The organism is Curtobacterium sp. PhB136, assembly GCF_004346855.1.
In the GTDB taxonomy this organism is placed as follows: domain Bacteria; phylum Actinomycetota; class Actinomycetes; order Actinomycetales; family Microbacteriaceae; genus Curtobacterium.
The window spans coordinates 346,748-459,283 of record NZ_SMGH01000004.1 but is presented as its reverse complement, the minus strand read 5'-3'; the positions used below and the strand labels follow the sequence as shown (position 1 = coordinate 459,283).

107 protein-coding genes (2 of these 107 only partly in view) are annotated in these 112,536 nt (G+C 71.9%); 60 read left to right on the top strand and 47 right to left on the bottom strand.

The genetic code is table 11. The features are described 5' to 3' along the window. A protein-coding gene (locus EDF27_RS02215) for a glyceraldehyde-3-phosphate dehydrogenase (RefSeq protein ID WP_279433167.1) crosses the window boundary here: on the top strand, window positions 1-1,222 show its 3' portion. It extends 245 nt beyond the left edge of the window; the window shows 1,222 of its 1,467 coding nt (coding positions 246-1,467); its start codon lies off the left edge, out of view; its stop codon occupies window positions 1,220-1,222. Window positions 1,223-1,365: 143 nt separating this feature from the next. Here EDF27_RS02215 and EDF27_RS02210 read toward each other — a convergent pair whose 3' ends face one another. Beyond that, window positions 1,366-2,616, bottom strand: a complete 1,251-nt coding sequence (locus tag EDF27_RS02210) for an MFS transporter (RefSeq protein ID WP_132047027.1) — start codon at window positions 2,614-2,616, stop codon at window positions 1,366-1,368. A 44-nt stretch (window positions 2,617-2,660) separates the two neighbouring features. Next, a complete protein-coding gene (locus EDF27_RS02205) occupies window positions 2,661-3,938 on the bottom strand; it encodes an aminotransferase class I/II-fold pyridoxal phosphate-dependent enzyme (RefSeq protein ID WP_165931319.1) in 1,278 nt (425 codons plus the stop codon). Window positions 3,939-4,009: 71 nt separating this feature from the next. Here EDF27_RS02205 and EDF27_RS02200 point away from each other — a divergent pair, with 71 nt between their 5' ends. From EDF27_RS02200 to EDF27_RS02160, 9 genes are read left to right on the top strand one after another with little or no spacing between them, the layout of a single operon-like run. Then, a complete protein-coding gene (locus tag EDF27_RS02200) occupies window positions 4,010-4,681 on the top strand; it encodes an FMN-binding negative transcriptional regulator (RefSeq protein WP_165931318.1) in 672 nt (223 codons plus the stop codon). Then, complete coding sequence (locus EDF27_RS02195; RefSeq protein WP_132047021.1) at window positions 4,681-6,252, top strand: amidohydrolase family protein; 1,572 nt, start codon at window positions 4,681-4,683, stop codon at window positions 6,250-6,252. Before EDF27_RS02200 ends, EDF27_RS02195 begins: the two co-directional genes overlap by 1 nt. Further along, window positions 6,249-7,223, top strand: a complete 975-nt coding sequence (locus EDF27_RS02190) for an NAD(P)-dependent oxidoreductase (RefSeq protein ID WP_123655266.1) — start codon at window positions 6,249-6,251, stop codon at window positions 7,221-7,223. Before EDF27_RS02195 ends, EDF27_RS02190 begins: the two co-directional genes overlap by 4 nt. Continuing rightward, a complete protein-coding gene (locus tag EDF27_RS02185; protein ID WP_132047019.1) occupies window positions 7,220-8,173 on the top strand; it encodes an ABC transporter permease in 954 nt (317 codons plus the stop codon). Before EDF27_RS02190 ends, EDF27_RS02185 begins: the two co-directional genes overlap by 4 nt. Next, window positions 8,170-9,177, top strand: coding sequence for an ABC transporter permease (locus EDF27_RS02180; RefSeq protein WP_123655268.1), 1,008 nt, complete (start codon window positions 8,170-8,172; stop codon window positions 9,175-9,177). The genes EDF27_RS02185 and EDF27_RS02180 overlap by 4 nt, the downstream gene beginning before the upstream one ends. Further along, a complete protein-coding gene (locus tag EDF27_RS02175) occupies window positions 9,174-10,757 on the top strand; it encodes an ABC transporter substrate-binding protein (protein ID WP_132047017.1) in 1,584 nt (527 codons plus the stop codon). Before EDF27_RS02180 ends, EDF27_RS02175 begins: the two co-directional genes overlap by 4 nt. Before the next feature lie 46 nt (window positions 10,758-10,803). Continuing rightward, window positions 10,804-11,667 (top strand): ABC transporter ATP-binding protein, encoded by an 864-nt coding sequence (locus EDF27_RS02170; RefSeq protein ID WP_123655270.1) that lies wholly within the window; start codon window positions 10,804-10,806, stop codon window positions 11,665-11,667. After that, window positions 11,664-12,467: an ATP-binding cassette domain-containing protein gene (locus EDF27_RS02165; RefSeq protein ID WP_132047015.1), complete on the top strand. Its 804-nt coding sequence runs from the start codon at window positions 11,664-11,666 to the stop codon at window positions 12,465-12,467. Before EDF27_RS02170 ends, EDF27_RS02165 begins: the two co-directional genes overlap by 4 nt. Before the next feature lie 8 nt (window positions 12,468-12,475). Then, window positions 12,476-13,510, top strand: a complete 1,035-nt coding sequence (locus EDF27_RS02160; protein WP_132047013.1) for an alcohol dehydrogenase catalytic domain-containing protein — start codon at window positions 12,476-12,478, stop codon at window positions 13,508-13,510. Here the strand turns inward: EDF27_RS02160 and EDF27_RS19895 are convergent. Next, a complete protein-coding gene (locus EDF27_RS19895) occupies window positions 13,494-14,147 on the bottom strand; it encodes a TetR/AcrR family transcriptional regulator (protein ID WP_132047011.1) in 654 nt (217 codons plus the stop codon). The genes EDF27_RS02160 and EDF27_RS19895 overlap by 17 nt on opposite strands. 89 nt (window positions 14,148-14,236) lie before the next feature. On the opposite strand from EDF27_RS19895, the gene EDF27_RS02150 reads away from it, so the two are divergent. Beyond that, on the top strand, window positions 14,237-14,584 hold the full coding sequence (locus EDF27_RS02150; protein WP_132047009.1) for a DoxX family protein: 348 nt from the start codon (window positions 14,237-14,239) through the stop codon (window positions 14,582-14,584). A gap of 23 nt (window positions 14,585-14,607) precedes the next feature. Here EDF27_RS02150 and EDF27_RS02145 read toward each other — a convergent pair whose 3' ends face one another. Further along, entirely contained in the window at window positions 14,608-15,174 is a 567-nt protein-coding gene (locus EDF27_RS02145) for a dihydrofolate reductase family protein (protein ID WP_123701133.1), read from the bottom strand. Between the two features lie 117 nt (window positions 15,175-15,291). Between EDF27_RS02145 and EDF27_RS02140 the strand changes: the two genes are divergently transcribed. Continuing rightward, window positions 15,292-15,648, top strand: a complete 357-nt coding sequence (locus tag EDF27_RS02140) for a VOC family protein (protein WP_123701134.1) — start codon at window positions 15,292-15,294, stop codon at window positions 15,646-15,648. Between the two features lie 42 nt (window positions 15,649-15,690). On the opposite strand, the gene EDF27_RS02135 is transcribed toward EDF27_RS02140, so the two are convergent. After that, complete coding sequence (locus tag EDF27_RS02135) at window positions 15,691-16,731, bottom strand: carboxypeptidase-like regulatory domain-containing protein (protein ID WP_165931317.1); 1,041 nt, start codon at window positions 16,729-16,731, stop codon at window positions 15,691-15,693. A 103-nt stretch (window positions 16,732-16,834) separates the two neighbouring features. Here EDF27_RS02135 and EDF27_RS02130 point away from each other — a divergent pair, with 103 nt between their 5' ends. The 4 genes from EDF27_RS02130 to EDF27_RS02115 all read left to right on the top strand — a co-directional run bounded on the left by EDF27_RS02130 (window position 16,835) and on the right by EDF27_RS02115 (window position 20,865). Then, on the top strand, window positions 16,835-18,136 hold the full coding sequence (locus EDF27_RS02130; RefSeq protein WP_132047005.1) for a sensor histidine kinase: 1,302 nt from the start codon (window positions 16,835-16,837) through the stop codon (window positions 18,134-18,136). Further along, window positions 18,118-18,792 (top strand): response regulator transcription factor, encoded by a 675-nt coding sequence (locus EDF27_RS02125; protein WP_123655279.1) that lies wholly within the window; start codon window positions 18,118-18,120, stop codon window positions 18,790-18,792. The genes EDF27_RS02130 and EDF27_RS02125 overlap by 19 nt, the downstream gene beginning before the upstream one ends. A 121-nt stretch (window positions 18,793-18,913) precedes the next feature. After that, window positions 18,914-19,795: an ATP-binding cassette domain-containing protein gene (locus EDF27_RS02120; protein WP_123655280.1), complete on the top strand. Its 882-nt coding sequence runs from the start codon at window positions 18,914-18,916 to the stop codon at window positions 19,793-19,795. Then, window positions 19,792-20,865: an ABC transporter permease gene (locus tag EDF27_RS02115; RefSeq protein WP_132047003.1), complete on the top strand. Its 1,074-nt coding sequence runs from the start codon at window positions 19,792-19,794 to the stop codon at window positions 20,863-20,865. The genes EDF27_RS02120 and EDF27_RS02115 overlap by 4 nt, the downstream gene beginning before the upstream one ends. On the opposite strand, the gene EDF27_RS02110 is transcribed toward EDF27_RS02115, so the two are convergent. From EDF27_RS02110 to EDF27_RS02095, 4 genes are read right to left on the bottom strand one after another with little or no spacing between them, the layout of a single operon-like run. Further along, window positions 20,837-21,931, bottom strand: a complete 1,095-nt coding sequence (locus EDF27_RS02110) for a Gfo/Idh/MocA family oxidoreductase (protein WP_132047001.1) — start codon at window positions 21,929-21,931, stop codon at window positions 20,837-20,839. The genes EDF27_RS02115 and EDF27_RS02110 overlap by 29 nt on opposite strands. Further along, window positions 21,928-22,953 (bottom strand): Gfo/Idh/MocA family oxidoreductase, encoded by a 1,026-nt coding sequence (locus EDF27_RS02105; protein ID WP_123701140.1) that lies wholly within the window; start codon window positions 22,951-22,953, stop codon window positions 21,928-21,930. Before EDF27_RS02105 ends, EDF27_RS02110 begins: the two co-directional genes overlap by 4 nt. Further along, on the bottom strand, window positions 22,953-23,936 hold the full coding sequence (locus EDF27_RS02100) for an ROK family protein (RefSeq protein WP_132046999.1): 984 nt from the start codon (window positions 23,934-23,936) through the stop codon (window positions 22,953-22,955). Before EDF27_RS02100 ends, EDF27_RS02105 begins: the two co-directional genes overlap by 1 nt. Continuing rightward, window positions 23,936-25,162, bottom strand: coding sequence for an ROK family protein (locus EDF27_RS02095; RefSeq protein ID WP_132046997.1), 1,227 nt, complete (start codon window positions 25,160-25,162; stop codon window positions 23,936-23,938). Before EDF27_RS02095 ends, EDF27_RS02100 begins: the two co-directional genes overlap by 1 nt. A 137-nt stretch (window positions 25,163-25,299) precedes the next feature. Between EDF27_RS02095 and EDF27_RS02090 the strand changes: the two genes are divergently transcribed. The 3 genes from EDF27_RS02090 (at window position 25,300) to EDF27_RS02080 (ending at window position 28,528) form a co-directional block, all read left to right on the top strand. Then, window positions 25,300-26,217, top strand: coding sequence for a sugar ABC transporter permease (locus tag EDF27_RS02090; protein ID WP_123655286.1), 918 nt, complete (start codon window positions 25,300-25,302; stop codon window positions 26,215-26,217). A 9-nt stretch (window positions 26,218-26,226) separates the two neighbouring features. Continuing rightward, on the top strand, window positions 26,227-27,156 hold the full coding sequence (locus EDF27_RS02085) for a carbohydrate ABC transporter permease (RefSeq protein ID WP_123701144.1): 930 nt from the start codon (window positions 26,227-26,229) through the stop codon (window positions 27,154-27,156). Window positions 27,157-27,217: 61 nt separating this feature from the next. Further along, window positions 27,218-28,528, top strand: coding sequence for an ABC transporter substrate-binding protein (locus tag EDF27_RS02080; RefSeq protein ID WP_123701145.1), 1,311 nt, complete (start codon window positions 27,218-27,220; stop codon window positions 28,526-28,528). A 120-nt stretch (window positions 28,529-28,648) separates the two neighbouring features. Here the strand turns inward: EDF27_RS02080 and EDF27_RS02075 are convergent, their stop codons facing one another. Then, window positions 28,649-28,975 carry a DUF952 domain-containing protein gene (locus EDF27_RS02075; protein ID WP_132046995.1) on the bottom strand — a complete coding sequence of 109 codons (327 nt, stop codon included), beginning with the start codon at window positions 28,973-28,975 and terminating at the stop codon, window positions 28,649-28,651. Window positions 28,976-29,032: 57 nt separating this feature from the next. Between EDF27_RS02075 and EDF27_RS02070 the strand changes: the two genes are divergently transcribed. Further along, window positions 29,033-29,572, top strand: coding sequence for a TetR/AcrR family transcriptional regulator (locus EDF27_RS02070; RefSeq protein ID WP_132046993.1), 540 nt, complete (start codon window positions 29,033-29,035; stop codon window positions 29,570-29,572). A 4-nt stretch (window positions 29,573-29,576) separates the two neighbouring features. Here EDF27_RS02070 and EDF27_RS02065 read toward each other — a convergent pair whose 3' ends face one another. From EDF27_RS02065 to EDF27_RS02030, 7 genes are all read right to left on the bottom strand, one after another. After that, the gene (locus tag EDF27_RS02065; protein WP_132046991.1) at window positions 29,577-30,791 is read right to left on the bottom strand and encodes a glycosyl transferase; all 1,215 of its coding nucleotides are present in this window, start codon (window positions 30,789-30,791) and stop codon (window positions 29,577-29,579) included. A gap of 10 nt (window positions 30,792-30,801) precedes the next feature. Next, entirely contained in the window at window positions 30,802-31,602 is an 801-nt protein-coding gene (locus tag EDF27_RS02060; RefSeq protein ID WP_132046989.1) for an HAD-IIB family hydrolase, read from the bottom strand. A 143-nt stretch (window positions 31,603-31,745) separates the two neighbouring features. Then, a complete protein-coding gene (locus EDF27_RS02055) occupies window positions 31,746-33,173 on the bottom strand; it encodes an MATE family efflux transporter (protein WP_132046987.1) in 1,428 nt (475 codons plus the stop codon). A gap of 107 nt (window positions 33,174-33,280) precedes the next feature. Beyond that, entirely contained in the window at window positions 33,281-33,724 is a 444-nt protein-coding gene (locus tag EDF27_RS02050; protein ID WP_207909549.1) for a MarR family transcriptional regulator, read from the bottom strand. Window positions 33,725-33,855: 131 nt separating this feature from the next. Next, on the bottom strand, window positions 33,856-34,602 hold the full coding sequence (locus EDF27_RS02040; RefSeq protein WP_123655294.1) for a copper homeostasis protein CutC: 747 nt from the start codon (window positions 34,600-34,602) through the stop codon (window positions 33,856-33,858). Then, entirely contained in the window at window positions 34,599-36,143 is a 1,545-nt protein-coding gene (locus tag EDF27_RS02035; protein WP_132046983.1) for a M81 family metallopeptidase, read from the bottom strand. The genes EDF27_RS02040 and EDF27_RS02035 overlap by 4 nt, the downstream gene beginning before the upstream one ends. Then, window positions 36,136-37,320 carry an ROK family protein gene (locus EDF27_RS02030; RefSeq protein WP_132046981.1) on the bottom strand — a complete coding sequence of 395 codons (1,185 nt, stop codon included), beginning with the start codon at window positions 37,318-37,320 and terminating at the stop codon, window positions 36,136-36,138. Before EDF27_RS02030 ends, EDF27_RS02035 begins: the two co-directional genes overlap by 8 nt. A 188-nt stretch (window positions 37,321-37,508) precedes the next feature. On the opposite strand from EDF27_RS02030, the gene EDF27_RS02025 reads away from it, so the two are divergent. The 5 genes from EDF27_RS02025 (at window position 37,509) to EDF27_RS02005 (ending at window position 43,917) form a co-directional block, all read left to right on the top strand. Then, the gene (locus EDF27_RS02025) at window positions 37,509-39,305 is read left to right on the top strand and encodes a peptide ABC transporter substrate-binding protein (protein WP_132046979.1); all 1,797 of its coding nucleotides are present in this window, start codon (window positions 37,509-37,511) and stop codon (window positions 39,303-39,305) included. 86 nt (window positions 39,306-39,391) lie between these two features. Next, a complete protein-coding gene (locus EDF27_RS02020) occupies window positions 39,392-40,351 on the top strand; it encodes an ABC transporter permease (RefSeq protein ID WP_123655298.1) in 960 nt (319 codons plus the stop codon). Window positions 40,352-40,406: 55 nt separating this feature from the next. After that, a complete protein-coding gene (locus EDF27_RS02015) occupies window positions 40,407-41,303 on the top strand; it encodes an ABC transporter permease (RefSeq protein ID WP_123655299.1) in 897 nt (298 codons plus the stop codon). After that, window positions 41,300-42,997 (top strand): ABC transporter ATP-binding protein, encoded by a 1,698-nt coding sequence (locus tag EDF27_RS02010; protein ID WP_132046977.1) that lies wholly within the window; start codon window positions 41,300-41,302, stop codon window positions 42,995-42,997. The genes EDF27_RS02015 and EDF27_RS02010 overlap by 4 nt, the downstream gene beginning before the upstream one ends. After that, entirely contained in the window at window positions 42,994-43,917 is a 924-nt protein-coding gene (locus EDF27_RS02005; protein WP_185017375.1) for an ROK family protein, read from the top strand. Before EDF27_RS02010 ends, EDF27_RS02005 begins: the two co-directional genes overlap by 4 nt. A gap of 187 nt (window positions 43,918-44,104) precedes the next feature. Here EDF27_RS02005 and EDF27_RS19535 read toward each other — a convergent pair whose 3' ends face one another. After that, entirely contained in the window at window positions 44,105-45,502 is a 1,398-nt protein-coding gene (locus EDF27_RS19535) for a GAF domain-containing serine/threonine-protein kinase (RefSeq protein WP_165931316.1), read from the bottom strand. A 121-nt stretch (window positions 45,503-45,623) separates the two neighbouring features. Between EDF27_RS19535 and EDF27_RS01995 the strand changes: the two genes are divergently transcribed. Continuing rightward, window positions 45,624-46,511 carry an SDR family oxidoreductase gene (locus tag EDF27_RS01995; RefSeq protein ID WP_132046975.1) on the top strand — a complete coding sequence of 296 codons (888 nt, stop codon included), beginning with the start codon at window positions 45,624-45,626 and terminating at the stop codon, window positions 46,509-46,511. A gap of 62 nt (window positions 46,512-46,573) precedes the next feature. Here EDF27_RS01995 and EDF27_RS01990 read toward each other — a convergent pair whose 3' ends face one another. Beyond that, window positions 46,574-47,428 (bottom strand): helix-turn-helix transcriptional regulator, encoded by an 855-nt coding sequence (locus EDF27_RS01990; RefSeq protein WP_132046973.1) that lies wholly within the window; start codon window positions 47,426-47,428, stop codon window positions 46,574-46,576. A 101-nt stretch (window positions 47,429-47,529) separates the two neighbouring features. Here EDF27_RS01990 and EDF27_RS01985 point away from each other — a divergent pair, with 101 nt between their 5' ends. Beyond that, entirely contained in the window at window positions 47,530-48,213 is a 684-nt protein-coding gene (locus tag EDF27_RS01985; protein WP_123655304.1) for an SDR family NAD(P)-dependent oxidoreductase, read from the top strand. A 99-nt stretch (window positions 48,214-48,312) separates the two neighbouring features. Here the strand turns inward: EDF27_RS01985 and poxB are convergent, their stop codons facing one another. Next, the gene (gene poxB, locus EDF27_RS01980; protein WP_123701157.1) at window positions 48,313-50,037 is read right to left on the bottom strand and encodes a ubiquinone-dependent pyruvate dehydrogenase; all 1,725 of its coding nucleotides are present in this window, start codon (window positions 50,035-50,037) and stop codon (window positions 48,313-48,315) included. Between the two features lie 100 nt (window positions 50,038-50,137). Between poxB and EDF27_RS01975 the strand changes: the two genes are divergently transcribed. Further along, window positions 50,138-50,854, top strand: coding sequence for a phosphatase PAP2 family protein (locus tag EDF27_RS01975; RefSeq protein ID WP_123701158.1), 717 nt, complete (start codon window positions 50,138-50,140; stop codon window positions 50,852-50,854). Window positions 50,855-51,021: 167 nt separating this feature from the next. On the opposite strand, the gene EDF27_RS01970 is transcribed toward EDF27_RS01975, so the two are convergent. Continuing rightward, the gene (locus EDF27_RS01970; RefSeq protein ID WP_123701159.1) at window positions 51,022-52,272 is read right to left on the bottom strand and encodes a multidrug effflux MFS transporter; all 1,251 of its coding nucleotides are present in this window, start codon (window positions 52,270-52,272) and stop codon (window positions 51,022-51,024) included. A gap of 47 nt (window positions 52,273-52,319) precedes the next feature. Between EDF27_RS01970 and EDF27_RS01965 the strand changes: the two genes are divergently transcribed. After that, window positions 52,320-52,757: a MarR family winged helix-turn-helix transcriptional regulator gene (locus EDF27_RS01965; protein WP_243698175.1), complete on the top strand. Its 438-nt coding sequence runs from the start codon at window positions 52,320-52,322 to the stop codon at window positions 52,755-52,757. Here EDF27_RS01965 and soxR read toward each other — a convergent pair. Together soxR and EDF27_RS01955 are read right to left on the bottom strand one after the other, a co-directional pair. After that, entirely contained in the window at window positions 52,754-53,239 is a 486-nt protein-coding gene (gene soxR, locus EDF27_RS01960; protein ID WP_123701160.1) for a redox-sensitive transcriptional activator SoxR, read from the bottom strand. The genes EDF27_RS01965 and soxR overlap by 4 nt on opposite strands. 10 nt (window positions 53,240-53,249) lie before the next feature. Further along, window positions 53,250-53,714: a DUF1801 domain-containing protein gene (locus EDF27_RS01955; RefSeq protein WP_123655309.1), complete on the bottom strand. Its 465-nt coding sequence runs from the start codon at window positions 53,712-53,714 to the stop codon at window positions 53,250-53,252. Between the two features lie 98 nt (window positions 53,715-53,812). Between EDF27_RS01955 and mgrA the strand changes: the two genes are divergently transcribed. Further along, window positions 53,813-54,856: an L-glyceraldehyde 3-phosphate reductase gene (gene mgrA, locus EDF27_RS01950; RefSeq protein ID WP_123655310.1), complete on the top strand. Its 1,044-nt coding sequence runs from the start codon at window positions 53,813-53,815 to the stop codon at window positions 54,854-54,856. Window positions 54,857-55,004: 148 nt separating this feature from the next. Here mgrA and EDF27_RS01945 read toward each other — a convergent pair whose 3' ends face one another. Beyond that, on the bottom strand, window positions 55,005-56,036 hold the full coding sequence (locus tag EDF27_RS01945) for an aldo/keto reductase (RefSeq protein WP_132046971.1): 1,032 nt from the start codon (window positions 56,034-56,036) through the stop codon (window positions 55,005-55,007). Window positions 56,037-56,228: 192 nt separating this feature from the next. Here EDF27_RS01945 and EDF27_RS01940 point away from each other — a divergent pair, with 192 nt between their 5' ends. From EDF27_RS01940 to EDF27_RS01905, 8 genes are all read left to right on the top strand, one after another. Further along, the gene (locus EDF27_RS01940) at window positions 56,229-57,926 is read left to right on the top strand and encodes an ABC transporter substrate-binding protein (protein ID WP_243698174.1); all 1,698 of its coding nucleotides are present in this window, start codon (window positions 56,229-56,231) and stop codon (window positions 57,924-57,926) included. Next, the gene (locus tag EDF27_RS01935) at window positions 57,926-58,864 is read left to right on the top strand and encodes an ABC transporter permease (protein ID WP_132046969.1); all 939 of its coding nucleotides are present in this window, start codon (window positions 57,926-57,928) and stop codon (window positions 58,862-58,864) included. Before EDF27_RS01940 ends, EDF27_RS01935 begins: the two co-directional genes overlap by 1 nt. Then, window positions 58,861-59,769, top strand: coding sequence for an ABC transporter permease (locus tag EDF27_RS19890; RefSeq protein WP_123701163.1), 909 nt, complete (start codon window positions 58,861-58,863; stop codon window positions 59,767-59,769). Before EDF27_RS01935 ends, EDF27_RS19890 begins: the two co-directional genes overlap by 4 nt. Then, the gene (locus EDF27_RS01925; protein WP_243698173.1) at window positions 59,766-61,538 is read left to right on the top strand and encodes an ABC transporter ATP-binding protein; all 1,773 of its coding nucleotides are present in this window, start codon (window positions 59,766-59,768) and stop codon (window positions 61,536-61,538) included. The genes EDF27_RS19890 and EDF27_RS01925 overlap by 4 nt, the downstream gene beginning before the upstream one ends. After that, window positions 61,535-62,740, top strand: coding sequence for an acyl-CoA dehydrogenase family protein (locus EDF27_RS01920; protein ID WP_132046965.1), 1,206 nt, complete (start codon window positions 61,535-61,537; stop codon window positions 62,738-62,740). The genes EDF27_RS01925 and EDF27_RS01920 overlap by 4 nt, the downstream gene beginning before the upstream one ends. 102 nt (window positions 62,741-62,842) lie before the next feature. Then, complete coding sequence (locus EDF27_RS01915; protein ID WP_123701166.1) at window positions 62,843-64,021, top strand: Fic family protein; 1,179 nt, start codon at window positions 62,843-62,845, stop codon at window positions 64,019-64,021. 33 nt (window positions 64,022-64,054) lie between these two features. Further along, a complete protein-coding gene (locus EDF27_RS01910) occupies window positions 64,055-64,477 on the top strand; it encodes a GNAT family N-acetyltransferase (protein ID WP_123655317.1) in 423 nt (140 codons plus the stop codon). 171 nt (window positions 64,478-64,648) lie between these two features. After that, a complete protein-coding gene (locus EDF27_RS01905) occupies window positions 64,649-65,863 on the top strand; it encodes an MFS transporter (protein WP_132046963.1) in 1,215 nt (404 codons plus the stop codon). 113 nt (window positions 65,864-65,976) lie between these two features. On the opposite strand, the gene EDF27_RS19530 is transcribed toward EDF27_RS01905, so the two are convergent. The 11 genes from EDF27_RS19530 to EDF27_RS01855 form a co-directional block, all read right to left on the bottom strand. Further along, window positions 65,977-66,333: a monovalent cation/H(+) antiporter subunit G gene (locus tag EDF27_RS19530; protein ID WP_165931315.1), complete on the bottom strand. Its 357-nt coding sequence runs from the start codon at window positions 66,331-66,333 to the stop codon at window positions 65,977-65,979. Beyond that, window positions 66,330-66,659, bottom strand: a complete 330-nt coding sequence (locus EDF27_RS19525; protein ID WP_165931314.1) for a sodium:proton antiporter — start codon at window positions 66,657-66,659, stop codon at window positions 66,330-66,332. The genes EDF27_RS19530 and EDF27_RS19525 overlap by 4 nt, the downstream gene beginning before the upstream one ends. Beyond that, window positions 66,656-67,240, bottom strand: a complete 585-nt coding sequence (locus EDF27_RS01895) for a Na+/H+ antiporter subunit E (RefSeq protein ID WP_165931313.1) — start codon at window positions 67,238-67,240, stop codon at window positions 66,656-66,658. The genes EDF27_RS19525 and EDF27_RS01895 overlap by 4 nt, the downstream gene beginning before the upstream one ends. Next, window positions 67,237-68,889, bottom strand: a complete 1,653-nt coding sequence (locus tag EDF27_RS01890; protein WP_132046959.1) for a Na+/H+ antiporter subunit D — start codon at window positions 68,887-68,889, stop codon at window positions 67,237-67,239. The genes EDF27_RS01895 and EDF27_RS01890 overlap by 4 nt, the downstream gene beginning before the upstream one ends. Beyond that, the gene (locus EDF27_RS01885) at window positions 68,886-69,266 is read right to left on the bottom strand and encodes a Na(+)/H(+) antiporter subunit C (protein WP_123655322.1); all 381 of its coding nucleotides are present in this window, start codon (window positions 69,264-69,266) and stop codon (window positions 68,886-68,888) included. The genes EDF27_RS01890 and EDF27_RS01885 overlap by 4 nt, the downstream gene beginning before the upstream one ends. Next, window positions 69,263-72,157, bottom strand: coding sequence for a Na+/H+ antiporter subunit A (locus EDF27_RS01880; RefSeq protein WP_132046957.1), 2,895 nt, complete (start codon window positions 72,155-72,157; stop codon window positions 69,263-69,265). The genes EDF27_RS01885 and EDF27_RS01880 overlap by 4 nt, the downstream gene beginning before the upstream one ends. A gap of 153 nt (window positions 72,158-72,310) precedes the next feature. Beyond that, window positions 72,311-72,823, bottom strand: a complete 513-nt coding sequence (locus tag EDF27_RS01875; protein WP_132046955.1) for a hypothetical protein — start codon at window positions 72,821-72,823, stop codon at window positions 72,311-72,313. Between the two features lie 60 nt (window positions 72,824-72,883). Beyond that, the gene (locus tag EDF27_RS01870; protein ID WP_132046953.1) at window positions 72,884-74,107 is read right to left on the bottom strand and encodes an ABC transporter permease; all 1,224 of its coding nucleotides are present in this window, start codon (window positions 74,105-74,107) and stop codon (window positions 72,884-72,886) included. Next, window positions 74,104-74,790, bottom strand: a complete 687-nt coding sequence (locus EDF27_RS01865; protein WP_123655326.1) for an ABC transporter ATP-binding protein — start codon at window positions 74,788-74,790, stop codon at window positions 74,104-74,106. Before EDF27_RS01865 ends, EDF27_RS01870 begins: the two co-directional genes overlap by 4 nt. Continuing rightward, on the bottom strand, window positions 74,787-75,875 hold the full coding sequence (locus tag EDF27_RS01860; RefSeq protein ID WP_132046951.1) for an efflux RND transporter periplasmic adaptor subunit: 1,089 nt from the start codon (window positions 75,873-75,875) through the stop codon (window positions 74,787-74,789). Before EDF27_RS01860 ends, EDF27_RS01865 begins: the two co-directional genes overlap by 4 nt. A gap of 153 nt (window positions 75,876-76,028) precedes the next feature. After that, window positions 76,029-76,964, bottom strand: coding sequence for a zinc-binding alcohol dehydrogenase family protein (locus EDF27_RS01855; RefSeq protein ID WP_123655328.1), 936 nt, complete (start codon window positions 76,962-76,964; stop codon window positions 76,029-76,031). Between the two features lie 72 nt (window positions 76,965-77,036). Here EDF27_RS01855 and EDF27_RS01850 point away from each other — a divergent pair, with 72 nt between their 5' ends. Beyond that, on the top strand, window positions 77,037-77,450 hold the full coding sequence (locus EDF27_RS01850; protein WP_123655329.1) for a MarR family transcriptional regulator: 414 nt from the start codon (window positions 77,037-77,039) through the stop codon (window positions 77,448-77,450). Window positions 77,451-77,564: 114 nt separating this feature from the next. Here the strand turns inward: EDF27_RS01850 and EDF27_RS01845 are convergent, their stop codons facing one another. Further along, window positions 77,565-78,314: an SDR family NAD(P)-dependent oxidoreductase gene (locus EDF27_RS01845; protein ID WP_123655330.1), complete on the bottom strand. Its 750-nt coding sequence runs from the start codon at window positions 78,312-78,314 to the stop codon at window positions 77,565-77,567. Window positions 78,315-78,369: 55 nt separating this feature from the next. On the opposite strand from EDF27_RS01845, the gene EDF27_RS01840 reads away from it, so the two are divergent. The 10 genes from EDF27_RS01840 to EDF27_RS01795 all read left to right on the top strand — a co-directional run bounded on the left by EDF27_RS01840 (window position 78,370) and on the right by EDF27_RS01795 (window position 87,843). Further along, window positions 78,370-79,116 (top strand): SDR family NAD(P)-dependent oxidoreductase, encoded by a 747-nt coding sequence (locus tag EDF27_RS01840; protein WP_123655331.1) that lies wholly within the window; start codon window positions 78,370-78,372, stop codon window positions 79,114-79,116. Continuing rightward, window positions 79,113-79,769, top strand: coding sequence for an FCD domain-containing protein (locus EDF27_RS01835; RefSeq protein WP_123655332.1), 657 nt, complete (start codon window positions 79,113-79,115; stop codon window positions 79,767-79,769). Before EDF27_RS01840 ends, EDF27_RS01835 begins: the two co-directional genes overlap by 4 nt. A 74-nt stretch (window positions 79,770-79,843) precedes the next feature. Beyond that, entirely contained in the window at window positions 79,844-80,509 is a 666-nt protein-coding gene (locus EDF27_RS01830) for a response regulator transcription factor (protein WP_123655333.1), read from the top strand. After that, complete coding sequence (locus EDF27_RS01825) at window positions 80,506-81,555, top strand: HAMP domain-containing sensor histidine kinase (protein ID WP_123701178.1); 1,050 nt, start codon at window positions 80,506-80,508, stop codon at window positions 81,553-81,555. Before EDF27_RS01830 ends, EDF27_RS01825 begins: the two co-directional genes overlap by 4 nt. Window positions 81,556-81,642: 87 nt before the next feature. Next, complete coding sequence (locus tag EDF27_RS01820) at window positions 81,643-82,761, top strand: PQQ-dependent sugar dehydrogenase (protein ID WP_123701179.1); 1,119 nt, start codon at window positions 81,643-81,645, stop codon at window positions 82,759-82,761. Between the two features lie 21 nt (window positions 82,762-82,782). Further along, the gene (locus tag EDF27_RS01815; protein ID WP_123655336.1) at window positions 82,783-83,604 is read left to right on the top strand and encodes an aldo/keto reductase; all 822 of its coding nucleotides are present in this window, start codon (window positions 82,783-82,785) and stop codon (window positions 83,602-83,604) included. A gap of 13 nt (window positions 83,605-83,617) precedes the next feature. Beyond that, a complete protein-coding gene (locus EDF27_RS01810; RefSeq protein ID WP_207909548.1) occupies window positions 83,618-84,535 on the top strand; it encodes an SMP-30/gluconolactonase/LRE family protein in 918 nt (305 codons plus the stop codon). A gap of 65 nt (window positions 84,536-84,600) precedes the next feature. Continuing rightward, complete coding sequence (locus EDF27_RS01805) at window positions 84,601-85,728, top strand: glycosyltransferase (protein ID WP_123701180.1); 1,128 nt, start codon at window positions 84,601-84,603, stop codon at window positions 85,726-85,728. A 7-nt stretch (window positions 85,729-85,735) separates the two neighbouring features. Beyond that, a complete protein-coding gene (rlmC, locus tag EDF27_RS01800) occupies window positions 85,736-86,887 on the top strand; it encodes a 23S rRNA (uracil(747)-C(5))-methyltransferase RlmC (protein WP_132046949.1) in 1,152 nt (383 codons plus the stop codon). Window positions 86,888-87,174: 287 nt separating this feature from the next. Next, a complete protein-coding gene (locus tag EDF27_RS01795; protein WP_123655339.1) occupies window positions 87,175-87,843 on the top strand; it encodes a transglycosylase family protein in 669 nt (222 codons plus the stop codon). A 74-nt stretch (window positions 87,844-87,917) separates the two neighbouring features. Here EDF27_RS01795 and EDF27_RS01790 read toward each other — a convergent pair whose 3' ends face one another. Beyond that, window positions 87,918-88,919, bottom strand: coding sequence for an LCP family protein (locus EDF27_RS01790; protein WP_132046947.1), 1,002 nt, complete (start codon window positions 88,917-88,919; stop codon window positions 87,918-87,920). Window positions 88,920-88,996: 77 nt separating this feature from the next. Then, window positions 88,997-89,395 (bottom strand): MarR family transcriptional regulator, encoded by a 399-nt coding sequence (locus tag EDF27_RS01785; protein ID WP_123655341.1) that lies wholly within the window; start codon window positions 89,393-89,395, stop codon window positions 88,997-88,999. Between the two features lie 74 nt (window positions 89,396-89,469). Between EDF27_RS01785 and EDF27_RS01780 the strand changes: the two genes are divergently transcribed. Next, window positions 89,470-91,596 (top strand): efflux RND transporter permease subunit, encoded by a 2,127-nt coding sequence (locus EDF27_RS01780; protein WP_132046945.1) that lies wholly within the window; start codon window positions 89,470-89,472, stop codon window positions 91,594-91,596. Between the two features lie 12 nt (window positions 91,597-91,608). Next, the gene (locus tag EDF27_RS01775; RefSeq protein WP_123655343.1) at window positions 91,609-92,259 is read left to right on the top strand and encodes a GntR family transcriptional regulator; all 651 of its coding nucleotides are present in this window, start codon (window positions 91,609-91,611) and stop codon (window positions 92,257-92,259) included. A 60-nt stretch (window positions 92,260-92,319) separates the two neighbouring features. On the opposite strand, the gene EDF27_RS01770 is transcribed toward EDF27_RS01775, so the two are convergent. From EDF27_RS01770 to EDF27_RS01760, 3 genes are all read right to left on the bottom strand, one after another. Next, the gene (locus tag EDF27_RS01770; RefSeq protein WP_123701185.1) at window positions 92,320-93,096 is read right to left on the bottom strand and encodes an IclR family transcriptional regulator; all 777 of its coding nucleotides are present in this window, start codon (window positions 93,094-93,096) and stop codon (window positions 92,320-92,322) included. Window positions 93,097-93,605: 509 nt separating this feature from the next. Next, window positions 93,606-95,048: a hypothetical protein gene (locus EDF27_RS01765; RefSeq protein ID WP_132046943.1), complete on the bottom strand. Its 1,443-nt coding sequence runs from the start codon at window positions 95,046-95,048 to the stop codon at window positions 93,606-93,608. A 38-nt stretch (window positions 95,049-95,086) separates the two neighbouring features. After that, entirely contained in the window at window positions 95,087-97,327 is a 2,241-nt protein-coding gene (locus EDF27_RS01760) for an FAD-dependent oxidoreductase (RefSeq protein ID WP_132046941.1), read from the bottom strand. Between the two features lie 108 nt (window positions 97,328-97,435). On the opposite strand from EDF27_RS01760, the gene EDF27_RS01755 reads away from it, so the two are divergent. The 3 genes from EDF27_RS01755 to EDF27_RS01745 all read left to right on the top strand — a co-directional run bounded on the left by EDF27_RS01755 (window position 97,436) and on the right by EDF27_RS01745 (window position 101,209). Then, complete coding sequence (locus EDF27_RS01755) at window positions 97,436-98,791, top strand: MFS transporter (RefSeq protein WP_123655347.1); 1,356 nt, start codon at window positions 97,436-97,438, stop codon at window positions 98,789-98,791. Window positions 98,792-98,919: 128 nt separating this feature from the next. Then, complete coding sequence (locus EDF27_RS01750) at window positions 98,920-100,416, top strand: LCP family protein (RefSeq protein WP_123655348.1); 1,497 nt, start codon at window positions 98,920-98,922, stop codon at window positions 100,414-100,416. Window positions 100,417-100,426: 10 nt separating this feature from the next. Further along, entirely contained in the window at window positions 100,427-101,209 is a 783-nt protein-coding gene (locus tag EDF27_RS01745; protein WP_132046938.1) for an endonuclease/exonuclease/phosphatase family protein, read from the top strand. Between the two features lie 36 nt (window positions 101,210-101,245). On the opposite strand, the gene EDF27_RS01740 is transcribed toward EDF27_RS01745, so the two are convergent. Beyond that, entirely contained in the window at window positions 101,246-101,959 is a 714-nt protein-coding gene (locus EDF27_RS01740; RefSeq protein WP_132046936.1) for a hypothetical protein, read from the bottom strand. A gap of 122 nt (window positions 101,960-102,081) precedes the next feature. Between EDF27_RS01740 and EDF27_RS01735 the strand changes: the two genes are divergently transcribed. The 5 genes from EDF27_RS01735 to EDF27_RS01715 all read left to right on the top strand — a co-directional run bounded on the left by EDF27_RS01735 (window position 102,082) and on the right by EDF27_RS01715 (window position 107,321). Beyond that, window positions 102,082-102,804 (top strand): GntR family transcriptional regulator, encoded by a 723-nt coding sequence (locus EDF27_RS01735; RefSeq protein ID WP_123655351.1) that lies wholly within the window; start codon window positions 102,082-102,084, stop codon window positions 102,802-102,804. Continuing rightward, on the top strand, window positions 102,801-103,799 hold the full coding sequence (locus EDF27_RS01730; protein ID WP_132046934.1) for an ADP-ribosylglycohydrolase family protein: 999 nt from the start codon (window positions 102,801-102,803) through the stop codon (window positions 103,797-103,799). Before EDF27_RS01735 ends, EDF27_RS01730 begins: the two co-directional genes overlap by 4 nt. Before the next feature lie 90 nt (window positions 103,800-103,889). Further along, window positions 103,890-105,377 carry a cytosine permease gene (locus EDF27_RS01725; RefSeq protein WP_132046932.1) on the top strand — a complete coding sequence of 496 codons (1,488 nt, stop codon included), beginning with the start codon at window positions 103,890-103,892 and terminating at the stop codon, window positions 105,375-105,377. Continuing rightward, on the top strand, window positions 105,377-106,309 hold the full coding sequence (locus EDF27_RS01720) for a PfkB family carbohydrate kinase (RefSeq protein ID WP_123701193.1): 933 nt from the start codon (window positions 105,377-105,379) through the stop codon (window positions 106,307-106,309). Before EDF27_RS01725 ends, EDF27_RS01720 begins: the two co-directional genes overlap by 1 nt. A gap of 100 nt (window positions 106,310-106,409) precedes the next feature. Beyond that, window positions 106,410-107,321: an SDR family oxidoreductase gene (locus EDF27_RS01715; RefSeq protein WP_123701194.1), complete on the top strand. Its 912-nt coding sequence runs from the start codon at window positions 106,410-106,412 to the stop codon at window positions 107,319-107,321. A gap of 33 nt (window positions 107,322-107,354) precedes the next feature. On the opposite strand, the gene EDF27_RS01710 is transcribed toward EDF27_RS01715, so the two are convergent. Genes EDF27_RS01710 through EDF27_RS01695 form a run of 4 tightly spaced genes read right to left on the bottom strand, consistent with a single transcriptional unit; the run spans window position 107,355 to window position 111,628 of the window. Continuing rightward, window positions 107,355-109,454 (bottom strand): iron ABC transporter permease, encoded by a 2,100-nt coding sequence (locus EDF27_RS01710; protein ID WP_279433163.1) that lies wholly within the window; start codon window positions 109,452-109,454, stop codon window positions 107,355-107,357. 3 nt (window positions 109,455-109,457) lie between these two features. Then, a complete protein-coding gene (locus EDF27_RS01705; RefSeq protein WP_132046930.1) occupies window positions 109,458-110,432 on the bottom strand; it encodes an iron-siderophore ABC transporter substrate-binding protein in 975 nt (324 codons plus the stop codon). Beyond that, window positions 110,429-111,256 (bottom strand): ABC transporter ATP-binding protein, encoded by an 828-nt coding sequence (locus tag EDF27_RS01700; RefSeq protein ID WP_132046928.1) that lies wholly within the window; start codon window positions 111,254-111,256, stop codon window positions 110,429-110,431. Before EDF27_RS01700 ends, EDF27_RS01705 begins: the two co-directional genes overlap by 4 nt. Before the next feature lie 51 nt (window positions 111,257-111,307). Then, window positions 111,308-111,628, bottom strand: a complete 321-nt coding sequence (locus EDF27_RS01695) for a hypothetical protein (protein ID WP_123655358.1) — start codon at window positions 111,626-111,628, stop codon at window positions 111,308-111,310. 156 nt (window positions 111,629-111,784) lie between these two features. Between EDF27_RS01695 and EDF27_RS01690 the strand changes: the two genes are divergently transcribed. Then, window positions 111,785-112,459: a hypothetical protein gene (locus EDF27_RS01690; protein WP_123655359.1), complete on the top strand. Its 675-nt coding sequence runs from the start codon at window positions 111,785-111,787 to the stop codon at window positions 112,457-112,459. An 8-nt stretch (window positions 112,460-112,467) separates the two neighbouring features. Here the strand turns inward: EDF27_RS01690 and EDF27_RS01685 are convergent, their stop codons facing one another. After that, a protein-coding gene (locus EDF27_RS01685) for a threonine/serine exporter family protein (protein ID WP_123655360.1) crosses the window boundary here: on the bottom strand, window positions 112,468-112,536 show its end. 1,449 nt of this gene lie beyond the right edge of the window; the window shows 69 of its 1,518 coding nt (coding positions 1,450-1,518); the start codon falls outside the window, past its right edge — the gene reads right to left on this strand; it ends in the stop codon at window positions 112,468-112,470.

Here is a 112,536-nt window from a genome sequence, read left to right as displayed (position 1 = left end):
CGTGACCGGCAGTGGTCCGGCGTCCCTCGACCTCGGCGCGCTCGCCGCACGGGTGCGTTCTGCGTCCGACGCGGACGCGGCCGCGACGATCGCCGCACAGCTCCGGTCCGCGGACGGCAGCGGGCCGCTGCCGACGACGGACGTGGTGCTCTACGGGTTCGGCCGCATCGGACGCCTGCTCGCCCGGATCCTGATCTCCCACCAGTCCCGCGCGACCGGGCTGCGGCTCCGGGCGATCGTGGTGCGTGAAGCGACCGGCGCCGACGACCTCGTCAAGCGTGCGAGCCTGCTGCGGCGCGACTCCGTGCACGGTCCCTTCGACGGCACGATCTCCGTCGACGAGGACGCCCAGACGATCATCGCGAACGGCACCAGCATCGCCGTGATCCGGGCGTCCGACCCGAGCGAGATCGACTACACGGCGTACGGGATCGACGACGCGATCATCGTCGACAACACCGGCCGGTGGCGCACCGACGACGAGCTCCGGCGGCACCTGGTGGCGCCCGGCGCAGCACGCGTGCTCCTCACCGCACCCGGCAAGGGCAGCGTCCCGAACGTCGTCCAGGGCATCAACGGCGCCGACGCCGAGGACGCAGACGTCGTCGCGGCGGCCTCGTGCACGACGAACGCCGTCGCCCCGGTGCTCGCCGCGCTCGACGCCGAGTACGGCGTGGTCCGCGGGCACATCGAGACGGTGCACTCGTTCACGAACGACCAGAACCTCACCGACAACTTCCACAAGGCGGATCGTCGCGGCCGTGCGGCGCCGCTCAACATGGTGATCACCGAGACCGGTGCCGCCCGTGCCGTCGCGAAGGCCGTCCCTGCGCTCGACGGCAAGCTCACCGCGAGCGCCATCCGCGTGCCGACGCCCGACGTGTCGCTCGCGATCCTCAACCTGCGGCTCGGGCGTCCGACCGACCGGGACGGCGTCAACGCGTTCCTCCGGAGCGTGTCGCTCGGCTCGGCGCTGCGGTCCCAGGTCGACTACGTCGAGTCGCCCGAGTTCGTCTCCTCCGACGTCCTCGGGTCGCGCTTCGCGGGTGTCGTCGACGGGCTCGCGACGCAGGCGAACGGCGACGACGTCGTGCTCTACGTCTGGTACGACAACGAGTTCGGCTACTCGTACCAGGTCGTGCGCGTGCTGGAGACGATGAGCCGGGCGCACCCGGCCCCCGTCCCCGAACGCGGACCACGAGAACTCGCGATCACGACCTGATCGCGACGAGCGCGCCCCTCTGCGGAGTCTCCTGTGGTGGGGGAAGGGCGTGCTCCGAGGGAGGGGACCGCGCCGCGCCCCCGCAGTCCGTCCCCTCCCTCGACACCCACTCCCCGGGCGGGCGCCTGCCCGGCGGGCCGAGCTCAGGCGCCGGTGCTGCCGACCGTCGCGACGGGACCGGTCGGCGCGGCGGCGACGTCGGCGGCCGTCGCGTCCGGCGCCACCGGGATCCCGTTCGCACGCCGCAGACCGAGCCCGACGATCACGGCCGCACCGATCACGGCGATCCCACCCGCGAACCAGAAGTCCGCGGCGAGACCGAACGACGTCACCGCGACGCCGCCGAGGACCGAACCCGCGGCGATGGCGAGCTGGATGGTCGTGACGAACAGGGCGAGGCCGGTCTCCGAACCGCCCGGGGACGCCGTGGACATCCACGTCTGCATCCCGAGCGGGAGCGCACCCCAGACCAGTCCCCACACGACGAGCAGCGCGAACACGCCGACGACCGAGTGCGCCAGGAGCGGCAGGGCGATGACCGCGGCGGCGAGGACCACCTTCGACACCCCGATGGTGCCGAGCACGCTCTTGCCGAGCGTGAACCCGGCGGCGAAGTTGCCGACGATGCCCGCGACACCGAACACCAGGAGCGCCAGGGTCACCGTCTCCGGACCGACCCGCACGAGGTCCTGCAGGTACGGCGCGACGTAGGTGTACGCCGCGAACTGCGCCGCGAAGACGAACGCGGCGGCGATGAGCCCGACCCGTGCCCGCGGGACCCGGAGCAGCGCGCCGAGGGTGCTGAAGCGCACCCGCTGCACCGCGGGGATGCTCGGCAGCATCACGAGCTGGAGGACCAGGGCCACGAGGCCGAGCGCACCGCCGATCACGAACCCGAGGCGCCAGCTGGCCAGCGCGGAGACGAACGCGCCGAGCGGGAGGCTGACGACGGTGGCGACCGAGACGCCCGCCGTGATGAAGGAGGTCGCACGGATCACCGACGGGGCCGCCACGAGCCTCCCGGCGATCCCCGCCCCGATGGCCCAGAAGCCGCCGATCCCGACACCCAGCAGCAGCCGCGCACCGAGCAGGACCGCGAAGGACGGTGCGATGGCCGCCAGGCCGTCGGCGACGACGAGCAGGACCGTCAGGGCGACGAGCACGACGCGACGGTCGAGGCGCGACGTGGCGACCGTGACGACCGGTGCTGCGACGGCTCCGACCAGGCCGGTCGCGACGACCATCAGCCCGGCGGTCCCGACGGGGACGTCGAGGTCGGTGGCGATCGCGGGGAGGAGCCCGATGGGCAGGAACTCCGAGAGCACCAGGACGAAGGACCCGAGTGCGACGGAGAGGACGCTGAGCCACCCGCGGCGCTCTGCTGACGTTGTCATGGAGGCGTCAAAGCCGCCGCGGCCCGTTCCATTCCCCGGTGACGTCACTCGTCGCGTCGGCGTGTCCCTCCGTCCACCGCCTCGCTGATGTCGGCCGCCAGGTGCACGGCGTCCACCGGGTCGAGCCGAGCCGTCGTGACACGGATGAACGGTGGTGTCCCGAGTCGGAACCCCTCGCCCGGACGGACCGCCCACCCCTTCGTCATGAGGTGTGCCGTGACGGCCGCTTCCTCGTGGACCGGGACGAGCACGTTCAGCCCGCTCGCGCCGTGCGCCGCGATGCCGTAGGCCGCGAGCGCGGAGACGAGCGCGCTCCGGCGCTGCCGGTAGACCTCGGTGGCGTGGCGCACTGCCTCGAGCGACCGTTCGTCGCTGAGTGCGGCGGCCACGATGCGTTGGGTGAAGTGGCTCACCCACCCGGGGCCGAGCAGCATCCGTCCCTGCACCCGGTCGGCGGTGTCCCGGTCGGACGCGGTCACGGCGAGCCGCAGGTCCGGGCCGAGGGCCTTGCTCATGGAACGGATCACGGCCCATCTCCGGCGGTCCGTCGTGACCGTCGCCGCCGGGGTGTCCGTGATCGGCGCGGCGTGGTCGTCCTCGATCACCATCAGGTCCGGGTGCTGGGCCACGACGGCTCGGAGCGCGGCGGCCCGCGCCTCGGACATCACCGACCCGCGGGGGTTCTGCGCCCGTGGGGTCAGCACGAGCGCGCTGCAGTGACGCGACGCGAGCACGGCGGCGAGGGCGTCCGGGTCGAGTCCCTCGTCGTCGACCGGCACGGGTGCCACCTCGAGCTGCAGCACCCGCAGCAGGGACAGCGACGACACCCACTGCGGGTCCTCGACGACCACGGTCTCACCGGGCCGGACGGTCGCGGCGAGGATGCGCTCCATCGCGTCGAGTGCCCCATTGGTCGCGGTGAGCGGTCCGACGATCCCGTCCGCGGCGAACTGGGCCCGCATCACCCGGGCGAGCGCGGGGTGCACGGACTCGGAGTCGTAGAGCGCCGGTTCGTAGAGGTCAGGGGAGAGCAGGGCGCCGATGTCCGGCAGCAGCAGCGGGTCCGGGGACGCGGTGGAGAGGTCGCGCACGCCGGAGGGCACGCCGGGGCCGCCGACGGGGCGGGGGAGCGCCGGCAGCTGAGCGACACGACTGCGACGACCGTGGGTCGACGCGATCACGCCCCGCTCACGGAGCATCCGGAACGCCAGTGCGGCGGTGCCCGGACTGAGCCCGGATGTTTCCGACACATGTCGTACTGAGGGGAGATCCGCCCCCGGCGTTAACTCCCCGTTACGGATCGCCGCTGAGATTGCTTCCACGAGATCACGTGAGGAAACTGACTTTCGTAAGTCATCCACTAACACAGTTATCAACTGTACTAGGACACATTGTGTGGGTCAATCCTCTCTTCGAATCCGACGCCCTCGACGGCGTCGGTGCGCTCATCGCGGCGAACTCGCTGGCGACGATCGTCGCCGCGTCGCCCCTCCGTGCGGCTCACCTGCCCCTCCTGCTGGAGACGGGTGGTGACACGGCGGGCCCCGGCGACGGCACGACCGCCGTGCTGACCGGACACGTGCCGCGCGCTGATCCGCTCGCCCAGGCCGTCCTGGCCGGCGAACGACTGCTCTGCGTGTTCCACGGCCCGCGCGCCTACGTCAGCGCCGGCTGGTACGGCGGTCCGGGTCTGCCGACCTACAACTTCACCGTCGCGCACCTGAGCGGCCGGTCCGAGCTCCTGGGCACGGACGACCTCCGGGAGCACCTCGTCGAGCTCATCCGTACCGAGGAGTCCCGGAAGGCCCCGGTGGACGCCGGCCCGTGGACGATCGACGCCACCGCCGACGCCCGCATCGACCAGCTCCTGCCAGCCGTGGTCGGGTTCCGCGTGGTGGTGGACGACGCCCGGGCGAAAGCGAAGCTCGGACAGAACCGCACCACCGAGGACCGCCGCAGCACGATCGAGCACCTCGCCGAGTCGCCCGTCGCCGAGCACCGCGCGATCGCCACCGCCATGCACGCCTCGGAAGGCGCCCCCGAACCCCGGAAGGCCGGACACTGATGCGACTCGACCTGCTCATCACGAACGCCTCGATCCGCACGCTCGACCCCGCACGTCCGACCGCGACGACGATCGGGATCTGGCAGGGCCGGATCGTCGGGCTCGACGAGGACGTCGCCGGCCTCGACGCCGCGGAGATCGTCGACCTGCACGGTGCCACGGTGCTGCCCGGCTTCATCGACGCGCACACGCACCTCCAGCTCGTCGGGCAGTCCCTGCAGGCCGTCGACATCGGCGGGATCACCGAGGTCGACCGCGCGCTCGAGGCCATCGCGGCCCGTGCCGCCGAGGTCCCCGAGGACGGCTGGGTCACGATCAGCGGGTACGACCAGCGCGTGCTCGGCCGGGACCTCACCGCACTCGAGCTCGACCGTGCCGTCGGTCCCCGCCGCGCATGGGCCAGGCACGTGTCCAGCCACTCCTCGGTCGTCTCGACCGCGGTCCTCGACCGGATCGACGACCTGGCGCTCCGCGCCCACCCGGACGTCGCGGTCGGTCTGCTCGAGGAGGGGCACCAGGACGTCGTCCGCGGACAGCGCCTCCCGTACGCGATCGACGACGTCGTGGAGGCCGTGGCGCTCGCCGCCGACCAGGCCCGCGCCGAGGGCGTCACGATGTGCATCGAAGCAGGCGCCGGTGGCTGGATCGGCAGCCTCAACCCGCTCGACCTCGAGGCGTTCCGCCGGCTGCAGGAACAGGGCCGGCTGCCGCTCCGCATGCAGATCATGCCGAGCAAGGACGCCCTGCACGCGGTCCGTGGCGGTGACGGCTTCACCCGAGGGCTCTCGCTCGGCCTGCGCACCGGGATGGGCGCCGACATGCTCGGCATCGGCCCGCTCAAGTTCGTCCTGGACGGCGGCATGATGGTCCGCACCGCGCACCTGTCCGAGCCGTACGAGGGCAGCGACGATCGCGGAGCGCTCACCGAGGACGCCGACGTGCTCATGGCGGACATGGCCGACGCGGTCGCCGGCGGCTGGCAGCTGGCCGTCCACGCGATCGGCGATGCGGCACTGGACGTCGCACTCGACGGGTTCGAGCGTGCGTTCGCCGCCACACCCCACCATCGTGGCCGCCACCGCATCGAGCACGGCGGCCTGATCCGCGACGACCAGGTCCCTCGCCTCGCCGCGCTCGGCATCGCCGTCGCCGGCCAGGCGTGCTTCCTCTGGGACTCCGGCGACGACTTCGCCGGCCAGGTCGGCGAGCACCGCGTGCCGTGGCTCTACCGCGGACGCTCACTCCTCGACGCGGGCGTCCCGCTGATCGGCAGCACCGACCGTCCGCTGCCGGGAACGCCGCTGCGCGCGATCCAGACCGCCGTCGAGCGCCGGTCGTCGACCGGTCGACCGCTCGCCCCGCACGAGGGACTCACGGTCGCCGAGGCGGTCGCGACGGTCACCACGACGGCCGCCTGGGCCGCCGGGATGGAGGACCGGCTCGGCATCCTGGCGCCCGGGTTCCTGGCCGACCTCGTCCTCCTCGAAGCCGACCCGTTCCTCGTGGACACGTCCGCGATCGCCGACATCCCGGTGCTGGGCACCGTCGTCGACGGACGGTTCACCTCGTGATCACCGTGTCCGTCCCGCCCGCCATCGACAGCATCGCCCTGGAGGCCCGGATCGCCTCCCGCGCCGACGTCCGGCTGGTCCCGTGGGCACTCCAGGGCCCCCCGAGCGTCCCGGCGCGGGAGCTCGACGCCGTCGTCCTGCCGTTCCACACCACGAGCGCGACGCCGAACCCCGGCTACGTCGGACCGACCGAACTCGCTGCGCTCGCCACGGCCGAGTCCGTGCGGCTCGTCCAGCTGCTCTCCATCGGGGCCGAGGGCGTCGCGGCGCACCTGCCGCCCGCCGCGGCGCTGTGCAACGCGGTCGGCGTCATGGAACGGCAGACCGCCGAACTCGCCGTGACACTCGTGCTCGCCTCGCAGCGCGACCTCGCCGGATTCGTCCGACGCGCCTCGACGGGCACGGATCGCTGGGACAACCGCCGGACGCCCGGCCTCGCCGGCGCCCGGGTGCTCCTCGTCGGCCACGGCGGCATCGGCTCCCTGGTGGAGCGGATGCTCGAGCCGTTCGGCGTCGCCGTCACGCGGGTGGCGGGCAGCGAGCGCACACTGCCCGACGGTCGGGCCGTGCACGGACCGGACGCGCTCCCGGCGCTCGCCGCGGATGCGGACGTCGTCGTGGTGACGCTGCCGCTGACCACCCGGACGCGTGGACTCATCGGCGCCGAGGTCCTGGCCGCCATGCCGGACCGGGCGCTGCTCGTGAACGTCGGCCGGGGTCCGGTCGTCGACACCGCGGCGCTCCTCGTCGAACTCCGGGCCGGTCGGCTCCGCGCGGCGCTCGACGTCACCGACCCCGAGCCGCTGCCGGACGACCACGAGCTGTGGGCGCTCGACGACGTGATCGTCACGCCGCACGTCGGCGGCAACACCGAACTCATGCCGCGCCTGCTGCTCGACCTCGTCGCAGACCAGCTCGTCCGGCTCGACCGCGGACTCCCGCTCGAGAACACCGTGGAGGAACCCCGATGACCAGATACGTCCTCGGACGGGTGCTGTCGGCGGCCATCGTGCTGGCGCTCCTGTCGATCATCGTCTTCGCGATGGTCCGCCTGATCCCGGGCGACCCCGCCGCGGCGCTCGTCGACCCGGCGAACCCGGACCCGGAGGCGATCGCGCAGATCCGCCAGCAGCTCGGCCTCGACCGGCCGTGGTGGGTGCAGTACTTCACCTGGATCGGCGGCCTGCTGACCGGTGACCTGGGGGAGTCGCTCACGAAGCCCTACAGCGTCGCCGAGATGGTCGGCACCCGCCTGCCGGTGAGCATCGAGCTCGCCGTCCTCGCGACCGTGTTCGGCGTCCTCATCGGCATCCCGGCCGGGGTGCTCTCGGCCCGACGCACGAACGGCGTCGCCGACCAGAGCGTCCGCGGGTTCTCCTTCGCCTTCCTCGCGACCCCGCCCTTCGCCCTCGGCACCGTGCTCATCCTGGTGAACTCGCTCACCCTGAAGCTCAAGCTCATCGGGTACGTGCCCTTCGCCCAGGACCCGGCCGGGAACCTCGGCGTGATGGTGCTCCCGTCGCTCCTGCTCGGTCTCGTGATGGCGGCGATCATCGCCAGGTACATGCGCGGCACGCTGCTCGGCACGTTCTCGCAGGACTTCATCCGCACTGCACGGGCGAAGGGCGCGACGCCTTCCCGGGTGATCAACCGCCACGCTCTCCGCAACGCCCTCGTGCCGGTGACGACGATCGTCGGCATCGAGCTCGCGGGGCTCGTCGGGGGGACGGTCGTCACCGAGACGGTCTTCTCGCTCCCCGGCATCGGCACCGTCCTGGTCGACGCGATCCGGTCCTCCGACTACCCGGTGATCCAGGCCTGCGTCCTGCTCCTCGGCCTGGTCTACGTCGTCATCAACTTCGTCGTCGACCTCCTGTACCCGCTGATCGATCCCCGAGTGAGGGTGGTGGCGACCGCATGACCGTCCAGACCGAGACCACCGTCGTGGGGACGGGCCGTGCGCCGGCCGTCGCCACCGTCCCCCGGGCAGCCCGGCCGCGACGGAACCCGTCGCCCGCACTCGTCACCGGCCTGGTGATCCTCGTCGGCGTCGTCGTCTGGGGCACCTGGATGTCGATCGCACCGCCGTTCGACCCGCTCGCCAGCGTCGCGGGTTCGCTCCTCGACCCGAGCGCTGCGCACCTCCTCGGCACCGACAACGTCGGGCGCGACAGCATGGTGCGCCTGGCGATCGCCGGCCGGTCCTCCCTGCTCATCTCCGGCGGTGCGGCACTCCTCGCCGCGGTCGTCGGGACGATCCTCGGAGTGGTCGCCGGCTACACCGGCGGCATCACCGACACGATCATCATGCGGGCCGTCGACGCGGTCCTCTCGATCCCGGCGATCCTCGTGGCCCTCGTGGTCGGCGTCGTCATCGGGAGCGGCCCGCTGCCACTTGTCATCGCGCTCGGGTTCGTGTTCGCGCCGACGTTCGCCCGGGTGATGCGTGCCCCGGTCCTCGCCCTGCGCGAGCGCGACTTCGTGCTCGCCGCCCAGATCAACGGCGTGGGACCCGTCCGGATCGCCGTGACGCACCTCCTGCCGAACGCGCTCACGCCGCTCGTCATCCAGTTCGCCTCCGTCGCCTCGAACGTCGTGCTCCTCGAAGCGGCGTTGAGCTACCTCGGCCAGGGCGTCCAGGCGCCCCAGCCCTCCGCCGGCCGCATGATCAGCGAGTTCACCCGCTTCATGCAGACGCAGCCGCTCCTCATCGTGCTGCCGGCCGTCCTCATCGTCCTGCTCTCCGCCGGCTGGAACCTCCTCGCCGACGGTGTGCAGGCCACCCTCGCTCCTCGTCGCGACGCCGGCCTGCCCGGCTCGCGCCGCGGACCGCGCTTCGCGGTCCGCTCCCAGGGCGACCACCGCACCGACGCACCCACTCCCGACCCCGCAACCCCGAGCCTCCAGAAGGAAACCGACGCATGAAACGCACCAGGACCACGGCCGCGGTCATCGCCGCGATCGGCCTCGTCACCGCACTGACCGCCTGCAGCAGCGGGTCGACCGCGGGTGACACCGCCTCCGGCGGAACGCCCGTCAGTGGGGGGACGCTGAACTACGCGATCGACGCCCAGCCGACCGCCGGCGGCGTCGATCCGATGGTCGCGACCGCGCTCGCGGCGCAGACGATCATGGACCAGTCGTACGAGACGCTCCTCACCAAGAACGACGACGGCGACATCGAGCCCGGCCTCGCGACGAAGTACGACGAGGTCGACGACACCACCTACGACCTGACGCTCCGCAAGGGCGTCAAGTTCTCCGACGGCTCCGACTTCACCGCCGAGGACGTCGTCTACACGTTCGAGACCTACCAGAAGTCCACGACGAGCAAGCGGGCCTACCTGTCCAAGCTCACGTCGGTGACGGCGAAGGGCGACCACGAGGTCGAGTTCACGCTCTCCGCCGCGGACAGCACCTTCCTCAACGGCCTGTCGAACCGCGAGACCTTCATGGTCGTCAGCTCCGACGGGTACGCCGACGCCTCGGCGGACGACCGCGAGAAGCAGACCTACGGCACCGGCCCGTTCGCGGTGACCGACTGGAAGGACGGCGTCTCGATCACGCTGACGAAGAACAAGTACTACTGGGGATCGAAGAAGCCCTACCTCGACGAGATCGTCTTCCAGATCATCCCCGACGACAGCACCCGCCTCGCCGCCGTCCAGCAGGGCAGTGTGCAGGCGGCGTGGTTCTCGGACGGCACCGTCGCAGACCAGGCTGTCAGCGCCGGCTGGACCCAGGGCAAGACCTACGACACCCAGGGGCTGCCGATCTTCATCAACCCGGAGTCCGGTCCGCTCTCCGACGTCCGAGTCCGCCGCGCGGTCTCGCTGGCACTCGACCGCGACGCCCTCGTCGACACCGCGATGTTCGGCAACGGCAAGGTCTCGTACGTGACGCCCGCAGGGGACCCGTCCTCGCCCGAGGTCACGAAGGACACCCCGTACTACACGCAGAACATCAAGAAGGCGAAGGCGCTCCTGAAGGAGGCCGGCCAGACCAGCCCGACCATCGAGCTGTCCTACTTCGGTGACGCAGCGGCCTCGCAGCACCCGATCTACGAGCTCATGCAGCAGCAGCTCGCCAAGGCGGGCATCACGCTGAAGCTCGAGTCGAAGTCCACCTCGGAGCTCGCACCGATCTTCACCGCTGGCCAGTCCTTCACCGACATGGTGTCGCTGCCGTGGTCGTTCCGTGCGGACCCGACGTTCTACTTCGACCCGTTCCTCTCCGAGGCTGGCGCGGAGAACCACTGGGACGGCAACGCCGACGCGGACAAGGCGAAGGAACTCCTCGCGGCGGCCAAGTCGGAGACCGACCCGGACGCGAAGGCGAAGCTCATCCAGCAGCTCGACGACGAGGTCGCGAGCCAGGTGCTCGTCCTCGTGCCGATGTCCGTCCCGCAGCACTTCGAGGTGTGGGACTCGGCGAAGCTCCAGGGCTACACGACCGACCCGTACGGCTCGCGCGTGGCGCTCAAGGACGCCTGGCTCGAGCAGTAGCGCCACCGCTCAACCGATCGACGACGACCCCTTCTGAGAGGCACCGATGAAAACGACGACCCGGGAACCGCGCGGCGACGCCCTGCGGATCGAACGGATGGACATCGCGTACGGCGACGCCGAACCCGTTGTCCGGGACGTCGACCTGCGGGTCGGCTCGGGGGAGATCGTCGGCGTGATCGGCGAGTCCGGGAGCGGGAAGTCGAGCGTGGCCCTCGCCTCGCTCGGCTTGCTCCCGGACTCGGCCTCGATCCTCGTCGACCGGATGGAGGTCGCCGGCCAGGACGTCACCGGCCTCGACGAACTCGCGTGGTGCGACCTCCGGGGCCGGTCCGCCGGCATGGTGTTCCAGGAGCCGATGACCGCGCTCAACCCCTGCGTCCGGGTCGGCGCCCAGATCGCCGAAGTGCTCCGCATCCACGGCCTGGCTGACGCGGCCGCGGCTCGGGAGCGCGCACTCGAACTCCTCCGGCTCGTGCGGATGCCGGACCCCGAGCGCCGGCTCCGCTCCTACCCGCACCAGCTGTCCGGCGGGCAGCGGCAGCGAGTCGTCATCGCGATCGCGATGGCCGCGTCGCCCGCGCTGCTCGTCGCAGACGAGGCGACGACCGCACTCGACGTCACCGTGCAGGCGCAGATCCTGGAGCTCCTCCGCGCGCTCCGGGACGACACCGGCGTCGGGGTGCTGTTCATCAGCCACGACCTCGGGGTGATCGGGCAGCTCTGCGACCGCATCGCCGTGATGTACCGCGGCCGGGTCGTCGAGACCGGACCGGCGGCCGAGGTCCTCGGTGCCCCGTCGCACCCGTACACGAAGGCGCTGCTCGGCAGCATCCCGACCCGGGCCACCCCTGCCCGTTCCCCGCTGGCGGTCATCGACCGAGCAGCGCTCGAGGAGGCGATCGCATGAGCGACCCGAACCCGTCCGTCACCACGACACCGACCGTGCAGGTCGCCGCCCGCGGCCTCGTGCAGGAGTTCGGCCACGGTGGCCACCGCTTCCGAGCCCTCGACGGCGTCGACCTCGAGATCCGGCGGGGCGAGACGCTCGGGCTCGTCGGCGAGTCCGGCTGTGGCAAGAGCACCCTCGCCCGGGCGCTCATGCTGATGCGCCGCCCGACCGGGGGGAGCGTCGAGTTCGACGGCGAGGACGTCACCCGTGCCTCCGGCGCGGACCTCCGTCGGCACCGTCGTCGGATCCGGATGGTGTTCCAGGACCCGAACGACTCGCTCGACCCCAGGTTCACCGTTGCGCAGAGCCTCGTCGAGCCCCTCCGTGCGGCGGGTGTGCTCCGGTCGACGTGGGCGGAACGTCTCCGCACCGCGATGACCGACGTCGGCCTGGACGAGTCCGCGCTCGACCGGCAACCGCACGAGTTCTCCGGAGGGCAGCGGCAGCGGATCGCGATCGCACGTGCCATCGTCGTCGAGCCCGAGTTCGTCGTCCTCGACGAGCCGACCTCGGCGCTCGACGTCTCGGTGCAGGCGCAGGTGCTCAACCTCCTGGTGGACCTGCAGGAGCGCACCGGCATGACGTACCTGTTCATCTCGCACAACCTCGCGGTGGTCCACCACGTGGCCCACCGGATTGCGGTCATGCAGCAGGGCCGGGTCGTCGAACTCGGGACCGGTTCCCAGGTGATGGACGACCCACAGCACCCCTACACGGCGACCCTGCTGGGCGCCGTGCCCGAGCTCTACCGCGCCTGAGGGGCATCGTGCTCGCCGCCGTCTTCACCGCCCCGCGCGACATCGTCGCCGAGGCCGTTCCCGATCCCACTCTGCTCGCCCCGACCGACGCGATCGTCCGGGTCGAGGTCACCTGCGTCTGCGGGTCCGACCTCTGGTACTACCGCGGCGAGAGTCCGCGCGCGCCCGGGCAGCGGAACGGCCATGAGTTCGTCGGCGAGGTCGTCGAGGTCGGGCCCGACGTCACCGGGCTCCGGGCGGGGGACTTCGTCATCGCCCCCTTCCGGTGGAACGACGGTACGTGCGGTCCCTGCATCGACGGGTTCCCGTCTGCCTGCCGGTCCGGCGGGATCTGGGGGCAACCCGGGGCCGACGGTGCGCAGGGCGAGTACGTCCGCGTCCCGTTCGCCGCGGCGACACTGGTCCGGGTGGACCGTCCCGCACCCGAGATGCTCCCGCACCTGCTGACCCTGTCCGACGTGCTCGCAACCGGGCACCACGCCGCCGTCTCCGCCGCGGTCCGTCCGGGCAGCACCGTCGCGGTGATCGGCGACGGCGCCGTCGGGCTCTGCGGGGTGGCCGCCGCCCGTCGCCTCGGCGCGGAACGCGTCATCGCCCTCAGTCGTGCGGAGCACCGGCAGGAGCTCGCCCGGCGGCTCGGGGCCACGGACGTCGTCGCCGAGCGGGGCGATGCTGCCGTCGAGGCGGTCGCGGAACTCACCGCCGGTCGCGGTGTCGACTCGGTGCTCGAGTGCGTCGGCACCGGGCAGGCGATGACCACCGCGTTCGGCATCGCACGCCCCGGTGGCCAGATCGGGTTCGTCGGTGTCCCGCACGGCAGCGCGGTCGACATCGGCCGCATGTACGCCACGAACGTCGGGCTCCGCGGTGGGCTCGCACCCGTCCGCGCGTACATCGACGAACTCCTGCCCGACGTGCTCGACGGCGCCCTCACGCCGGGCATCGTCTTCGACAGCACGTTCGCCCTGGCCGACATCGCCGAGGCCTACCGGGCGTCCGACGAGCGCGAGACCGTGAAGGCACTGATCACCGTCGGCGCATGACCGCCCGCCAGATCTGGTTCGGGCGGAGCGGCGGCCCGCCGAGCGGCTCCCGATCCGCGCCCGGCGCACGGAAGCCGTCGAGCATCAGGTCGACCCAGCGGCGGTGCAGCTCCGGCGCGACGTCGCCGAACGTCTCGATCGTGCGGGCCATCGAGAGCTGCACCACGGCGACGTCCTCGAGCGCGGCATCGGCCCGGACCGCGCCGGCCTCCTGCGCTCGGCGGAAGAGCGACTCCAGCCCCGCCTGGATCTCGGCGCGCAGGGCGAGCAGCGTCGGGGCGCCGGTGAACCGCGTCGTCATGAGTTCGCTGAAGCCCTCACGCCGGGCCTCGATGTCGGCGGTCCGCCGGATGAAGGTCGCGAAGCCCGCCCACGGGTCGTCCTCGGAGCGCGCGAGGCACTCCCGCATCAGGTCGAGGACCTCTTGCAGGGGTGCCTGCAGGACGGCTTCCCAGAGGGCGGCGCGCTCCGGGAAGTGCCGGTAGAGCGTGGCGTTGCCGACTCCTGCAGCCGCGGCGATCGGTTCCAGCGGGGCGTCGAGGCCGCGTTCGGCGAAGGCCGTGCACGCCGAGTCGACGATGGCGGCCCGGTTGCGGAGCACGTCCCGCCGCGGTGCCCGTGGTGTCGTCTCGCTCACGATCGGAGTGTACGACTGCGATCCGGGAATACGGGGAGTGCTGTCCGGATTGAAGCGGAGACAACTGTCCGTTTCATCTGGAGTCCCCCGTGCACATCGCAGCCGTCATCCTGTCCCTCGTCCTCGCCGTCGCCATGCTCGGATCCGGGGTGATGAAGCTCGTCGGGGCCGCCCAGATGCGCGCGAACATGGCCACGGTCAGCGTCACCCCTGGCCAGATGCGGATCCTCGGGGTGCTCGAGGTCCTCGCCACCATCGGGCTCGTCGTCGGCCTGTGGGTCCCGGCGCTCGGGATCGCCGCCGCGATCGGCGCGGTCATCTACTTCGCCGGTGCGATCGTCGCGCACGTGCGTGCGCACGACAAGGGCCTGCAGGGCGCAGCCGTCCTGCTCGCCGTGTCGGTCGCGACCCTGGTGGTGCTGCTGCTCGCGCTCTGATCCCACCCTGCGGTGGCCGTCCGTCAGCGCCGCACGCGGTAGCGGAGCGCCACCGCGCCGGTGGCGAAGGTCCGCGTGTCGAGCAGCTCGAGGTCGACCTGGCGTTGCGTCGGCGGGAAGTACGGGATCCCGCCGCCGACCAGCACCGGGGAGACGCGGACGCGGTACTCGTCGATCAGCCCGAGCTCGGCGGCCGCTGCCGCGAGGGTCGCGCCGCCGATCGCGATGTCGCCGTCGCCCGGCTCCGCACGCAGCCGTTCGATCTCCTCCGCGAGGCCGACCGTCGCCAGCCGGGTGTTGCTCGCGTCGACGCTCGACAGCGTCCTCGAGAACACCACCTTCGGCAACGCGTTCCAGAGGTCCGCCCACTCGCGCTCGGCGTCGTCCCACGACGTCGCCTGCTCCGGGTCCTCCCAGTAGACCATCGTCTCGTGCAGCCGCCGTCCGAGCAGGTGCACGTCGATCCCGCGGATCTCGTCGATCGAGGCGCGGAACTCCTCCGCGTCCGGCGCACCCCAGTCGAACCCACCGTCCGGCCCCACGATGTAGCCGTCGAGCGTCATCCCCATCGAGTACGTGACCAGCTTCATGGGGCGGAACCTACGCCCGCGATGCGTTCCGCGCACCTTCCTGGACCCGCACGCACCGCCGCGTGCCTACCGTCCCGCTCGTACCACGGACGAGCACCACCGACGAGAGGAAGCACCATGGCAACAGGAGTCGCAGCAGTCTGGGTCCCGGTCACCGACATGCCACGCGCCGTCGCGTTCTACCGGGACACGCTCGGGCTGGAGGTCACGAGCGAGTCCGACGACTGGAGCGAGATCGACGCGAACGGCCTGCGCATCGGGCTGAACGGCCGCGAGTCGGCCGGCCCCTCGCAGGACGGCGGCGCGGTCGTGTCGTTCCAGCCGGACGGCAGCATCGAGGACGAGGTCGCCGGGCTCAAGGAACGCGGTGCGGACATCCAGGGCGAGATCAGCGAGCACCCGTGGGGGAAGATCGTCCCCTTCAAGGACAGCGAGGGCAACGACCTGCAGCTGTACGCACCGCCGGCGAGCTGACGCACGGGCCGACCGGGCCGCGCGGGCAGCAGGGGCCGCGCGTCAGCGCGTGCTCCAGAAGTTGATCGTGCGGCTCTGGTCGGCGGCCATCACCACCGTGTGCGACGAGGCGCGATCGGCCACCGGCCGGTTGCCCTCGCCCCCGTACCAGTACGACACGTCCTTCCGCTGGCTCGGCGACCAGCCGACGACCTCGACCTTGTAGCGACCGGCACTCAGCACGACACCGAACAAGCCACCACGGCCCGGCGTCCAGTAGGTCATCGTGGTGTCGAAGGTGCTGCCGATGGACTCCCCGTAGACGTGCACCCGGGCGTTCGTGAAGTCGGTGTCGAGCTGCGGGTTGACGATCGCGCCGAGCGAGACACCCTGGGTCGCGCTGCCGTCGATCCCGTCCACGACGGTCTCGGTCCGCCCGACCGCCTGGTGCGCGACCCGGACGTAGGCCCGTTCGGCGGTGCTGCCCGGGTCGCGGTGGAACCCCCACGACAGGCTGCGGAGCGCCGGCCATGAGTCGAGCGTCTCGTCGTGCGCGTTCACCTGCACGCTGTAGTCGTCGCTCGGCAGCCCGTGCACCCAGTAGTGCCCGTCGGGTGCGGTCACGGTGCGCTTGACCGTGCCGGTGTTCCAGCCGCGGACGACGACGGCTGCGCCGGACAGGTCCGCGCCGTACGGGTTGTGTGCGGTGCCGCCGATGGACGCACCCCGTCGGACGACCAGGACCACCGCGTCGTGACTACCGGGCGCGACGACGACCCCGGTGCGCTCGGCCGGGATGACGTCGTCGAAGCCGTACGAGCCCTCGCGCTCACCGTGCAGCGTCCAGGTGCCCGCCGGCACGTCCTCGAACGTCAGCCGTCCGCGCTGGTCGCTCGTCGCCGAGGCCTCCGTTGAGCCGTCGGCAGCGCGGAGGTCGACGGCGACGCCCTCCATCGCGAGCGGTTGCTTGTCCGGGTCGGTGAGCATCACGGTGAGCGCTCCGTCCGCCGGTGCGGCCGTCGCGGCGGTGACCGGCGCGACGAGCACCCCGATCAGTGTCATCGCGGTCGTGATCCCGACCGTCGTCCATCGTCGTGCGGTCATGGCAGGGCCCCTGATCCCTCGCGGGGTCACCCCTGGCCCCGGTAGGTGGAGCGTAGTCGTGCGCCCCCGCGCGTGCTCGCCCGCACCCGCTACCGTTGGCGGCATGGTGACGGCGGGGGAGACGCAGGACGACTGGTCGCGGCTGCCGGTCGGGCGCCGCGAGTACCGGCAGGACGCCCTGCTCGCCGCGGCGCTGGCCCTCGGGATGGCGGTGTCGACGATCCTCTACGGCTCCACGGGCTTCTACGACGAGCTCGCCCCGTGGTGGGTCTCCGTGCTCCTCGTGCTGGCGAACACGGCCCCGCTCGCGTTCCGCCGCCGGTTCCCGATGACCGTCGCCGTGGTGGTCGCCCTGACGTTCGCGGCGATGCAGGTCCTGCACGTGCCAGAACTCTTCTTCAACAACTTCACGCTCTTCATCGCGCTGTACACGGTGGGGGCGTGGTGCTCGGACCGGCTGCGTGCCGAGATCGTCCGGTGGGTCGTCATCGCTGGCATGTTCGTGTGGCTGTTCCTCGCGATCTCGTTCAGCTGGTCGGTGCCGAGCGCGCTGCCGAACGACGGGGACGGCCTGGTGTCGCCCGTCATCGCGAACTCGCTGATGTCGATCATCATCAACCTGGTCTACTTCGGTGCGGCCTGGTACTCCGGCAACCGGGCATGGGCGTCCGCGGTGGCGAAGCACGCGCTGGCCGAGCGCACCGCCGAACTCGCGGTCGAACGGGAACGGAACGCGGTGCAGGCCGTCGCGCTCGAGCGGGTCCGCATCGCCCGCGAACTCCACGACGTCGTCGCCCACCACGTCTCGCTGATGGGCGTGCAGGCCGGGGCGGCGCGGCGGGTGCTCGAGCGCGACCCGGCCCTGGCGGCCACCTCCCTCGGCGTCGTCGAGGACAGCGCCAGGACCGCGGTCGAGGAACTCCGGAAGATGCTCGGCACGCTGCGCGAGGACGACCGCGACGTCGACGGCAGCACGGCCGACGCCCCGAGCACCGAGGGGCTCGCCCGGATCGCCGAGCTCGCCACCGCCGCGACCGCTGCGGGTCGCCGAGCCGAGTACACCGTCGTCGGGGACGAACGCCCGGTCCCGCCGACCGTCGCGACCGTCGCGTTCCGCATCGCGCAAGAGGCCGTGACCAACGTCCTGAAGCACGCCGGTCCGGACGCGCGCGCCGACCTGCGACTGCGGTACCTGCCGGACGGGGTGGAGGTCGAGGTGACCGACACCGGGATCGGGAGTCGCGCCTCCCGTCCGCCGTCCGGAGACGGGACCGACCGGAGCCGCGGCGGCGGACTCGGCCACGTCGGGATGCGCGAACGCGTGGCTGCCGTCGGTGGCCGCATCGAGATCGGGCCCCGCGCCCGGGGAGGGTACCTGGTGCGCGCATGGCTGCCGACCCCGTGACCATCCGCGTGGTCCTCGCCGACGACCAGGACCTGGTCCGCGCCGGCTTCCGGGTCATCCTGGAGTCGGAGCCGGGCATCCGCGTGGTGGCCGAGGCCGCCGACGGCCTCGCAGCAGTGCGCGCGGTCGAGGAACACCGTCCGGACGTGGTCTGCCTCGACGTGCAGATGCCGGGCGTCGACGGGCTCGAGGCTGCACGGCGCATCACCGCGCTCGACGACCCGCCGCCGGTCCTCGTCCTCACGACGTTCGACAACGACGACACGCTCTTCGCGGCGCTCGATGCGGGCGCGAGCGGGTTCCTCCTGAAGAACGCATCCCCGGAGAAGCTGGTCGACGCGGTGCTCACGGTCGCCGCCGGTGACGCGCTGCTCGCGCCGGACGTGACCCGTCGCGTGATCAGCCGTGCGACCGGGTCCCAGCCGGCGGTGGTCGTCGACGACGGGCCGATCGCGGGGCTCACCGAACGCGAGACCGAGGTGCTGCGGCTGCTCGGTCGCGGGCGCAGCAACGGGGAGATCGCGCGGCAGCTGTTCGTCGGCGAGGCCACGGTGAAGACCCACGTGTCGAACGTGCTGCAGAAGCTGGGGCTCCGGGACCGCGTGCAGGCGGTGGTCTGGGCGTACGAGCACGGAGTGGTCCGGTCCGGCGAGTAGCCCGCGTCTCCGCCTCGGGACGGAGGCCCGGTGCCCGTCCGGCGTGGGAGGTCCCCGCCGCGGTTCCTCCGTAGCGTCGGTGGTGCGGTGGGAGAGCCCACCGCCGAGAGGGGAAGACCTGATGCTCAGCATCGACGGGGTGACCAAGCACTTCGGCGACCGACGGGTGCTCGACGACGTCGCCTTCACGGTCGGCCGCGGCCGGCTCACCGGGTTCGTCGGCGGCAACGGCGCCGGCAAGACCACGACCATGCGGATCATGCTCGGCGTGCTCGACGCCGACAGCGGCACGGTCTCCATCGACGGCCAGGCCATCGGCCCCGCCGACCGCCGCCGCTTCGGGTACATGCCCGAGGAGCGCGGTCTCTACCCGAAGATGCCCGTCGCCGAGCAGGTCACGTACCTGGCGCGCCTGCACGGCGTCGACCGTCGGGCCGCGGCGGCGCGGACCGCCGAGCTCCTGGAACGCCTCGAGCTCGGTGCGCACGCCGACGACCCGGTGGAGAAGCTCTCGCTCGGCAACCAGCAGCGCGTGCAGGTCGCCGCGGCGCTCGCCCACCGCCCCGAGGTGCTCGTGCTCGACGAACCGTTCTCCGGCCTCGACCCGATGGCGGTCGACACCGTGCTCGGCGTCCTCCGCGAAGCCGCCGCCGACGGGGTCCCGGTGCTGTTCTCCAGCCACCAGCTCGACGTGGTCGAGCGGCTCTGTGACGACGTCGTGGTGATCGCCGACGGCCGCATCCGTGCCGCCGGACCGCAGGACGAACTGCGCCGTGCGGCGGGTCCCGCGGCGTGGGAGCTGCTGGTCGACGGGGACGTGGCGTGGCTCCGCGACGAGCCGGGCGTGCATGTCCGGGAGTTCGACGGCGGGTACGCCGTGTTCGAGGCGTCCGGGTCCGTGGCCCAGCGCGTGCTGCAGCGGGCGGTCACCACGGGGACGGTGGGGTCGTTCGGCCCGCGGGTCCCGCGACTCAGCGAGGTCTTCCGGGAGGTCGTCCGATGAGCTCCACCACCCAGGCGGTCCGCCTCGTCACCGTCCGCGAGATCCAGGCGCGGCTCCGCAGCAAGGCCTTCGTGGTCTCGGCGCTGATCCTGCTCCTGATGGTCGTCGCGTCGATCGTCATCGGCGGCATCGTCGGCAAGTCCGCCGCCGGGAGCACCACCCCGGTCGCCGTCGTGAGCGGCGTCACCCTGCCGTCGACCGGCGGTCTCGACGTGACCGAGGTCGACGACCGTGCGGCCGCCGAGCAGCTCGTCCGGAGCGGGGACGTCGACGCGGCGATCGTGCCGGAGTCCGGTCCGCTCGGGTTCGGCGTCGTCGGGCTCGACAGCGCACCGACGGACGTCATCCAGGCGCTCAGCGTCTCGCCGAGCGTCGAGCTCCTCGACCCGAACGCGATCGCCCCCGGGCTCGTGTCGCTGATCGGGGTCGCGTTCGGCATCGTCTACTTCGCCGCCGCGGTGACGTTCGGGCAGTCCATCGCGCAGAGCGTCGTCGAGGAGAAGTCCACCAGGGTCGTCGAGATCCTGATGGCGGCGATCCCCGCCCGCGCACTCCTGGCGGGCAAGGTGCTCGGCAGCAGCATCATGGCGCTCGGGCAGGTGGTGGCGATCGCGATCGCGGCCGCCGTGACGCTCGCCCTGACCGGGCAGGACAACCTGTTCACGTTGCTCGGCCCGAGCATGCTCTGGTTCGTGGTGTTCTTCGCGGTCGGGTTCGTGCTCGTCGCGTCGCTGTTCGCGGCCTCGGCGGCGCTGGTCTCCCGGCAGGAGGACGTCGGAAGCGTAACCACGCCGGTGATGATGCTGCTGATGATCCCGTACTTCCTGATCATCTTCGCCGCGGACAACCCCACGGTCCTCGGGATCATGTCCTACGTGCCGTTCAGTGCCCCGATCGGGATGCCGATGCGGATCTTCCTCGGGACGGCCGAGTGGTGGGAACCGATCGTCTCCCTGCTCGTCGTGATCGCCTCGGCCGCCCTCGTCGTGGTCGTCGGTGCCCGCGTCTACGAGAACGCGCTCCTCCGCACCGGCGGCCGGGTCAAGCTGGCTGACGCGATGCGGCGCTGACCGGCTCGGTCGGTGCCTGGGCCGTCCCGGCCGCGACCGCGTCGGCGGGGACGGTCACGGTCCGTCCGGTCCGCACCGACTCCTGCGCCGCCAGCACGATCGACAGCGTCCGCAGCCCCACCCGCACGTCGGGCTGGGGCTGCACGCCCGTCCGGACCGCGTCGATGAACGTGCCGAGCATCGCGTGGTCGAAGTCCGCGCCGTAGCGGGACTCGATCGGCAGCCCGGTGTCCGCCGCGATCCCGTGCGCGGCCGCCCCGAAGAAGTCGAGCGACACCGTGCCACCCGTCCCGGCGACGTCGAGCGTGAGCCCGCCCCACACCGGTGACGTGTCCGGCTTGCTCCACGAGCAGTCGATCGCGGCCACCACGCCGTTGTCGTACGTGATGGTGACGAGCCCGGCGGTCTCGGCCCGGGCACGTGTCGCGTGCAGGGTGCGGTTCGCGATCGCCGTGACGGTGACGGGAGCTGCCCCCATCAACCCCTCGAGCATGTCCGCGATGTGCACGACGTGGTCGACGATCGCGCCACCGCCGCTCAGCGCCGGGTCGGTGAACCAGTCGCGGGTCAGGGGCAGCATGCCGTTGTTCGCGCCGCGGACCGAGAACAGCTGCCCGAGCGCGCCGGAGTCGTGCGCGGCGCGGAGCTTGCCGAACGCCGAGGCGAAGCGGACCGGGAACGCCACCATGAGCATCACCCCGGCCGCCTCGACCGCGTCGCGCATGGCGATGCCGTCCTCCCACGTCGTGGCGAGCGGCTTCTCGCAGAGGACGTGCGCGCCGGCCGCTGCCGCCAGCTCGACGAGCTCACGGTGGCGGGCGTTCTCACTGGTGACCACGACGGCGTCGGGCTGCCAGACGAGGAGGTCCTGGTACGAGTCCGCGTAGTCGACGCCGAGCGCGACGGCGAGGTCGCGGCCGCGCAGCTCGACGACGGAGTCGCCGGTGCTGACGCCGTCCGGGTCCGAGCCGCGCACCTCCACGCCGGGCATCGCGGCGAGGGCGGCGAGGTAGCCGATCGCGTGGGTGTGGGCGAAGGACATCACGGCGACGCGGAGGGTGCTCATGCGGACACCTCCGCAGCGACCTCGAGCTGCACCGGTTGCCCGGTCTCCAGGGACGCCAGGGCCGCGTTCGCGATCCGCACCGCCTCGACCCCGTCCGCCGCGCTCACCCGGGGTGCGTCCGCGCCGGCGAACGCCCCGAGGAACTCCTGGAGCTCCAGCCCGTACGGGTCATCGGCCGGGTCGACCTGCGGCAGGAAGCCGTCGACCGCCTCCGGCGACGCGAGGTCCGCGACGTAGTCCTGCTCGTCACGTGAGCGGTGCGACAGGCTGCCGCCGGTCCCCGTCACCGAGTACTCGGTCGAGAACGCCAGGTGCTGCGGCCCCCAGATCCCGGCGACGTGGCTGATCGCCCCGGACGCGTGGGTGAGGAGGACGTGCGCCGCCTCGACGGGCTCCGCGTCCGTGCCGGTGCGCACACCCACGGCCGACACCGTCGTCACCTCGCCGGCGACCCAGCGAGCGATGTCCAGGTCGTGGATCATCTGGTCCATGACGATCCCGCCGGAGAGCGCGCGGTCGGCGAACCAGGGGGTGCGGGTCGGGAAGGCGCCGGACCGCACGAACCGCAGGACGGCCAGATCGCCCAGGAGGCCACTGGTCACCGCCTCCTTGAGGCGCACGTACGCGGGGAAGAAGCGGACGACGTGGGCCGGGTAGAGCTGCCGGCCGGCGTCCCGCGCGCAGTCCAGCAGGTCCGCCGCGTCGGCGTCGGTCCGGGCGAGCGGCTTCTCCGACACCACGTCCTTGCCCGCGGCGAGGGCGGCACGGACCACCTCGGCGTGCGCGAACGTCGGCGTGACCACGTCCACCACGTCGACGACGTCGAGCAGCGCGTCGAGCGAGTCCACGACCGTGATCGAGGACCCGGCCGCTTCCGCGGCTCCGGCGAACGCGGCGGCGAGCTCGGGCGCACCGTCCTGGGCGTACACGGTGACCGGGCCGAGGCGCAGCAGACCGGGCATGTGCGCGTACGCGATGCCTCCGGCGCCGACGAGGCCGATCCGGGCGGGGGTGTCGGACATCAGGACTCCTTCACGGGGTGCGGTTGAACGGGGGTGCCGACGAGCAGCGCGGCGCCGGCGAGTCCGGCACCCGCCCCGACGAGCGACTGCTCGATGCTGGGGACCGGGCGCCAGCCGAGACGTTCGGCGACGCCGGCACGGAGCGGGGCGAGCAGGCGCTCCCCGGCTTCACCGAGCCCGCCGCCGATGACGACGGCGCTCGGGTCGAGGACGGCGGTGAGCATCACGACCCCGGTGGCGAGGGCATCGATCGCCTCGGCCCAGACCCGCGTCGCGACGGGGTCGGTGCCGACGAGCGCGACGACCTCGCGGGTGCTCGCCGCGAGGGCGCCGCCGGCCGCTCGGTAGCGGCGGAACACGTTGCCGGCGGAGGCGTACACCTCGACGCAGCCGCGCTGGCCGCACGTGCACACCTCACCGCCGGGGACGACCGGGACGTGCCCGAACTCGCCGGCACCGCCGGTTGCGCCGTGCACGATCGTGCCGCCGGTGAAGATCGTCGCGGCGATGCCGGTGCCGATCGGGATGAACACGAACTCGTCGACGGACTTGTCCGCAGCACTCCTGGCGGCCTGTTCGGCACGCGCTGCTGCCCGGGCGTCGTGGTCGAGCGCGACGGGGACGCCGAACCGGTCGGCGAGGAGCTCGGCGACGGGCAGGTCGGCCCAGCCGAGGTTCACCGCGAGCACCACGCGACCGCGCTCGGCGTCGACGAGCCCGGGGGAGCAGAGCCCGATGCCGGCGAGGGCGCGGCCGGTGCGTGCGGCGCTCGCCGCGAGGTGGTCGACGAGCCCGACGACGGCGGCGAGCGCGGGCCCGCCGGGGCCGACGGAGTCGCCGGGCGCGCGGGTTGGTTCCGCGGCGTCCGACGGGGAGAGCACGGGGAACGTCGGCACGGTCGCCCGGTCGAGCACGGTGCCGTCGGCGTCGAACAGGGCGCCCTTCACGGTGGTCCCGCCGATGTCGACGGCGACGACCGCCATCAGCCGACCTCCGCCATGACGGCGTTGCGGGCGAGCTCGTCGATGCGCGCCGGTGCCAGGACCTCGTCGAGCGCGAGCACCACGCCGCCGCGGATGCCGGCGTCCCGCGGTGCGCGGCTGGCCCGCACCTCGAGGTCGTCGGCGACGAGCGGCAGGCACATCCGGTAGAGCTCGCTGCGGATCGCGGCGACGAGCGGCGGGGATGCCGACATCGCCCCGGCCAGCACGACCTCGCGCGGGTTGAAGAAGTTGGCGATCCCGGCGAGGACCCGGCCGATCAGTTCGCCGGCGGCGCGGAGTTCCTCGACGACCGCGGCGTCGCCCTGGGCACCGAGCCGCAGCAGGTCCCCGGTGGTCCCGACATCGTGTCCGGCAGCGCGCAGCCGGGCGGTGATCGCGCCACCGGACGCCACCGACTCCAGGCAGTTCGGCACACCGCACGTGCAGCCGATCGCGGAGACACCGTCGACCGACGTGTGCGAGACCTCGCCCGCAGCGCCACCGACCCCGCGGTGCAGGCGACCGCCGGCGATCACCCCACCGCCGATCCGGGTGCCGAGCTTCACGGCGACGAGTTGCGAGCACTCCGGGGGCAGCGCGTCGGAGCGCTCGGCGAGGGCGATGAGGTTCGCGTCGTTCTCGACCAGGACCGGGGCGTCGGTGTGCTCCTCGAACAGCGTGCCGAGTGCGGCGTCGTGCCAGGACGGTTCGAAGGCCGGCGTGACGATCCGGCCGCTCGGGTACGCGACCGGGGCGGGGACCCCGATCGCGGCGCCGCGGAAGTCGGCCATCGACAGGCCGGCGTCCTCGGCGAGCTGCACGAAGCGTCGCCAGAGTTCGGCGACGGCCGTGGCGGGGCCGTCGGCGCGGGGGAGCGGCTCGGAGACGCCGGTGTCGTCCGTGTCGGTGATCGTGCGTCCGGCGAGGTCGCTCAGCACGATGCGGGCGTGGTTCGCGCCGAGGTCGGCGGCCGCGACGAACCCGGCGGCACCGTCGAGTTCGAGTCGGCGTGCACGACGACCACCGCGGGACCCCTCGGCACCGACCTCGTGGACGAGGCCGAGCTCGACGAGCGTGTCGACGCGCAGCCCGACGGTGGACGGCGCGAGCCCGGTGGTGCGGGCGATGGTCGATCGTGACGCGGTGTCACCCGTCCTGATCAGACGGAGGACGTCGCCGACCGACCCGTGGACGTGCTCGACGTCCTGGTAGAGGCGGTGGTTCATGGCGTCATGCTAACCCGCAGTTGCGTCGACGTTCGAACGAAGTAACGCAGAAATCGAGTGTTTACTTTTCGTCATCGACGGGTAATGTCTCGGAAACACACAATTCCTAACGTTCAACGAAGAACGAAGGAGGCACGATGCCGAGTGCTGTCGCAGCACCACCCAGGTCGTCACTGGAGCGCAAGGAAGGTCGAGCGGGCTACGCCCTCATCGCCCCGACGAGCATCCTGCTGGCGCTCTTCTACCTCTACCCACTCGTCCAGACCGTCGGGTACTCGTTCACGAACTGGAACCCGGCGACCGGCGTCGCGGGCAGCTTCGTCGGCCTCGACAACTTCGCCGGGCTGCTGCAGGACGACGAGTTCCTGCAGGCCGCTGGGAACACCGCGCTCTACGTGGTGATCGTCGTCCCAGTGACGATGGTCCTCGGTCTGTTCTTCGCCGCGCTCCTCGCCCAGCCGTTCCGCGGACGTGGTGTCTACCGCGCGCTGCTCTTCGTGCCGTACATCGCCCCGATCGTCGGCAGCGCGCTCATCTTCAGCTTCATCCTGTCCCCGCTCGGTGGCCTGGTGAACGGCGTCATCACCGCGCTCGGCGGACCCCCGATCGGCTTCCTCAACTCCGAACCGTGGGCGCTCGTCAGCGTGATGGTGTTCTCGGTCTGGCAGGGCGTCGGCTACGCGATGATCATCTACTCCGCCGCGCTCACGAACATCCCGGCCAGCTACCACGAGGCCGCGACGCTCGACGGGGCCGGCCCGGTCCGCCGCTTCTTCACGATCTCGCTGCCCCTGGTGGCACCGACGACCGGCTTCCTCGCGGTGACCGGCGTGATCAGCGCGCTGCAGGTCTTCACCCAGGTCTACGTCCTCACGCAGGGCGGCCCGCTCGGGTCGACCGAGACGATCCTCTACTACATCTACCAACAGGGCTTCGTCTTCTTCCACGGCGGCTCCGCGAGCGCAGCGGCCGTGGTCCTGCTCCTCGTCGGCATCATCGTCGCCGTCATCCAGCTGCGGTTCATCAACCGCCGCGACCCCATCGAGCTGACCTAGGAGGCCGACGTGACCCAGATCGAAGCCGACGCCCCCACCGGCAACGTGCCCCGAGCCTCCCGTCCGGCCCCGACCGGGGCGACCCGGCCGCCGATCCGCCGCCGGCCGTTCCGTGCACGCTGGCGGAAGACCAGTCCGGCGGTCCTCCGCCACCTCATCCTGATCGTCGCGGTCGTGGTGTTCTTCGGCCCGTTCCTCTGGATGGTGCTGACGAGCTTCAAGTCCTCGGCCGAAGCGCTGTCGTTCCCGCCGACCTTCTTCCCCCGGGAATGGCGGTTCGACAACTACACGCAGGTGTTCGAGGTCGCGCCGTTCGGGATCTACTACCTCAACTCCACCATCGTCGCCGTGCTCACCACGGCGGGGCAGATCGTCACGAGCCTCGCGGCCGGGTTCGCGTTCTCCCGCCTGCACTTCCCGGGCAAGAACATCGTCTTCGTGATCCTGCTCGCCGCGCTCCTGGTGCCGTTCGAGGTGGTGTTCACACCGCTCATCAGCCTGCTCTCCTCGCTCGGCTGGCTGGACAGCTACCAGGGGCTGATCGTCCCGAACATCCCCTCGATCCTCGGGGTGTTCCTGTTCCGGCAGTTCTTCACGTCGTTCCCGGCCGAGATCGAGGACGCCAGCCGGGTGGACGGCGCCGGGGTCTGGCGGCGGATGTGGTCCGTCGTGGCACCGATGGCGACACCGATGATCGGCTCCTTCGCGGTCCTGTCGTTCGTCTACAACTGGAACAACTTCTTCTTCCAGTTCCTCGTCGCCTCGAAGACCGAGTTCTTCACCGTCTCCGTCGGGTTGACGCAGCTGCAGTCCGCGAACGCCGCCGAGAGCTTCAACCTCCTGATGGCCGGTTCCACCCTGGCGATCCTGCCGGTGTTCATCGTGTTCCTGATCTTCCAGAAGCAGATCGTGTCGGCGATGGCCGGCGGTCTGCGCTGAACCGCACCACACCACGCACCACTTCCCTGCACTTCTCCCCGAGGTCCGGAAAGGACATCCCATGCGTTCACGAATGCTCGGCGTGGCAGCACTCGCCGTCGCTGCGGCCGTCTCCCTGTCGGCCTGCGCCGGCGGCTCCGTCACCGGCAACAGCGGCGACTCGAACGGCAAGACCCAGATCACCGTGTGGCACAACTACACCGGCGACCAGGCGAAGGAAGCCAAGAAGCTCATCGAGGAGTACAACGCCTCGCAGGACAAGATCGAGGTCACCGCGCAGTACGCCGCGCAGAGCGACCAGTTCGACGCGAAGCTCATCAACGCGCTGAAGAACGACACCGGTCCGAACATGGTCCTCGGCGACAGCACGCCGCAGAAGATCGGCCAGGTCGTCGAGACGGGCAAGGTCGTGCCGCTCGAGAAGTACCTCTCCGCCAGCGACTCCACCATCACCACCGACAGCTTCACCGAGGGCATGCTCGCCACCGGCAAGTTCGAGGGGAAGACCTACACGCTCCCCACCGACATCGGCGACTACGCCGTCGTCTACAACAAGGACATGTTCAAGGCGGCCGGGATCACGGACACCCCGACCACGTGGGCAGAACTGCAGGCGGACGCGAAGAAGCTCACCAAGGGCACCACCCAGTACGGCATGTACCTGCCGATCGGCACCGGTGAATGGCCCGTCTTCACGTACCAGTCGATGCTCTGGAGCGCCGGCGGCGAGTTCATGAACGCGGACAACACCAAGGTCGAGTTCAACAGTGACGCCGGCGTGACCGCGCTGAAGGCCTGGACCGACATGCTCAAGGACGGCTCGGCGTACCCGCAGTCGCTGATGACCTCCACGTCGAACGGTGGCACGCCAGCCATGACGGCGAAGAAGGCCGCGATGGCGATCACCGGCGCGTACGACCTCGGCACGCTCGACGAGGCGCTCGGCAAGGACAGCGTCGGCGTCTTCCCGCTCCCCGGCATCAAGCAGAACGCCGCGAACCTCGGGACGAACAACTCGTACCTGCTCGAGGGCACGAAGGCCGAGAAGGACGCCTCGTGGGACTTCATGCAGTGGTGGCTGAGCCCGAAGACCGAGGCGAAGTGGGACATCGCGACCGGCCTGCTCCCCGCCAACACGGCGACGAACGACGACGCCACGTGGAAGAAGCACCTCGCCGACAACCCGCGCCTGCAGGCGTTCGCGGACGAGCTCGCCTACGCGAAGTCCCGTCCCTCGATCGTCGCCTACGGCGAGGTCAGTGAGGCGCTCTCGAAGGAGCTCGAGAAGGCGATGCTGCTGAAGGAGGACCCGGCGGACGCCCTCGAGACGGCGGAGAAGAAGGCGCAGGCGGTCCTCGACGCGGCCGACTGAGCCGGTCCGGTCACGCAGATGGTGACCGGACGGCGGACGGGAGGCTCGGTGCCAGCTGGCACCGGGCCTCCGTTCCGTCGCTGGTCACGTTCCGTCTCCTGCTCACGCCGCGTCTCCTGCTCAGGTCGCGGTGATCGCGGTCTCGCGCAGCACCACCTCGTCGGTCATCGGGATCGGTCCACCGATCCGCGGGACGCCGTCCACCCACGCCACCTCGACCCCGGCGCCGCGGAGCCCGGGAACGCTGAGGTCGATGCGCAGCAGGGGCAGGCGCAGGCCGCCGAAGACCCCAGCCAGCACGCTGTCGATGCGATCCGGCGTCGTGGCGTGGACGAAGCCGGTCTCGTCGAGGTGCACGCCCCGGGTTGCGACCTCGTACTCGCCGAAGCCGCGGCTCATCTCCCAGTCGTCCGCGATCGCGATGTGACAGATGACGGTGTCGTCCAACGGTGCTCCTCGTGTCGTGAATGAAACGGCACCGTATCATTCGCTACGCTGGGTTGCATGACCACGAAGCGCGGACGGCCGACCGCTCCCGAGCGGGCCGAGCGACTCGGACGCGTGCTGGCGGCGGCGACGACCTCCTTCGTCGAGGTCGGGTACCACGCGACGACGCTCGACGCCGTGGCCGAGGCGGCCGGGGTCACGAAGCGGACCGTCTACGCGTACGTCGGGGACAAGCCGGCGCTGCTGCACGAGGTCGTCCGACACCAGCACGCGTACCAGGACGTCCCGGCGCCGAACCCCCGTGCAGCCGGCGTGGCCGTGTGCCGCGCGCTCTTCGGCGACCGGGCGATCGGGTTGCAGCGTGCGGTCCTCGCCGTGGCGTTCGAGCAGCCGGAGATCGCCGCCGACTTCTACGCGACGGGGCCCGAGGCGGCGCAGCGGTGGCTCGCCGGACACCTCGACGGCGACGTCGTGCGGGCCGAGCGGCTCTTCACGCTCCTGCTCGGCGAGCCGCACCGCCGCCGGTTGCTCGGGCTCGAACCGGCGCCGACCGAGGAGTGGATCGACCGCCACGTCGCGGCCGTGCTCGCCGGATGACGCCTCAGTCGTGCTGGTCGGCCTCCACCGCCGCGCTCAGCCGTTCCAGCACGTCGGGGACGGCCGAGCGGACGCGGCTCCAGCTCGGGATGAACGGCTTGTCGTTCGGGCGGGCGGTGAAGGCCGTGCCGGCGTCGAGGACCGCCTGCGTGAAGAGCTCGACCGCGGCCTCCTCCGCGTGCTGGTCGAACCCGAGGCCGTTCATCTCCGCCTCGTGCCGGTAGATCTCCACGATGTCGAGCGCGTTCCGGTAGTACGTCGCCTTGAGCACCCGGAACGAGTCGGACGTCAGCGGGACGCTCATGGTCGCGAGCTTCCGGAGCAGCGACTGCACGATGTCGTTCCCCATCCGCGCGAGCCCACCGCTGCCGTCCGCCTCGGCGAGGGGCTGGTGCTTGTGGTCGTACGCGTCCGCGATCTCGACCTGGCACACCTGGCGGGTGGCGTAGTCGCGGTACACCTCGGACAGCATCCCGATCTCCAGGCCCCAGTCGCCGGGGATCTTCAGGCCGTTGAGGACGTGCGCGCGCATCGCGAACTCGCCGGAGAGCGGGTAGCGGAAGCTGCTGAGGTACTCCAGGTACTCGGACTCCCCGTAGACCTGGCGAAGCGAGCGGAGCAGCGGGCCGACCAGCAGCCGCCCGACGCGTCCGTTGATCCGGCCATCGGCGACCCGGGCGTAGTAGCCCTTCGAGAACTCGTAGTCGAACGCCGGGTTCGCCAGCGGGTACAGCATCCGGGCGAGCATCCCGCGCTCGTAGGTGGTGATGTCGCTGTCGTGCAGGGCGATGCACTCGGCGCGCTCGGACGCCAGCGCGTAGCCCGTGCAGTACCAGACGTTCCGGCCCTTGCCGGGTTCGCCGGGCGCCAGACCCTCCCGCTCGAGCTCGGCGTCGAGCTCCCGGAGTCGCGGCCCGTCGTTCCAGAGGATCCGGTGCCGCTGCGGCAGTCGCGCGAAGAACTCCCGCGCGTGCTCGAACTGCGCGCGGTCGGCCCGGTCCAGCCCGATCACGATCTCGCTGAGCCAGTCCGCCTCGGCGAGCTCGTCGACGATGCGGTGCAGCGCCGGGCGCTCGAGCTCCGAGTACAGGGCGGGCAGGATCAGGCTCATCGGTCGCTTCTCCGCGAAGCGCCGGAGGTCGTCCTCGATGCTCGCAGCGCTGCGACGGCTGAGGTCGTGGAACGTCGTGATGACGCCGTTCTGGTGGAAGTCGCTCATCGGTCGCTCCTCATCGGTCGTTCCCCAGGAAGTGGGTGAGCCCCTCGGTCCACCCCTGCGGGGCCGGGGACGTGGTGCGATGCACGCGCTCGGGTCGGTCGTCGGCGAGCGGTCCGGGTGCTGGACCGTGCCCGCGAACGACGACGGCGAGGTCGACGGCGTCGAGGAGCGCGGTGTCGTTCGGCCCGTCGCCGAGTCCGATGGTGCGCGGGGTGTTCCCGGTCCGACGCTCGTGGTCGGCGACGAGTGTCCGGACGGCGGCGCCCTTGTCGCACCCTGCGGGCAGGACGTGCCAGAACCGGCCGCCGCGGACCAGGTCGAGCCCGGCTGCCGTGAGGCCTGCGCGGAACTCGCCCGCCTGGTCGTCGTCCTCGGATCGCCAGAGCAGGACCTCGGACGCCTCGCGCCGCCGGGCGTCTGCTGCGGCCTGCACGTCGAGGCCCGTCCACGTCGCGACGACCTCGTCGGTGACGGTCGAGAACGTCTCGCAGTGCAGGTCGAGCGCGCCTCGGAGGTCGTCGAGCGCTGCCAGGAGCCGCTCGAGTCCGCCGTCCGCCGGCCCCGTGAGGGTGCGGCCGTCGTGGCCCACGACGACGGCGCCGTTCTCCGCGACGAAGGGCGAACCGACCAGCCCGGTCCGCTCCTGCAGCGCCGTGATCTCGGCAACGGTCTTGCTGCTGCAGAACACCACCGGCACGCCGTCCGCCCGGAGCCGGTCGAGCAGCGGCAGGGCCGCGTCGAACGAGTAGTCGTGGTGGTCGAGGAGCGTGCCGTCGAGGTCGGTGACGACCATCAGGTCGGGTGGTGGCATCGGTCTCCGCTCGCGGCTGGCTGGGCTGCGGGCGGCGACGCCCCGTCACCAGCCTCCCACGTGCTGGTGACGGGGAGGTGAACGGAGGGGAGGCTCGGTGCCAGCCGGCACCGAGCCTCCCGTCCGTCATCGGGTGCGTCCGGTCAGGCGGCCGCTTCTTCCAGGACGGCTTCCGCCCGCTCTGCGCTGCCCTCGGCCAGACCGCGGTCGATCCGACCGCGCGATGCCAGCCAGATGACGACACCGGCGAGGAAGACCAGGATCTCGGTGATCGTCAGGGCCCAGATGATGCCGGCGAGGCCGAACCACAGGTTCCCGAGCAGGACGATCGGGATGAAGAGGATGCCCTGCGCCATGGACATCGCGATCGCCGGGGTGGCGAGTCCCGCCGCCTGGAACAGCGACGTGAAGAGGCCGGTGAAGCCGTTCACGATGGTGGCGACGAGCTGGGCGACCAGGATCGTGAGACCGATCGCGAGCACCGAGTGGTCCGAGGAGAAGATCGTGAAGACCTGCTCGCGGAAGACGAACACGGTGCCCGAGAAGAGCAGCACGATCGCGCCGACGGTGAGTGCCGATGCCTTCAGCGCCGAGTTGAGGCGGGCTCGGTCGCCCTTGCCGTAGGCGTAGGCCAGGAGCGGCAGCACACCGATCGTGACGCCCATCACCAGGAACTCCGGCACCTGGGCGATGCGGACCGCGACACCCATCGCGGCGAGCGGGTCGTCGCCGTACTGCGCGGCGAGGTTGTTGAGCACGAGGGTGGTCACGATGAGGAACCCGGCCTGCAGCAGCTCGCTGACGCCGATGCCGAACACCGGCTTGAGGACGGCGGGACGGAGCGTGAACCAGCGGAGCGACAGGGAGACGTTCTCGCTGTGCTTGCCGAGCCACAGCACCCAGTAGACGATGCTGACCGCGTTGGCGAGGCCGACCGCGAGCGCGGCTCCGGCGACGCCCCAGTGCAGCACCAGGATGAAGAGCACGTCGAAGACCAGGTTCCCGATCGTCGACAGGATGAGGCCGATCATCGCCTGGCGGGCAGCGCCCTCGGCGCGGACCATCTGCTCCAGGCAGAACGCGGCGGCGAGGACGGGGACGAAGGCGAGCATCACGCTGACGTAGGCACTCGTGGCGGGGACGGCTGCGGCGTCAGCGCCGAGCACGCCGACGAGGGGCTGCAGGAGCAGGAGCCCGATGCCGCCGAGCACAATGCCGGTGATCACGGAGCCCCACACCGCGAACGACGCGACGTGCTTGATCTCGCCGGCCTTGGCGGGGTCCTTCTCGGACGCGCCGAGCAGGCGGGACATCAGCGCGCTGCCGCCGACGCCGAACACGCCGCCGATCGCCATGATGAGGCCGAGGAGCGGGGTCCCGAAGGTGATCGCGGCGAGGAGCGAGGTGTCGTGCTGCGAGCCGATGAAGCCCGCGTTGATGACGTTGTAGAGGGCGCTGACGACCATCGCAGCGGCCATCGGGACGCAGAGGTGGACGAGGGCCCTGGCGATCGGGGCGGCGGAGAGGTACCAGCGGTTCTTCTGTGCGGCGGTGAGGGCTTCGGTGGTCATGGTGTGCTCCTTCCCTCCCGGTTCCGGGCAGGGTCGAGCGCGCGCCGACGGACGCCGGCGCGGCGATGGTTTGTATGGGAGTGGGGGGCGCCCGGGTGGGCGGTGGTCTACCGGGTGGGCTCGTCGAGCTCCGCGGTGACCTTCAGCAGCAGGGTGCGGAGGGTGTCGCGTTCGTCCGTGGTGAGCGGCGCGAGGAGGGTGTCGTCGAGGGCGAGCATCGCGTCGGTGAACCCGGCGATCAGTTCGATGCCGGCCGGTGTGGCGTGGACGAGCTTCGTGCGGCCGTTGGCTGCGTCCGCTCGGCGTTCGATCAGGCCGCGCTTCTCGAGCCCCTGCAGGAGGCTCGAGACGCTCGCGGCGCTGGTCCGGGTCATCTCGGCGATGTCGCGCTGGATGGCGCCCGGGTTCTGCTGCAGGTAGCCGAGCACGAAGCTCTGCTCGTGCGTGAGGTCGCGGTCGCGCACCCACTCATCGGCGGCCTTGCGCTGCGCCCACCCGATCCAGCGCATGAGCTGGAGTGGGGAGTCGAAGTGCGGTGCCTGCTGCGTCATGATCAGAACTCTAAGTGTTCGATCTCTAACTGTCAACCTTCGAACTGACCGCGGCGAGCGCAGGGGGCGCGGGCGACGCGGGCGGCGCGGGCGTGTGCGACGCGGGCGACGCGGGCGTGTGCGGCGGCGGGCTACGCCTCGTCGAGGGCGGCGCGCGCAGCGCGGACGACGTCCGCGTCGGTGACGAAGTGCGCGGAGCCGTCGTCGGCACCGCCCATCGGGACGCCCGCGTGCGCGCTGTCCGGCGCCGGACGCTTCGCGGAGAGGTGGACGGCGGCTGCTCCCGTGGCGACGAGCGCCGGGACGTCAGCGGGGATGACCCCGGCGCCCGCCATCACCTGCACGGGCCCGGCGGCCGACACCATCCGGGCGATCGTCGCGGCTCCGGCGAGGGCGGTGGGCTGGCCGCCCGAGGTCAGCACGCGCGTGAACCCGAGGTCGGCGAGCGTCGCCGCAGCCGCGACCGGGTCGGCGGCGTGGTCGATCGCCCGGTGCAGGGTGACCTCGACGGAGTCGCGGACGGAGCGTGCGGCGTCCACGAAGCGACGGAGGACGTCGTCGTCGAGGGTGTGGTCCGGGCGCAGTGCCCCGACCACGACGCCGGCGGCCCCGGATCGGAGCACGGCGCGGAGTTCGCGCTCCATGAGCTCGATCTCGGCGGCGTCGTAGACGAACCCGCCCGGCCGGCTGCGGATGAGCGCGTGCGCGGGGATGCCCGTCTCGTGGGTGGCCTCGACGAGGGCCTGCGACGGGGTGAGCCCACCGAGTTCCAGGCCGACGCAGAGCTCGACCCGGTCGGCGCCCCCGTCCCGCGCGACGACCGCACCGCCCGGCGAGGTGACGGCGATCTCGAGCGAGACGGATGGGGCAGTGCTCACGCGATGGCTCCGAGTGGTTCGTTCGAGGACGGGATGATCCGGGCGCGCAGGTCGGGCGCGGTCGGGAAGACCCGATCGTACGGGAACATCGGTCGCACGATCCTGTGGTGCCCGAGCCGTTCGAGGTCCTGGTCGACGCCACCGGGGGTGAGCGCGAGCATCCAGTCGGCGGACATGTCGAACAGCTCCGGTTCGAGGTACCCGATCTTCACGATCACGATGTCGGCCTGACGCGGCGCGAGGTCGAGGTCGGTGAAGTCGTGCTCGTGGTGGTACGGCTTCCGGAGCTTCGTGAGGATCGCGAAGACGCTGCCGACCTGCAGCACGACCTCGGTCTCGGCGTCGCGGTCGCCGTGCTTGATCGCGTGCACCCGCCCGGTCATGGTGATCGGTCCCGCGTGCACGGCATCGACCGTCGCGCCGGCGGTCACCGTGACGACGGCACCCACGCCGGCGTCCACTGCGGTGGCCACGGCGGCGGCGCCGGGGACGCTCGCGTAGATCACGACGGGGCCGTCGGCGGACTGGAACGCCGGGTGTGCGAGCACCTGCGTGAGCCCCCACGTCATGTCGCCGGAGCCGCCGGCGGTCGGGTTGTCGCCCGAGTCGGAGATGAAGTACGGCCGTGCGGCACCGGGGGCGAGTGCGGCGGCGAGGCACTCGTCGAACGAGCCGGTCGGCGCCACGAAGACGAAGTCCTCGCGGACGTCCCAGAACGCCCGCGCCAGTCGTTCGGCACCGGCGGCGACGGCGTCCCGGTCCCATCCGGTGACGACCGTGACGGCGCGGTCGCGGGGCTGGTCGGCCCAGGCGTACCCGACCCAGATCGCGGCGTCGAGCACGCCGTCGGTCGCCTCGACCTCGGGGACCTGGGCGTACAGCGACGCGGCGGGCTCGATGCGCGTGGAGGTCTGCTCGCCGGGCAGCAGCACCGGGATCGGGATCCACGCCTTCACCGGGCGCTGGGCCCCGACGGGCCGGGTGGTGAGCACGTCGACCAGGTTCCGGACGGCGCGTTCCTTCGTCTCCATGGCGTCCTCGTGCGGGGCCATCCGGTAGCAGGTGACGAGGTCGACCTGGTGCGCGAGCTCCTGCGTGACGTTGCCGTGCAGGTCCATCGACGCGGACACGATGACGTCGGGGCCGATCACCGCGCGGATGCGTCCGAGCAGGTCCGCTTCGGCGTCGTCCAGCCCCTCGACGACCATCGCCCCGTGGATGTCGTACCAGAGGCCGTCCACGGACGTGGTCGACACGATCGAGGCCAGCCGCGCGACGATCTCGTCCGCGAGTGCCTCGTAGGAGTCCCGCGCGACGATCCCGCCGGGCAGCGCGTGCCCGATCAGTGCGCCGTGGAAGTCCGCGTCCAGCGACGCCAGGAACGGGTACCGCGCGACGACCTCGTCCCCGCGGTCCGGGTGGAAGGCCGGCGCGAGGGTCCTCGTCGGGGTGAACGTCGAGGTCTCGATGGCGAGCCCGGCGATCGCGATGACCGGGCGGCGGGCGGGTGCGGTGGGCGAGGTGGGGACGGTGTCAGACACGGACGCTCCTGTTCCTGGTGGTCGACTGGGGGATCGGCGTGGACAGCTCCTGCAACGAGGCCGCGAGGCCCCGCTGCAGGGCGAACTGCCCGGCGCCGACGAGACCCGCGTCCGCGCCGAGCGAGGCGCGCTCGATGGCGAGGTGCTCGGTCACGAGCGGGTGGCAGCTCTGGTAGAGCTGGCTCCGCACGGCCGCGACGAACGGGTCGAGGGTGGAGAGGATGCCGCCGAGGTAGACGGCATCGGGGTTGAAGAAGTTCACGTTGGCGGCGAGCACCTCGCCGAGGTACCGCCCGGCCAGCCGCACCGCGCGGGTCGCCTCCGGGTCGGCGTCCGAGGCGAGCCGGACGACGTCCGCGGTCGAGGACACCGGCACACCCGCGCTGGAGAGGATCCGCACGAGGGCGGCACCGGACGCCACGGTCTCCAGGCACCCGGTGTTGCCGCACGAGCAGGGGGTGTCCCCGGCCGCGTCGATGCGCACGTGCGTGATGTCCCCGGCGGCGCCGGTCGACCCGCGGTAGAGCCGGCCGTCGATGATGATCCCGGCGCCGATCGCCGATCCGGCCTTGACGGTGATCGCCTGCCGCCTGGCCGGGTCCTGCACCGTCTGCTCGCCCGCTGCCATGCAGTTCGCGTCGTTGTCCACCGCCGCCGGCACACCGAAGCGCTCGGTCAACCAGGCGACGACGGGGAACCCGTTCCACCCGGGCATCCGGCTCGGCAGGTCGACGACCCCCGCCTCGACGTCGACGGGGCCGGGCAGGCTCAGCCCGACGCCGCGGAGTCCGTCACGTCCACGGCCGTCGATCAGCGAGTCGAACAGCGCCGCCAGGCGCGTCAGGCCGGCGGCCGGACCGTCGGAGAGCGCGAACGGGACGTTCGCGACCGACTCGAGCGAGCCTCCCGGCAGGACGATGCCGACGCGCGCGTGTCCGCCGCCGACGTCCGCGGCGACCGCGTACTCGTCCACCCCACCGATCCGCAGCACCTTGCGGGGCCGGCCACCGGTCGAGGCGTCGGTGCCCTCCTCGGCGAGGATGCCGTGCTCGAGCAACTGCCCGACGACGTGCGAGACGGTCGACGGCGCGGCACCGAGCAGCTGGGCGATCTCGGTCCGGCTCGACGCCTGACCGGATGCGATGAGCTCCAGCACCCGGGAACTGAGGTCCGGCACGACTTTCTCCAATCGAGGCGGAAGCACGGGCGAATTGCCGTTCGACCGCGACTCTAACGGGCAGACAGAGCGGTGAACCCTTTCCACCGAACCGCAGAAACGAAGTATTTACACGAGAACGTTTGTTTTTCCAACGACTTTGGTCGTTGACTGTGCGCATCCCGACATCCCTCGTACAAGGAGTCCGCATGACCAAGCCCCGTCGCTGGGCCCTCCTCACCGGAGCGGCACTCGCGGTCAGCGCGCTGCTCGCCGGCTGTTCCGGGGGCGGTTCCGCCACCACGAACGCGAAGTCCGACGAGATCAACTACGCGCTGCCGGCCAACTTCACGCCGAACTGGATCCTCCCGATCGGCACCGCAGCGCACCTCAACACGAACAACGGCTCCATCGCGCAGTCGCTGTACGAACCCCTCGTCGCCTACGACGGCTCGACCGGCAAGATCGCGTGGAACAAGGCGGGTTCCGTCGCCACGGCCGCGGACTTCGCCAGCGACGGCAAGAGCGTCACGATGACGCTCGGCGACCGGCACTGGTCCGACGGCAAGGCCATCACGAGCCGCGACGTCGAGTTCTGGTTCAACCTGATCAAGGCGAACAAGGCCCAGTGGGGCTCGTACTCCGAGGGCAAGGCGCCGGACGACTGGACCTCGTTCAAGGCCGTCGACGACACGCACTTCACGATCACGTTCGACAAGGCGTACAACTCCGACTGGATGCTCGCGAACCAGCTGAGCCACATCATCCCGCTGCCGCAGCACGCCTGGGACAAGACCAGCGCGGACGCGAAGGTGACCGACGCGGACGAGACCACCGCCGGTGCGAAGGCCGTCTGGAAGTACCTCAACACCGCCGCGGGGAAGATCTCCGACTACGCCAGTGACGACCTCTGGAAGACCATCTCCGGGCCGTACGGCGTGACCTCGTTCACCACCGCCGGCAAGGTGCAGCTCACCGCGAACAAGCAGTACGACGGCGGCGAGAAGCCCTCCATCACGACGGTGAACCTGCTGCCGTACACGACGACCGACGCCGAGACGAACGCCGTCCGCTCCGGCGCGGTGGACTACGGCTACATCAACGCCACCGACCTCGACCAGAAGGACTCCTTCACGTCGAAGGGCTACGACGTGGAGCCGTGGACCGGCTGGGCGATCACGTACATGCCGTACAACTTCAACAACCCCACGATGGGCGCCGTCTTCAAGCAGCTGTACGCCCGCCAGGCGGTGCAGATGTCGGTCGACCAGAAGAGCCTGTCGAAGGTCGTCTTCAACGGCACGGCCACCTCGACCTACGGGCCGATCCCGCAGGCGCAGGCGTCCGACTACGTGTCCGACACGCAGAAGGACAACCCGTACCCGTTCAGCACCGCGAAGGCCAAGGCCCTGCTCACCAGCCACGGCTGGACCGAGAAGAGCGGCACGATGGTCTGCACCGACGCCGGGTCCGGCGCCAGCCAGTGCGGCGAGGGCGTCGCGGCCGGCACGAAGTTCACGATGTCCGTCCTGTCGCAGTCCGGCTCGACCGTGACCGACAACATGATGAGCGCCATCCAGTCCTCGCTCCAGAAGACCGGGATCGGCTTCACGATCAAGACGGCTCCGGTGTCGAGCGTCCTGTCACAGACCCCGACCTGCACGAGCGACGAAGCCAGCTGCGACTGGGACCTGTCCTTCTTCGGCACCGCGGGCAGCTGGTACTTCCCGGCCTACCCGACCGGTGAGTCGCTCTTCCAGACCGGCGGCTCGGCGAACTTCGGCAGCTACTCGAACAAGCAGGTCGACGCGCTCATCGACGCGACGACCACCTCGACCGACTCCGCCGCCGTGCAGCAGTACAGCGCCGCCGTCGCCAAGGACCTGCCGGTCATCTGGCTGCCGAGCCCGGACTACCAGGTCTCCGTCGTCAAGCAGGGTCTGACCGGGTTCGACCAGGACTCGCTCGCGAACTTCCACCCGGCCCAGTGGAAGTGGAGCAAGTGACCACCTGACGGGAGGCTCGGTGCGGGTCCGACCCGCACCGAGCCTCCCGTCCTGCTCGCGGCAACCAACCGACCAACGGAAGCAGCATGACCACTGCCCTCTACCTCACCCGGCGGGTGCTCCAGGCGCTCGCGGTGATCCTCATCGTCACGATCGTCGTGTTCTGCCTGCTGCACGCGCTGCCCGGCGGACCCGCTCGCGGCGTCCTCGGCGTCTCCGCGACACCGGCGCAGATCGCGGCCTTCAACCAGTCGCAGGGGCTCGACCAGCCGCTGCCCGTGCAGTACTTCCGGTTCCTCGGACGGCTGCTGACCGGCGACCTCGGCACCTCGTACACACTCAACGAGCCGGTCTCGCAGCTCATCCGCGAGCGCCTGCCGAAGACCCTCGTCCTCACCGGGCTCTCCGCCGTCCTCGGGCTGGTCATCGCGATCCCGATCGGCATGTGGCAGGCGGCCCGCCGGAACGGCGCCGTCGACTACACCGTCACCGCGCTCGCCTTCGTCTTCTACTCGACGCCGGCGTTCTTCCTCGGGCTCATCCTGATCGTGGTGTTCAGCCAGCAGCTGCCGTGGCTGCCCTCGCAGGCGCCGAGCGGCAACACCCTCGCCGAGGTCTTCCAGGACCCCGCCGGACTCGTCCTGCCCGTGCTCACCGGAGCGCTCGCGATGATCGCCGTGTTCAGCCGGTACATGCGGGCCTCGACGCTGGAGAACCTGCAGGAGGACTACGTCCGCACGGCCCGGGCCGGAGGGGCGTCGACGATGACGATCCTCCGCCGCCACGTGTTCCGGAACTCCCTGACGCCGGTCGTGGCGATGCTCGGCTACTACCTGCCCGTGCTGTTCGGCGGCGCGCTGGTGACCGAGCAGCTCTTCAACTACCCCGGAATGGGCCTGCTGTTCTGGAACGCGGCGCAGTCCTCGGACTACCCGACGCTCCTCGGCTGCGTGCTCGTCATCTCGATCGCGACCGTGATCGGCACGCTGCTCGCCGACGTCGCGCAGTCCTTGATCGACCCCCGAGTGAAGGCGGACCGCGCATGACCGGCGCAGCTCACATCGACACGTCCCGACACCGCACAGTGAAGGCAGGTCGCGCATGACCACCGTGCAGATCGCACCGGAAGCCCCCGGCGGGACCGTCTCCGTCGCGTCCACCGGGTGGCGGCTCGCCGCCCGCCGGTTCTCGCACAACACCCTCGCCGTCATCGGCCTCGCCGTCATCGTCGTGATCGTGCTGTTCTGCTTCGTCGGCCCGTTCCTGTACCCGACCGACCAGACCCACACGCAGCTGTCCCAGGCGAACCTCGGCCCGGGCGCCACGCACTGGCTCGGCACCGACGCCGTCGGCCACGACGTCCTCGGCCGCCTGATGTACGGCGGCAAGGTCTCGCTCATGGTCGGCATCGCCGCCGGTGTCCTGGCCACCGTCGTCGGGACGCTCTGGGGGTCCGTCGCCGGGTACGTCGGCGGCTGGGTCGACGCCGTGATGATGCGCATCGTGGACGCGGGCATCGCGATCCCCGCGCTGTTCATCCTGCTCGTGATCTCGGCGATCACCACGCCGGGTGTCGCCGGGCTCATCGTGATCCTCGGCCTGGTGTCCTGGCTCGTGCCGTCCCGCCTGATCCGCGCCGAGACCCTGACGCTGAAGAACCGCGACTACGTGCTGACGCTCCGCGCGATCGGCGGCTCGCACGCCCGCGCCATCGGCAAGCACCTGCTGCCGAACTCGGTCTCGACGATCGTCGTCGCGGCGACGTTCCAGGTCGCCGACGCGATCCTCCTCGTCGCGTACGTCTCCTACCTCGGCCTCGGCGTGCAGGCGCCGGCGACGGACTGGGGCGGCATGCTCTCGGCGGGACTCACCGCCGCGTACTCGGGGCGGTGGTGGCTGATCGTGCCGCCGGGTCTCGCCGTGATCCTGGTCGTCTGCGCGTTCAACGCGGTGGGCGACGGGCTCCGGGACGCTTTCGACGTGAGGGGCCGGGGATGACCGACACCATTCTGCAGACCACGGACCTCGGGGTCTCGTTCAGCACCGAGTCCGGCACGGTCGACGCGGTCCACGGCGTCTCCCTGTCGGTCGCGCCGGGCGAGACGCTCGCGCTGGTCGGGGAGTCCGGCTCGGGCAAGTCCACCGTCGCGCTCGCCGCGATGGGGCTGCTCTCCGGCAACGCGACGGCGACCGGCAGTGCGGTCGTCGCCGGCCACGAGGTGATCGGTGCAGCAGAGCCCGCCCTCCGCGGACTCCGGGGCAGCACCGTCTCGATGGTGTTCCAGGAGCCCGCCACCGCGCTCGACCCGCTCACCCGGGTGGGTGCGCAGATCGCCGAGGTGATCCGGAACCACCGCTCCGTCTCGGCAGCGGACGCTGCTGAGGAAGCCGTTGATCTGCTGCGGAAGGTCGGGATCCCCGACCCTGCCTCGCGCGCGAAGAACTTCCCGTTCCAGCTGTCCGGCGGACAGCGACAGCGCGTCGTGATCGCGATGGCGATCGCGAACTCGCCGAAGCTGCTCATCGCGGACGAGCCGACGACGGCGCTCGACGTCACGGTGCAGGCCGAGATCCTCGAGCTGCTCCGCGCACTCGCGGTGGACAGCGGGACCGGGGTCCTGCTCGTCACCCACAACATGGGTGTCGTCGCGGACTTCGCCGACCGCGTGGCCGTGATGCTCCAGGGGGCGATCGTGGAGACCGGCAGCGTCGAGGACGTCCTGCTGCGTCCGCAGCACGAGTACACGAAGCGGCTGCTCGCGGCGGTGCCCCGCCTGGACACGCCCGAGTCCGTCGCCGCTCGCGACCGGTCGGCGGCTCCGGACACATCGCTGACCGGTGTGACCGACGGGAGGCCCGGATCGGCTCCGGTGGTCGACCTGCGGGACGTCTCGGTGACGTTCGGGCGCGGGGCGCGCGCGGTGCACGCCCTGAGCGGCATCGACGTCGCGGTCCACGCGGGGGAGACCGTCGGCCTGGTCGGTGAGTCCGGCTCCGGCAAGTCCACGGCAGCGCGGGTGGCGCTCGGGCTGATCCGGCCGACCGCCGGCTCGGTGCACCTCTTCGGGCAGGACCTCCGCCGGGCCCGCGGACGGGACGCGCGGGCGCTGCGCTCCGGGATCGGCGTCGTCCTGCAGGACCCCGTCGCGTCGCTCGACGCCCGGATGTCCGTGGGGGAGTGCATCGCAGAACCGCTCGCCGTGCACCGCCGCGGGATGTCCACCAGCGATCGGCGCAGGCGTGTCGACGAGGTGCTCGACGCCGTGCGGCTGCCCCGGGCGCTCGCGAACCGGGCGCCCCGGGAACTCTCCGGCGGCCAGCGGCAGCGCGTGAGCCTGGCTCGGGCGCTCGTGCTCGACCCCCGGCTGCTCGTGGCCGACGAACCGACCTCGGCGCTCGACGTCAGCGTGCAGGAGGCCGTGCTCGAGGTCCTCACCGAGCTCCAGGGCGAGCTCGGCTTCGCCTGCCTGTTCGTGTCGCACGACCTCGCCGTCGTGCAGCACTTCGCCGAGCGGGTCGTCGTGATGCGCCGCGGCGTCATCGAGGAGCAGGGGACCACCGGGACGACGCTCCTGCACCCGACGACGGACTACACGCGGCGCCTGCTCGCCGCGGTGCCCGTCCCGGACCCGGTGCTGCAGCGGCAGCGCCGCACCGAACGGCTCGCGACCCTCGCGGCGGTGTCCTCGTGACGCGTGTGCTGGCCGGCATCGACGTCGGCGGCACGAACACGAAGGTGGTGCTCGCGACCCCGGCGCTCGAGGTGATCGACCGCCGCGACCTGCCGACGCCGGCGCACGCGGGCGGGGCGGCGATCGTGGCGGCGGCCCTCGGCGCGGTGAGCGACCTGCTCGACACGCACCGGGCCTCCTTGGCGGGTGTCGGGGTGGGCGCTGCCGGCGTCGTGGACGCGACCACGGGGACCGTCCTCGTCACGGGGAACTCGTTCACCGGCTGGGCTGGTTACGGCGTGACCGACGCGGTGTCGGCGGCACTCGGTGTGCCCGCGACGCTCGACAACGACGTGAACGCGTTCCTGCTCGGGGAGGTCGCTGCCGGTGCCGTCACCGGCGCGCGGGACGTGCTCGGGATGACACTCGGGACCGGTGTCGGCGGAGCGATCCTGCTCGACGGCACCCTCTTCGCCGGACCCCACGGCGCCGCGGGGGAGATCGGCCACGTGCCCGGGTTCGGCGACGCGCTCTGCACCTGCGGGCAGTACGGGCACCTCGAGACCATCGCCGCCGCACCGGGCATCGCGTCGCGGTACGCGGCACGGACCGGGCACCGCCTCGCCGCGCACGAGGTCGCGGACGCCGCCAGGAACGGCGACGTCGACGCGGCAGCGGTGTTCACGGACGCCGGGTGGGGCATCGCTCGGGGCATCCTGCTGACGGCGGGCATCCTCGACGTGACGACCGTCGTCATCGGCGGCGGGGTGGCGCGGTCGTGGGACCTGCTCGGGCCGGCGATCACCGCCGCGATCGCCGCCGAACCGCCGGTGAGCGGTGCGACGATCCGCGTGGAGCCCTCGACGCTCGGGTCGGACGCGGTCGCGCTCGGCGCTGCCGCGCAGGTGCGGGCGCTCGTCCGCGATCCCGAGCTCGCGTAGCGCGCGCTGCTGGCGCCGCCCCGCTCGCGGTGCTCGCGCTACCCGCGCTGCCCGCGCTGCCCGCGTGCGTCCGCGGTGCGGATCGGCGCAGCACAACCGAAACCGATCCGAACCGCGGATGTCCGTGGTTCGGATCGATTTCGGTAGTGCGACGGTCGCGCTGCCGGAGGCCGAGCGCTGAGCGGGCTCAGTGCTCCGGCGAGCCCAGGGGCAGCGCGTCGCTGGTGGAGCGGAGCGACTCCTGCCGCAACTCCAGCTGGGTCACGGCCAGTGCGGCGAGGTCCCGGAGGTTCGCGATGTCCGCGTCGTCGGTCTCCCGCGCACGGGTGTCGAGCACCGCGAGGGTGCCGATCGCGACCCCGTCGTGGCGGACCAGCGGCACGCTGACGTAGAACCGGATCCCGAGCGGGCCGGTGACCAGCGGGCTGTCGCGCATCTCCGGGTGCGCCGAGCCGTCGGGGATCACGACCGGCACCGGGACGGGCGCGAACCCGTTGCGGAAGCTGATGTTGCGCGCGGACTCGTCGATGCCCTCGGCGATGTACGACTGCGACCACTCGCGGTCCTCGTCGAGCACCTCGACCAGCGCGATCGGGGCGTCGAACAGCCGTGCCGCCATGGCGGTGGTCCGCTGGAGCGCCTCCTCCGGCAGGACGTCGAGGGTCGCGGGGCGCACCGCTGCCGGCTGCGCCGTGCTGGGCGGGACGGGGACCGGCTGTGCGCCCTGGTCGTCGCCGGCGGTGTCGGCGATGACGACGTCCCGGAGCAACGACACCAGCGCTCCGCCGGTCGGACGAGCCGCGGGGTCGCGTGCGGTCATCGCACGGAGGACCTCCTGCCAGTGCGGCGGGAGCGGCTCGGGGACGACCGGGTCCCGGGACAGCCGGGCGACCGCGGACTCGACGAGGGACCCGGGGAACTCGCGGCGCCGCGTGAAGCACTGCAGCAGCACCAGCCCGAGCGAGTACACGTCGCTCGCGGGACCCACCTCGCCGCCGGATGCCTGCTCCGGGCTGAGGTAGGCGGCCGTCCCGGTCGTCACGCCGTCCGCCGTCAGGCGCTCGACGCCCTGGGCGAGGGCGATGCCGAAGTCGGTCAGGCGTGCCCGGGCGCGATCGGCGGCGTTGCCGTAGTCGACGAGCAGGATGTTCGACGGCTTGACGTCACGGTGCACGACGCCGCGGTCGTGGATGTAGTGCATCGCCTCGGCCATGTCGTACCCGATCTCGGCGATGTGCCGTGATGCGAGCGGGCCGAGCGCGAGCCGCTCCTCGAGGTCCTGGCCGTGCACGAGCGCCATCACGATGAAGCGCTGCTGCGCGCCGTGCTGGTCCGTGACGACGCCGGCGTCGAGCAGGCTGACGAGGTTGTGGTGGTCGAGCGACGCCAGGACGCCCTGTTCCGCTTCCTGACGTGCGATGTCGACCAGCCCGGGGTGGAAGACCTTCACGGCCACCGGGCGATCAAGGGTGTCGTCGTGTGCGGCGTACACGATGGACATGCCGCCCCGCCCGATGATCGACGTCAACCGGTACCGTCCAGCGAGGAGCGCCTGCTGCGCTTCCTGACCCTCCATCGGTGCCATGCATCCTTTGTCTCGGTACCGCCGAACTGATGTTGCATCTTCGCACTCTCCGGCGCTCGGCAGCGACGGGCTGCGTGGAGCGGCTGAACGCGGTCTGCGGGAGCGTGAGGATGCTGGAGGCATGAGCCAGTACGACAAGCGCGACCCGAACACCCTCTACCCCGCACCGCCGTACCCGAAGCAGGAGCAGTCGCTGCCGGGTGCCGCGTGGAAGATGGACCCGAAGCCCGACCACGGCGAGGACAGCTACGTCGGCCTCGGCCGGCTCGAGGGCTACCGCGGGATCGTCACCGGCGCCGACTCCGGCATCGGACGTGCCGCCGCGATCGCGCTCTCGCGGGAAGGCGCCGACCTCGTCCTCTCCTACCTCCCCGACGAGCAGGAGGACGCCGAGCAGGTGCGCGACCTGCTCGAGGGCGAGGGACGCCGTGCGGTGCTGTTCCCGGGCGACATCTCGGACGAGCAGTACTGCGGCGACCTCGTGCAGAAGGCCGTCGACGAGTTCGGCGGGCTCGACACCCTCGTCATGGTCGCCGGTCGGATGGACAGCAATGACGACATCCTGACCCTCGACACGTCCATGTTCGACTCCACGTTCAAGACGAACATCTACTCGCTGTTCTGGCTGACCAAGGCCGCGGTCCCGCACCTCGAGCCGGGCTCGACGATCGTCACCACGGGGTCGATCCAGGCGTCGACGCCGTCCCCGGACAAGATCGACTACGCCGTGTCGAAGGGCGCGATCAAGCTCTTCACCGAGGCTGTCGCGCAGCAGCTCGCGCCGAAGGGCATCCGCGTCAACTCGGTCGCGCCGGGGCCGGTGTGGACGCCGTTGCAGCCGGGCTCGGACGACGCCGAGACGGTGTCGCACTTCGGCGAGCAGTCGCCGTTCGGGCGCCCGGGCCAGCCCGCGGAGCTCGGCGCGGCGTACGTGCACCTCGTCAGCCCCGAGTCGAGCTACCAGTCGGGTTCGACGATCACGATCGCCGGCGGCACCCCCGCGTTCTGACGACGGCGGCCGCTCGCCCGCCGGCCGCTCGCCCGCCGTCCGCTCGCCCGCCGTCCGCGCGGCTAGCGCTCCTCGGCGAGCGACTGCGTCCCGAGCACGATCGCCAGGGCGAGCCGCTCGGCGTCGACCGTCCCCGGCTCCGCCGTGTACGCCAGGATGCAGAGGTCCTCGGGTGCGACGACGAGCGAGTCGCAGTCGAGCGTGATCCGCCCGACCGCCGGGTGGTCGATCACCTTCCGCCGCGACGGCGCGGTCGGCGCCCCGGAGCCCGACGCCCAGAGCTCCACGAACCGCGGACTCGCCTGGCGCAGGTCCCGCACGAGCCGTTGCAGCTGCCGGTCCAGCGGGTACCGGGCCACCGTCATGCGGAGTGCCGCGACCAGCGACTCCTCGAACGCCGCCTGCTCCGCGTCGGTGTGCACCGCACGGCTCCCCGGCCCGACGAGGTGTCGCCAGGCCGTGTTCCGCTCGTGCCCCGTGTACGCCGAGATCGACCCCATCAGGGCGTCGTGCGGCGCGTTGGCCACGAGGAGGTTCCCGGCGGCGTCGAGGACCGCGACCGGGGTGTCCGCCAGCCGGTCGAGCAGCCGCTGCACGCTCGGCGGGATGCGCGTGGGGACGACGTCCGCGCCGGGGGCCGCGTGCCCGGCGAGCCGGTAGAGCAGCTCGCGCTCGGCATCGGCGACCCGCAGTGCGCGGACGAGTGCCTCGACGACCTGGGCGGACGGCGACGTCGCACGCCCCTGCTCGAGCCGGGTCAGGTAGTCGGCCGAGATGCCCGCCAGCCCGGCGAGTTCCTCGCGCCGCAGCCCGACCGCCCGCCGCCGCGGCCCGACGGCGACGCCCACGGCGTCGGGAGCGACGTGGTCGCGGAGCCGCCGCAGCGTGCTCCCGAAGTCCGAGACCGATTCCGTCATGTGGCCAGTCTGCGCGTCCGCGACGAGCGGGTCCTGGCCCCGGCAGTCCTACGACAACGGGACGACTCCCTGCGCCGGCCGGGGCGACGGACGCTGGACCCATGACAACGACACTCGTGACCGGAGCCACCCGTGGCCTCGGCAAGGAAACCGCCCGCCAGCTCGCCGCAGCGGGGCACACCGTCTGGATCGGCGCCCGGAACGCCGAGCAGGGAGCCGCGGTCGCCGCGGAGATCGGTGCCCGCTCCGTCCAGCTCGACGTCACCGACGACGACTCGGTCGCCGCGGCCTTCGCACGGATCGACGCCGACGGGGGCCTCGACGTCCTCGTGAACAACGCCGGGATCGCGATGTGGGGACTGAACGGGCCCGATGCGCTCGCCGTGTTCGACACGAACGCCGTGGGCATCGTCCGCACGACCGAGGCCGCGCTCCCGATCCTCCGCCGCTCCACCAACCCCCTCGTGGTGAACATCTCGAGCGCGCTCGGTTCCTTCACCGCGGTGCACGACCCGGAGAGCGCCGCGTCGACCGTGCAGGCCGCGGTGTACGGCGCGAGCAAGTCCGCCGTGACGATGCTCACCGTCCAGTACGCCCGGATGGCGCCCGAGGTGCACTTCGTCGCGCTCGAGCCCGGCTACACCGCGACGGAGCTCGGCGGCGTGCCGAACCCGCACGGGCGCCCCGTCGAGGTCAGCGCGGCGACCGTGGTGGCCGCCGCCAGCGCGGGCCCGGAGGGCCCGACCGGCGTCCTGCTCGAGGATGGTCAGCCCCTCGGCTGGTGACCCTGGTCCCGACCAAGGTCGCGACCAGAGTCGCGACCAGAGCCGGACGGGAGGCCCGGTGCCAGCTGGCACCGGGCCTCCCGTCCGGCCGTGGTTCCGTCAGATGAACTGACGGAAGTTGGTGGACGCCAGGTCCAACAGCTCGTCGCCGCGGCCGCTCAGCACGGTGCGGATCGCGTAGAGGGTGAAGCCCTTGGCCTGCTCGAGCGTCACCGCCGGCGGCATCGAGAGCTCCTGTCGGTCGGACTTCACCGACACCAGGGCGGGCCCGTCGTGGGCCAGTGCAGCGGCCATCGCGTCCTCGAACTCCACGGACTCGTCGACGCGGAAGCCCTTGATGCCGATCGCCTCGGCGACGGCGGCGAAGTCCGGGTTCTGCAGTTCGGTGCCGTAGTTCACGAAGCCGGCGGCCTTCATCTCCAGCTCGACGAAGTTCAGCGACGAGTTGTCGAACACGACGATCTTCACGGGCAACTTGTTCTGCACGATCGTGATGAGCTCGCCGAGGAGCATCGTCAGCCCACCGTCGCCCGCCATCGCGATCACCTGCCGGTCGGGGAACGCGGCCTGCGCGCCGATCGCCTGCGGGACCGCGTTCGCCATCGTGCCGTGCACGAACGAGCCGATCAGCCGGCGCTTGCCGTTCATCGTCAGGTACCGCGACGCCCACACGACGGGGGAGCCGACGTCCGGGATGAACACGGCATCGTCGGCGGCGAGGCGGTCGAGCACCCGCGCGACGTACTGCGGGTGCAGTGCCTTGTGCTTGCCGGCGGGCACCGCCAGGTCGTCGAGCTTCTCGCGGGTCTTCGCGTAGTGCTTCCGCGCGTCCTGCAGGTGCCGGGTCGGCTTCGAGCCGTGCAGCAGCGGGATGAGGGCGAGCGCGGTGTCCTTCACGGTGCCGACCAGGCCGATGTCGACCGGGTGTCGGCGGCCGAGCTGGGACCCCCGGATGTCCACCTGCACGTGCTTCGCCTTCGCGGGGAAGAACTGCTGGTAGGGGAAGTCGGTGCCGAGCATCAGCACGACGTCGGCGTCCTCCATCGCGCGGTAGCCGGACGCGAACCCGAGGAGGCCGGTCATGCCGACGTCGTACGGGTTGTCCCACTCGATGTGCTCCTTGCCGCGGAGGGCGTGCACGATCGGGGCCTGCAGGCGTTCGGCGAGGGCGACGACCTCGTCGTGGGCCCCAGCGACCCCCGCGCCCGCGAGGATGGTGACCCGGTCCGCGCCGTTCAGGAGCTCGGCGGTGCGCTGGAGCTCCGCCTCGCTCGGGATGATGCGGGGCGTGGTGCGCTCGATCGTCGTGACACGGTCGTTCTTCGCCTCGGCGAGCAGCACGTCGCCCGGGATCACGAGCACGGCGACACCGCGCTTCTCGATCGCCTCGCGCATCGCGATCTCGAGCAGGCGCGGCATCTGGGTCGGGTCGGCGACGTACTCGACGTACACGGAGCACTCGCGGAACAGCTCCTGCGGGTGGGTCTCCTGGAAGTAGCCGGAGCCGATCTCCGCGGTGGGGATGTGCGCGGCGATGGCGAGCACCGGCACACGGGACCGGTTCGCGTCGTAGAGGCCGTTGACCAGGTGCAGGTTCCCCGGGCCGCAGCTGCCGGCACAGACCGCGAGGTCCCCGGTGAGCTCGGCCTCGGCGGAGGCGGCGAAGGCGGCCGCTTCCTCGTGGCGGACGTGCTCCCACCGGATCGTGCCGTCCTTCCGGAGCGCGTCGGTGAACCCGTTGAGGGAGTCGCCCGGCAGGCCGTAGATGCGCTGGACGTCGTTCTTGCGGAGGGTGGCGACGATGTTCTCGGCAACGGTTGGCATGCTCCCTGTGTAGTCCTCCGGCCACGCCCCTTGCCGCCCGCTGTGTGCTTTCTGATCGTCTTGGCACGTGCTCGCGAGGGCAGGGTGCGACGATGGTCGGATGATCGACGACGCGCCGCCGCTCCGCCCACGACGGCGAGAGCCCGACGCGAACGGCATCCTCGTCCGCTCGCCCTACCCGCTGACCACCGTGGCGGTCGGCATCGGCGCCGTCGTGCTCATCACGGTCATCGGGTTCTTCCTGGGTACCGTGGACATCGGACTCTCCCGCGCGCTCAACGCCCTGCACACCGGGTTCATCGGCGCGGTCACGAACGGGGTCTACCACGCGATCAGCCCGGCGCCGGCGCTGGTCGTCACCGTCGTCGTGACCGGTGTGATCTGGGCCGTGCAGCGGAACATCCGGCCGGCGGCGGCGTTCGCGGGCGTGGTCGCGATCACGTGGGTGCCGTCCGCGATCGTCAAGGAGATCGTGCACCGTGCCCGGCCGGACGTCGCCGTTCTGCCGCACCCGTACCCGGTGCAGCCCGACCCGGGCTACCCGAGCGGGCACACCGTCTTCATGGTCGCCTTCACCATCGCGCTGTGCTGGGTCCTGCGGGACACCCGGTGGCACCGGCTCGCGGTGGTGCTCGGGACGATCGCGGTCGTCGTCGTGTGGTTCTCGGTGACGATCGACGCGGTGCACTACCCGACGGACGCGCTCGCCTCGGTGGCGTGGGCGCTGGCCGTGGCCCCGGCCGCCCGGGTGGTGTGGGCTGACTGGCTGATGCCGCGGTTGCCGCTGCTGCGTCCTGCGGAAGCCGTCAGTCGCTGACACCTCCGCGCGGACGGGCTTTCGGGCGAGGTCACCCACCGCGCGAAGTCACCCACAGCGGCCGCGATGGAAAGTGGAATCGCGCGTCAGCGGTCGGAACTTCCGACTGCCGACGCGCGATTCGACTTCCTCCGCGGGGAACGACCGCCTACGCGGGGCACGACCGCCTACGCGCGGGCCGGTGCGCGCCGCCCGCGGGCCGCCAGCAGCGCGACCACCGCGATGACCGCGGACGCGACCATCACGACGGCCAAGGGCGCCGCCGTGGCGGACCCGCCGATGCTCACCAGCGGGGACACGAGCGCGGCGAGCCCGAACTGCAGGGCGCCGAGCACGGCCGAGGCGCTGCCGGCAGCCGAGGGGACGGCCCCGAGCGCCAGGGCTGTCGCGTTCCCGAGCACCAGGCCGAGGCTGCCCACCGCGGTGAAGAGCGGCACGGCGAGGAAGAAGACCGGTGCGGACGTGACGACGAGCACGGCGAAGGCCACCGTCGACGCCAGCACGAGCACGATGCCGAGCGACAGCACCCCGACGACCGAGCGCTTCTCGGTGAGCTTGGCGGACAGGATGCTCACGCCCATCAGTGCGAGCGCGTTGATGCCGAACGCGATGCCGTAGGCCACGGTGCCGAAGCCGATCATCTCCTGGTACAGGAACGGCGAAGCCGAGATGTACGCCATCATCACGGCGAACGCGAAGCCGAACACCGCCGTGTAGCCGAGGAAGGTGCGGGAGCGGAGGGCGCGGAGCGGTGACCCGGTGGCCTGCCGCTCGACGCGGAGCTGGTCGCGGCGAGCACGGAGGTGGGTCTCGCGGATCACGGCGAGCACCGCCACGAGCATCACGATCGACAGTCCGAGCACGATCGTGAGCAGGCCGCGCCAGCCGATCGGGCCGGTGAGCAGACCGCCGAGCAGCGGGGCGACGACGGGTGCGACGCCGCCGACGATCATCATCAGCGAGAACGCGCGGGCCGCGGGCTTGCCGGTCGCCAGGTCGGAGATCACGGCGCGACCGATCACCATGCCGGCCGCACCACCGAGGCCCTGCAGCAGGCGCGCGACGATGAGCACGCCGACGTTCGGCGCGAGCACGGCCGCGGCGCTCGCGAGCACGCAGACCACCGCGCCGGCGATCAGCGGCGGCACGCGGCCGAACCGGTCGGACAGCGGGCCGAACACGAGCTGGCCCGCGGTGACGCCGACGAGGAACGCGGTGAGCGTCAGCTGGACGGTCGTGGCCGATGCCTGCAGCTCGGTCGTCATCTCCGGGAACGCCGGCAGGTACAGGTCGGTGGCGAACGGCGCCACCGCACTGAGGAGGCCGAGCACCAGGAGCAGTGCGGTGGTGATGCCCTGCGATCGGGTGGTCGGAGGTGTCGCGATGTGCGCGCGGATGGAACCGGTGTTCGTCGTCATGGTTATGAAATCATAACCCATGCCCGAGCGGCGGTACAGTGCTGCCCATGGACCCCGCGGTGACCGACGACGTGCTCGCCGAACTCGCCGACGCCGTGCTCCGGATCTCGCGGGAGGTCGACCCGCACGGCACGACCGCGCTCGACATCGTGCCGCTCACCGGCACCGAGGCGCTCGTGATGCGCTGGGTCGACATGCACCCGGGCACGTCGCCGAGCGCCACGGCGGAGGCGACCGCACTGCACCGGAGCAACCTCAGCGTGGCGCTCAGGTCGCTCGTGGCGAAGGGCATGGTCGACCGTCGGCCCGACCCGGCCGACGCCCGGCTCGTCCAGCTCTTCTCGACCGAGCGCGCCCAGGAGAGCATCGCGATCCTGCACGCACACTGGGCCCGGAAGCTGCGCGACGCCCTGGGGGCCGACACCGCCGGGGTGCAGGCGGCGCTCACGCTCCTCACCCGCATCGACGACGGCCTGCGGGGCTAGTCGGCCGCCGGGGCCTCGTCCTCGATCGGCAGGAGCCGCCGTGCGCCGTGCCCCTCGGCGCCGAGCGCGTCGCCCGGGTTCATCACGAGGCAGGCGTTCAGGGACACGCACCCGCACCCGATGCACTGCGTCATCTCCTGCTGCAGCCGCTCGAGCTCGAGCTGGCGTGCCCGGAGCCGCGCGCGCCACCGTTCGTTGAGCCGGTTCCAGTCCCGAAGCGACGGCATCCGGTCCTCCGGCAGCGCCGCGAACTGCTCCGCGACCTCGCTCAGCGGGATGCCGAGCCGCTTGGCGACCTGGATGATCGCGATGCGCCGTTCCATGTGCCGCGGGTAGAGCCGCGTCCCACCGTCGGTCCGCTCCGGGTGGATCAGGCCCTTGCGCTCGTAGAAGTGCAGCGCGCTGGCCGCCACCCCGGTGCGTGCGACGACCTCGCCGATCGTCAGGAGATCGGTCGGTCGCGGGTGCGGGATCTCGACCATGGTGGAGATCCTACGAGCGCGAACCGACCGCCCGCCGGACCAGCTCGGACACCGTCGCCTCGTCCGCCGCCGAGAACTCGGGCGTGACCGCCCACGACGTCGGCCAGAACGTCCCGTCGTCCAGCTGCGCCGGGTCCTGGAACCCGAGGGTGGCGTAGCGCGCCTTGAACTTGGCGGCGTCCTGGAAGAAGAACACCACCTTGCCGTCCGCCGCGTACGCCGGCATGCCGTACCAGAGCCGCGGCGCGAGCTCCGGTGCCGCCTGGAGCGCGATGCGGTGGATCCGCTCCGCCAACCCGCGGTCCGGCTCGGGCATCGCCGCGATCTTGTCCACGACCGCCTGCGCCTCCGCTGCGGCCTTCTCCGCCTTCGTCCCGCTGCGCGAGCGCGCTGTGCGCCGTTCCGCCGCGGCTTCCTGCATCGCAGCGCGTTCCTCGTCCGTGAACGTGCCCTCGGTCTTCGTCGTCCGTGCCATGGTCGTTCCCTCCTGGTCGGTCCCAGTGTGCAGCCGCGGCCACGCCGGCGCTTCTCGGTATCTGCTCGGATCCGGGGGCGAGGTGCCAGGCTCGGACCATGACCTACATCGCCAGCGACGACCGCTACGACTCGATGACGTACCGCCGCACCGGCCGCTCCGGCCTCGACCTGCCGCTGCTCTCCCTGGGGTACTGGCACAACTTCGGCGACGACGTGCCCTTCGAGTCGCAGCGGGCCGTCAGCCGCCGGGCGTTCGACCTCGGCATCACCCACCACGACCTCGCGAACAACTACGGCCCGCCCTACGGTGCCGCCGAGGTCAACTTCGGCCGTCTGATGCGGGAGGACTTCGCCCCGTACCGCGACGAGATGATCGTCTCCACGAAGGCCGGGTGGGACATGTGGCCGGGTCCGTACGGGCAGGGCGGCGGCTCGCGGAAGTACGTGCTCGCCTCGCTCGACCAGTCCCTGCGCCGGACCGGCCTGGACTACGTCGACGTCTTCTACTCGCACCGCCTCGACGCGTCCACCCCGCTCGAGGAGACGATGGGCGCGCTGCACACCGCGGTCCAGCAGGGCAAGGCGCTCTACGTCGGCATCTCCTCGTACGACGCCGAACGCAGCCGGCAGGCGGTGGAGATCCTCCGCGACCTCGGCACCCCGCTCCTCATCCACCAGCCCTCGTACTCGATGCTGAACCGCTGGATCGAGACCGAGGGGCTCCTCGACGCCGCCGGCGAGCTCGGGTTCGGCGTGATCGGCTTCACCGCGCTCGCGCAGGGGCTGCTCACCGGGAAGTACCTCGACGGTGTCCCGGCCGACTCCCGCGCCGCGGCGGGGAAGTCCCTCGACGCCTCGAGCATCACGCCCGAGGTGGTCGAGCACCTGCGCGCACTCAACGCCGTGGCCGAGGCGCGCGGACAGTCGATGGCGCAGCTCGCCCTCTCGTGGGCGCTCCGCGACGAGCGGGTGACGTCGCTCGTGATCGGTGCGTCACGGGTGTCGCAGCTCGAGGACAACGTGCAGGCCCTGGCGAACCTGTCCTTCACCGACGAGGAGCTCCGCGTCATCGACGAGCACTCCGTCGGCATCACCGACGTCGACCTCTGGGCAGGTGCGCGCGCCGGCGAGGTCTCCTGACCGGCGCACGTTCCTTCCCATCGCGAGTGCACTGGGAAGTCGAATCGCGCGTGGGGGGTCGGAAGATACGACCTCCTACGCGCGAAACGACCCCCTACGCGCGAAACGACCCCCTACGCGCGAAACAACCCCCGCCGCGCGGACCCGCCTACGCGCGCGCCGCGACCCGCCCGCGCAGGCGCTCCCGCGTCAGCGCGGGCAGCGTCGACCCGGTGTCCCGCTCGAGCACGTGGGTCCCCGGCGGCACGATCGCGTCCACCGCGTCGAGCAGCTCGTCGTCGAGGACGACCTCCGCCGCCTGCGCGTAGGCGTCCACGTGCGAGACCGTCCGGGGCCCGACCACCACCGACGCGACGTCCGGGTGCGTCAACGCGAACCCGACGGAGAGCTCGAGCAGCGTCAGCCCGGCGTCGTCCGCGAGCCGTCCCAGCCGGTCGGTGGTCTCGAGCTTCCGCCGGTTCCGCGGCGACCCGATGTCGTACACGTCCGGCTGCTGCACGGCGTGCGGCGACCGCGGCTGCACGGTCCCCGCGCGGTAGGCGCCCGCGAGCCACCCACCGGCCAGCGGCGACCCGGCGAGCACGCCGAGCCCGAACCGCCGGGCGACGGGGAACACGGTGCGCTCGGCCGTCCGGGTGAGGATCGAGTAGGGCACGTGCGTCGCGGTGGCGCTCTTCGCCCCTGATCGGAGCCACTGCGCCTCCACGAGTTCCTCCGCGGGGAAGCCCGGGATCCCGAACGAGCGGATCTTGCCCTGCGCGACCAGGTCCGCGAGCGCGTCGAGCGTCTCGTCGAGCGAGGTCGCCGGGTCCGGCCGCGCGGGCTGGTACAGGTCGATGACGTCGGTGCCGAGCCGCTGCAGGCTCCGCTCCACCGCGCGGAACATCCACCGCCGCCCCGCACCGCGGTGGGCGGGGTCGTCGTCGACCGGGTCGCCGAAGCGCACCGACACGAAGACCTCGTCCCGCCGGCCCGCGAGCGCCGCCCCCACGGCGGCCTCCGCGAGCCCGGAGCCGTGCGCGTCGGACACGTCCACCGCGGTCACGCCCCGGGCGAACGACTCGTGCACCAGGTACTCGGCCTCGTCCACGTCCCGCGCGGCGACGTCCGCGATCGCCCGCGTCCCGAGCGTCAGCGCGCTCACCGGCGCACCCGTCCGCCCCATCGTCCGCTGCTCCATGGGCGCCACGATATGGGCGCGCGTGCCGCCCGGGGACGCTGGTGACGAACCATGACGAACCACACGTCGGGACCCGTCGGACGTGACGCCGGATGACGGGTGTGCCCCGGCACGCGACGCCGTGTGACGGTCCGTTGCGACGGAAGACGGGAGGCTCGACCCACCCCGGTCGCGCTGCCTACGGTCCTCGACATGACCCGATCCGACACCGCCCGGCCGATGGTCCGACGGCGCCGTCTCCGCCGCCGCGTGACCGCGGCGCTCGCCGCAGCCGCCGCGACCGCGGTGCTCCTCGCCGGCTGCTCCGCCGGCTCGACCGCGGCGACCTCCGACACCGGCCCCGTCCGCGGCGGCACCCTCGTCTACGCCACGGATCGGGAACCGACCTGCCTCGACCCGCACAACTCCGGGGACATGCCGCAGACGTACATCGCGCGCCAGTACCTGGACTCGCTCGTGTCGTTGCAGGAGGACGGCAGCGTGGAGCCGTGGCTCGCCACGGGGTGGACGATCTCGGACGACGGCACGCAGTACGACTTCACGCTGAAGCAGGGCGTGGAGTTCACCGACGGCACCCCGTTCGACGCCCAGGCGGTGGTGGACAACTTCACGCAGATCCTCGACCCGGCGACGCAGTCGTCGACCGACCTGCTGTACCTGACCGGGTACTTCGACAAGGCCACCGCGATCAGCGACCACGTCGTCCGGATCACCCTGAAGCGCCCGTACTCGCCGCTCCTGGCCGCCCTGTCGCAGGCGTTCTTCGGCATGGAGTCCCCGAAGGCCATGGCCCGTGGGCTCGCGGCGAACTGCGAGTCCCCGGTCGGCACGGGGCCGTTCGAGGTGGCCGGGTGGAACCACGAGCGCGACGTCGAGCTCGTCCGGAACGACTCGTACGACAGCGCCCCGGCTGACGCGAAGCACCAGGGGCCCGCGTACCTGGACGGCATCACGTGGAAGTTCCTCAAGGACAACACGACGCGGTACGGCGCGCTGAGCTCCGGCGAGGCGGACGTCATCTTCAACGTGCCGCCGGAGAGCGAGGGGCTGGCGAAGGCGGACCCGTCGATCGAGCTGCAGTCGTTCGTGCACTCGGGCTCGCCGTTCAGCCTCGACCTCAACACGCAGAGCACCGTCTTCAGCGACATCCGGGTGCGGCAGGCGTTCGTGCACGCCTCCGATGCGAAAGAGGCCGTCGAGAGCGCCTACAACGGGGTGTTCCCCTACGAGGGCGACGCCGTCTCCTCGGGCACGCCGCACTACGACGCCGCGTACCACGAGCCGTTCCCGTACGACCCGGCAGCGGCGAAGCAGCTCCTCGACGAGGCCGGCTGGACCGGACGCGACGCGGACGGCTACCGGACGAAGGACGGCGAGACCCTGACGGTGGAGCTGCCCTACAACGCGGACTCCGCGGAGACCCCGCCGGCGGACGTCACGATCCTGCAGGACATCCAGGCGATGGAGAAGCGCGTCGGGATCAAGGTCGTGCTGCAGGCGCTCGACTCGTCCTCGATGAACGCGGTGTGGGGCAACCCGAAGGCGTACGACCTGCTCGGGAACTACTGGAACAGCCCGACCCCGCACGTGATGTACATCAAGTACTCGAAGGCGACCTACGACGTCGACAACGGCCAGAACTCGGCGTTCGCGTACGACGACGAACTCGACCGGCTGCTCATCGCGGGCACCGCGACGACCGACCCGGCGAAGCAGGCGACCGCGTACGCGAAGGCCCAGCAGATCCTGACGTCGAAGGCCTGGAGCCTGCCGCTCTACCCGATCCAGACCCGCCTCGGCATCGCCGACCGCGTCAGCGGCGTGTGGATCGAACCCAGCGAGGGCGAACCCGTCCTCTCCGACGCCTACCTGATCGACGGAGGCAAGTGATGGTCATCCGAGTCACCAGACGCATCGTCGAGGCGGTGGTCCTGCTCCTCGCCGTGGGCACGATCGTGTTCTTCCTCGAGCACGCGGTCCCCGGCGACCCCGCGGTCGCGATCCTCGGCGGCGCCGCAGCGCACCCGACGAAGGAGGCCGTCGCCGCGGTCACCGCGCAGTACGGCTTCGACCGGCCGCTCCTGGCGCAGTACGGCGACTTCCTCGCGGGCCTGTTCCGGCTCGACTTCGGTGAGTCGTACACGCTGAAGCAGTCCGTCACGAGCGTCATCGCCGGGCAGATCGGCCCGACGCTCGCCCTCACCGTGACCGCGCTCGTCCTGGCCTGGGTGCTCTCGATCGTCTCGACCCTGCTCACCGCGGGGCGGCCGGGCATCGTCGGCCGCATCGGCTCGGTGGTCGAGACGGTCGCCGCCGGGCTGCCGCAGTTCTGGCTCGGGCTCGTGCTGCTGCTGGTGTTCGCGGTGCAGCTGCACTGGTTCCCGGTGATCGGCTCGGGCCCGCTCGGCATCGTGTTGCCGGCACTCACCCTCGCGATCCCGCTCGCCGGGTTCCTCGGCCAGGTGACCCGCGACGAGTTCGAGGACAAGCAGCAGCAGCCGTTCGTCCTCTCCGCCCGGAGCCGCGGGCTGTCCGAGAACGCGATCCGCGGGAAGTACGTGCTCCGGCACGCGGCGCTCCCCGGCGTCACGCTGTCCGGCTGGGGTCTCGGCTCACTGGTCTCCGGTGCCGTCATCGCCGAGGTCGTCTTCGCCCGACAGGGCATCGGCCAGGTGCTCGTCGCCGCCGTCAGCGCGCAGGACCTGCCGCTCGTCATCGGCATCACGTTCGTCGTCGCACTCGTCTACGTCGTCGCGAACATCCTCACCGACATCGCGTACGTCGTGGTCGACCCACGACTGCGCCGCACGACCGGAGCCGCAGCATGACCACCGCGACCATCGCACCCAGCGAACCCCGTGCCCTGCAGCCCGACCCGGCACCCGCCGAAGCCGGTGTGCGGAAGGTGCGCCGAGCCTCCCACCCGTTGCGACGCGTGTCGTTCTGGGTGGCGGCCGCCTTCATCGCGCTCGTCGCGGTGGCGGCCCTCTGGCCGTCCCTGCTGGCGTCGCAGGACCCACTCGCCATCGACCTCGGCAAGAGCTTCGACGCTCCCAGCGCGCAGCACGTCTTCGGGACCGACCAGTCCGGCCGTGACGTCTACTCGCGCCTCGTGCACGGCGCCGGCCAGTCCGTCCTGATCGGCGTCGGCGCCACCGCGCTCGGGCTCGCCGGAGCCGTCCTGCTCGGGGTCCTCGGCGGGCTCGGCGGCCGTGCCGTCGACGCCGTCGTGACCCGCGTGATCGAGGTCCTCTACGCGTTCCCGGGCATCCTGCTCGCGCTCATCCTGATCGCCGTGTTCGGCTCGAGCGCGGGGACGCAGATCCTCGCCGTCGGCATCGCGACCGTCCCCGGGTACGCCCGGATGGTCCGCGGGCAGGTGCTCGCCGTGCGGAACGCCGGGTACGTGCAGTCGGAGCGGGCGCTCGGCCACTCCTCGGCGCACGTCCTGTTCCACACCCTGCTGCCGAACGCCTTCCGCCCGCTCACCGTCCTGGTCACGCTCGGGATCGGGCAGGCGATCGTCTGGGCGTCGGCCCTCGGCTTCCTCGGCATGGGCGTCCAGCCGCCCGCTCCGGAGTGGGGCGCGATGCTCAACGCCGGCCGCAACTACCTGCAGCAGGCGTGGTGGCTCGACTTCTGGCCGGGCGTCGTGATCGTGCTCCTCGCGTTGTCGCTGACCGCCGTCGGTCGCGCCGTGCAGACCCTGACCCAGCCTGGAGGCCCCCGGTGACCGCTCCTGACCTGCTCACGTCCGCCACGTCCTCCGTCCCGTCGGGTGGTGCCGCCCGTCCGACCGGTCCCCTCGTCGAGGTCCGGGACCTCTCCGTCGCCTTCGGCGACCGCACCGTCGTGCGGGACGTCTCGTTCACGCTCGAACCCGGCCGCTGCGTCGCGATCGTCGGCGAGTCCGGCTCCGGCAAGAGCGTCACCGCCAGGTCGCTGCTCGGGTTGAACGGCCCGTCGTCGTCGACCACCGCCGGGGCGCTCTCGCTCGGCGGCCGCGACCTCCGCGACCTGTCCGACCGTGCGTGGCGCGGGGTCCGCGGCAAGGACGTCGGCTACGTCCTGCAGGACGCCCTCGTCTCGCTCGACCCGCTCCGGAGGGTCGGCGCATCCGTCGCCGACGCACTCCGCGCGCACGGGGTGGGCCCGCGCTCTGCCCGTGAGCAGCAGGTCCTCTCGCTGCTGGGCCGCGTGGGGATCCCCTCGCCGTCGCTGCGTGCACGGCAGCTGCCGTCCGAGCTCTCCGGCGGGCTGCGGCAGCGTGCGCTCATCGCCGCCGCGATCGCCCTCGACCCCGCGGTGCTCATCGCCGACGAGCCGACGACCGCACTCGACACCACCGTGCAGGCGCAGATCCTCGCGCTCCTCGACGAGCTCCGTGCCGGCGGGACCGGTCTCGTGCTGATCAGCCACGACCTCGGCGTCGTCGAGCAGCTCGCGGACGAGGTCGTCGTGATGCAGCACGGCGTCGTCGTCGAGCAGGGGCCCGTCGCCGCCGTCCTCGGCGACCCGCAGCACGCGTACACGAAGCGCCTGCTCGCCGCGATCCCCTCCGCCCACGCACCCGGAGCGCGGCTGTCGGACGCACCGCCGGCGACGCTCGCGCCGCGTCCGGCGTCGCGCCCGGTGCCGGTCGCCGGCTCCGTGGTGCTGTCCGTCTCGCACGTCAGCAAGCGGTACCGGGGGCCCGACGGGGTCGTCCGCACCGTCGTGGACGACGTGTCGTTCGAACTCCGGGCCGGCGAGACGCTCGGCATCGTGGGGGAGTCCGGGTCCGGCAAGTCCACGACCGCGGCGATCGCCCTCGCGCTGACCCCGCCGTCCTCGGGGCAGGTGCTGTTCGAGGGTCGGCCGTGGTCAGCGCTGCCGGAACGTGCCCGCCGGGCCGACCGTCCCCGGATCGCGACCGTGTCGCAGGACCCGCTCTCCTCGTTCGACCCCCGGCGCACCGTCGGCGAGCTCGTGCGCTCGGCCCTCGTCGGGGCGCGGTCCGCCCGCGGGGCCGGCGCTCCCGGTTCGTCGGACGCGGCACGGGTCGACTCGCTCCTGCAGGGCGTGGGACTCGACCCGTCGCTCGCCGGGCGACACCCGCTCACCCTGTCCGGCGGCCAGCGGCAGCGCGTCGCGATCGCCCGGGCACTCGCCACCGATCCCGACGTGCTCGTCCTCGACGAGGCCGTCAGCGCGCTCGACGTCTCCGTGCAGGCGCAGGTCCTCGACCTGCTCGCCGACATCCGGCAGGAGTACGGCACCGCCGCGCTCTTCATCTCCCACGACCTCGGTGTGATCCACCACGTCAGCGACCGCGTGCTCGTCCTGCGCGACGGTCGGGTCGTCGAGGAGGGGCCGGCCGACCAGGTCTTCCGCTCCCCGCGCGACCCGTACACGCAGGGGCTGCTCGACGCGGTCCCCGGCGTCAGCGTCCACCGGAACCCCCAGTCTCCCCAGTCTCCCCAGTCTCCCCAGTCTCCCCAGTCTTCCCAGGAGGAATCATGACGATCACCGCCCCCGTGATCCGGACGTCGCTGCTCGAGCAGTTCGCCCCCGTGTTCGACCGCATCGCCGACGGGGCCGTCGACCGTGAGCAGACCCGGACCCTGCCGCACGAGCAGGTCCGCTGGCTCGCCGACGCCGGGTTCACCGCGGTCACCGTCCCCGTCGCCGCGGGCGGCAGCGGAGCCTCGGCCAGCGACCTGTTCGCACTGCTCGTCCGGCTCGCCGAGGCCGACTCGAACATCCCGCAGCTGCTCCGCGCGCACTTCTCCTTCGTCGAGGAGCTGCTGCTCGACCCCGGGGTCGTCCGGCGTGACGAGTGGTTCACCCGCATCGCCGCCGGCGAGGTCTTCGGCAACGCCAGCCACGAACGGAGCAGTGCCGGCGTCGGGTCGCTCGCGACGCACCTCGTCCCGGACGGCGACGGCTGGCGGCTGCACGGCGAGAAGCACTACAGCACCGGCACGATCTTCGCCGACTGGACGACCGTCACCGCGCAGACCCCGGACGGCCACACGGTCGGCGTCACCGTGCGGGTGGACGACCCCGGTGTCGAGGTGCGCGACGACTGGAACGGCTTCGGCCAGCGCCTCACCGGCAGCGGCACCACCCGGTTCGACGGCGTCCGGGTCGAGCTCTGGCAGCTCCGACCCGAACGCGGCGAGCGGCGCACCGTGCTGCCGGCGTTCCTGCAGACGGTGTTGCTGGCGTCGCTCGCGGGGGTCGCCGCGGCGGCGTCCCGGGACGCAGCCGCGTTCGTGCGCTCCCGGACCCGGCACTACCAGCACGGGGTCGGGGCCACCGCCGCGTCGGACCCGCTCGTGCAGTCGGTCGTCGGTCGCATCGCCGCCGACGCGGTCGCCGCCGAGGCGCTCGTCCTCAGCGCCGCCGCCGCGATCGACGAGGCGCACGACGCGATCGTCTCGGACGCCCTCGACGCCGGAGCCCACATCGACGCGGCGGAACTCCGGACGATCGCACTGCAGTCCTCGGTGGTCGAGCTGGCGCTCCGCGCGACGACGACCCTGTTCGAGGTGGGCGGTGCCAGCGCGACCGACCGGGACCGCTCGCTCGACCGGCACTGGCGGAACGCCAGGACCCTGTCGTCGCACAACCCGGTCGTGTTCCAGCAGCGGGTGATCGGCGACCACCTGGTGAACGGTGCACCCCTGACGTACTTCTGGGCCACGGGCGAGGCCCGCTGACCGCTGCGTCCGGTCGCGCAAGTGTCACTCGGCACACCACGCAGTTACACTTAGGTCCTCAAGTGTCACAACGCACACCCTGTGCGCACGGATCGGAGTGCGATGCCCTGGCCCCCGATCGACTCCGAAGAACTCTGGTTCGAGTCGAAGTACGCCGGGTTCGGTGTCGCCGCAAGCCGCCGGAGCACGCTCGGCCACCCGTACCGAGCGGCCGTGCCACCACGGATCGCCGAACTGGATCCGGCTGTCTCGTCCGCGACCGCGGCACTGGTCGACGACGCGGTCGAAGCGCTCATCCGTTTCGACGCGCAACTCGGTGGTGAGATCGCACCGTTCGCCTCGCTCCTGCTCCGGTCGGAAGCCGCCGCGTCGTCGCAGATCGAGAACCTCACGGCGAGCGCGCGGGCGATCTACACGGCGGAGCTCGGCGACGACTCACGGCAGAACGCTGCGCAGATCGTCGCGAACACTCGTGCCATGCAGAGCGCGCTCGATCTCGCAGCGGACCTCACGCCGGCGTCGGTGCTCGCGATGCACGGTGTGCTCCTCGACGGCGATCCGCACCACGACGCCGGCGCCTGGCGTGGCGAGGCCGTCTGGATCGGCCGCAGCGCGGACAGCCCCGCGGGTGCGGAGTTCGTCGCGCCGGCATCAGGAAGAGTCCCCGACCTCGTCGACGACGTGATGGTGTTCGCCCGCCGGACGGACCTGCCGCGCCTGGTGCAGATCGCGGTCGCGCACGCCCAGTTCGAGACCATCCACCCGTTCACGGACGGCAACGGCCGAACGGGTCGTGCGCTCATGCAGGCGATGTTCCGCGGCACCGGGCTCACACGGAACGTGACGATCCCCGTCTCGGCGGGTCTGCTCACGGACACCGCCGGGTACCACGCTGCTCTCGACGCGTACCGGACAGGCGACATCGAGCCGATCGTGGTCGCGACGGCGGAAGCGTCGTTCCGCGCGGTCAACAACGCCAGCGTGCTCGTCGACGACGTCCATGCCGTGCAGGCGCACTGGCGGGAGAGCGTCACCGCGCGATCCGACTCGAGTGTCTGGCGGGTGCTCGAGGTGGTGGCACGACAGCCGGTCCTCACTGCATCGTCGTTGTCCGCGCAGCTCGGCGGCTCGCTGAACGTGTACCGAGCGCTCGACGCGTTGACCGCTGCCGGCGTCCTCGTGTCGAAGTCGGAGCACAAGCTCCGGACCACGGTGTGGCGCAGCGATGACGTCCTCCGGGCGCTCGACGCGTTCGCTCGACGGTCTGGCCGGCGGGGCTGACGCCGCCGTCGCCGGACCCGCGAGACTGGTGCTGTGGACTTCTCCCTCGGTGACGACCGTCCGGACCTCGACGAGCTCGTCGCGCTGTACGCAGCGGTCGGCTGGACCGCGTACACCGACGACCCCGGACGGCTCCACGCCGCGGTGCTCGGGTCGCACCTCGTGCTGACGGCGCGCAGCGAGGGCGGGGAGCTGGTCGGCCTGGTCCGCACGGTCTCCGACGGGTGCACGATCGCGTACGTGCAGGACCTGCTCGTCGCGCCGTCCGCCCAGCGGGCCGGCGTCGGGGCCGCGTTGCTCGGCGCGGTGCTCGAGCGGGTGGCCGACATCCGGCAGGTCGTGCTGCTCACCGACGCCGAGCCGGGGCAGCGCGCCTTCTACGAGTCCTGCGGCTTCACCGAGGCCCACGACGTCGCGCCGTCCGGCCTGCGGTCGTTCGTCCGCTTCGCCGCCTGATCCCAGCCGCCCCGACGCGGGGCACTCGTCTCGCGGGCCGCCGGTGCCGGATCGGCCGCTGGTACCCTCGGAGGACGCAGTGTGTATCTACCGGCCGCCGCACCTCGGCGGACAGCGGCGGCACCCGATGGGTCCGCGGAACGAACGTGGGCCGAGAAGGCACACCACGACATGCTCCAGGCGCGCTCCTCTGACGCTTCCCTGATCGCCCACGCCGGGCGCTCCTACTTCCCGATCGCGTTCATCGCGCGGCTCCCCTTCGCGATGATGGTCGTCGGGGTCCTGACGCTCGTCGTCGCATCGCGCGACTCCGTCGCCCTCGGCGGCATCAACTCCGCGTTCGTCGGCATCGGGTCGGCGATCTTCGGCCCGATGGTCGGCGCCGCCGCGGACCGCCTCGGCCAGCGGAAGGTGCTCGTCCCCGTCGGCATCGCGAACGGCGTCCTGCTCGGCGTCTTCCCCCTCGTCGTGCAGAGCACCGCGCCGGACCTCGCGGTCCTCGCGATGTCGTTCTGCATCGGGGCCTCGGCGCCGCAGGTCGCACCGATGTCCCGCACCCGGCTCGTGGCGATCATCCGGCAGCGGATGGCGAAGGACCGCCACGAGAAGGTGCTCAGCGGCACCATGGCGTACGAGTCCGCGGCGGACGAGACGGTGTTCATCATCGGGCCGTTCCTGGTGGGGCTGCTCGCGAGTGCGATCGCCCCGTGGGTGGCCGTCGCCGGTGCCGCTGCCCTGACCTTCGTCTTCGTGACGGCCTTCGCGCTGCACCCGACGGGCAGGCTCGCGGTCGGGCAGCACGCGGAGGTGGTCCAGGCCCCGGCCCGCCAGCTCCTGCGTCCGCGCCTCGTCGTGGTGGTCGTCGGGATCCTCGGCATCGGGTTCTTCTTCGGCTCGACCCTGACCTCGCTGACGGCGTTCATGGGCACCCACGGCGAGTCCTCGCAGGCGGGGCTCCTCTACGGGCTGATGGGCATCGGCTCGGCCGGCCTGGCGCTCGGATCGGCGGCGTTCCCGCGGTCCTTCGGCGTCGGGTGGCGCTGGCTCGTCTTCGGCGTCGTGCTCCTCGGCGGCGCGATCGCCTTCGCGTCGGCGGACTCCGTCGTCGCGGTCGGCATCGTCCTGGCGGTCATGGGCATCGGCATCGGGCCGACCCTCGTCGCGCAGTACAGCCTCGGGTCCGACCGCTCCCCGGTGGGTCGTTCGGCCACGACGATGACGATCCTCGGTTCCGCCGTGATCGTCGGGCAGTCGCTCACCTCGGCCGTCGTCGGCGAGGTCGCCGAGCGCTCCGGCACGCAGGCGGCGATGCTCTTCCCGGCGATCTCCGCGGCGATCGTGGTCGTGGCCGCCGTCGTGAACCTGCTCCTGTCCCGCCGGAGCTGACCGGGCGCCACTCGGCGCGCGAGACGCCCCCGAGTCCGCGAGACGCCTCCGAGTCCACGAAACGCCCCCGCAGTGGGCGGCGTCTCGGACGCCGGCGCAGCAGCGCGGGGCGCCTAGGACTCGGTGTCGTCGACGAGCAGGTCCTCGTGGCGGTAGTCGCCCGAGCGGACACCGGCGCGGGCGATCATGTGCGTCGACACCGGCACCAGGAACAGCTGGAACACCATGATCGGCAGGACCACCCAGAGCGCGGTCCACGTCCACACCGCGACCACGATCGCCGCGAGCCCGAACGCCAGCCCGAGCACCTGCGGCTTCGCCATCGCGTGCAGCCGGACGAGCGGGTCGGGGAACCGGACGATGCCGACGCCGGCGCCGAGGGACAGCAGGGACCCGACGAGCAGCAGCCCGAGCGCGATCCACGCCCGGACGCCGGCCGCGTCGATGAAGGACTGCAGGATCTCGGTCACCGCTCGCTCCGTTCCGGGGTCGTCACGTCGGTCCCGTCGTCGGAGGGGTCCGACGACGGCGTGACCGCGCGTGCGACGGCGATGGTGGCGAAGACGCTCGTCGCGGCGATCACGACCAGGACGGGCACCGCGGTGAGGTCCCGTCGGATCACCATCGCGGCGGCGATCACCACGAGCACGGTGGTCAGGACCATGTCGGATCCGATCATCCGGTCGAGGATCGTCGGTCCGCGGACGATGCGGAACACGGCCAGCGCGAGCGTCGCACCGAGCAGGGCGAGCACCAGCGCGATGCCGATCCCCATGACGACGACGGCGGCGCTCACCGGGTCACCTCCGGCAGCGGCTCGGACAGCTCCGAGACGTCCTGCTTCGACCCGAGCGCCTTGATCACGAGCGTCTCGATCCCGAGCGCCTCACGCTTCGCGGCTTCCACCTGGCGCTCCTGTTCGGTGTCGAGGACGTGCAGGAGCAGCCGCCGTCGTCGGAGGTCGACGTCCGCGACGTAGGAGCCGGGCACGAGCGACACCGCGAGCGTCGCCAGGGTGAACGTCATCTCCGAGGTGGTGTGCATCTGCACGAGCACGATCGAGCTGCGCCGGACGCCCCGGGGACGGAACGCCACCCAGGCGACCCGGAACGACGCCGCGATGACGAGTCCGGACCAGATGATCAGGAACCAGACCGTGTGCACGACGGAGAACCGTGCCGACAGCGGGACCGGCGGCAGCGGCAGCGCCTGGGTCACGAGCAGCGCGACCACGATGCCGCAGAGCAGGGTGAGCGGGGTCCAGGATCCCCAGAGCAGTGCCCACAGGACCGTCAGTCCGGCGACGAGCGGCACGTCGTACCGCCACGCGACGGCGATCCGTCGGGCGTTCGTGATGCGTCGGGTGTCGTTCGTCACGGGCGCTCCCCGAGGACGGCCTGCACGTACTGCACCGGGGACTCGAGCGACTCCGCTGCGCGGGTCGCGTAGCCGTAGAGCGGTCCGGAGACGACGGTGAGGGCGACGGATCCGAGCACCGCGATGGTGGTGACGCCGACCAGCATGCGGGGCAGGCGGGTGTGCTCCGAACTGGAGGCCGTGCTCACCGCCGCCGGTTCCGTGACGGTCACCGAGCCTCCCGTCAGCACTGTGCCGTCGGTCTCGGAGACCGTGACGGGTGCCGGCTCCGGAGCACGGAGGTGCTCGTGCGGCTCGGCGACCGAGGCGTGCGGCGCCGCCGCCTCGGCTGCGGGCTTCGGCCGCCAGAAGGCGGCGTCCCAGACGCGCATCAGCGCGTAGAGGGTCAGGAGCGAGGTGACCACCCCGGCGCCGATGGTGACGTAGGCCATCGGGCTGCCGTCGAGTGCCGCCGCGCGGAAGAGCCCGAGCTTGCCGATGAAGCCGGAGAAGGGCGGGATGCCGCCGAGGTTGAACGCCGGGACCAGGTAGAGCGCCGCGAGGAGCGGAGCGGCCTTCAGCAGCCCGCCGAGCGACCGGGTCGAGGTGGTGCCGCCGACGCGCTCCATCAGCCCCGACACCAGGAACAGCGTGGTCTGCACGACGATGTGGTGCACCGTGTAGAAGACCGCGGCGGCGGTGCCGGCGACGGAGCCGAGCCCGATGCCCATCACCATGAACCCGATGTGGCTGATCAGCGTGAAGGAGAGCAGCCGTTTGACGTCGGTCTGTGACACCGCCCCGAGCACGCCGACGACCATCGTCAGCGTCGCGACGACGAGGAGGACGGTGTTGAGCTGCGGCTGCGGGAAGATGATCGTCTCGAGGCGGATGATCGCGTAGATGCCGACCTTCGTCAGCAGGCCCGCGAAGACCGCGGTGACCGGTGCGGGCGCGGTCGGGTACGAGTCGGGCAGCCAGAACGCCAGCGGGAACACCGCGGCCTTGATGCCGAACCCGATGAGCAGCATCGTGTGGAGCAGCAGCTGCACGTGCTCGGGCAGTGCCGCCATCCGCTCGCTGATCTGGGCGATGTTGACGGTGCCGGTCGCGCCGTAGACGAGCCCGATCGCGGAGAGGAAGATCGCCGACGCGATGAGGCTCGTCACGATGTACGTCGTGCCCGCCCGGACACGCTGCTCGCTGCCGCCGAGGGTGATCAGCACGTAGCTCGCCACGAGCAGCATCTCGAACGCCACGTAGAGGTTGAACAGGTCACCCGCGATGAACGAGTCGAGCACGCCGGCCGCGAGGACCAGGTAGGTCGGGTAGAAGATCGTCACCGGGGCTTCGCCGTCGTCCGCCGCCAGACCCTGGCCGATGGAGAACAGCAGCACGATGAGCAGCACGCTCGCGGACACGGTCAGCAGCAGTGCGCTCAGCCGGTCGACCACGAGCGAGATGCCGTACGGGGCGTCCCAGCCGCCGACCTGGACCACGATCGTGCCGTGCTGGTCGACGAGCACCATCAGCGTCGCGGCGACCGCCAGGGCGATGACGAGCACGCCGACCGTGATCGCGCGCTGGAGCTTCTGGTGCCGGAGCAGCCCGAGCGCGACCGCGGCCCCGAGGAGCGGCACGAGGACGAGGAGCGGGACGAGGGAGGTCATCGGGACTCCTCTTCTGCGTCGGCGGCGGATCGCTCACGGCGGATGGCGACGTCGGCCTCGTCCACCTCGACCTCGTCGGCGCGGGACAGCGTCCACGAGCGGTGGATGAGTGCGAGGAGGAAGGCGCTGACGGCGAAGGTGATCACGATCGCGGTGAGGGCGAAGGCCTGCGGGAGCGGGTCGGTGATGCCCTTCGAGGACTTGCCGATGGGCGGGTCGCCGGCCGCGCCGGACATCACGAGCAGCAGCAGGTTGAGCGCGTTGCCGAGGAGCAGGAACCCGAGGAGCATCCGGGTCAGGGATCGTTCGAGCAGCAGGTACACGCCGGCGGCGAAGAGGACGGCCATCGCGATGACGAGGACGAGCGTGATGGTCATGCGGTGACGCCTTCCTGCTCCGGGTTGCCCTCGATCGTGTCGTTCGTGGGGACGCGGGAGTCCTCGAGGCGCTGCCGGTCCACCTCGGCGCCGAGGCTGCGCAGCACGTCGAGCACCAGGCCGACGACCACCAGGTAGACGCCGATGTCGAAGAACGTGGCGGTGACGAACTCGACGTGCCCGAGCACCGGGACCGTCGCCTCGAAGAACTCGGAGTACAGGGCTTCCCGGCCGAAGAACAGCGGCACGATCGCCGTGACGGCGGCCGTCGCGACGCCGAGCCCGAGCAGGCGTCCGGCGCGCACCGGGGCGGCGGCGCCGAGCTCGGCCGGACCGCCGGCGAGGTACCGGGCGGCGAGGGCGATGCCCGCGACGAGACCGCCGGCGAACCCGCCGCCCGCAGCGTTGTGGCCGGCGAAGAGCAGGTAGACCGACAGCACGATGAGCCCGTGGAACAGCAGGCGCACGACGACGTCGAGGAGTGCTGAGCGGCCAGTCGGCAGCGCGGCGCTGGTCGGCAGCCAGGCGCGGGGTTCGCCGTCCGGGCGGTGCTTGTCGTTCGTGACGTCGTTCGCCAGGTCGCGGAGGCGGGGGAGGGTGTCCTCCCGGGAGTTCACGAAGATGAGGCTGGCGACCCCGGTGGCGGCGGCGACGACCACGGTGAGCTCGCCGAGGGTGTCCCAGCCGCGGAGGTCGACGAGCGCCACGTTCACGACGTTCAGCCCGTGCCCGAAGGAGCTCGTCAGCGCGGGGATGTCCGGCCAGATCGGCTCGGCGGTCCGGGCCGAGGCGGCGACGATGACGACGATCGCCAGGGTGACGCCGGCGAGTGCGGCGAACAGGGCTCGGAGCAGGCGGAAGCGCGACGGGTTCGCCGTCGCGATGCGCGGGGGCAGGCGTCGGAGGACGAGGACGAACGCGATGAGCGTCACGGTCTCGACGACGAGCTGGGTGAGCGCGAGGTCGACGGCGCCGTGCAGGACGAACAGCACGGACATGCCGTAGCCGGTGACCCCGACCAGGACGGCGGCGGCGAACCGGGTCTTGGCGGTGGTGACGGCGATCGCGGCGACCGACATCACGAGCACGACGGGGATCTGCCCCCACGAGTCGGCGAACCGGATCGAGAACTGCCACGGACCACCGAGCACCAGGTTGGCGAGCGCCCCGGCGACGAACACCGAGAGGATCACCGTCAGGTAGTAGGGGAGCGAACCGCGCTGCAGGCCGGCGGTGATGGCCGTGGCGCCGCGGTCGAGCCCGCGCATCACGTGCCGGTACGTGTTCGCGGCGCTCGGGAACCCGGCGAGGCGGTGCTGGAGCGCCTCGACCCGGGAGCGGGCGGCGAACAGGGCCAGTCCGCCGAGGAGCGTGATCGCGGAGATGCCGAGCGCCGGCTCGAGTCCGTGCCACAGCGCCAGGTGCGGCACCGCTTCCGCTCCGGACATCGACGCCGCGGTGGCTGCTGGTTCGATGCCGTGGGCGACGACCGGGGTGAACAGCCCGAGCGCGAGCCCGGCCAGGCCGAGGACCGAGGGCACGACGCCGAGGCCGTGCAGGGCGTGCGGTTCGGTGGGCTCGACACCGGGCTTCGTGCCGAACGCGCCCCAGAGGAAGCGCAGCGAGTAGGCGACGGTGAGGATCGACCCGACCGTGATGCCGACGAGCGCGAACCACGCCCAGCCCGATCCCGGGCCGTGCAGCGCCTCGATGAAGCCCGTCAGCACGGCTTCCTTCGCGACGAAGCCGATCGTCGGCGGGATGCCGGCCATCGACACGAGCGCCAGCACGGCCACCGTCGTGAGCCACGGCATCTTCCGGCCGAGCCCGCTCAGGGCGCCGAGGTCACGGGTCCCGGTGACGTGGTCGATGGTGCCGACGACGAGGAACAGCGTCGACTTGAAGGTCGCGTGGGCCACGAGGAGCGCGACCCCGCCGAGGGCGATCGCCGGCGTGCCCCACCCGGCGGCGAGCACGAGGAAGCCGAGCTGGGCGACGGTGCCGTACGCGAGCAGCAGCTTGAGGTCGGTCTGCCGGAGTGCCCGGTACCCGCCGATCACCATGCCGAGCACCCCCAGCACCGTGATGGTCTCGCGCCAGCCCTCGAGCAGTGCGAACGCGGGGGCGAGCCGGGCGACGAGGTAGATGCCGGCCTTCACCATCGCCGCGGCGTGCAGGTACGCGCTCACCGGGGTCGGGGCCGCCATCGCCGCTGGCAGCCAGAAGTGGAACGGGACGATGGCGGACTTCGTCAGCGCACCGGCGAGGATCAGCACCACCGAGACGGTGACGATCGTGCCGGTCGGTGCCTCCGCGATGATGGCCGAGAGCCGGGTCGTGCCCGCGGTCACGGAGAGCATCACGAGGCCGGCAAGCATCGCGAGCCCGCCGGCGGTGGTGACGACGAGGGCCTGCATCGCGGCCGCCCGGCTCGCCCGCTTCGCGGCGTCGTGCCCGATGAGCAGGTACGAGAAGACCGTCGTCGCTTCCCACAGGACGAAGAGCACGATGACGTCGTCGGCGATCACCAGGCCGTACATCGACCCGGCGAAGGCGGTCAGGACCCCCGCGAAGCGGCCGAGCCCCGGCTCGTCGGGGCCGAAGTAGGACGCGCAGTAGACGAGCACGAGCGCGCCGACGACCGACACCACGAGGGCGAGCACCCAGGACAGGGCGTCGACGCGGAGGGCGATCGACAGGTCGAGCTGCGGGATCCACGTGAACGACTCGGAGACACCCCCGTGCAGCGCCCGGTCGGTCTGCGCGATCGTGAGGACCGCGGCGGCAGCGGGTGCGAGCGCCGCGACGTAGAAGACGCGACGGCCGAGCAGCGGCGTCAGGGCCGGGACGACGAGGGCGATGACGGCGAACGCGACGAGGACGGTGACCATGGGGCGCCTCCTCGGGGTCGGGCGTGCAAGTCCGGCTCTGGGTGGCTCACAGGCTACCGAGAGCCGGATGGGGAGAACCTGAACGACCGGACAGCTTGCTGTCGCGGTGGCAGGCTCTCCCCATCACTGTGCTCCCGATCGGGAGTCGTCGTGTCAGTCCTTCTTCCGATCGATGCCGTTCTCGCGGAGCGTGTCGTCGAACACGTCCGAGCTCTTCTCCGAGCACTTGTTGAACTCGTCGTCCGTGATGCCCTCCGGCATCTGCGACCCCGGGACGTCGCTGGGCGGCACGGTGTAGCCGAGGGAGCGGAAGCACTTGTCGAGCGCAGCGCCCATCGCAGCGGACGCCGCCTTCACCGCCGGGTCGTTCTCGTCGAGCACGCCGGGCATCTCGCCCGCGTCCTCCGAGCACTTCGTCCAGGCGTCCTTCGCCGCCTGGGGCGCACCGGGCTGCTGCAGGCTCTCGTCGTCCGGGTCGAAACCCGCGTCCGAGAAGCACTTGTCGACGTCGGCGAACCACTTGGAGCGCTGTTGGTCGTCGGTGCCGCTCGACGACGACGACTTCTCGGTCGGGGCGGGGCCGGCGGCGGAGCACCCGGTGAGGGCCAGGGCGGCGAGGAGCAGCCCGGCTGCCGTGGCGATGGTGGAGGTCCGGATGGAGCGCATGGTGGTTCCTTCGATCTGTTTGTACGGGGTCGTGGGGTGGTGTGTCCGTGTTGGTTGCGGTCAGGACGCGAGCGCCACCGTCGGGGGTGTCCGCGCTGCGCGCATCGCGGGGTAGGCGCCGGCGAGTGCACCGATCGCGAGGGTGGCGGCGAGGCCGATCGCGAACGCGCTCCACGGGACGACGAACGCCCACCCGTTGCCCGCCGCGACGGCCGCGACGACGCCCGAGCCGATCCCGACGCCGAGCACACCGCCGGCGAACGAGAGCAGCAGCGCCTCGACGACGAACTGCGTCCGGACGTGCCGTCGTGTCGCACCGAGCGCGCGGCGCAGTCCGATCTCCCGGCGCCGTTCGAGCACCGCGATGACCATCGTGTTCGCGACGCCGATCCCGCCGACGAGCAGCGCGACGCCGCTCAGGCCGACGAGCATCCCGGAGAACGCACTGTCCGCGGCGTCGCGGGCGGCGAGCGCGTCGGACGGGCGGGAGATGGCCACGTCGCCGGGGGAACCGGGCAGCAGAGTGCCGGCGACCTGGTCCCGGAGTGCTGCGACGGCCTCGTCGGTCGATCGTTCGAACAGGATCGTTGGTCGTCCGTCCCACCCGATCGTCCGCGCGGTCGTCCGGTCCACGAAGGCGCTCGTGTCGAGGTCCGGCGCCAGCGGGAGCGGGCCGAGCACACCGATGACCGTCACCGGGGTGTCCCCGGCCAGGACCTGTGCACCGGGCCCCGTGATGCCGAGGCGTTCCGCGGCGAGCGAGCCGAGCACGACCGTGCCGAGCCCGTCGGACGCGCGGTCGTGCCATCGTCCGGCGGCGACCGAGGCGTTCAGGAGCGGGGCGAGTGCGTCGTCAGCGGTGCCGACGGTCAGCGCTCCCGTCTCGGCGCGGTCGATCAACGCGCTGCGGTAGAGCTTCGTGTGCAGGTCCGCGTACCCGGCGGCGCGTTCGACACCGGGGAGACGGTCGATCCGCGCCGCCGAGTCCTCCGGCAGCTGGACGGCCGTCCTCGCCTGCGCGTCGGGGACGGCGCGCAGCAGGTTCGTGCCCAGTCGGTCGAGTTCGGCGTCGAGGGCGGCGCGGCTCGAGGTCGAGATGCCGACGACGGCGATCATGGCGGCGATGCCGATGGCGATCCCCAGCGCGGAGAGCACCAGGCGGCCAGGGCGTGCACGCAGACCGGCGACGCCGAGCAGGACCGAGTCGGATCGGCGGAGCCGCGACGGCGTGAGTCCGGCGGCGGTCGCGGAGAGCCGACGTGCCACGGCGGACCGGCGGCTCATGCTGCGCTCCGCTCATCGGCGACGACGGCGCCGTCGCGGATCGCGATGCGTCTCGGGAGCTGTGCGGCGAGCGCGGTGTCGTGCGTGATCACGACGATCGCCGTCCCGTCGGCGTTCAGCTCGTGGAGGAGGTCGACGATCGACGCGCCGGAGCGCTGGTCGAGGTTCCCGGTGGGTTCGTCGGCGAGGACGAGCGGCGGGGAGGCGACCAGGGCGCGGGCGATGGCGACGCGTTGCCGCTCACCGCCGGACATCTGGTTCGGCCTGTGGGTCGTCCGGTTCCCGAGGCCGACACGTTCGAGCATCTCCCGCGCGCGTTCGTGACGCTCGTGGCGCGGGGTGCCCGAGTAGAGCAGGCCGTCGGCCACGTTGCCGAGCGCGGAGACGCCCTCGGCCAGGTGGAACTGCTGGAAGACGAACCCGATGCTCCCGGAACGGAGCGCCGAGAGCGCACCGTCGTCCAGGCGCGCGATGTCGTGCCCGGCGATCTCGACCAGCCCCTCGTCGGCCCGGTCGAGCGTGCCGACGACGTTGAGCAGGCTCGACTTGCCCGAGCCGGACGGCCCGACGATCGCGACGAGCTCGCCCTCGTCGACCCGGAGCGACACGTCGTCGATCGCGGTGACGGGTGGGGACCCGTAGTGCTTCCGCACGTGCTCCAGCCGGATGATCGCGGCGGTCATCGGGGGACCACCACGCGCTCGCCGGCGCGCAGGCCCTTCGTGACGGCGACCGAACCGGCCGCACTCTCCCCGAGTTCGACGGTCTTCGTGCGGACGGTGGTGCCGGTCAGCACCTGGACGCCGTACGTGTCGTGCCCCGTCGCCAGGACGGCCTCGACCGGGACGACGAGGGCATCGCGGATCCCAGGGGTGGCGATGTCCACCCGGACGTCCACGTCGGAGGCGTCACCGGCAGCGGCGTCGTCGTCGAGCGCCAGGGTGATCGGCACCCGCGGCGAACCGGTCTCGTCCTCCTCGGGCTGCTCGGGCTGGCCGACGCTCCGGATCTTCGCGGGGACCGCCTTGCCGTCGGGCAGCGTCACGGTGGCCGTGCCGCCGGCGTGCACGGACGACCGTTGTTCCGGGGTGATCGTCGCGGCGACCGCGCGGGTGCCGGTGGCGAGCGTCGCGACCTCGTCACCCGCGGCGATCGTCGCCCCGGCGGTGAGCGTGGTGGAACCGACACGGAGGTCCTCCGGCATGAAGAGCACGTCCCCGAGCGCGATCGTCCCGCTCTGCGGGGCCCCGAGCGACTTCTGCCAGCGCTCGACGGCGGCACCGGTCACCGCGGTGAACTCCTCGTCGACGAAGCCCGGGTCGAACCCGGCGTCGCGGAGCGCCTGTTCGAGCTGCCGCACGTCCGGACCCTTCGCCATCCCGGCCGCGAAGGGACGCCAGGACGGCAGCGCCCCGCGGAACACGGTGACCGGGCGGTCGTCGATGCGGAGCAGGGTCGCCCCGGGGGTGAGCACCGTCCCGGGGACGGGCGGCGCGGTGACCGTCCCTCCGCGCTGTGCAGTGACCGGGCCGCGGGAGTCGTAGCCGAGGGTGCCCCGCGAGGTGACCGTGCGGTCGACGCTCTTCCGCTCGACGACGGCGGTGGTGGGCTTCGGCCCGGTAGCGGCGTCGGCATCGCCGCCGGGTGTGCCGGCCAGGACCGCTCCGGCGCCGGCGAGCCCGAGTGTCACCGCGACGGCGGTGCAGATGATCATGGTGCGGCCGCGTCGGTGTGCTCGTGCCGGACCGGTGGGCGTGTGCTCGTCCATCGGTGTCGTCTCCTCCCGGACGGCGAGGTGCCGTTCCGAGAGGACAGTCAACGGTGGAGGGCGTTGCGTCCGTGTGTGGTGTCGCTGGACCCCGGATCCGTGCGGTGCCGGACCGGCCGCTCAGCGCACCAGCGCCGGTGCCGGACCAGGCCCTCAGAGCACCAGTGCCGTGCGGCCGTCGCCTGCGGCCGACCAGGCCGCCTCGACGTCGCGCATCGGCACGGCGGCCGCGTCCACGGCGATCGTGCCGTCCGTGATCGCCGCCACGATGCCGGGGAGCTCCGCGACGAACGCGCCCGTGCCGACGGAACCCTGCCCGCTCCCGACGATGGTCAGGCCGGACGCACGGAGCGCGGCGGACGGGATCGGGGCCTCCGGACCGGCGGTGGAGCCGATCGCGATCCAGTCGAGCCGGATCCCGCGCTCCCGCCGTGCCGTGACGATGGCAGCCATCGCCGCCGCCGCGGGTGCGCCCCAGACGTAGTCGATGACGACGTCGACGTCGGACGCCGCTGTGGCGAGGCCGTCGACGTCGTCGAGCGGCACGACGACGTCCGCGCCGATGGCCGGCAGCGCTGCGAGACGGTCTGCGTTCCGGCCGCTCGCCACGACGTGCGAGGCTCCGAGGTGCTTCGCGACCTGGACCGCCGCACGACCCGAGGCGCCGGTGGCGCCGAGCACCAGGACGCGGGCACCGTCCGGGAAGTCGATCCGGCGGCGGAGCGCGACCCAGGAGGACATCACCGGGTTGACGCCGGCCGCGATGGACACCGGGTCCGCGCCGTCCGGCAGGACGACGCTGGCACGAGGGTCGACGGCGACGCGCTCGGCCATCGAGCCGCGGGTGTCGGACTGCACGGCGAAGTACCGGAGCGTGCCGTCCGGGAACCGGCCGACGCCGTCGACGCCGGGCACGAGGGGCAGTGCGCCCTCGCTCGTGTAGTGGGAGCCGGACGCCTGCGAGCGGACGCGGGGGTGCAGGCCGGCGGCGACGACCTCGACGAGGACCTCGTCGGGGGTCGGGGTCGGCTCGGGGAACTCCGCCCAGGTCGGAGCGGTGTCGAAGCGGGTGACGACGGATGCGTGCATGATGTGCTCCTTTGGTTCGTGTTACGAATCAAAGTAGTTCGCATCACGAACATCGTCAAGTAGGCTGCGTGCATGGACACCAGCGAGCAGGACCGCCTCGTCGACGCCCTCGGGCACGCGGCGTTCACGACGATGGGCGCGCTGACCGACCTGGCGGCGGACGCCGGCCTGTCGCTGACGCAGCTCCGGGTGCTCGCGATCCTGCGGGACCGGCGGCTCCGCATCGGGGACCTGGCGGAGTACCTCGGCCTCGAGAAGTCGACGATGACCGGGCTCGTGGCCAGGGCGTCGCAGAAGGGCCTGCTCGCGCGGGAACCGAACCCGGACGACGCCCGCGCGGTGGACGTGGTGCTCACCGACCGTGGGCACGAGGTCGCGCTCGCGCTGGAGTCGGCGATGCGCGACGCCCTCCTGCCCCTCACCGAGCGGCTCCCCCCGGCCGACCGCCGACGACTCCGCGAGCTCCTGGAGCGGATGCTGCGGTGATCAACGCCAGCGCCAGCGCCTGTGCCAGCGCCTGTGCCAGCGCCTGTGCCAGCGCCAGCGCCAGCGCAGCGGCCGCGCCGGCGCCGGCGCCGGCACCGTCGGCCCCGCGAGCCGCTACCGACCGTGCGCCCGTGACGGGATCTGCGTGGCGAGCTTGCCGCCGGACACGTCGAGCAGCGTCCCCGTGATGTACGACGACGCGTCACTCGCCAGGAACACCAGCAGGTCGGCGACGTCGTCCGGGGTCTCCCACCGCCGGAGTGACAGCGTGTCGAGGAGCCGGTCCTGCGCCTCGGCGGGCATCGTCGCGAAGCCGTTCATCGCCGTCGGCACCATCCCCGGCGCGTACGCGTTCACCGTGATGTCCCACGGCCCGAGCTCCGAGGCCAGCACCCGGGTGAGCGCCACGACCGCGGCCTTCGACGCGGCGTACGCGGCGCTCCCGACGCTCGGCACGATCGCCGCGAAGGACGCCGCGTTGATGATCCGGCCACGGCCGGCCCGCTGCATGACCGGTGCGACGGCCTGGCTCATCAGGAAGGTCCCGCCGAGGTTCACGTCCATGCACCGCTGCCACGCGTCCCACTGCAGGTCGGCGACGAGGCCGTCGACGTTGATGCCGGCGTTGTTCACCAGGACGTCGATGGTCCCGTGTCGTTCGACGACGACGTCCACCGCCGCGCGCACCGACGCCGGGTCGGCGACGTTGCAGACGACGTGGTCGGGGGAGTCCGGTCCATCGAAGGCGAGGTCGAGGGCGATGACCCGTGCTCCTTCGGCGCGGAACCGGGTGGCGAGCACGCTGCCGATCCCGCGGCCGGCTCCGGTGACGACGACCACGCGGTCGCTGAGGTCGAGGTGCATCGTCGCTCCCTTCGACCGGCGGACGTCGCCGGCCTCAATAGGCATACTAATCAGCATGACGAACGATGCGGAACAGGCCGAGCCGGCACAGCGGGTCCTCTGGATCACCGGCGGCGGCAGCGGCATGGGTGCAGCAGCGGCGCGCACCGCGGCGGGGAGCGGCTGGACGGTGGTCCTCAGCGGGCGCCGCGCCGACCGGCTCGAGGCGGTGGCCGCCGACGTTCGCTCCGCCGGCGGGACCGCGGACGTCCTGCCGCTCGACGCGGCCGACCCGGACGCCGTCCCCGCCGCGGCCGCGGCGATCGCGGACCGGTACGGGCGCCTCGACGGGCTGGTCCTCGCCGCCGGCCTGAACGCACCGCGACGCCGGTGGGACGACCAGTCGATGCCGGACTTCCGCGCGATCGTGGACACCAACCTCACCGCCGTCGTCGCCGTCGTCGACGCGGCACTCCCCGCGCTCCGGGCGTCCGGCGGCGTCGTGGTCGTCGTCTCCTCGTACGCCGGGTGGTCGTTCCAGTCCGGCGCTGGGGTGGCGTACTCGGCATCGAAGACGGCACTCGGCTCGGTCGTCCGGAGCCTCAACCAGCAGGAGGCGGCGCACGGGATCCGCGCGACGCACCTCTGCCCCGGCGACGTCGCGACGGACTTCCTCGACCAGCGCCCCGAGGTCCCCGACGCGGCAGCGCGTGCCGTGATGCTCACCCCGGAGGACATCGGCCGCACCATCGGCTTCGTGCTCGACGCCCCCGCGCACGTCCGCGTCGACGAACTCGTGATCAGCCCGGTCGCACAGCGGTGACGAGCACCTTCGACCGGGTGCTCGACGAGCTCGGGTCGGCGATCGTCTCCGGAACACTGCCGACCGGACACGTCGACAGCATCGACGGTTTCGTCGTCCGCACGGGTGCGAGTCGGAGCATCGTCCGCGAGGCGACGCGGGTCCTCGTCGGGCTCGGTCTCCTCAGTGCGGGCCGTCGCGTCGGCCTCCGGGTCCGCCCGCGGGAGGACTGGGACGTGATCGACCCGCGCGTGGTCGGCTGGCGCCTCGCCGGGTCCGAGCGCGACGCGGTGCTCGCGGAACTCCGCGCACTCCGGCGCGCGGTCGAGCCGGAAGCGGCAGCCGCGGCAGCGGACCGTGTCGCGTCCGGCGCGGTCCCACCGGACGGCCTGGAGGCACTGGTCGCCGCCGCAGGCCGACTCGCGGCCGACGGCGCGGACGCCGCCACGCGCCTCCAGTCCGACCGAGCGGTGCACCGTCGCCTGCTGGACCTGTCCGGGAACGCGGTCTTCGCCCGGCTGGCGCAGGTCGTCGAGCGCGCGCTCGACGAGCGCGAGCACATCGGACCGGACCCGCACGACATGGCGCTGCACGTCGCGTTGGCCGACGCCGTGGCGCGCGGGGATGCTCCGGGGGCGGCGGCGGCGATGCGGGAGATCGTCGACCGCACCTGAACCGGAGGACCGCTTGCGCCGCCCACGGCCGGACCGTTAACATTTCACATGTTGTCCAATCCGGGGGAGTCCGCATGCGCATCCTGATCGCCGAGGACGAGACGTTCCTCGCGGACGCCGTCGCCGCGGGCTTCCGAAGCCACGGCTGGGCCGTCGACGTGGCCGGCGACGGCGACCGGGCCCTCGAGCTCGCACTCGTCCACGACTACGACGTGCTCGTCCTGGACCGTGACCTCCCCGGCACACACGGTGACGACGTCTGCCGGGACGTCGTCGCCGCCGGACGGGGATGCCGGATCGTGATGCTCACCGCTGCCGCCCGGCTCGACGACCGCGTCGAGGGGTTCGAGCTCGGTGCCGACGACTACCTCCCGAAGCCCTTCGCGTTCGCCGAGCTCGTCGTCCGCGTGCGGGCGCTCGGGCGACGGAGCGCCGCCGCTGCACCGCTCGTGCTCCGCGCGGCCGACATCGAACTCGACCCGGCGCGCGGCACGGTCGTCCGGGCCGGGGACCCGGTCCACCTCACCCGGAAGCAGTTCGGGGTCCTCGAGCTCCTGCTCGGCGCCCGCGGACAGCTGGTCAGCGCCGAGGTGATGCTCGAGAAGGTCTGGGACGAGCACGCCGACCCCTTCACGACCGCTCCGCGGGTCACCGTCTCCACGCTGCGACGGGCGCTCGGTGCGCCGGATCCGATCACGACCGTCCCCGGAGTCGGGTACCGGATCGACGTCGACGCGTGAGCACCAGGACGCGGCTGACGCTGACCGCCTGCACGGTCTTCACCCTCGCCGCGCTCGCCGCGTTCGCCGGGCTCGTGTTCGTCATCCAGGACTTCCCCGCCTACGCCGTGGACCGGGGCGAGTTCCCGCGGCGGAGCGAGGTGATCCGGATGGTGGTGACCGGCGCGGCCGTGGCGATCGCGTTCTTCGCCGTCGTCGGGGCGGTGTTCGCGTGGGTGCTCGCCGGAACGCTGCTCCGGCCGCTCGACCGCATCGCACGTGCCGCCCTCAGCGCCGCGGACGGCGACCTCTCCCAGCGTGTGGGCCTCCGTCGATCGGACGAGTTCGGCCGGCTCGCCGCGACGTTCGACCTGATGCTCGACCGGCTGCAGGACGCCGTGGCGGTCCATGAGCGCTTCGCGGCGAACGCCGCGCACGAGCTCCGGACACCGCTCGCGGTGATCCGGACCGTGACCGAGGTGGCGCAGGCATCCCCGGAGCACCGTGACGTCGACGAGGTGCTCCGCCGGATCGCCGTCACCAACCGCCGTGCGACCGAGACCTGCGAGGCACTCCTCGAGCTCTCGGACGCGAACCGGGTGTCGATGCGGCGTCGCCCGGAGGCGCTCGGGCCGGTCGTGGCGGACGCGCTCGAGGAAGTGCTGCCGGCGCTGGAGCAGGCGGGCGTGCAGGTCGGCGTGGACATCGGCCCCGGCGACGTCGTGCTCGAGTGCGACCGACGGCTCCTCCGGCAGGCGCTCCGGAACCTGCTCGACAACGTCGCGCGACACGGTGCTCCCGGAACGGCGACGATGACCGTCCTCGCCGATGCCTCCGACGTCCTGATCCGCTGCGAGAACCCCGGCGAGACGCTCGATCCCGAGCGTGTCGGGCGACTGGCGGAGCCGTTCCTCCGGGGTGGGGGCCGTGGGCGGTCCGGGGCGGAACGCGGGCACGGGCTCGGGCTGGCGCTGGTCGCACGCGTCGCGGCGGTCCACGGTGGCGCGCTCGACCTGCGGCCGCGTCCCGGGGGCGGCCTCGTCGTCGAGATCCGCTTGCCGCGCTGAGCCGCGGTGTCACCGGGGCCGGCGCGTCGGACCGGCGGGCGCGTCGTGTCCGGCTGGCCCGCGGGGTGCGCGCGTACGGTGCGCGCCATGCGTACCCGAACCGCATCGCCGCTCGTCGTCCTCACGCTCGTCGCCCTCACGCTCTCCGGCTGCACCGCCGGCTCGGACGCCGACGACGAGCCCACGCGCCGGGCCGCGACCGCCCCGCCGACGCCGACCGACCTGGCCGACGGCGAGGTGGTCCCCACCGGCGCCGTGACGGACGTCGCGACCGGACTCGACGCGCCCTGGTCGGTGGTGCTGACCGACGACGGCACCCCGCTCGTGAGCCTCCGGGACTCCGGTGACGTCCTCGAGCTCGGCGACGACGGCACCCCGCGGACGGTCGGGTCGATCGACGGCGTCTCGCACGGCGGGGAGGGCGGGCTCCTCGGCCTCGCGCTGCACGACGACGCGCTCTACGTGTACTCGACCGCCGACGACGGCAACCGTGTCCAGCGCTACCCGCTCACCGGCAGCGCCGGGTCCTTCGCGCTCGGCGACCCGACGACGGTCATCGACGAGCTGCCCGCGAACACCTTCCACGACGGCGGCCGGATCGCGTTCGGGCCGGACGACATGCTCTACGTCACCGTGGGGGACGCCGGGAACCGGTCCGAGGCGCAGGACCGGTCCTCGCTCGCCGGCAAGATCCTCCGCCTGACCCCGACGGGCGACGTCCCCGACGACAACCCCTTCGACGGGTCGCCGGTCTGGTCGTACGGGCACCGCAACGTGCAGGGACTCGGGTGGGCGTCCGACGGCACGATGTTCGCGTCCGAGTTCGGTGAGGACACCTGGGACGAGCTCAACGTCATCGAACCGGGGAAGGACTACGGGTGGCCCGAGGTGGAGGGCGCCGGCGGCACGAGCCAGGGGTTCGTCGACCCGGTGCGGCAGTGGTCGACCGACGCCGCGAGCCCGTCGGGCCTCGCCGTCGTCGACGACACCGTGTTCATCGCGAACCTCCGCGGTGAGGTGCTCCGGTCGGTGCCCGCCGCCGACCCGTCCGACTCGCGCGAGTGGTTCTCCGGGGAGTACGGGCGGCTCCGCACCGTGCTCGCGGGACCAGACGGCACCCTCTGGTTCGTCACGAACAACACCGACGGCCGCGGCACCCCCGGCGCCGGCGACGACCGGATCCTGTCCGTCGGTCTCACCGGGTGAGGCGCGCGTACTGTCCGGTCCATGCCTGCTCTCACAGACACCTTCGTCCTGTCCAACGGACTCCACATCCCCCAGATCGGCTTCGGCACCTGGCAGATCCCGCCGGGGTCCGAGGCGTACGACGCCACCCGGGCCGCACTCGACGCCGGCTACCGGCACATCGACACGGCGGCGGCCTACGGCAACGAAGCCAGCGTCGGCGAGGCGGTCCGCGACAGCGGTGTGCCGCGTGACGAGGTGTTCATCACCACGAAGCTCCCCGCCGAGATCAAGACGGCGTCCGGCGCGCGCGAGGCCTTCGCGGCGTCCACCGCGGCCCTCGACCTCGGGGTCGTCGACCTCTACCTGATCCACGCACCGTGGCCGTGGAGCGACATGGGCAGCGACCACCGCGACGGCAACGTCGAGGTCTGGAAGGTCTTCGAGGAGCTGTACGACGCCGGCAAGACCCGGTCCATCGGGGTCTCGAACTTCGTCGTCGCCGATCTCGAGCACCTCCTCGCGAACACCGACGTCGTGCCGCACGCCGACCAGATCCGCTGGTTCATCGGCAACACCCAGGACGACACGACGGCGTTCTGCGCGGAGCAGGACATCCTCGTCGAGGGCTACTCGCCGCTCGCCACCGGTGGACTCCTGTCGAACGCGGCCATCGGCGAGATCGCGGCGAAGTACGACAAGACCGTGGCGCAGGTCGCGATCCGGTACCTGCTCGAGAAGGACGTGCTCCCGCTGCCGAAGTCGACGACCCCGTCGCGGATCGCCGAGAACGCCGACGTCGACTTCGTGCTCGCGCCCGAGGACGTCGCGACGCTCGACGGCCTGCAGGACACGACCGACTGAGCGGCGGGCGCGCATGACGTCGATCACCGACCTCGTCCCGGACCCGTCCGCGCTCGAGCGCATCGCGACCGGCAGCACCTGGGCGGAGGGGCCGTGCTGGATCCCCGCCACCCGGACGCTCCGCTGGTCCGACATCCCCGGCGACCGGATCCTGCAGTGGGACGCCTCCTCGGGTGCCACCACGACGTACGCCGACGGGGTGGAGTTCACCAACGGCCGGACCCTCGACGCCGACGGGTCCGTCGTGCAGTGCTCGCACGGGAACCGTCGCGTCGAGCGGGACCGGGACGGTGTCGTCACGGTCATCGCGGACGGGTGGAACGGGGTGCGGCTGAACTCTCCGAACGACGTCGTGGTCGCGCGGGACGGCAGCGTGTGGTTCACCGATCCGGCCTACGGCATCACGCAGCCGCGCGAGGGGCACCCCGGTGTGCGGGAGTACGGCGACCACTGGGTGTTCCGTTGCGGCCCGGACGGCTCCGACCTGCGCCCCGTCGTGCTCGATGCCGACGAGCCGAACGGGTTGGCGTTCGACCCGACCGGGCGGGTGCTCTACGTCGCGAGTTCGTCGTCGGAGCGGCCGGTGATCCGGGCGTACGACGTGTCCGTGGACGGCGTCGGTGGCGGCGGCGCGCGCGGTGCCGGGGACTGCGGCGTCGCGGCCGCGGTCCGGGTGAAGAACGGGCGGGTCTTCGCGACGCTCGAACCGGGCGAGGGGGCACCCGACGGCATCCGGGTGGACCTCGACGGCAACGTCTGGTCGTCCTCGCACCACGGGGTCGTCGTGTTCGCCCCCGACGGTCGGCGGATCGGCGAGGTCCCCGTGCCGGAGGTCGTCGCGAACCTCTGCTTCGGTGGCGACGACGGCACGACGCTGTTCATCGCCGCGACGACGTCGATCTACCGGATCCGGACGGCCGCCCGGATCTGACAGCCCTTCCGTTCATGGTATGTGCAATGTAAAATACATGTACACCCACCACGAGCGGAGACGTCATGCCCCATGTCGCGATCATCGGAACCCGGGGCTACCCCTCCTACTACGGCGGCTTCGAGACGGCCGTGCGCCACATCGCGCCCCACCTCGCAGAGTCGGGGTGGGGCGTCACCGTGTACGGCCGCCCCGGGCAGGAACGGACGGACGACCCGGCGCTCGATCCCCGGGTCGTCCGGCGGACCACCCGGGGGACCGAGTCGAAGGCGCTGAGCACCCTGTCGTTCGGGCTCACCGCGGTGCTCGACACCATCCGCCGGCGCCCGGACGTCGCGCTCGTCATGAACTGCGCGAACGGCTTCTGGCTCCCCCTGCTGGCACTCGCTGGCATCCCCACCGTCGTGAACGTCGACGGCATCGAGTGGGAGCGCGCGAAGTGGGGGCGCCTCGCCCGCTTCGTCTTCAAGGCCGGAGCCCGGATGACCGCTCGGTTCGCGGACCGGCTCGTGTTCGACGCCGACGCGATCGGCGCCTACTGGCGCCGTGAGTTCGACCGGACCGGCGTGATGATCCCCTACGGCGGGACCGAGAGCCGCGCCCTGCCCCTGCACGAGGACGACACCGACCTCACCGGGCGGCCCTTCGCCCTGGTGGTCGCCCGGTTCGTCCCGGAGAACACCGTGGCGGAGTTCCTCGAGGCCGCCGAGCGCATCGCCCGGCACCACCCCGTCGTCATCGTCGGGTCCAGCGGGTACGGCGGCGGCCTGGACGACGCGGCCCGATCGCTCGCCGCGCGGAACCGCGACGTCCGGTGGCTCGGGCACGTGGCGGACGACGCGCGGCTCTTCGCGCTCTGGCAGCACGCCGGCGCGTACTTCCACGGCCACAGCGTCGGCGGCACGAACCCGGCGCTCGTCCAGGCGATGCACTGCGGCGCGCCGACGGTCGCCAGGGACACCGTCTACAACCGCGAGGTCCTCGGGGACGACGGCGCCGTCTTCGTCGAACCGCAGCCGGACGCCATCGCGGACGCGGTCCTCGCGGTGCTCGACGACCCCGAAGAGCAGCAGCTGCGCGGTGCCGCCGTGCTCCGCCGGGCGCGGACCGCGTACACGTGGGACGGCGTGTGCGACGGGTACGAGCAGGCGCTCGCGGGGGTCATCGTGCGGGAGCGCGCTGCCGTATCCTGACTCGGCCATGCAGTGCGACTACTTCGACCGCGGGGTGTGCCGCTCGTGCACGCTCATGGGGCAGCCGTACGCCGATCAGGTCCTCGACAAGGAACTCCGCACGCGCGAGCTCCTGCACGACGCGGTCGAGGCTGCCGGGGGACCGGGTTCCGTCGAGTTCCTCCCGGCGATCACCAGCCCCGAGTCCGGCTACCGCAACCGGGCGAAGATGGTCGTCGGCGGATCGGTCGAGCACCCCACGATCGGGATCCTCGACCACCGCCAGCGTGGGGTCGACATCCGGCACTGCGGCATCTGCACGCCCGGCATCCGCGCGGCGCTGCCGGTCCTGGCGGACTTCGTCTCGTCGGCCGGCCTCATCCCGTACGACGTCGCGACCCGCCGGGGCGAACTGAAGTTCGTGCTCGTGACGGAGTCTCCCGACGGCGCGCTCATGGTCCGCTTCGTGCTCCGGTCCGAGGGGCAGCTGGCCCGGCTCCGATCGCGCCTCGGCGACCTGCTGCTCGCCCTGCCGGAGCTCGTGGTCGTCACCGCGAACCTGCTGCCGGAGCACAAGGCCGTCACCGAGGGCGTCCGGGAGGTCGTGCTCACCGAGCAGGAGACGCTGCCGATGCGGCTCGGGCCGGTGACGATGCACTTCCGCCCGCAGAGCTTCTTCCAGACGAACACGCACGTCGCCACACAGCTCTACGCGCAGGCCGCGGACTGGATCGACGAGGTGGCTCCGGCTTCGATGTGGGACCTGTACTGCGGCGTCGGTGGATTCGCGCTCCACGCCGCCCGACCCGGCCGCGCCGTCACCGGCATCGAGACCAGCGTCGAGGCGATCCGCTCCGCGAAGCAGTCCGCGCGTGAGGCGGGGCTCGTCGACGTCCGGTTCGCCGCCGACGACGCGACCGAGCACGCGCTGCGCTCCCGTCCGGACCAGACGCCGGAGCTCGTCGTGGTGAACCCGCCCCGGCGCGGGATCGGGGCGACGCTCGCCGATTGGCTCGAGGCGTCCGACGTCCAGCACGTCGTCTACTCCAGCTGCAACCCGGTGACCCTCGCGAAGGACCTCGCCCGGATGCCGTCGCTCCGACTCCGCCGCGCGCGGGTGCTCGACATGTTCCCGCAGACCGGGCACCTCGAGGCCGTCACGCTGCTCTCCCGGGTCTGATCCGGAGCCCTGCGGCCGCGGTTGCCAGGGGATTCGGATGTTCGCGTACCCGGGTACGCCCGATCGCCATGTGCATGGCGATCGTCCCGTACAGGTTTCCTCGCGGGGTACATAGCACTGATGGGTAGAACCCTTGGTCTCAGTTTGATAACGACGCGGAGTTTCCTATGGTGGCCGACCGTGACGCCGGCGCGAACCACTGCCCCCGGCGACACCTCAACAGACCGCGATCGGTCGGGGTGGGCAGTGGTCCGCCGAACGGCGTGCGACCCCGCTGGAGCAACGACATGAAGAAGACCACCCGTACCCGCGCCCTCCTCGGCGGACTCGCCTTCGCCGGCATCGCCGCGGCCGGTGTGGGGCTCTCGGCCCCCGCGAACGCCGCGTCCGGCTCGACGTGGGACGCCCTCGCCCAGTGCGAATCCGGCGGCAACTGGGCCATCAACACCGGCAACGGCTACTACGGCGGCCTGCAGTTCACGCAGAGCACCTGGACCGCCAACGGTGGTTCCGGCAGCCCGGCGAACGCCAGCCGTGCGACCCAGATCGCCGTCGCCGAGCACGTCCTCGCCTCCCAGGGCTGGGGTGCATGGCCCGCCTGCTCCGCGAAGCTCGGGCTGAGCGGCACCACCGGCGCCGCCCCGGCCGCCATCCCGCAGCAGCAGGCCGCACCGGCTCCGGCCGCTCCGGCCCCCGCGCAGCAGGCGGCGCCGAAGGCCACGACGCCGACGACGACCGCCGCACCGGCAGCCCCGGCTGCTCCGGCCGCGCCGTCGAAGCCCGCCGCGGTGAAGACCAGCGGCAAGACGTACACGGTGGCGTCGGGTGACACGCTCGACACCATCGCGACGAAGCTGAAGGTCGACGGCGGCTGGAACAAGCTGTGGGCCGCCAACACCTCGATCGACGACGCGAACCTGATCTACGCGGGTCAGACGCTGCAGCTCCCGGCCTGACCTCCGGCAGACCGATCACCGACGAAGCGCCCCGGGCTCTCCCTCCGAGAGTCGGGGCGCTTCGTCGTGCAGCGCTACTGCGGGTTCTCCTGCAGCCAGCGGCCGAGGTCGTCCGATCGCAGCGCCGAGCTGAGCGCCTGGACGGCGACGGTGTTCACCGCGACGTACGACTGACCGTCGGCTGAGGTCCCGCCGCCCGCAGTCGGCATCGTGAAGGTCTGCAGGTCCGCCGGCCGGACGCCGCGCAGTGACCATCCGAGGCCGGCGATCGTACGGAAGTCCAGCCCCGGGTCGACGGCGAGGTACCCGCTCGTCGCGGCGACGAAGTCCTGGATGCGTCCGGGATCCGTCATGGTGCCCTTCGAGAGCACCCCGTCAACGATCCCGCGCATGAACGCCTGCTGGTTCCGGACCCGGGTGTGGTCGGCGTCGGCGAAGGCGTACCGCTCCCGCACGAAGGCCAGTGCCGCGTCGCCGTCGAGGCGGTTCGCCCCGACGGTGAAGTGGTGGCCACGTGCGGTGAAGTCCTGGGTGGACTGCACGGTCACGCCGCCGAGGGCGTCCGTCACGGCGCCGAAGCCGCGCATGTCGATCTCGGCGACGTGGTCGATGCGGACGTCGAGGAGCTGTTCGACCGTCTGCACCGTGAGCGGGATGCCGCCCCATGAGTACGCCGCGTTGATCTTCGCGTTGCCGTGGCCGGGGACGTCGACCCACGAGTCGCGCATGATCGACATCAGGTACACGGCCTTCCGGTCGGCCGGGACGTGGGCGAGCATCAGCGTGTCCGATCGCCCGCCCGCTGCGGTGTCGCCCTGCTGCGCGAGTCCCTTCCGGGAGTCGGAGCCGATGAGCAGGATGTTCTCTGCACCGTCGGTGGTGGCCGGTCGTGTCCCGGTCGGGAACGGCTCGGCGATGGTGTCGGACTCGCGGTCGTAGCTCCGCGCGAGTCCGCCGACGAAGACGCTCGCGACGACGGCGATCACCGCCGCGATGCCGACGAGCGAGCCGAGCGTCGCGACGAGGGCGACGAGGAACGGGCGGCGACGGCGCGGGGTGGCGCGACGACCGGGCATGGTGACTCCTGGGTTCCGGCCGGCCGTGGCACCGACTTCCCAAGGTTACAACATGTGGTATTTCACCCGCAATGGGATCAGGAGGTACCCAGGATCCGTCCGAGCGCCGACCGGAGCGCCGGGTCGTCGGGCAGCACCTCACGCTCGATGTGCTTTGCGGTGTCCCAGGCGGCTCGCCCGCGGTCGGTCACGGTGACCACGCGCCGGCGACGGTCATCCGGGTGTGGACCGCGCTCGACGAGCCCGTCGCGCTCCATCCGCTCGAGCGTGCGTGACATGGTCTGCGGCTGGACGCGGGCGGTCCGGGCGAGGGTGTCGGCGCCGGTCGGCCCGGTGCGGATGAGGATGTCGATCGCGATGAGTGCCGCGTGGGGGAGTCCGATCGCGCGGAGTCGTTCGTCCCAGTCCCGCTCCACCGAGCGGGCTGCCGCGGCGAGCAGTCGCCCGAGGGGCCACTCGGCGGGGTCGTCGTCCATGTCTGGATTCTAGGGTCGCTCCGCATGTGCGACGGAATGATCAGCATGCTGATCATTCGAGTACGCTCAACCTCGTGCCCCGCTTCCTCCGCATCGTGATCCCCGCCGTCGTCATCGTCGCCTGGCTCGTCATCGCCTCGATCGGCGGACCGTTCTTCGGCAAGATCTCCGAGGTCTCCACGAACGACCAGACCTCGTTCCTCCCCGCGTCGGCCGATGCGACCAAGGTGCAGGAGCGCTCGGCGGCGTTCCGCGACGACACCGGCGCTCCCGCGGTCATCGTCCTCGAACGCTCCGGTGGCTTCGCGGCGTCCGACACAGCGGCCGCCCGCGCGCTCGTCGAACGGCTCGGTGACCGTTCCGACGTCGACTCGGTGAGCCCCGCGATCCCGAGCGAGGACGGGGACGCGGTCGAGATCGTGGCGACGCTGACGAGCGCGGCGGACACCGGCGACGCCGTGGCGGCGATCCGAGCGGACGTCGACGACGCGCTCACGTCCGGGATGCGCGGCTACGTCACCGGTCCGGCCGGGTTCACGGCCGACCTCACCGAGGCGTTCGCGGGCATCGACGGCATCCTGCTCGGGGTCGCCCTCGCCGCGGTCCTCGTCATCCTGGTCATCGTCTACCGGTCGCCACTGCTGCCGTTCCTGGTGCTCGGGACGGCCACCTTCGCACTGACCGCGTCGATCCTCGTCGTGTGGGCGCTGGCGAAGGCCGGCATCGTCACCGTGAACGGGCAGGTGCAGGGCATCCTCTCGATCCTGGTCATCGGTGCCGCGACCGACTACGCGCTGCTCTACGTCTCCCGGTACCGCGAGGCGCTCCGCGACTACCGCACCGGCTGGGACGCGACGAAGGCCGCCCTCCGCGGGAGCCTCGAGCCGATCCTGGCGTCGGGCGGCACCGTCATCGTCGGCGTGCTCTGCCTGCTGCTCTCCGACCTCAACTCGAACAAGGCCCTCGGCCCGGTGGCGGCGATCGGCATCGCGTTCAGCCTGCTGGCGGCTCTGACGCTCCTGCCCGCGCTGCTGCTGATGTTCCGTCGCGCCGCGTTCTGGCCGCTGCGTCCGCTCGACGGCAGCGCGCACCCGGTGGTCACCGGTCCCGACGCCCGGGGACTCTGGGCACGCGTCGGTCGGCTCGTGTCCCGCCGCTCGCGGGTCGTGTGGATCGTGTGCACCGTCGGACTGCTCGCCATGGGCACCGGGCTCATCGGGCTCAAGGCGGACGGTGTCCCGCAGAGTGACCTGGTGATCGGACAGTCGCAGGCGCGCGACGGTCAGGACGTGCTGGCCGACCACTTCCCCGCAGGCTCCGGCAGCCCGGCGCAGGTGATCGGCGACGCCGACCGCATCGACGACCTGGCATCGGCGATCACCGGCGTGGACGGCGTCGACGGTGTGGTGGTGGTGTCGAAGGACGCACCCGCGGGCACGGTGCCGGTCAGCGGGAGCGGCGGCGCGAGCGGGAGCGGCGGCGCCGGCCCCACCGTGGTCGACGGGCAGGTCCTGCTCCAGGCGACCCTGAGCTCCGCCGCCGACTCGGGCGCTGCCGAGACGACCGTGCGCGCACTCCGCACCGCCGTCGAGCGCGTCGACCCCGGCGCGCTCGTCGGCGGGGTCACCGCGACGGCGATCGACACGAACGACACCGGCATCCGGGACCGCTCGCTGATCATCCCGGTGGTGCTCGTCGTCATCCTGCTCATCCTGATGCTCCTGCTGCGGAGCATCGTCGCACCGCTCGTCCTCATCGGCAGCGTGATCGTCTCGTTCGCCGCGGCGCTCGGCGTCGGCGCGCTGGTGTTCGACCACGTGTTCCACTTCCCCGGCGCGGACCCGTCCGTCCCGCTGTACTCGTTCGTGTTCCTGGTGGCGCTCGGGGTGGACTACAACATCTTCCTCATGACCCGGGTGCGTGAGGAGGCCCTGCGGCACGGCCCGCGCGAGGGCGTGCTCCGCGGACTCGGCGTCACCGGTGGCGTGATCACCTCAGCCGGGGTGGTGCTCGCCGCCACGTTCGCTGCCCTCGGCGTGATCCCGATCCTGTTCCTCGTGCAGATCGCGTTCGTCGTCGCGTTCGGCGTCCTGCTCGACACGATCGTGGTCCGTTCGCTGCTCGTCCCGGCCCTGGCGTACGACCTCGGCGCACGCGCCTGGTGGCCGTCGCGCCTCTCGCGTCGCTCCGCCGACATGTGACACGCTGTGCACATGCCAGTTCCCTCGACGCAGCCTGCTGCCGAGCGCAAGCTCCTCCGTGACACCGTGCAGGACAAGATCCGCGACGCGATCATGGACGGCACGCTGGAGCCCGGCGAGCGGCTCAACGACGACGACCTGATCTCCTGGCTCGGCGTCTCCCGCACCCCGATCCGCGAAGCCCTGGCCGAACTCGCCCGCGCCGGCCTGATCGAGATGGCCCCGAACCGCTACACGCGGGTCGCGGCACCGACTGCTGACGAACTGCTCGACGCGTACCGCACGCTCGGCGTGATCTACGGCGGGGTCGTCCGCCTGGCGGTGCCGCGCTTCACCGACGCGGAGCGCAAGAAGATCGTGAAGATGCTCGACGACGTCGTCGCCCGCGTCGGCAAGGACGAACAGGCGAAGGTCGCCCACGACGGCGCGGACATCTACTCGCTCTGGGCCGGGGCCTGCGGCAACCCGTCCCTCGAGCAGCTCTGCCGGTCGACCACCGACGGCCTGGCCTTCAAGCTCCGTGTGCCGGAGCTCGCCGAGCTGGTGCCCGCCGACGTCATCCTCCCCGAGCTCCAGAAGCTCAAGGACGCCGTCCTCGCGAAGGACCCGATCGCCGCCGAGCTCGCGATGGAAGCGGTGCACCTGCTGCCGACCCGCGGCTGACCCGCGGCCCGCGGCCCGCGGCTGACCCGCGGCCCGCGGCCCGCGGCTGACCCGCGGTGGTCAGTGCGCGACGGCGGAGATCATCCCCAACCCGACGCTGATCCGGTCGGCGACCTCGATGAGGTCCTCGGCGAGCGAGTCCATGTCGCGGTCGCGGAGCTGGGTCACGCGTCCGGAGATCGACAGCGCCGCTGCGATCCGTCCTGACGCGTTCCGGATGGGCGCGGCGATGCAGAACCGTCCGAGTGCGAGTTCCTGGTTCTCCACACACCACCCCCGCGACGCCGAGGCCGCCAGGTCGGCGGTCAGGGCGTCGTGCGTGGTGATGGTGTGGTCCGTGTAGCGGGAGAGTTCCCCGAGCAGCGCTTCCCGCTCCGCCTGGCTCATGTCGAGCATCAGGGCCTTGCCGAGCGCGGACGCGTGCAGCGGCTGCCGCATCCCGATCATCGTGTGCGACTTCGGCGCGAGCGACCCCTCGAAGTGGCAGAGGTAGATCGCCCAGGCGTCGTCGAGCACGCCGACGTTCGCGGTCAGCCCGATGCGGTGCGCGAGTTCCTGCGCGGCGGCGCGGGACTCGCGGTGCACGGGATTGTGGTTGAGGCCCTGGCTCGCGAGCTCGAGGACCGCCCGCCCGACCGAGTACCCCTGCGTCTCCGGGTCGCGCCGGACGAACTCGAGCGACTCCAGCGTCGCGAGGAGCCGCCCGGTCGTCGAGGTCCCGAGCCCGATCGCGCGGGCGATGTCCGACGCGCGGACGCTCCCGCTCTCGGAGGTGCCGAGCGCGCCGAGGACCGCCACGGCGCGCTCGATGCTCTGGTTCGGAGGGGTGGTGGCCATGTGCCCATTCTGCTGGTCGAGCGGGCACCCCGCGCCGACTGCGACGCGGGGTGCCCTGGTTCTCAGCCCTTGCGCCACAGGTCGACGAGGAGCCTGGCGAGGTTCACGAGCAAGCTCGCGACCCCCAACCACAGCACCTGACGCCTGGGCTTGGAGTCGTTGTCCTGGGACATCGATCCACCTCCTGGTGTCTGCGCCGGCGGACACGAGAAGCGCAGGCCAAGGGGTGTGCATCGTCCATCTGGGCGGTACACTGGTCCGAGCTTGTGAGCTTGGGACCCTGTGTGTCCCTTGGCTTTCCGCTCGGAGAGCCGACCGAAGCCCATCACCGTTGTCGCGGTGGTGGGCTTCAACTCTGCCCGGGCCGCGCTCCGGCGGTGACGCGGACCCGGCGTCAGCGTAGGTGCTGGCCGCAGCCGGAACCGCGTATTCCACATGTGGTCAGGCGACGGTCACGCCCGACGCGAATGCGTGGTCAGGCGACGGTCACGCCCGACGCGAATGCGTGGTCAGGCGACGGTCACGCCGGACACGAACGCGTTCGTCCGCACCTGCGCCGCCGTCAGCGGCACACCGCCGAGCACCACGCCCGAGAACGACACGTCCGACACCCCGTGCGCGGCGTCCCACCCGGACAGCGTCACCGGGTCCGCGCTCACGCTCGTGAAGTCCCGGATCGTGATGCCCGTGATGCGCCCGCGCTCGTCGCCGTACCCGGTGTCGTTCGAGTACGGCCCCTTGAGCACCTGCATCACGATCGCCTGCTTCCCGACCGGCTGCGACTCCACGTGGTAGCCGTCGACCGTGACGTCGGAGAGCGTCGCCCAGTCCTGCACGTCGAGCTTCAGTGCCACCTCCTTCGCGCGGAGCACGTACGACCGTGTGATGGACACGTCGGTGAACACCTCGGTCTCCATCGACGACCCGAAGCGCACCGGGTTCCCGCCGGTGACGTTCCAGAAGGTGGTGTCGTCGGCGTGCAGCCCGCGGGTCTCGGGCTCGCCGTTGGTGGCGGCGTCGAGGGCGTGCCAGCCGAACCCGTCGTCGCCGCTCATCACGAAGTCGTGGCTGACGGTCATGTCCTGCACGCCGTCGGTGTCGATGCCGTCGTTGTTGATGAGCGTGCCCATCAGGTTCATCCACGAGACGTCGATGCCGGACGAGCGGATGTAGAGCGTCTGCCACCACTGGGCGTTGCGGACGCCGATGCCCTCCACGGTGATGTCCGAGCTGTCGTGGAAGCGGATCGCCATCGTCTTGTCGGTGCGGGAGGTGTCGTCGCCGGCGTCCAGGATCCCGCGCCCGCGGACCGTGACCCCGGTCACCCCGTCGCCGTCGATGCGGCCGCGCACGAGTGCGCCCGGCGCCAGGTAGACGGTCTGCCCCGACGTCGGTCGGATCACGCCGGCGTCGTGCTCGCCGGGCCCGTAGTAGAGCACGTTCGGGTCGGCGGCCGACGGGACGTCCGTCTCGGACGGCGTGACGTAGAGGAACAGCGCGCGGACGCCTGGTGTCTCGATGACGAGCGGGTGCGCGTCGCGGATCGTGAACGTCACGGTGTCGCCGGAGCGGGTGGTGGCGATCGCGAGGGTCCTGGGCGTGACGACCGGGGTCGCGGACGTGGCGAGCCCCGGCATCGTGACGCGCACCGTGGCGGTGCCGGTTCCCTTCGCGAACATCGCGACGTCGTGCGAGGTGCCGCTGACGGACTCCGCCTTGACGGGGACCGCCGTCGCGTTGGCCGACACGGTGTGCGCGGTCGCTGTCGGTGCGGCCGGGTTGCCGGGGTTCGCCTGGATCGCGGCGGTGCCGACGGTCGTGGCGGCGACCGCCCGTGGGCCGGGCGCGGCGTCGGCGGCGTGCGCCGGGCCTCCCGTCCAGGTCGACACGGACGCGACCGTGACGGACGCGACCGCGATCGCGGTGAGCAGGGTGGTGGCGCGCAGGCGCATGGCGATCTCCCTTGATCGTCGGATGGGTGGTGCGGTGGTCAGTAGACCTTCACGGCGCTCGCCGTGACGAAGGGCGACCCGTTGGTCGCGGTCACGACGACGCGGAGCGACGTCGTGCGGACCGGGTCGACGTCGTGCACCCGGTGCCGGTGGCGGTTCCCCGCGACGGTCGCGAGGGGCTGCCACGCACCGTCCACGCACGCCTCGACCCGGTAGTCGCGGGCCAGGTCCGGGACGGCGTCCCAGTGCGTCCGGTGGTGGTGCAGGTTGATGAGGTCCGCGTCGACGTCGTCGTTCCAGACGATGCGGACCTGGTGGACGTCGACGGGCTCCGCCCAGTCGAGCGTCAGTGTCGCGGTGTCGTGTGCGTGGCTCGACCACATGTGCGGCCCACCGTGGGGACGCTGGATGCCGTCCACCACCCGGGAGGCTCGCCACGCGTCCGTCTCGCCGGTCACGGTGAACGCGAAACAGGTTCCGCGGAGGGCCCGTGCCTCCCAGTCCGTGACGGGTTGGTCGTCCTCCTCCGGGATGTGGTCGTCGAAGGCCGCGTCGTCGGCGGAGCGGGCGCGGAGCGCGAGGACGCCGTACGGGTGGCCGTCGGTCCGGAGCAGGCGGACGCCGGGTGCGGTGCGGACGACGACGACCGCGTTGCACGGCTCCGCCGGGTGGAAGTCGAGGTCGACAACCGCTTCGCCGGACCCGGGCGGAACGCGCGTGGTGTGGGTGGAGACGTGGTCGATCGGGGCGTAGTTCTGCGGCTTGCCCGTGGTCCAGAGCTCGACCCGCAGGTCGGTCGCGGCGTCGGCGTCGGTGCGGATGGCGATCGTGCCGAGGGACGGGTCCGCGGGCAGGACGATCGCGGCGTCGCGGTCGAGCGCGAAGGGCTCCTCGGTCTGCCACGGCGTCGTGTCGATCGTCGTCAACTCGGAACTCGCGCTGATCCGGGCACGGCGTGCCAGGTCCGCGGCGTCGACGGCCCGGACGCCGATGAGCGGGGCGTCCTCGCGGAGGAGCGTCTGCTGCAGCATCGCGATGTGGTCGGACCCGAGCTGGCGTGGCGTCATGCCGTGCCGTGCGACGAGGTGCGCCGCAGTGCCGGCCGCCTGGCCCTGGGTGGCGCAGGTCGCCATCACGCGGGTGGAGCCGAAGGCGATGTGCGACGCCGAGATGTTCCGTCCGGCGACGAGCAGGTTCGCGACGTTCGCCGAGTAGAGGGAGCGGAACGGGATGTCGTACGTGCCGTCCGTGTAGCGCTGCTGGGCGCCGGCGGTCTCGGCGTAGACGCCCTCGACCGGGTGCAGGTCGATCGACCAGCCGCCGAACGCGACGGTGTCCGGGAAGGACCGCTGCGTGAGCAGGTCCTGCTGGGTGAGGGTGTGGTCGCCCACGAACCGGCGGTACTCGCGCTTGCCCGGGATCGCGCCGACCCAGTCGAGCGTCAGGGTGTCGGCGTCGAACCGGCCGGAGTTCTTGATGTGGTCCCAGATGCCGTAGACGACGCCCCAGAGTTCGTCGCGGATGTGCTCGTTGTCGGTGACGGTGTCGAGCTCGCCGCCCCACTCGATCCACCAGTAGTTGCAGCCGTTGTCGCCGGTGCCGATCGCCCGGTTCGCGAGGATCGGCGTCTGCGACACGTCGATGGCGATCGACGGTGCGACGAACTTCTCGGGCCTGCCGGTGTCGTGCGTGGAGAAGAAGATCGAGCTGCCGAGCAGTTCGTCGTCGGCGTGCTCGGGTGCCCAGTCCTCGCCGTGCTCGTCCCGGCCCTCGCGGCCGATGCGGTACTCGGCGCCGGCGAGTGCGCCCACGAGTCCGTCGCCCGTGCAGTCGAGGAACACCGGCGCGGTGAACGTCGTCTCGATCTCGGAGCCCATCGTCCAGCCCGTGACGCTGGTGATCGTCGTCGGTCCGCCGTCGTCGGAGGTCCGGACGGTGCGCACGTCCGTGTTGAGGTGGAGGTGCACGTTCGGCTCGGCGCGGACGAGGTCGAGCACCACCTGGTCCCAGTAGACGGCGTTCCCCTGCGGGTTCCGGTACTGGTTCTCGAGGAACAGCTCGCCCATGATCCCGGTCTCGCGGGCGAACCGCTGGGTGCCGTGGGCGGTCGCGCCGACGACCCACACGCGGATCTCGCTCGAGGAGTTGCCGCCGAGGACCGGGCGGTTGGTGACGAGGGCGACGCTCGAGCCGAGGCGGGCGGCGGCGACGGCGGCGCTCACACCGGCGAGGCCGCCGCCGACGACCACGACGTCGTGGTGCTGGTTCCGGAACTGCATGGCAGCGACGGTATCACTTGCTGGCGCTTCTTTCCCACTGTGTGGCAAAGTGTGCCCGACGAGTGCTATCGTCAACGAACTCTCGACAACGAAGTGTGAGGTCACCCCATGAGCGACGGAACCCGAACGCGCACGAGCGCCGACGCCGCCACCACCACCCCGGACGTCCGGGCCGCGCTGGGCGACGACGCCCGCCGCCAGAGCATGCGGAAGGTGATCGTCGCGGCCGGTGTCGGTCACTTCGTCGAGTGGTTCGACTTCGGCCTCTACGGCACGCTGGCCACGGTCATCTCGCTCCACTTCTTCAAGCAGGGCGACCCGCAGGTGGCGCTCCTGTCCGCGTTCGCGGTGTTCGGTGCCGGCTTCGTGATGCGACCGCTCGGCGGGTTGTTCTGGGGGTCCCTCGGTGACCGGGTCGGCCGGAAGACCACCCTCGCGACGGTGATCCTCATCACGAGCGGGGCCACCGCCGTGATGGGCATCCTGCCGACGTACCAGGTGGTCGGACTCTGGGCGCCGGTCCTGCTCGTCCTCGTGCGACTCGTCCAGGGCTTCGCCGCCGGCGGTGAGGGAGCCGGCGCGACCACGCTGCTCGCCGAGTACGCCCCGTCGAACCGGCGCGGCTTCGTCACGAGCTTCATCGACGTCTTCGGGTTCGTCGCCTTCATCGTCGGTGGCGGCCTGGTCTTCCTCTTCACGGCGGTCGCCGGCGGGGACGCCCTGCAGTCGTGGGGCTGGCGGGTGCTGTTCCTCATCGCGATCCCGCTCGGGCTCGTCGGGCTGTACCTCCGCACGAAGCTCGAGGACACCCCGGAGTTCCGCGCGCTCAAGGCCAAGGGCGAGGTCGCGGCGAACCCGCTGCGCCGCTCGATCCGGACGTCGTGGCGAGCGCTGCTCTTCTGCGTCGGCTTCGTCGTGATCAAGGCCGTCGGGCACTGGATCCTGCAGACCTTCATGCCGTCCTACCTGCAGGCGGACCTCGGCTACTCGCCCATGGTGTCCTACGGCGCGGTGGTACTCGGCTTCATCGTGATCGCCGCCCTCGTGCCGTTCTTCGGCCTGCTGTCCGACAAGATCGGCCGGAAGCCGGTCATGCTCGCCGGCTGTGCCGGGTTCGTCGTGCTGACCTACCCGACCCTGATGCTCATGAACGCCGGGAACTTCTGGGCGGCCGCCGGGGCGATGATGCTCCTCGGGCTGTTCATGGCCGCGTTCGACGGTGCCGTGAGTGCTGCGATGGCCGAGCTGTTCCCGACCAACATCCGGTACGGGTCGATGGGCATCGCGTACAACATCAGCGTCGCGGTCTTCGGTGGGATCACGCCGTACTTCGCCACGTGGCTCATCGCCTCGACGGGCAACAACTTCGCGCCGGCCTTCTACGTGATGGCCGCCGCCGCGATCAGCGGCATCGCGGTCCTGCGTGCCCGCGAGACCAACAAGGAGACGCTGCGGCAGGAGTGAGACGCGGCCATGAGCACGGACGGGAGGCACGGTGCCAGCTGGCACCGTGCCTCCCGTCCGGGGGGTGTTGGCGACATTTCGCAGGAGGATGCCATACTCCACGCACCGTCTCCGGTTATCGTGCTCAGGTGAGTTCGCAACCGGAAGAGACGACCCTGCGCCGCCGACGCGGCTCCGTGCCGCCCCGGCACGGCCGCCAGAAGCGCGGGTTCGGCGTGGTGTTCCCCGCCGTCGCCGGTGTGCTCACCATGGCCCTGCTGCTCAGCGGCGGGTACGCGGCGTACGCCTACAACCGCCTGGCGTCGAGCGTCACCAAGGTCGACGCGATCGGTGGATCGACGAGCACCAAGGACGACGTCGACGGCAAGGCGATGAACATCCTGCTCGTCGGTGACGACCACCGTCCCGAGAACGCGACGCCCGAGCAGATGGCCGAGCTCAGCACCACCTCGGACGGCGGATCGACCAACACCGACACCATGATCGTGCTGCACATCGCAGCCGACGGGCGCAGCGCGACGATGATCTCGTTCCCGCGCGACTCCTACGTGGACATCCCCGGCGTCGGCAAGGGCAAGCTCAACAGCGCGTTCTACTACGGCACCCTCAACAACGGCGGCGCCGCGGGCGGTGCCCAGATGCTCATCAAGACGATCGAGGGGCTCAGCGGGCTGTCGATCGACCACTACGTGCGGGTGTCCCTGCTCGGCTTCTACGAGATCGTGAAGCAGCTCGGCCCGGTCGAGGTCTGCCTGAAGGAGCCCGCGAAGGACAAGTACTCCGGCGTCGACCTGCCCGCCGGCAACTCGAAGCTCACCGCGAAGCAGGCACTCTCCTTCGTGCGTCAGCGCCACGGCCTGCCGAACGGCGACCTGGACCGCTCGGTGCGCCAGCAGTACTTCCTCTCGCAGGAAGCGCGGAAGATCCTCTCCGCCGGCACACTCCTCAACCCGGTGAAGACGACGAACATCATCGACGCGATCGGTGACTCCGTCGAGACCGACCAGGGCCTCGACCTGCTGTCCCTCGCGTCCCAGCTCCGGAACCTGCGGCCGTCGGCGATCCAGTCCGCGACGATCCCGATCCTCGGCACCCCGACGATCGACGTCGGCGGCTCCGCGCTCTCCATCGTCGAGGTGGACACGGTCGGCATGCCCGCGTTCGTGCAGGGCCTCATCGGCCAGTCGGACGCCTACACGAAGGCGACGGCCGCGGCCGCGTCGGGTGTCAGTGTCACGGTCGTGAACGGCAGCGGGATCACGGGCGCGGCCGGGGCGGCGACCACGGTCCTCGCCGGCCGCGGGTTCCAGGTCGGGACCCCGGGCTCCTCGGACACCACGATCGCGACGATGGTGCAGTACCCGGCGGGCATGGAGGCGCAGGCGAAGGCCCTCGTCGCCGCCGTCCCCGGCGCGCTGCCCGTGCAGACGTCGTCCGTGCAGGGCGTGACGCTCGTGCTCGGGAAGAACGGCAAGACCGCCGTGGCCGCGGAGCCGGCGGCACCGTCCTCGTCGTCCGCCGCGTCCGAGCCCTCGTCGAAGCCGTCGTCGAAGGCCGCGTCCGAACCGAGTGCGACGTCGACCGACGTGCACAACTACGGGCAAGCGGACTCCTGCATCTACTAGGTTCGAGGGTGTGAGCAACGCAGCGCGTCCGATCACCCTGATGACCTACAACGTCAAGAACCCGGATCCGGCGCACGACTGGCCGGCGCGTCTGCCGGTCCTGCTCGACATCGTCCGACGGAACGACCCCGACGTGCTCTGCGTGCAGGAGGCCTTCGACCACCAGATGGACGAGCTCCGCGCGGGCCTGCCCGGGTACGCCGACGTCGGCCAGGGACGCGAAGGCGGCACGGCGGGGGAGCACGCGGCGGTCTTCTTCCGGACCGAGCGGCTCCGACCGATGGACACGGGCTCGTTCTGGCTGTCCGACACCCCGGACGAGCCGGCGTCGAACACCTGGGGCAGCCTGTTCCCGCGGATCGCGAACCACGTGGAGTTCCTCGATGCCGACGGGCCGGCGTTCACGCTCCTGACGACCCACCTCGACCACGAGCCGACCGAGCACGGGGACGAGGTCCGTGGCCGGAGCGCCGCGCTCATCGTCGAGCGGCTCGCCGGGATCGACGGCCCGGTCGTCGTGGCCGGGGACTGCAACGAGCCCGCCGGTGCGGGAGCGGCGTCGCGGGTCTTCGCGGACGGTGGCTACACGGATGCGTGGACGGTGGCGGGGGACCCGGCGGACCGGACGGCGACGTTCAACGACTGGCTGCCGCCCGTGGACTCCGGCGAGCGGATCGACTGGGTGCTGACGAAGCGCGTCGCCGGCGTCGACCGGGTGCGCATCGACCACGACGGGCCGGAGACGTGGTTCGCGAGCGACCACTTCCCGGTGGTCGCCACGATCCGGATGTGAGTGCGTGCGGCGCGCGCCGAGGGTGTCGCGCCGGCGTCAGCAGCCGTGCACGGCGTTGACGGGCATCGGCGAACCGATGACCGTCACGGTGGTGCCGTCGGTCAGTGCGGAGACGCCGTTGGTGCCGGCTCCGTCGGAGTCGGACGGCCAGCCCTCGGCGAGGAGGAGCTGCCACGCCTCGGAGTCGCCGGAGCCGAGCGACTCACGGTCGGCATGTGCGGCGTCGTCGATGCGGTGCGCGATGTCGTCCCCGACCTGGACGTCGTCCGGGCCGGTCAGCTCGACGACGCCGCCGGTGCGGGAGCGGACGTCGTCGCGGAGGACCCGGACCTCGAGCGAGTTGCCGAGGCTGGACGGGGTGGAGAGCGCGGCCACACGGATGGCGCCGCCCCACGTGTAGGTCGTGCCGGCGGGGAAGCAACGGCCGCCGTCGCCTTCGGCCGTCTGGGTGCGGGACGGGGTGCCGAACAGGCGGTTGAGCAACGACACGGTCGTGCGGGAGTCGCGCATCGAGGCGACCGCGACGGTCCGTTCGCCACGGCGGAGGACGATCGACTCGGCGCCGAGCTCGACGGCGTCGACGCGCTTGAGCTTGGCGTTCGAGACGTGCGTGGGGGTGGCGACCGGGGTGATCTCGGCTGCTGCGGCACGGTCGACGGTGGCGGGACCGTTGGACAGGTCGGCGGCCGTCGCACCCGCCAGGAGGGCGAGCGTCGCGGCGCCGAGCGCGAGCATGGTCCGTGCAGTCACCGTTCGACCGTAGGGCCATGACCACGCCTGGACGACGGGTGTTACCGAATCGGGGCCGGGCCGTCACCGGACCGTGACATTGCGCTCGACTGGACAGGTCTTGTACATGTACCATCGCTGCCATGCCCGTCTCATCGAAGCGACGTCTCGTCGCCGAAGCCCTCCGCGACGCGATCGCGACGGGTCGGTACGTCTCCGGGGAACGCCTCCCCGGCGAGCACGAGCTCGCCGAACGGTTCGCCGTCAGTCGTGGGACGGTGCGTGCGGCACTGGCCGACCTCGCCGACGACGAGTACATCGCCACCCACGGCGGCATCGGCTCGGTCGTGACCTTCGACGGCGCAGCGCTCGACCCCCGAGCCGGCTGGGCGCGCTCGATCGCCGGCAGCGGCGCCGAGGTCGTCGCGCGCACCCTCCGGATCGAACGGGTCACGGACGCCGAGCTCGCCGGCGTCGTCGGCGCGGACCCGGAGCTCGTCGCGGTCGACCGGGTGCGCTCGGTCGTGGACGGCCCGCACGTGTCCTACGAGCGCAGCATCGTCCCGCGGATCGGCCGGCTCGACCGCGCGGTCGAGGACGGCCTGGTGGACGGTTCCCTCAGCGCCACGATCGAGGCGGCCGGGCTCGTCCCGGTCCGTGCCGAGCAGTGGATCGACGTCCGGCCGCTCGACGACGCCGAGGCCGCGGTGCTCGACCGCACCCCGGGCACCCCGTTCCTGCACAGCCGCCGGGTGTCCCGGACCGCGAGCGGGGCGTTCGTCGAGGCGGTCGACAGTCTCCTCGACCCCGAGCGCTTCCGCATCCACATGCGGTTCCAGAGCACCACCGGACAGGACGCACGATGACCGCGCAGCACGACCACGCCCTCGCCGCCTTCCGGGGGCTCGCCATCGGGGACGCCCTCGGCATGCCGACGCAGTCGATGTCCCTCCGCGAGATCCGCGAGGACCACGGGCGCATCGCCGGGTTCGTCGACGCGGGCCCCCACCAGCGGATCGCGCACGGCATGCCCGCCGCGAGCATCACCGACGACACCGAGCAGGCCGTCCTCGTCGCACGGCTCCTGGTCGAGGGGGAAGGACGGCTCGACCCGACCCGCTTCGCCGAGGCGCTCATCGACTGGGAGCGCGGGATGGCGGCGAAGGGGTCGCTCGACCTCCTCGGCCCGAGCACGAAGACCGCGGTGCAGCGCATCCTGGACGGCGTCCCCGCGTCCGAGGCCGGGTCGACCGGCACGACGAACGGTGCCGCGATGCGGATCACCCCGGTCGGCATCAGCACGCGTGCCGACGACCTCGACGCGCTCGTCGACGCCGTGCAGGACGCGTCTCGGGTCACCCACGACACCGGGCTCGGCATCGGTGGTGCCGCGGCGATCGCGGCCGCCGTGAGCGCCGGCGTCGACGGCGCGACCCGCGACGAGGCACTCGACGTCGCCGTGGCCGCCGCCCGCATCGGGGAACGCCGCGGGCACTGGATCGCCGGCGCCTCGATCGCCGACAAGGCCGCGTGGGCGCGCGGGTACCTGCCGACCGTGCCCGCAGCCGACCGCATCGACGTGATCGACGGCGTCATCGGCACCAGCGTCGCCAGCCAGGAGTCGGTGGTGGCAGCGCTCGCCCTCGTCTCGCTCGGCCTCGACCCGTGGGAGACGCTCTGCACCGCCGCGAGCACCGGCGGCGACACCGACACGATCGCCGCGATGGCCGGTGCGGTGCTCGGCGCCGTGCACGGGCCGTCCGCGTGGCCCGACGGGGCCGCCGAACGGGTCGAACGCGTGAACGACATCCGGTTCGCGGACGTCGTCGCCCCCCTCCTCGCACTGCGCGGCACGCACTAGCCACGCCCCCACAGCCCCGGTCGGTGGCATCCCCCACGAGCCACCGCCCGGTCCCCCCCCCGAAGCCCTTCCGACGACGTAAGAGGAACCATGACCGACCGTCCCGCCTCCGGCACCCTGACCAGCATCGAGCAACGCGGGATCGAACCCGTGCCCGCCGCCGAGCGCACCGGCAGCTCCGGCGCGCTGTTCTGGGTGTGGTTCGCAGCGAACATCTCGATCCTCGGGCTGCCCCTCGGCGCGACCCTGGTGGCGTTCCAGCACCTCAACATCTGGCAGGCGCTCGTCGTCGCGGTGGTCGGTGCGGCCGGGTCGTTCGCGCTCGTCGGGGTGATCTCGATCGCGGGTCGTCGTGGTGGCGCTCCCGGCCTGACGCTGAGCCGCGCGGTGTTCGGCGTCCGCGGCAACATCGGCCCGACGTTCGTCTCGCTGCTGTCCCGACTGGGCTGGGAGACCGTGAACACCACGACGGCGGCGTTCGTGCTGCTGTCCCTGTTCACCATCCTCTTCGGGACGGACGGCGACGCGAAGCACGAGCCGCTCCTGACGGTCGTCGCGATCCTGGTGTTCGTGATCGCCACGGTGCTCATCTCCGGGCTCGGTCACGCCTTCATCGTCGCCGTACAGAAGTGGGCGACGTGGGTCTTCGGCGCGCTCAACGTGTTCGTCGCCGTGTTCCTGGTCGTCCGCGTCGACTGGCACGTCGTCGGCAGCGCTCCCGCCGGCCCCTTCGCCGCGATGGCCATCGGCATCGGCACGATCGCTGCCGGGACGGGGATCGGCTGGGCGACCGCCGGTGCCGACATCGCCCGCTACACGAAGACCAGCGTGCGGGCGTCGAAGCTCGTCGCCGCCAGTGCCGCGGGCGCGGGCATCCCGCTCGTGCTCCTGGTCGGCCTCGGAGCGCTCGTCTCCGCCGGCGACCCGACCCTCGCGCAGGCCGGTGACCCGGTCGCCGCGATCCGTGACCTGCTGCCGAGCTGGATGGCGATCCCGTACCTGATCGCCGCGTTCGGCGGCCTGCTGCTCTCCAACCACCTCTCCGTGTACTCCGCCAGCCTCACCACGCTGACCCTCGGCATCAAGGTGCCCCGGGTGTGGGCGGTCACGGTCGACGTGGTCGTGACGTTCCTCGGCGCCCTGTACTTCATGCTCGTGGCCGACGGCTTCTACGCGCCGTTCATCACGTTCATCTCCGTCCTCGCCGTGCCGATCACCGCCTGGCTCGGCGTCTTCATCGCCGACATCGTGCGCCGCACCTGGTACGACCCGGTCGCGCTCCTCGACCTGCGCGCCGGGGGTCGCTACTGGTACTCCGGCGGCATCGCCTGGCGCGCGGTCATCGCCTGGGCCGTCGCGATCGTGGTCGGGTTCCTGTTCACGAGCGTGCAGGTCGGGGACGCCGACCCGGTGTTCGTCGGCTCGTTCTCGCACACCTGGATCGGCGCGAACGGCCTCGGCTGGATCGTCACGTTCATCGTCGCCGCAGCGGTCTACGTCCTGACCGGCGGACCGAAGGGCACGCTCCACGAGCCGGCCGACGAGTCCGCGCCGATGCCGGTCGCGGAGCGCGCCTGATGCCGCGGCTCGTCTCCGTCGGCAACGTCATCGTCGACATCGTGATGCGCATCGGGGAGCTGCCGGAGCCCGGGGGTGACGTGCTCGCATCGTCGTCGGACATCACCGCGGGCGGCGGGCTCAACACGATGGTCGCGGCCCGGCGCGACGGCCTCGAGGTCGTGTTCGCCGGCCAGTACGGCACCGGTCCGTTCGGCGACGTCGTGCGACGAGCCCTGGCGGACGCGGACGTCGAGGTGCTGCAGCCCGGGATCGACGACGTCGACAGCGGCTACTGCGTGGCGCTCGTCGACGCCTCCACCGAGCGCACCTTCGTCACGTCCGTCGGCGCCGAGGGACGGCTCGGCCCGGCCGAGCTCGCCCGCATCGACCTCCGCGAGGACGACACCGTCTTCGTCTCCGGCTACGGGCTCGCCCACCCGGTCAACGGTGCCGCGATCGCCGCGTGGATCGGGACGGTCCCGGCATCGGTGCGGGTCGTGTTCGACCCGTCGCCCCTGGTCGCGACGCTGGATCCGTCCGTGGTCGCGCCCGTGACGGCGCGTGCGGACGTCGTCTCCACGAACGCCCGGGAGGCCCGGCTCATGTCCCCGACGTCGGCCGACCTCCGGCAGGCGGTCGCCGCCGTGGCCGCGGGTGCGCGGGGCACGGCGCTGGTCCGTGACGGCGGGGCCGGGTGCTGGGTCGCGGACCCGTCGCTGTCCGACGGCCCGGTCCTGGTTCCGGGCTTCGCCGTCGCGGCCGTCGACACGAACGGTGCCGGGGACGCGCACGGCGGTGTGCTCGTCGCGGCGCTCACCCGGGGCGCGGGCCTCGTCGACGCGGTCCGCCGGGCGAACGCCGCCGCTGCGATCGCGGTGTCCCGTCTCGGTCCCGCGACGGCGCCCACGCGGGCCGAGACGGACGCGTTCCTGGCCGCCCACCCGGCGTAGACCGGCTCGTCGGACCGGTGCCGAGCCTCCCGTCCGGGCTGTGTGCAGGGGGACAGTCTCCTGAACGCAACCGGGGGACGCCCTGCGTACCGTCGAGGGCATGACGGACCAGCAGATCGACCAGTACACGATGCAGGACCCGACGAAGCTCTACGCCGACAAGCAGCCCGACGAGCAGTACCTCGAGGGCGCCGGGACGGACGCGGAGATGGCGCAGAACGTGCCGGCCGACCACGGCGAGGACACCTACCGCGGCTCCGGCCGACTCGCGGGCCGCAAGGCACTCGTCACCGGCGGCGACTCCGGCATCGGGGCCGCCGTGGCGATCGCCTACGCCCGCGAGGGTGCCGACGTCGCCATCGGGTACCTGCCCGAGGAGCAGGAGGACGCCGACCGGATCGTCTCCCTGATCGAGGCGGCCGGACGCAAGGCCGTCGCGATCCCCGGAGACATCACCTCGCTCGAGTTCTGCGAGGAGCTCGTCGCGACCGCCGTCCGTGAGCTCGGCGGGCTCGACATCCTCGTGAACAACGCCGGCAAGCAGCAGAACGTCTCCTCGATCGTGGACATCTCCGACGAGGAGTTCGACGAGACCTTCAAGACGAACGCCTACGCGACGTTCCGGATCACCAAGGCCGCGGTGCCGCACCTGCAGCCGGGCTCGACGATCATCAACACGACCTCGATCCAGGCGTACGCGCCGTCCCCGCACCTGGTGCACTACGCGGCCACGAAGGCGACCGTGAACAACCTGGCGAAGGGGCTCGCGGCCCAGCTCGCGCCGAAGGGCATCCGCGTCAACGCGGTCGCGCCCGGGCCGATCTGGACGCCGCTGCAGCCGGCCGGTGGTCAGCCGCCGGAGGCGCTGCCGTCCGCCGGGGAGCAGACCTACCTCGGCCGCTGGGGCCAGCCCGCCGAGCTCGCGCCGGCGTACGTGTTCCTCGCCAGTGGCGAGTCGTCGTACGTCGTCGGCGAGACGCTGCACGTCGACGGCGGCATGCCGACGCCGTAGCGCGCCGCGCGCCGGGGCCGCTGTGCGCGGTGCTCAGCGCGCGGTGCGCGGCGTGCGGACCAACAGCCAGATGAAGTACGGCGTGCCGATCGCGGCGGTCAGGATGCCGGCGCCGAGCTGGGCGGGCGCGATGACCGTGCGGCCGACGACGTCGCCGGCGCACACGAGCACCGCGCCGAGCATCACGGCGACCGGGACCACGGCCGCGTGCTTCCGGCCGACGAGCGCCCGGGCCGCGTGCGGTGCGACGAGCCCGACGAATCCGATCGTCCCGACGGCGGCGATCGCCGTCGCGGTGAGCACCACCGACACGGCGAGGAAGCCGAGGCGGGCACGGGACAGCCGGACGCCGAGGAGTCGCGGGGTGTCCTCGTCCAGGGACACCAGGTCGAGCTCCCGACGGCGGGCGATGACCGCGACGAGCGCCAGCACGAGGACGACCGCCACCGGCACGCAGTCCGACCACGTGCGACCGTAGGTCGAACCGGACAGCCAGGTCAGCGCCTTCGTCGCGTTGAACGGGTCCGTGAGCACGATGACCAGGCTGATCATCGCGGTGAGGCCGGACGAGACGCCGATCCCGACGAGCACCAGCCGGTCCTGCCGGAACCCGCCGCGTGCGGAGAGGCCGAAGACGATCGCCGCCGCCAGGGTCGCACCGAGGAACGCACCGCCGGCCATCGTCCAGGAGCCCACCACCGGCAGCGCGGTCACCATCACGACCGCACCGAGTCCCGCTCCGCTCGAGACACCGAGGACTCCGGGATCGGCGAGGGGGTTCCGGGTGACGGCCTGCACGATCGTGCCGGCGAGTGCGAGCGCCGCGCCGGCGAGGAGCGCGGCGAGGACCCGCGGCACCCGGGTGTCCAGGATGAACGAGATCGCCTGGTTCGCCCGGCCGGTCAGCCAGTTCGTCACGTCGCCGAGCAGCAGCTTCGCGTCCCCGAGGAGCACGGACGCGATCACCACCCCGACGAGCACCGCGGCCAGGGACAGCGTCACGACGAGCACCGTCCAGCGGCCGGGGACCCGGGACCCCTCGAGCTGACCCGTCTGGCCCGAGTCGCGGGTGCGGATCGCCATCACGACGAGGAACACCGCGCCGACGACGCTCGTCACGATCCCGGTGGGGACGGCCGTGGCGGTGTCACCGGTGACGAACGCGCGGAGCAGCACGTCCGACGCCAGCACGATGCCCGCGCCGACGAGCCCCGCGACCGGGAACGCCGCCCACGAGCGGTGCATGGTCGGGAAGCGGCGGGCGAGGGGACGGACGAGCGCCGGTGCGCAGAGGCCGACGAAGCCGATCGGGCCGGCGATCGTGACGGCAGCGGCGGAGAGCAGGACCGCGAGGACGATCGCGACGACCCGGGTGCCGCGGACCGGGACACCGAGTCCCCGCGCCGCGTCGTCGCCGAGCGCCAGGGCGTCGACCCGTCGGGACACGAGGACGAAGCCCCCGACGCCGACCACCAGGAACGGCAGCATCTGCGCGACACCGGCGAACCCGTTCTGCGCGATGCCACCCTGGCTCCACGCGTACATGCCCTGCGTCTGCTGGGGGAACAGCAGGATGAGGGCGTTCGTGACCGCACCGAGCCCGAGCGCGAGCGCAGAGCCCGCCAGCACCAGGCGCACCGTCCCGTTGCCCAGCCCGGACAGCGCGAGGACGAGCGCAGCCGCCCCGAGTCCGCCGGCGAAGGCGATGCCGGACTGCGCGAGGACGCCGAAGCCCACACCGGAGACGGTGGCGACCCCGAGCGCGAGGTAGGCGCCGGCGTTCACGGCGAGGGTGTCCGGCGCCGCGAGCACGTTCCGGGTGACGGCCTGCATCGCCGCGCCCGCGATCCCGAGCGACGCACCGACGAGGAGACCCGCGACCATGCGCGGCAGCCGGGACGCGATGACGACCGACGCGTCGGTGCCGTCCGCCTGCCCGGTGATCGCCTTCCAGACCGCGGCGGCCCCGACGTGGGCCGTTCCCTGCGTGACGTCGATCGCGGCGAGGAGGACGACCACGACGACACCGGCGAGGAGCACGCCGAGGCCCAGGGAGACGCGCCGCCCACGGCCGGAGGGCCGACCGACGTCGGAACGCCGGTCGGCCCGCTCGGGTGCCAGGGTGTCGATCACCCGTTACTTCGTGATCGCGGCGACGGTGGCGTCGATGTACGCCTCCATGGAACCGGGGCCGCCGAACATCCAGATGCCGTCGGTGAGGCGGTGCACGTTGCCGGCCTCGACGAAGGGCAGCGACTTCCAGACGTCGTTCGACGCGAGCGAGTCGGCGAACACGTCGTTGCCGTCGGCCTTGTTCGCGATGTAGAGGAACTGCGTGTCGGCGCCGAGCTTCGTCAGGCCCTCGACGTCGGTCGACCCGAGGCCGTACGCGGCGTCACCGTCGACGTCCCAGGCGTTCTCGAGCCCGAGTCGCTCGTTCACGGTCCCGAGTGCCGAGGTCGACGTGTACGGACGGATCGTGACCTGGTTCGAGAGCTCGTACCCGTCGGCCATCGCGACCGTCGTGCCGGCCTTGCCCGCGTCGGCGAGCTCCTTCTTGCCCGCGGCGAGCTTGTCCTCGAACCCGGACCAGACGGTCTTCGCCTCGGCGGCGGTCCCCGTCGCCTTCGCGATCATGTCGAGCGTGTCATGCATGGTGCCGAGCTGGTCCTTGCCGTCCGCGGAGGCGACGACGATCGTCGGGGCGATCTTCCGGAGCTGCTTGACGACCGACGCCTTGAGGTCGTTCGTCGCGACGATGAGGTCCGGCGCGAGGGCGGCGATGGTGTCGGTGCTCGGCTCACCGCGCGTGCCGATGTCCTTCGGGTCGCCGGTGAGCGGGACGGCGGAGTCGTAGTTCCCGTAGCCCTTGACGTCCGCGACGCCGACGGGGGCGACACCGAGGGTCTCGAGGTCCTCGACCACGTTCCACTCCGTGCCGACGACCTTCTCCGCGGGGCCGTCGAGCGTCACCTTCGTGCCGGTGGCGTCGGTGATGGTGATCTTCGAGCCCGATGACGACGCGTCGGACGCCGACTGGGTCGACCCGCAGGCGGTCAGGGCGATCAGGGCGGTGGCCGCGATCGCGGTGGCGGAGAGGAGACGCTTCATGAGCTGCTGTGGAGCCTTTCGGTGCGGGTGTGGTGCCGGCCGACGGCGCGGGTGCGCAGCCGTCCGGTCGAGGGGTCGTGGTCGACGTCGATGCGGATGCCGTAGACGGCGGAGAGCCCCGCGGACGTGAACACCTCGGACGGGGTGCCGTCGGCGACGACCACACCCGCTTCGAGGAGCACGACGCGGTCCGCCACGGCGGCGGCCTGGTCGAGGTCGTGGAGGACGACACCGACGGCGATGCCGCGCTCGTCGGCGAGGTCGCGGATCAGGTCGAGCAGCTCCACCTGGTAGCGGAGGTCGAGGTACGTGGTCGGTTCGTCGAGGAGCAGCACACCGGTCTGCTGCGCCAGGCAGCTCGCCAGCCAGACGCGCTGCAGCTGTCCACCGGAGAGCTGGTCGACGTGGCGGTCGGCGAGGTCGCTGAGCCCGGTGACGTCGAGGGCGTGCTCGACGACCGCGGCGCCGTCGGGGTCGGTGCCGCCGAACCGGGACCGGTACGGGTGCCGGCCGAACGCCACCACGTCGCGGATGCGCAGGCCGCCGGGGGTCGGTCGGCCCTGGGTGAGGAGCGCGACCTGCTTCGCGAACGCCTTGGGGGAGAGGGCGAGCCCGTCGACGGTGTCGTCGTCGGTGCGCAGCGCCACCGAACCGGACCGCGCGGGCTGGAGCCGGGCGATCGTCCGGAGCAGCGTCGACTTGCCCGAGCCGTTCGGGCCGACGAGCGCGGTCACACGGCCGGCGACGAGCTCGAGGGACGCGCCGTGCACGACGGCATCGCCCTGGTACGCCACCGTGACTGCACGGGCATCGAGATCGACCACTCGGTAAGGGTAGCCTCACCTACCCTGCATTACGCAACACGTGCGGCAGATCTAGCCGACGGAACAGCTCCGAGCCAGACGCTCGAGGAGCTCCCGCGCGGACAGCGCAGCAGCCAGTTCGACCTCGACGGGGTTGATGCCGAATGCGCGCTCGAGCTGCCGGCGCCGTGCCTGGTCGGCGATCGGGACCTCCGGCCGCTGCGGCAACACCGCGATCGCCTGGGCCGCGGCGTCGAACGCGCCCGGCGGTCGACCGAGTTGCTCCCACATCGTCCGGACGTCGTGCGCGACCTGGTCGGGGTCACCGCCGAACTCGAAGCCGGCGGACGCCATGGTCGCCAGTCCCTGCGCAGTGGGGTCGTTCGGGGTCATCGCCGCATCGTCACACACCATGCCGGGAACACGCCAGGAAGACCGGCCCCGGGCCCGTGTCCCCCATCATGCCGACACCCGGACCGGGGATTCTGTTCCGCCGCTCGACACGTTTGGATGAACCTGCGGACAGGACGTGCGCAGACGGAGGGCAGGATGCTCGAGGACACCAGCGCGGACACCGCGGCAGCAGCGGCAGCAGCCGCGACCCTGCACCTGCGGATCACGATCGTCGGCGCGACCGTCGACCTGCTCCACGACGTGCCCTTCCACGAGGCCCGGCCCGAGGCCGTCGCCGAACGCCTCGACATCACCGTCCACGAGCTCCGCCAGCACTTCCCGTCGTGGGACGGCCTCGTGCTCGCCGCGCTCGACCGCTGGAACGGCGGACGGATGGACGAGGTCACGCGCGTCGTCGGCAACGGCAGCACCGTGCAGCTGCTCCGCGCGATCGTCGCCTCGAACGCCGAGGACCCGGCGCTGATGCGGCTCCTGGTGGCGCTGCTCTCGGTCTCGGGGAACCCCGCGCACCCGATGTCCTCGTACCTCCGGTCCCGCTACCAGCTCTTCTTCTCCCAGATCAAGCGCGGGCTCGAGCACGACATCGCCGTCGGGCGGGCGCCGCACACGATGGAACCCCGCCGCGGTGCCGAACAGCTCATCGCGCTGTACGAGGGGTTGCAGCTCCAGGCGCTGCTGCGCGCGGACCTCGACCTCGTGCCGGCGTTCGACCGTGCGGTCGCGCGGCTCGAGCGCGGGTGGATGGAGCGGTACGAGCCGCAGGCCGCTCGTCGCCTGTCCACGTGGTCCGACGACGGCTGGGACATCTAGCCACGCGCTCAGGGCGTGCGGGGGAGCCGCGGCACCGTCCCGTTGCCCGGGTCGTACCCGGTGTCGCGGATCACGCG

Bases quoted from the DNA above. Each gene is read 5' to 3' on its own strand.
- EDF27_RS02210 (WP_132047027.1), bottom strand. From the start codon at position 2,616: ATGACAACGTCAGCAGAGCGCCGCGGGTGGCTCAGCGTCCTCTCCGTC.
- EDF27_RS02195 (WP_132047021.1), top strand. From the start codon at position 4,681: ATGCGACTCGACCTGCTCATCACGAACGCCTCGATCCGCACGCTCGAC.
- EDF27_RS02185 (WP_132047019.1), top strand. From the start codon at position 7,220: ATGACCAGATACGTCCTCGGACGGGTGCTGTCGGCGGCCATCGTGCTG.
- EDF27_RS02180 (WP_123655268.1), top strand. From the start codon at position 8,170: ATGACCGTCCAGACCGAGACCACCGTCGTGGGGACGGGCCGTGCGCCG.
- EDF27_RS02175 (WP_132047017.1), top strand. From the start codon at position 9,174: ATGAAACGCACCAGGACCACGGCCGCGGTCATCGCCGCGATCGGCCTC.
- EDF27_RS02170 (WP_123655270.1), top strand. From the start codon at position 10,804: ATGAAAACGACGACCCGGGAACCGCGCGGCGACGCCCTGCGGATCGAA.
- EDF27_RS02165 (WP_132047015.1), top strand. From the start codon at position 11,664: ATGAGCGACCCGAACCCGTCCGTCACCACGACACCGACCGTGCAGGTC.
- EDF27_RS02145 (WP_123701133.1), bottom strand. From the start codon at position 15,174: ATGAAGCTGGTCACGTACTCGATGGGGATGACGCTCGACGGCTACATC.
- EDF27_RS02140 (WP_123701134.1), top strand. From the start codon at position 15,292: ATGGCAACAGGAGTCGCAGCAGTCTGGGTCCCGGTCACCGACATGCCA.
- EDF27_RS02135 (WP_165931317.1), bottom strand. From the start codon at position 16,731: ATGACCGCACGACGATGGACGACGGTCGGGATCACGACCGCGATGACA.
- EDF27_RS02130 (WP_132047005.1), top strand. From the start codon at position 16,835: ATGGTGACGGCGGGGGAGACGCAGGACGACTGGTCGCGGCTGCCGGTC.
- EDF27_RS02125 (WP_123655279.1), top strand. From the start codon at position 18,118: ATGGCTGCCGACCCCGTGACCATCCGCGTGGTCCTCGCCGACGACCAG.
- EDF27_RS02120 (WP_123655280.1), top strand. From the start codon at position 18,914: ATGCTCAGCATCGACGGGGTGACCAAGCACTTCGGCGACCGACGGGTG.
- EDF27_RS02115 (WP_132047003.1), top strand. From the start codon at position 19,792: ATGAGCTCCACCACCCAGGCGGTCCGCCTCGTCACCGTCCGCGAGATC.
- EDF27_RS02110 (WP_132047001.1), bottom strand. From the start codon at position 21,931: ATGAGCACCCTCCGCGTCGCCGTGATGTCCTTCGCCCACACCCACGCG.
- EDF27_RS02105 (WP_123701140.1), bottom strand. From the start codon at position 22,953: ATGTCCGACACCCCCGCCCGGATCGGCCTCGTCGGCGCCGGAGGCATC.
- EDF27_RS02100 (WP_132046999.1), bottom strand. From the start codon at position 23,936: ATGGCGGTCGTCGCCGTCGACATCGGCGGGACCACCGTGAAGGGCGCC.
- EDF27_RS02095 (WP_132046997.1), bottom strand. From the start codon at position 25,162: ATGAACCACCGCCTCTACCAGGACGTCGAGCACGTCCACGGGTCGGTC.
- EDF27_RS02090 (WP_123655286.1), top strand. From the start codon at position 25,300: ATGCCGAGTGCTGTCGCAGCACCACCCAGGTCGTCACTGGAGCGCAAG.
- EDF27_RS02080 (WP_123701145.1), top strand. From the start codon at position 27,218: ATGCGTTCACGAATGCTCGGCGTGGCAGCACTCGCCGTCGCTGCGGCC.
- EDF27_RS02070 (WP_132046993.1), top strand. From the start codon at position 29,033: ATGACCACGAAGCGCGGACGGCCGACCGCTCCCGAGCGGGCCGAGCGA.
- EDF27_RS02065 (WP_132046991.1), bottom strand. From the start codon at position 30,791: ATGAGCGACTTCCACCAGAACGGCGTCATCACGACGTTCCACGACCTC.
- EDF27_RS02060 (WP_132046989.1), bottom strand. From the start codon at position 31,602: ATGCCACCACCCGACCTGATGGTCGTCACCGACCTCGACGGCACGCTC.
- EDF27_RS02055 (WP_132046987.1), bottom strand. From the start codon at position 33,173: ATGACCACCGAAGCCCTCACCGCCGCACAGAAGAACCGCTGGTACCTC.
- EDF27_RS02050 (WP_207909549.1), bottom strand. From the start codon at position 33,724: ATGACGCAGCAGGCACCGCACTTCGACTCCCCACTCCAGCTCATGCGC.
- EDF27_RS02025 (WP_132046979.1), top strand. From the start codon at position 37,509: ATGACCAAGCCCCGTCGCTGGGCCCTCCTCACCGGAGCGGCACTCGCG.
- EDF27_RS02020 (WP_123655298.1), top strand. From the start codon at position 39,392: ATGACCACTGCCCTCTACCTCACCCGGCGGGTGCTCCAGGCGCTCGCG.
- EDF27_RS02015 (WP_123655299.1), top strand. From the start codon at position 40,407: ATGACCACCGTGCAGATCGCACCGGAAGCCCCCGGCGGGACCGTCTCC.
- EDF27_RS02010 (WP_132046977.1), top strand. From the start codon at position 41,300: ATGACCGACACCATTCTGCAGACCACGGACCTCGGGGTCTCGTTCAGC.
- EDF27_RS19535 (WP_165931316.1), bottom strand. From the start codon at position 45,502: ATGGCACCGATGGAGGGTCAGGAAGCGCAGCAGGCGCTCCTCGCTGGA.
- EDF27_RS01995 (WP_132046975.1), top strand. From the start codon at position 45,624: ATGAGCCAGTACGACAAGCGCGACCCGAACACCCTCTACCCCGCACCG.
- EDF27_RS01990 (WP_132046973.1), bottom strand. From the start codon at position 47,428: ATGACGGAATCGGTCTCGGACTTCGGGAGCACGCTGCGGCGGCTCCGC.
- EDF27_RS01985 (WP_123655304.1), top strand. From the start codon at position 47,530: ATGACAACGACACTCGTGACCGGAGCCACCCGTGGCCTCGGCAAGGAA.
- poxB (WP_123701157.1), bottom strand. From the start codon at position 50,037: ATGCCAACCGTTGCCGAGAACATCGTCGCCACCCTCCGCAAGAACGAC.
- EDF27_RS01975 (WP_123701158.1), top strand. From the start codon at position 50,138: ATGATCGACGACGCGCCGCCGCTCCGCCCACGACGGCGAGAGCCCGAC.
- EDF27_RS01970 (WP_123701159.1), bottom strand. From the start codon at position 52,272: ATGACGACGAACACCGGTTCCATCCGCGCGCACATCGCGACACCTCCG.
- EDF27_RS01965 (WP_243698175.1), top strand. From the start codon at position 52,320: ATGGACCCCGCGGTGACCGACGACGTGCTCGCCGAACTCGCCGACGCC.
- soxR (WP_123701160.1), bottom strand. From the start codon at position 53,239: ATGGTCGAGATCCCGCACCCGCGACCGACCGATCTCCTGACGATCGGC.
- EDF27_RS01955 (WP_123655309.1), bottom strand. From the start codon at position 53,714: ATGGCACGGACGACGAAGACCGAGGGCACGTTCACGGACGAGGAACGC.
- mgrA (WP_123655310.1), top strand. From the start codon at position 53,813: ATGACCTACATCGCCAGCGACGACCGCTACGACTCGATGACGTACCGC.
- EDF27_RS01945 (WP_132046971.1), bottom strand. From the start codon at position 56,036: ATGGAGCAGCGGACGATGGGGCGGACGGGTGCGCCGGTGAGCGCGCTG.
- EDF27_RS01940 (WP_243698174.1), top strand. From the start codon at position 56,229: ATGACCCGATCCGACACCGCCCGGCCGATGGTCCGACGGCGCCGTCTC.
- EDF27_RS01935 (WP_132046969.1), top strand. From the start codon at position 57,926: ATGGTCATCCGAGTCACCAGACGCATCGTCGAGGCGGTGGTCCTGCTC.
- EDF27_RS19890 (WP_123701163.1), top strand. From the start codon at position 58,861: ATGACCACCGCGACCATCGCACCCAGCGAACCCCGTGCCCTGCAGCCC.
- EDF27_RS01920 (WP_132046965.1), top strand. From the start codon at position 61,535: ATGACGATCACCGCCCCCGTGATCCGGACGTCGCTGCTCGAGCAGTTC.
- EDF27_RS01915 (WP_123701166.1), top strand. From the start codon at position 62,843: ATGCCCTGGCCCCCGATCGACTCCGAAGAACTCTGGTTCGAGTCGAAG.
- EDF27_RS01905 (WP_132046963.1), top strand. From the start codon at position 64,649: ATGCTCCAGGCGCGCTCCTCTGACGCTTCCCTGATCGCCCACGCCGGG.
- EDF27_RS01890 (WP_132046959.1), bottom strand. From the start codon at position 68,889: ATGACCTCCCTCGTCCCGCTCCTCGTCCTCGTGCCGCTCCTCGGGGCC.
- EDF27_RS01885 (WP_123655322.1), bottom strand. From the start codon at position 69,266: ATGACCATCACGCTCGTCCTCGTCATCGCGATGGCCGTCCTCTTCGCC.
- EDF27_RS01880 (WP_132046957.1), bottom strand. From the start codon at position 72,157: ATGGTCACCGTCCTCGTCGCGTTCGCCGTCATCGCCCTCGTCGTCCCG.
- EDF27_RS01875 (WP_132046955.1), bottom strand. From the start codon at position 72,823: ATGCGCTCCATCCGGACCTCCACCATCGCCACGGCAGCCGGGCTGCTC.
- EDF27_RS01870 (WP_132046953.1), bottom strand. From the start codon at position 74,107: ATGAGCCGCCGGTCCGCCGTGGCACGTCGGCTCTCCGCGACCGCCGCC.
- EDF27_RS01865 (WP_123655326.1), bottom strand. From the start codon at position 74,790: ATGACCGCCGCGATCATCCGGCTGGAGCACGTGCGGAAGCACTACGGG.
- EDF27_RS01860 (WP_132046951.1), bottom strand. From the start codon at position 75,875: ATGGACGAGCACACGCCCACCGGTCCGGCACGAGCACACCGACGCGGC.
- EDF27_RS01855 (WP_123655328.1), bottom strand. From the start codon at position 76,964: ATGCACGCATCCGTCGTCACCCGCTTCGACACCGCTCCGACCTGGGCG.
- EDF27_RS01850 (WP_123655329.1), top strand. From the start codon at position 77,037: ATGGACACCAGCGAGCAGGACCGCCTCGTCGACGCCCTCGGGCACGCG.
- EDF27_RS01845 (WP_123655330.1), bottom strand. From the start codon at position 78,314: ATGCACCTCGACCTCAGCGACCGCGTGGTCGTCGTCACCGGAGCCGGC.
- EDF27_RS01840 (WP_123655331.1), top strand. From the start codon at position 78,370: ATGACGAACGATGCGGAACAGGCCGAGCCGGCACAGCGGGTCCTCTGG.
- EDF27_RS01830 (WP_123655333.1), top strand. From the start codon at position 79,844: ATGCGCATCCTGATCGCCGAGGACGAGACGTTCCTCGCGGACGCCGTC.
- EDF27_RS01820 (WP_123701179.1), top strand. From the start codon at position 81,643: ATGCGTACCCGAACCGCATCGCCGCTCGTCGTCCTCACGCTCGTCGCC.
- EDF27_RS01815 (WP_123655336.1), top strand. From the start codon at position 82,783: ATGCCTGCTCTCACAGACACCTTCGTCCTGTCCAACGGACTCCACATC.
- EDF27_RS01810 (WP_207909548.1), top strand. From the start codon at position 83,618: ATGACGTCGATCACCGACCTCGTCCCGGACCCGTCCGCGCTCGAGCGC.
- EDF27_RS01805 (WP_123701180.1), top strand. From the start codon at position 84,601: ATGCCCCATGTCGCGATCATCGGAACCCGGGGCTACCCCTCCTACTAC.
- rlmC (WP_132046949.1), top strand. From the start codon at position 85,736: ATGCAGTGCGACTACTTCGACCGCGGGGTGTGCCGCTCGTGCACGCTC.
- EDF27_RS01795 (WP_123655339.1), top strand. From the start codon at position 87,175: ATGAAGAAGACCACCCGTACCCGCGCCCTCCTCGGCGGACTCGCCTTC.
- EDF27_RS01790 (WP_132046947.1), bottom strand. From the start codon at position 88,919: ATGCCCGGTCGTCGCGCCACCCCGCGCCGTCGCCGCCCGTTCCTCGTC.
- EDF27_RS01785 (WP_123655341.1), bottom strand. From the start codon at position 89,395: ATGGACGACGACCCCGCCGAGTGGCCCCTCGGGCGACTGCTCGCCGCG.
- EDF27_RS01775 (WP_123655343.1), top strand. From the start codon at position 91,609: ATGCCAGTTCCCTCGACGCAGCCTGCTGCCGAGCGCAAGCTCCTCCGT.
- EDF27_RS01770 (WP_123701185.1), bottom strand. From the start codon at position 93,096: ATGGCCACCACCCCTCCGAACCAGAGCATCGAGCGCGCCGTGGCGGTC.
- EDF27_RS01765 (WP_132046943.1), bottom strand. From the start codon at position 95,048: ATGCGCCTGCGCGCCACCACCCTGCTCACCGCGATCGCGGTCGCGTCC.
- EDF27_RS01760 (WP_132046941.1), bottom strand. From the start codon at position 97,327: ATGCAGTTCCGGAACCAGCACCACGACGTCGTGGTCGTCGGCGGCGGC.
- EDF27_RS01755 (WP_123655347.1), top strand. From the start codon at position 97,436: ATGAGCGACGGAACCCGAACGCGCACGAGCGCCGACGCCGCCACCACC.
- EDF27_RS01735 (WP_123655351.1), top strand. From the start codon at position 102,082: ATGCCCGTCTCATCGAAGCGACGTCTCGTCGCCGAAGCCCTCCGCGAC.
- EDF27_RS01730 (WP_132046934.1), top strand. From the start codon at position 102,801: ATGACCGCGCAGCACGACCACGCCCTCGCCGCCTTCCGGGGGCTCGCC.
- EDF27_RS01725 (WP_132046932.1), top strand. From the start codon at position 103,890: ATGACCGACCGTCCCGCCTCCGGCACCCTGACCAGCATCGAGCAACGC.
- EDF27_RS01720 (WP_123701193.1), top strand. From the start codon at position 105,377: ATGCCGCGGCTCGTCTCCGTCGGCAACGTCATCGTCGACATCGTGATG.
- EDF27_RS01715 (WP_123701194.1), top strand. From the start codon at position 106,410: ATGACGGACCAGCAGATCGACCAGTACACGATGCAGGACCCGACGAAG.
- EDF27_RS01705 (WP_132046930.1), bottom strand. From the start codon at position 110,432: ATGAAGCGTCTCCTCTCCGCCACCGCGATCGCGGCCACCGCCCTGATC.
- EDF27_RS01695 (WP_123655358.1), bottom strand. From the start codon at position 111,628: ATGACCCCGAACGACCCCACTGCGCAGGGACTGGCGACCATGGCGTCC.
- EDF27_RS01690 (WP_123655359.1), top strand. From the start codon at position 111,785: ATGCTCGAGGACACCAGCGCGGACACCGCGGCAGCAGCGGCAGCAGCC.